This window comes from Paenibacillus sp. 01T443 (assembly GCF_056398325.1).
In genome coordinates, this window is the sequence record NZ_JBFTPE010000019.1 from 1 (window position 1) to 107590 (window position 107590).

The 107590-nt window shown below is 51.4% G+C and carries 70 protein-coding genes and 4 pseudogenes; 68 read left to right on the forward strand and 6 right to left on the reverse strand.

All coding sequences use genetic code 11. The features are described 5' to 3' along the window. The 48 genes and pseudogenes from AC1DLI_RS26730 to AC1DLI_RS26965 form a co-directional block, all read left to right on the forward strand. A pseudogene (locus tag AC1DLI_RS26730) lies at positions 1-272 on the forward strand (hypothetical protein); the annotation flags it as partial. Positions 273-484: 212 nt separating this feature from the next. Next, positions 485-1444, forward strand: a pseudogene (locus AC1DLI_RS26735) (sigma-70 family RNA polymerase sigma factor); the annotation flags it as partial. Positions 1445-1510: 66 nt separating this feature from the next. Next, complete coding sequence (locus AC1DLI_RS26740) at positions 1511-1936, forward strand: SRPBCC family protein (protein WP_477607565.1); 426 nt, start codon at positions 1511-1513, stop codon at positions 1934-1936. Positions 1937-2099: 163 nt separating this feature from the next. Then, complete coding sequence (locus AC1DLI_RS26745; protein WP_477607567.1) at positions 2100-2207, forward strand: DUF3221 domain-containing protein; 108 nt, start codon at positions 2100-2102, stop codon at positions 2205-2207. A 202-nt stretch (positions 2208-2409) separates the two neighbouring features. Beyond that, a complete protein-coding gene (locus AC1DLI_RS26750) occupies positions 2410-2943 on the forward strand; it encodes a P-loop nucleotide/nucleoside kinase family protein (protein WP_477607569.1) in 534 nt (177 codons plus the stop codon). A 109-nt stretch (positions 2944-3052) separates the two neighbouring features. Further along, positions 3053-3539, forward strand: a pseudogene (locus AC1DLI_RS26755) (sigma-70 family RNA polymerase sigma factor); the annotation flags it as partial. Between the two features lie 331 nt (positions 3540-3870). Next, positions 3871-5712, forward strand: coding sequence for a PrpR N-terminal domain-containing protein (locus AC1DLI_RS26760; RefSeq protein ID WP_477607571.1), 1842 nt, complete (start codon positions 3871-3873; stop codon positions 5710-5712). A 106-nt stretch (positions 5713-5818) separates the two neighbouring features. Then, entirely contained in the window at positions 5819-6010 is a 192-nt protein-coding gene (locus AC1DLI_RS26765) for a 2-keto-3-deoxygluconate permease (RefSeq protein ID WP_477607573.1), read from the forward strand. A gap of 46 nt (positions 6011-6056) precedes the next feature. Further along, positions 6057-7373 (forward strand): four-carbon acid sugar kinase family protein, encoded by a 1317-nt coding sequence (locus AC1DLI_RS26770; RefSeq protein ID WP_477607575.1) that lies wholly within the window; start codon positions 6057-6059, stop codon positions 7371-7373. Further along, positions 7366-8388, forward strand: coding sequence for a 4-hydroxythreonine-4-phosphate dehydrogenase PdxA (pdxA, locus tag AC1DLI_RS26775; protein ID WP_477607577.1), 1023 nt, complete (start codon positions 7366-7368; stop codon positions 8386-8388). The genes AC1DLI_RS26770 and pdxA overlap by 8 nt, the downstream gene beginning before the upstream one ends. Before the next feature lie 278 nt (positions 8389-8666). Further along, positions 8667-10391, forward strand: coding sequence for a hypothetical protein (locus AC1DLI_RS26780; protein ID WP_477607579.1), 1725 nt, complete (start codon positions 8667-8669; stop codon positions 10389-10391). A gap of 226 nt (positions 10392-10617) precedes the next feature. Then, positions 10618-11283 (forward strand): aspartate/glutamate racemase family protein, encoded by a 666-nt coding sequence (locus AC1DLI_RS26785; protein WP_477607581.1) that lies wholly within the window; start codon positions 10618-10620, stop codon positions 11281-11283. Positions 11284-11311: 28 nt separating this feature from the next. Continuing rightward, entirely contained in the window at positions 11312-12583 is a 1272-nt protein-coding gene (locus tag AC1DLI_RS26790; protein WP_477607583.1) for a ribulose-bisphosphate carboxylase large subunit family protein, read from the forward strand. After that, positions 12580-13992: a four-carbon acid sugar kinase family protein gene (locus tag AC1DLI_RS26795; protein WP_477607585.1), complete on the forward strand. Its 1413-nt coding sequence runs from the start codon at positions 12580-12582 to the stop codon at positions 13990-13992. The genes AC1DLI_RS26790 and AC1DLI_RS26795 overlap by 4 nt, the downstream gene beginning before the upstream one ends. Before the next feature lie 155 nt (positions 13993-14147). Continuing rightward, the gene (locus tag AC1DLI_RS26800; RefSeq protein ID WP_477607587.1) at positions 14148-15563 is read left to right on the forward strand and encodes an FAD-linked oxidase C-terminal domain-containing protein; all 1416 of its coding nucleotides are present in this window, start codon (positions 14148-14150) and stop codon (positions 15561-15563) included. After that, positions 15556-16923 carry a (Fe-S)-binding protein gene (locus AC1DLI_RS26805; protein WP_477607589.1) on the forward strand — a complete coding sequence of 456 codons (1368 nt, stop codon included), beginning with the start codon at positions 15556-15558 and terminating at the stop codon, positions 16921-16923. The genes AC1DLI_RS26800 and AC1DLI_RS26805 overlap by 8 nt, the downstream gene beginning before the upstream one ends. A 468-nt stretch (positions 16924-17391) precedes the next feature. After that, positions 17392-21333: a glycosyl hydrolase family 2 protein gene (locus AC1DLI_RS26810; protein ID WP_477607591.1), complete on the forward strand. Its 3942-nt coding sequence runs from the start codon at positions 17392-17394 to the stop codon at positions 21331-21333. Further along, the gene (locus AC1DLI_RS26815) at positions 21330-22325 is read left to right on the forward strand and encodes a glycoside hydrolase family protein (RefSeq protein WP_477607593.1); all 996 of its coding nucleotides are present in this window, start codon (positions 21330-21332) and stop codon (positions 22323-22325) included. The genes AC1DLI_RS26810 and AC1DLI_RS26815 overlap by 4 nt, the downstream gene beginning before the upstream one ends. Before the next feature lie 85 nt (positions 22326-22410). After that, positions 22411-25077: an alpha-L-rhamnosidase gene (locus AC1DLI_RS26820; protein WP_477607595.1), complete on the forward strand. Its 2667-nt coding sequence runs from the start codon at positions 22411-22413 to the stop codon at positions 25075-25077. A 257-nt stretch (positions 25078-25334) separates the two neighbouring features. Then, on the forward strand, positions 25335-28385 hold the full coding sequence (locus AC1DLI_RS26825; RefSeq protein ID WP_477607695.1) for a glycoside hydrolase family 2 TIM barrel-domain containing protein: 3051 nt from the start codon (positions 25335-25337) through the stop codon (positions 28383-28385). Then, entirely contained in the window at positions 28382-30442 is a 2061-nt protein-coding gene (locus AC1DLI_RS26830) for a beta-galactosidase (protein WP_477607597.1), read from the forward strand. Before AC1DLI_RS26825 ends, AC1DLI_RS26830 begins: the two co-directional genes overlap by 4 nt. A gap of 4 nt (positions 30443-30446) precedes the next feature. Further along, positions 30447-32858, forward strand: a complete 2412-nt coding sequence (locus tag AC1DLI_RS26835) for a glycoside hydrolase family 95 protein (RefSeq protein ID WP_477607599.1) — start codon at positions 30447-30449, stop codon at positions 32856-32858. Between the two features lie 220 nt (positions 32859-33078). Further along, the gene (locus AC1DLI_RS26840; RefSeq protein WP_477607601.1) at positions 33079-36153 is read left to right on the forward strand and encodes a glycoside hydrolase family 2 protein; all 3075 of its coding nucleotides are present in this window, start codon (positions 33079-33081) and stop codon (positions 36151-36153) included. A gap of 41 nt (positions 36154-36194) precedes the next feature. Further along, complete coding sequence (locus AC1DLI_RS26845) at positions 36195-38426, forward strand: glycosyl hydrolase family 95 catalytic domain-containing protein (RefSeq protein WP_477607603.1); 2232 nt, start codon at positions 36195-36197, stop codon at positions 38424-38426. Between the two features lie 10 nt (positions 38427-38436). Continuing rightward, positions 38437-38574, forward strand: coding sequence for a hypothetical protein (locus AC1DLI_RS26850; protein WP_477607605.1), 138 nt, complete (start codon positions 38437-38439; stop codon positions 38572-38574). Positions 38575-38725: 151 nt separating this feature from the next. Continuing rightward, positions 38726-40546 (forward strand): hypothetical protein, encoded by a 1821-nt coding sequence (locus AC1DLI_RS26855; RefSeq protein ID WP_477607607.1) that lies wholly within the window; start codon positions 38726-38728, stop codon positions 40544-40546. Further along, positions 40543-41979, forward strand: a complete 1437-nt coding sequence (locus AC1DLI_RS26860; RefSeq protein WP_477607609.1) for a glycoside hydrolase family 28 protein — start codon at positions 40543-40545, stop codon at positions 41977-41979. Before AC1DLI_RS26855 ends, AC1DLI_RS26860 begins: the two co-directional genes overlap by 4 nt. A 27-nt stretch (positions 41980-42006) precedes the next feature. Further along, positions 42007-44733 (forward strand): beta-N-acetylhexosaminidase family protein, encoded by a 2727-nt coding sequence (locus AC1DLI_RS26865; protein WP_477607697.1) that lies wholly within the window; start codon positions 42007-42009, stop codon positions 44731-44733. After that, the gene (locus AC1DLI_RS26870; protein ID WP_477607611.1) at positions 44730-46238 is read left to right on the forward strand and encodes a hypothetical protein; all 1509 of its coding nucleotides are present in this window, start codon (positions 44730-44732) and stop codon (positions 46236-46238) included. Before AC1DLI_RS26865 ends, AC1DLI_RS26870 begins: the two co-directional genes overlap by 4 nt. A gap of 245 nt (positions 46239-46483) precedes the next feature. Then, on the forward strand, positions 46484-47821 hold the full coding sequence (locus tag AC1DLI_RS26875; protein WP_477607613.1) for an extracellular solute-binding protein: 1338 nt from the start codon (positions 46484-46486) through the stop codon (positions 47819-47821). Between the two features lie 292 nt (positions 47822-48113). Further along, on the forward strand, positions 48114-50270 hold the full coding sequence (locus AC1DLI_RS26880) for an MGH1-like glycoside hydrolase domain-containing protein (protein WP_477607615.1): 2157 nt from the start codon (positions 48114-48116) through the stop codon (positions 50268-50270). A gap of 3 nt (positions 50271-50273) precedes the next feature. Then, positions 50274-51362 carry a sialidase family protein gene (locus AC1DLI_RS26885; RefSeq protein WP_477607617.1) on the forward strand — a complete coding sequence of 363 codons (1089 nt, stop codon included), beginning with the start codon at positions 50274-50276 and terminating at the stop codon, positions 51360-51362. 128 nt (positions 51363-51490) lie between these two features. After that, on the forward strand, positions 51491-52375 hold the full coding sequence (locus AC1DLI_RS26890) for a helix-turn-helix domain-containing protein (RefSeq protein ID WP_477607619.1): 885 nt from the start codon (positions 51491-51493) through the stop codon (positions 52373-52375). 238 nt (positions 52376-52613) lie between these two features. Further along, positions 52614-54086 carry a DUF5605 domain-containing protein gene (locus AC1DLI_RS26895; protein ID WP_477607621.1) on the forward strand — a complete coding sequence of 491 codons (1473 nt, stop codon included), beginning with the start codon at positions 52614-52616 and terminating at the stop codon, positions 54084-54086. 54 nt (positions 54087-54140) lie between these two features. After that, a complete protein-coding gene (locus AC1DLI_RS26900; RefSeq protein WP_477607623.1) occupies positions 54141-55265 on the forward strand; it encodes an ABC transporter ATP-binding protein in 1125 nt (374 codons plus the stop codon). Between the two features lie 22 nt (positions 55266-55287). Further along, the gene (locus tag AC1DLI_RS26905; RefSeq protein ID WP_477607625.1) at positions 55288-58263 is read left to right on the forward strand and encodes an extracellular solute-binding protein; all 2976 of its coding nucleotides are present in this window, start codon (positions 55288-55290) and stop codon (positions 58261-58263) included. Beyond that, positions 58250-59233, forward strand: a complete 984-nt coding sequence (locus tag AC1DLI_RS26910; RefSeq protein ID WP_477607627.1) for a carbohydrate ABC transporter permease — start codon at positions 58250-58252, stop codon at positions 59231-59233. Before AC1DLI_RS26905 ends, AC1DLI_RS26910 begins: the two co-directional genes overlap by 14 nt. 2 nt (positions 59234-59235) lie before the next feature. After that, positions 59236-60129 (forward strand): carbohydrate ABC transporter permease, encoded by an 894-nt coding sequence (locus tag AC1DLI_RS26915; RefSeq protein ID WP_477607629.1) that lies wholly within the window; start codon positions 59236-59238, stop codon positions 60127-60129. A gap of 19 nt (positions 60130-60148) precedes the next feature. After that, on the forward strand, positions 60149-62293 hold the full coding sequence (locus AC1DLI_RS26920) for a YIP1 family protein (RefSeq protein WP_477607631.1): 2145 nt from the start codon (positions 60149-60151) through the stop codon (positions 62291-62293). After that, positions 62290-64566: a DUF5696 domain-containing protein gene (locus AC1DLI_RS26925; RefSeq protein ID WP_477607633.1), complete on the forward strand. Its 2277-nt coding sequence runs from the start codon at positions 62290-62292 to the stop codon at positions 64564-64566. Before AC1DLI_RS26920 ends, AC1DLI_RS26925 begins: the two co-directional genes overlap by 4 nt. Further along, positions 64563-65429: a carbohydrate ABC transporter permease gene (locus AC1DLI_RS26930; protein WP_477607635.1), complete on the forward strand. Its 867-nt coding sequence runs from the start codon at positions 64563-64565 to the stop codon at positions 65427-65429. Before AC1DLI_RS26925 ends, AC1DLI_RS26930 begins: the two co-directional genes overlap by 4 nt. Positions 65430-65441: 12 nt before the next feature. Beyond that, on the forward strand, positions 65442-66395 hold the full coding sequence (locus AC1DLI_RS26935; RefSeq protein ID WP_477607637.1) for a carbohydrate ABC transporter permease: 954 nt from the start codon (positions 65442-65444) through the stop codon (positions 66393-66395). 30 nt (positions 66396-66425) lie between these two features. After that, positions 66426-67847: a DUF5060 domain-containing protein gene (locus AC1DLI_RS26940; protein WP_477607639.1), complete on the forward strand. Its 1422-nt coding sequence runs from the start codon at positions 66426-66428 to the stop codon at positions 67845-67847. Positions 67848-67861: 14 nt separating this feature from the next. Then, positions 67862-69346 (forward strand): DUF5605 domain-containing protein, encoded by a 1485-nt coding sequence (locus tag AC1DLI_RS26945; RefSeq protein ID WP_477607641.1) that lies wholly within the window; start codon positions 67862-67864, stop codon positions 69344-69346. A 65-nt stretch (positions 69347-69411) separates the two neighbouring features. After that, on the forward strand, positions 69412-71538 hold the full coding sequence (locus AC1DLI_RS26950; RefSeq protein WP_477607643.1) for a hypothetical protein: 2127 nt from the start codon (positions 69412-69414) through the stop codon (positions 71536-71538). After that, positions 71535-72425 (forward strand): 4-hydroxy-tetrahydrodipicolinate synthase, encoded by an 891-nt coding sequence (dapA, locus tag AC1DLI_RS26955; protein ID WP_477607645.1) that lies wholly within the window; start codon positions 71535-71537, stop codon positions 72423-72425. Before AC1DLI_RS26950 ends, dapA begins: the two co-directional genes overlap by 4 nt. 4 nt (positions 72426-72429) lie before the next feature. Beyond that, positions 72430-73620 carry an iron-containing alcohol dehydrogenase gene (locus AC1DLI_RS26960; protein WP_477607647.1) on the forward strand — a complete coding sequence of 397 codons (1191 nt, stop codon included), beginning with the start codon at positions 72430-72432 and terminating at the stop codon, positions 73618-73620. An 11-nt stretch (positions 73621-73631) separates the two neighbouring features. Then, a complete protein-coding gene (locus AC1DLI_RS26965; RefSeq protein WP_477607649.1) occupies positions 73632-74573 on the forward strand; it encodes a pectinesterase family protein in 942 nt (313 codons plus the stop codon). 14 nt (positions 74574-74587) lie between these two features. On the opposite strand, the gene AC1DLI_RS26970 is transcribed toward AC1DLI_RS26965, so the two are convergent. Continuing rightward, positions 74588-75571 carry a sialidase family protein gene (locus tag AC1DLI_RS26970; protein ID WP_477607651.1) on the reverse strand — a complete coding sequence of 328 codons (984 nt, stop codon included), beginning with the start codon at positions 75569-75571 and terminating at the stop codon, positions 74588-74590. A 154-nt stretch (positions 75572-75725) separates the two neighbouring features. Between AC1DLI_RS26970 and AC1DLI_RS26975 the strand changes: the two genes are divergently transcribed. The 7 genes from AC1DLI_RS26975 (at position 75726) to AC1DLI_RS27005 (ending at position 86924) form a co-directional block, all read left to right on the forward strand. Next, complete coding sequence (locus tag AC1DLI_RS26975) at positions 75726-76784, forward strand: dienelactone hydrolase family protein (RefSeq protein ID WP_477607653.1); 1059 nt, start codon at positions 75726-75728, stop codon at positions 76782-76784. A gap of 31 nt (positions 76785-76815) precedes the next feature. After that, positions 76816-79518, forward strand: a complete 2703-nt coding sequence (locus AC1DLI_RS26980) for a family 78 glycoside hydrolase catalytic domain (RefSeq protein ID WP_477607655.1) — start codon at positions 76816-76818, stop codon at positions 79516-79518. 17 nt (positions 79519-79535) lie between these two features. Further along, positions 79536-82274: a beta-N-acetylhexosaminidase family protein gene (locus tag AC1DLI_RS26985; RefSeq protein ID WP_477607657.1), complete on the forward strand. Its 2739-nt coding sequence runs from the start codon at positions 79536-79538 to the stop codon at positions 82272-82274. 45 nt (positions 82275-82319) lie between these two features. Next, positions 82320-82853 (forward strand): D-2-hydroxyacid dehydrogenase, encoded by a 534-nt coding sequence (locus AC1DLI_RS26990; protein WP_477607659.1) that lies wholly within the window; start codon positions 82320-82322, stop codon positions 82851-82853. Positions 82854-83197: 344 nt separating this feature from the next. Further along, positions 83198-84820 (forward strand): ankyrin repeat domain-containing protein, encoded by a 1623-nt coding sequence (locus AC1DLI_RS26995; RefSeq protein ID WP_477607661.1) that lies wholly within the window; start codon positions 83198-83200, stop codon positions 84818-84820. A 262-nt stretch (positions 84821-85082) separates the two neighbouring features. Further along, positions 85083-85922, forward strand: a complete 840-nt coding sequence (locus AC1DLI_RS27000) for an AraC family transcriptional regulator (protein ID WP_477607663.1) — start codon at positions 85083-85085, stop codon at positions 85920-85922. A 126-nt stretch (positions 85923-86048) separates the two neighbouring features. After that, the gene (locus AC1DLI_RS27005; RefSeq protein WP_477607665.1) at positions 86049-86924 is read left to right on the forward strand and encodes a phytanoyl-CoA dioxygenase family protein; all 876 of its coding nucleotides are present in this window, start codon (positions 86049-86051) and stop codon (positions 86922-86924) included. A gap of 469 nt (positions 86925-87393) precedes the next feature. Here the strand turns inward: AC1DLI_RS27005 and spoVB are convergent, their stop codons facing one another. Then, entirely contained in the window at positions 87394-88944 is a 1551-nt protein-coding gene (gene spoVB / locus AC1DLI_RS27010) for a stage V sporulation protein B (protein ID WP_477607667.1), read from the reverse strand. Between the two features lie 222 nt (positions 88945-89166). Between spoVB and AC1DLI_RS27015 the strand changes: the two genes are divergently transcribed. From AC1DLI_RS27015 to AC1DLI_RS27050, 8 genes are all read left to right on the forward strand, one after another. Beyond that, complete coding sequence (locus tag AC1DLI_RS27015; protein WP_477607669.1) at positions 89167-89352, forward strand: hypothetical protein; 186 nt, start codon at positions 89167-89169, stop codon at positions 89350-89352. Between the two features lie 397 nt (positions 89353-89749). Continuing rightward, positions 89750-90811, forward strand: coding sequence for a DUF2332 domain-containing protein (locus tag AC1DLI_RS27020; protein ID WP_477607671.1), 1062 nt, complete (start codon positions 89750-89752; stop codon positions 90809-90811). Positions 90812-91059: 248 nt separating this feature from the next. Next, positions 91060-91479 carry an N-acetyltransferase family protein gene (locus tag AC1DLI_RS27025; protein WP_477607699.1) on the forward strand — a complete coding sequence of 140 codons (420 nt, stop codon included), beginning with the start codon at positions 91060-91062 and terminating at the stop codon, positions 91477-91479. 446 nt (positions 91480-91925) lie between these two features. Beyond that, positions 91926-92360: a DUF6526 family protein gene (locus AC1DLI_RS27030; RefSeq protein ID WP_477607673.1), complete on the forward strand. Its 435-nt coding sequence runs from the start codon at positions 91926-91928 to the stop codon at positions 92358-92360. Positions 92361-92545: 185 nt separating this feature from the next. Further along, entirely contained in the window at positions 92546-93229 is a 684-nt protein-coding gene (locus AC1DLI_RS27035; protein WP_477607675.1) for a hypothetical protein, read from the forward strand. Positions 93230-93614: 385 nt separating this feature from the next. Continuing rightward, the gene (locus tag AC1DLI_RS27040) at positions 93615-93770 is read left to right on the forward strand and encodes a hypothetical protein (protein ID WP_477607677.1); all 156 of its coding nucleotides are present in this window, start codon (positions 93615-93617) and stop codon (positions 93768-93770) included. A 111-nt stretch (positions 93771-93881) separates the two neighbouring features. Beyond that, positions 93882-94409, forward strand: coding sequence for an AAA family ATPase (locus tag AC1DLI_RS27045; protein ID WP_477607701.1), 528 nt, complete (start codon positions 93882-93884; stop codon positions 94407-94409). Positions 94410-94831: 422 nt separating this feature from the next. Next, positions 94832-95518, forward strand: a complete 687-nt coding sequence (locus AC1DLI_RS27050) for a hypothetical protein (protein WP_477607679.1) — start codon at positions 94832-94834, stop codon at positions 95516-95518. A gap of 240 nt (positions 95519-95758) precedes the next feature. Here the strand turns inward: AC1DLI_RS27050 and AC1DLI_RS27055 are convergent, their stop codons facing one another. After that, the gene (locus AC1DLI_RS27055) at positions 95759-96004 is read right to left on the reverse strand and encodes a hypothetical protein (protein ID WP_477607681.1); all 246 of its coding nucleotides are present in this window, start codon (positions 96002-96004) and stop codon (positions 95759-95761) included. 455 nt (positions 96005-96459) lie between these two features. Between AC1DLI_RS27055 and AC1DLI_RS27060 the strand changes: the two genes are divergently transcribed. From AC1DLI_RS27060 to AC1DLI_RS27075, 4 genes and pseudogenes are all read left to right on the forward strand, one after another. Further along, the gene (locus AC1DLI_RS27060; RefSeq protein WP_477607702.1) at positions 96460-97032 is read left to right on the forward strand and encodes a helix-turn-helix domain-containing protein; all 573 of its coding nucleotides are present in this window, start codon (positions 96460-96462) and stop codon (positions 97030-97032) included. A 783-nt stretch (positions 97033-97815) separates the two neighbouring features. Further along, positions 97816-99022: pseudogene (locus AC1DLI_RS27065) on the forward strand (MFS transporter). Positions 99023-99143: 121 nt separating this feature from the next. Next, positions 99144-100604 carry an Msr family ABC-F type ribosomal protection protein gene (locus AC1DLI_RS27070; RefSeq protein WP_477607683.1) on the forward strand — a complete coding sequence of 487 codons (1461 nt, stop codon included), beginning with the start codon at positions 99144-99146 and terminating at the stop codon, positions 100602-100604. 709 nt (positions 100605-101313) lie between these two features. Next, positions 101314-101889 carry a DJ-1/PfpI family protein gene (locus AC1DLI_RS27075; protein WP_477607685.1) on the forward strand — a complete coding sequence of 192 codons (576 nt, stop codon included), beginning with the start codon at positions 101314-101316 and terminating at the stop codon, positions 101887-101889. An 814-nt stretch (positions 101890-102703) separates the two neighbouring features. Here the strand turns inward: AC1DLI_RS27075 and AC1DLI_RS27080 are convergent. Genes AC1DLI_RS27080 through AC1DLI_RS27090 form a run of 3 tightly spaced genes read right to left on the reverse strand, consistent with a single transcriptional unit; the run spans position 102704 to position 106358 of the window. Beyond that, entirely contained in the window at positions 102704-103816 is a 1113-nt protein-coding gene (locus tag AC1DLI_RS27080; protein WP_477607687.1) for a GerAB/ArcD/ProY family transporter, read from the reverse strand. Next, a complete protein-coding gene (locus AC1DLI_RS27085) occupies positions 103816-104877 on the reverse strand; it encodes a Ger(x)C family spore germination protein (protein ID WP_477607689.1) in 1062 nt (353 codons plus the stop codon). Before AC1DLI_RS27085 ends, AC1DLI_RS27080 begins: the two co-directional genes overlap by 1 nt. Before the next feature lie 26 nt (positions 104878-104903). Further along, positions 104904-106358 carry a spore germination protein gene (locus AC1DLI_RS27090; protein WP_477607691.1) on the reverse strand — a complete coding sequence of 485 codons (1455 nt, stop codon included), beginning with the start codon at positions 106356-106358 and terminating at the stop codon, positions 104904-104906. Positions 106359-107086: 728 nt separating this feature from the next. Between AC1DLI_RS27090 and AC1DLI_RS27095 the strand changes: the two genes are divergently transcribed. Continuing rightward, positions 107087-107290: a hypothetical protein gene (locus AC1DLI_RS27095; RefSeq protein ID WP_477607693.1), complete on the forward strand. Its 204-nt coding sequence runs from the start codon at positions 107087-107089 to the stop codon at positions 107288-107290. Positions 107291-107590 lie beyond the last annotated feature (300 nt).

The following is a 107590-nucleotide window of genomic DNA, read 5'->3' on the forward strand; positions in this document are numbered from 1 at the left end:
TAGCTGCTGCTAAGAAATATAAGATTAACAATACTACATTGATGAAATGGCAACGTCGCTATAAGCTGTACGGTTATGAAGGGCTGGAGCGCCGTACACATAACCGAAGTTATAGTGCTGAACTCAAGCTTCAAGCAGTGAAAGATTACATTGAGGGGAAATTGTCTAAGTACCAGATCATCGATAAATACAAGAGCTGTACGGTTATGAAGGGCTGGAGCGCCGTACACATAACCGAAGTTATAGTGCTGAACTCAAGCTTCAAGCAGTGAAAGATTACATTGAGGGGAAATTGTCTAAGTACCAGATCATCGATAAATACAAGATCTCCAGCACAACACAGCTCTCCGAATGGATAAAGAAGTATAATGGTCATAGCAGCTTAAAAGCCTACAAAGGGGAAGCAAAAGCAGCCTTTTCGCCTTGTGGCTGCCGGATGATTCGAATATGATGAAAGAAGGACGTAGATCGACCTAAGGAGGCGAAGATGAACGAAGCTGCTTTTGATATGAAGTTATTTGAGAGCTACAAGCCGGGGTTAACCTCGTATTGTTATCGAATGTTGGGATCCATTGATGATGCGGACGATGCTGTACAGGAAACCTATATTCGGGCATGGCAGAGCTGGGATCGATTCAGACAGGACTCATCCATTAAAACATGGATCTACCGCATAGCGTCGAACTTATGCCTGGACAAGCTGAGGCAAGCGAAGCGCCGTACGCTTCCCGTTGACCTGTCCGACCCAGCGGTCAAGATTGTCGAACCGAACGCAATGCTGCCAGACTCATCCTGGATTTGGCCCTCACCCGAATTTGGAGAAAATCCGGAAGATGCTCTCGTTCGCAAGGATACCCTTCAGCTCTGCTTTATCGCACTCTTGCAAACCTTGCCGCCTCGTCAACGCGCGGTTCTTATTCTGAAGGATGTCTTTGAATGGTCTTCGAAACAAATTGCGGAAACGTTGGGAATGTCGCCGGCAGCGGCGAACAGCGCCCTGCAACGAGCCAGGGAGACGATGGACCGAACGCGGCTTCGCTCCGACGAATTTAGCAAGATGGATGTCAATCCCGACCAAAATCTTCTCTCGCGGTATGTGGAAGCGTTTGAGCAATTCGATATCCATGCGCTTGTGTCGTTGTTCCATGAGGAAGGTTGTATGTCCATGCCGCCTTTCGCCATGTGGATAAGCGGGCAAGAAGATTTGTCCGCGTTTTTTGCGCTTACGCGCTGGCATTGCGAGGGGTCCAAATTTTTGCCAACTACAGTGAATGGCGGTTATCCCGCTCTGGCGCAGTATGTGCCGGGTAAGGAGGCATCCAGACTGGTGCCTTGGGGCATTCACGTGATTGAAGTGAAAGATAATCGGATATTCCATGTTCAAAATTTCATAAATGCAAAATTATTTTCCCGATTAGGGCTTCCGGAACAAATAGACCGATGAATTCGGAGATTGGCATTCGTCTATATTAGTGAGAAACAAAATTCCCGTAAAGAGGTGTCCTTCACAATGGAAACAAGCAATCCAACGAAAGTAACCGTAGAGACCGTCGTTCAAGCCCCTGTAGCAAAAGTATGGAGCTATTGGACCGAGCCGGAACACATTACGAAGTGGAATCAACCTTCCGAGGAATGGCATGCGCCAAGAGCGGAGAACGACTTGCGGGTCGGCGGCGGATTCCTGACAAGGATGGAAGCGAAGGATGGCAGCATGGGTTTTGATTTTAGCGGAATTTACGACGAAGTGAAGCTGCATGAGACGATTGCCTACACATTGGGAGACGGACGGAAAGTGGATATTGCGTTCGTCGATCAAGGTGAGGCCACTAAGGTCGTTGAAATCTTCGACGCCGAGAGCACTCACCCCGTTGAATTCCAACAGGCGGGTTGGCAAGCGATTATGGATAGTTTCAAACGATATACGGAAGCATCATAAGAATAAATCGAGGCGCCCATTAGGGCGCCTATAGTATATGACATCGTCCTACTTTCTCTATGTTTGTCTTAAACCTTCCGTGCCACTCTAACTGTCAAGTGACAAGGACTTTAGCTCATTAATTGCCGCGTAAATCGCGGCACTTTTATTTTATGGGGTAAGGTTGTTACAAAAAGTACGTTATTGGGTCGACGGCGGAGTTGACGAATCTTTTCCTGCACAGGCTAGCGCTAAAGAAATAGAGATAATTAAAGAACAAGGGCAGTATTAACTTTGGATTTTTTTGTATAATGGTACTGAACTAATGGGGAACTATACCTTAACTTTTACCAGAACGAGGCTGCCGGTATAAATCAGCAGCCTTGTTGAACTAACTTGCAGGGTAGTTGAGTAATCTATTTATCAGATGTGATGAAATTCTAGTAACTTTTTTAGCGGAGGTTTTTAGATAGATCATCTTGGAGGGGGAAAATATGTTTGAAAAGTCGAGCATTGATTATTTGATTGATCGAGAAGGAGATAGTAATTCTTCTTTAGTCGTATTAATGTGTGGAATAGCTGGTTCGGGAAAAACAACCTTCTCTCAAAATTTAGAAAAGGATGGTTTCGCACGTCTTTCTATTGATGAAGAAGTATGGTCTACGAATGGTCGCTATGGAATTGATTATCCAGCTGAAAAATACAGGGAGTATTTGGATGAAGCGCATATAGGATTACGTAATAAATTAGTAAAGTTGATACATGAAAAAAAACAGGTTGTGGTTGACTCTAGTTTTTGGCAACGGTCAGAAAGAGATGAATTTAAACAGCTTATTGAAAACTCTGGAGGTAAATGGAGACTTATTTATCTGAAAGTACACCCTGATGAATTGCGAAAGCGCCTCAAGATACGAAGCCAACGATTTGATGCAAATGCAGCTTTTACTATAACTGAAGAAATTTTAACCACCTTTCTTAATGGATTTGAAGAACCAATCAATGAGGGGGAAATTGTTATAGCAAATTAGATAAAAAAGTTCCATATGCCATTTATGGAATAGAACTTTTTTATTCAACGCATTCGTGGGCAGAGATTAGGCCTTGTTTTGTTTTTACATCGAGTTGTGTCCACAACGTCAAAAATTCGACAATAAAGGGGCGGATCTCAAGGATCTAATCTCGATCGATACGATTGGATTGATCAAAGCAATTGAGAGCTTCCAAACCGGGAAAGACACGAAGCTCGCGACACTCGCGGCTCGTTGTATCGAAACTGCGGTCTTTGAAGTAGACACGGAAGGACGTTTCTTTACATGATCCGATTGGCACGGACAACGAAGGAAACGATATTACGCTGATCGATATCCTCGGCACCAAGGCTGACGAAATCGTGGATAAGGTGCAGTTGAAGAAAGAGAAGAGCTAGATTTATAAGAATTTGGAGACACTCGATGACCGCGAGAAGGAAGTCGTGATTGGCCGTTTTGAGCTGGAGCACTGCGGGGATGAGCGGACGCAGCGGGAGATTGCGAAGGAGCTTGGGATCACACGGAGCTATGTGTCACGGATTGAGAAAAAGGCGTTGATGAAGCTTTATCACGAGTTTTATAAGACGAAGAGGTAATTAATAATCTTCATAATGTCCGTTTTATGAAGCAAAGCATAAAGTAAAGCCACGTCATAGGTCGTGGCTTTTTTATGTTAGAGAATTTCTTATGGTTTCTCTTACAGCAGGTGCTTGCAAGCACGATCAGGGAAGAAATACAGACAGTTATGGCTTGATAGAAGCTGATCAGATTTCGACGCAGGTTATGAGAAAGTCTTATACGCAGCAGTTTTCACATTGAGATAAAATCTTTTGTATAAACGGTACTCTCCTTTCATGATGTGTATAATTAATAAGAGTTGTTTAATTTTGCAACAGTCCATAATTGATCATAAAGCGAGGTTACAAAATGAAAATCAAAGTGTTGGCGATTGCACCATATCTTGGTTTGAAGGGTTTGCTGGAAAGTTTATCACAAGAAGAGCCGAGGATCGAGATGGACATTGAAGTAGCCGATCTCCAAAATGCGATTCCAATCGTCACCGGAGATAATGCACGTACATATGACATAATCATCAGCCGCGGGGGAACCTCTTCCATGATTAGAGAACATATTTCAACTCCGGTTGTGGACATTCCCGTCTCAGGATACGATATTYTGCATGTGCTTACCTTAGTCAAAGACTCCAGCACTAAGGTGGCTATCATCGGCTTCCCTAATATATGCCGCGGGGCAGCGGCCGTTTCGAGCTTGCTCGATTTTGAAATTCCGATCTATTCAATTGAGCATGAAACCGAAGTTCACACCGCGCTGCAAACGGCTTTCAATCATGGCGCAAAAATCATTCTTGGAGACGCGATTACGGTTCGAACGGCCGAGGAGATGGGGTATAACGGCATCCTTATTACTTCAGGCCGAGAATCCGTGCTCGAGGCACTTTCGGAAGTGAAACGCATCTATGACGCTCTATTGAAGGCCCGAGAAAACGAACGTTTTTTTGAGCATATGCTAGAGAATCACCGTACGGGCGTACTTGCGTTAGATAACCACGGCGTTATTCGTTATGCAAATCATGCTGCATCGTTATTATTAGGTTACGATAGTTCGGTCATGCGCGGCATGAATCTTAGAGGCATCGATCCGATTTGGGGTCATTATTTGGAAGAAGTTGCGAAAAACGATACAGTCTCTGAAAATCAGCAAAAAACAAAATGGTTTTATAAACGCCAAATGAAGGTTGAATTTGTCATGCCTGCCATGGCAAAAGAACAAACCTATTTAGTCTATATGTATCCGCTGGAGAACCACGGTAAAAACCCTATTTCAAGCACCTTTGAAGTAACCGGCCGAATAGCCACTTTTGCTCAGGTAATCGGTTCGAGCATAACAATTCAGCAAACTGTCAAACGCGCCAATTCGCTGGCCCAAACGGAAAAGCCTATCTGGATTGTCGGGGAAGCCGGTAGCGGGAAATCGTTATTTTCTCAAGCGATCCATTCCGCCAGCGCGCAGAGTGGCGATGCATTATACGTCATACCATGCAATAAGTTAACGGAATCCGAACAAGAGTCTATTTTATTTGGCAATGAAACGACGCCGGGGCTGCTCTACATGGAATCGGTTGGTACGGTTTGCCTCCAGCAAATCCAGCATACCAGTCAGTATTTGCAGCAAAAGCTGCTGGCCGCCATGCAAGGAGGAGCCCATCCGCGCCTTATCGTCACTTCCCTGCTGCCAGTAAAAGCCTTGTTAAAAAAAGAAGAACTGGCCGCCGATTTTGTACATCTATTCGCCAATACGAGCTTACAATTACCGCCGCTTCGAGAGCGTCTGGAGGATATCGGAGAAATAGCCCGCGTCTTAATCGCCAATTACAATTCCCGTCATGGCAAGCAAATTGTCGGTATACGGCAGCCTGTGTTAGAAGACGATCTCAAGCAGAAGCTATGGCCGGGCAATATACAGCAATTGAAGCTGGTCTTAGAGTGCATTTTGTCGGTTACGAATGGAAATTATATTGGCGCCAATGAAGCTGCTGAAGGATGGCTAAAAGTAAGGGAGTCCATACAAACGGAAACTGCCAGTCATAATGTGCTTTTAAACTTGTCGGGCACCTGGGAGGAAATCGAAAAGAGAGTCTTATGGGAAATCCTGCAACACGAAGGCATGAATCAATCCAAAACGGCTAACCGTTTAGGCATCAATCGCTCCACTCTTTGGCGAAAGCTTAAAAATATGTTGCAATATTAAACAATTATGATATTGTTATGCAACATTCAGCCCCTTATAATAATCGTATAAAGTGAATATTTTTTAAAGTGTTGCAAAATAAAGCGATTATTTAAATTCGTTTTTTATGTTTCCATTCTTCTCCTTTGCACTTGGCGATGGCCCTAATCTCCATACGTTTTGGAAAGCAAGCTTCTTAGACGTATTACCCAGCCTCTCTATCGTTATAATTACGGGTGTAACCTTGCTGTTTACAGACCGTTTAATCGGCGGAAACGGAATTGCCAGATTCCGGGGAGCTGGCCTCCGGGACCTTTAAACACCCTATGAAACACAAGAATGATTTGCAAGGAGATACCACATTTATGAGGCAAATCGCAATTATTGCAGATGATTTAACCGGAGCGTCAGACTCGGGCGTGCAGTTCGCAAGAAAAGGCTTTGAGACCCAGGTCATTTTTAATATTGATCATTTTTCTACCAGCACGCAGGAAATAGAAGTCATTGTTCTCGATACGGATAGCCGGTCAGTTTCCGGGAAAGTGGCCTATCAGAAGGCAAAGGTAGCTGCGGTTCAAGTCAATCAACTAGGCTTTAAGCATGTATATAAAAAAATGGATTCTACGCTGCGAGGTAACTTAGGCACAGAAATAGACGCCGTCGCGGATACCATCCCAGTGGATTTTACAGTTGTAGCGCCTGCATTCCCGAAACTAGGCAGAACAACAAGAAACGGCATCCATTATATGAACAATGTACCGATCGCTCAGACTGAAGTAGCAAGAGATCCCAAGTGTCCTGTTACGGAATCAAACTTAGTAAAGCTGCTCGCTTCCCAATCGAAACGGAAAGCGGGACTAATCCCGTTAGAAACCCTTCGTGCAGGCAAGGAAGCCGTTTTGTCCCAAGTAAAAGCTTTACTTCAGAAACAAATTGAAATACTTGTGTTTGATTCTGTTTCGGGAGAGGATATGCAACAAATCGCCGAAATCATGGCGGTAAGCGAATATCGGATTCTATGGGCGGGATCGGCAGGTCTCGCAGATTACCTTCCAGAGGCGCTGGCTTTATTGAGCAGCAGCAGTAAAGCCTTAAATTCGGTTATATCCGTCACCAATAAGCCCGTACTTTTAGTTGCGGGCAGCATTTCTAAGGTAACCCGAAGTCAGGTTGCCGCGTTTAATCTAAGTCCGCAGGTGACAGCCGTGGAGTTTAATACGGTTATGGCCCTTACCTCTGATGAGGGCTGCTCCAAGGAAATCGAGCGATGCAAGATGGAGCTCCTGACGGCTATAGCTGCAGGTTCAGATGTGTCTCTTTATGCAAGCTCCTCTCCCGAGCATGTCGAATTATCCAAAGCGGTTGGCGCCGTAAGAGGATTTGATTCTACGGAGGTTTCCAACCGGATCGCAGCTATATTGGGTGGAATTGCTTCCGGAATTATTCGAGAGATTGAACTGCAAGGCGTTATTCTAACCGGCGGGGACACGGCTAAGGCGGTATGTAAGCATCTGAGCGTATCCGGCATTCAGCTCATCAGTGAGGTTGAACCGGGAATTTCATTGGGACAACTCGTTGGGAGCACGCCGTTGTGGGTAGTCACGAAAGCCGGTGCTTTCGGCAATGAAAATAGTTTGGTGCATGCTAAAGTGGCTTTGAAGGGAGGACAATCAAATGAATAGACCAATAATAGGAATTACAATGGGGGATGCTGCAGGCGTCGGCCCTGAAATTATATTGAAATCCCTGCTTGATCCCCTTGTATATGAATCTAGCAGACCTTTTGTCATCGGCGATTCGAAAATCATGGAAAGAGCTGAAGGTTTTGTCCAAACAGGACTGAAAATCCGTAACATTCAAACCGTCACGGAGGCTCAATTTCAATTCGGCACGGTTGACTGTCTGGATTTGGATTTGGTTCCGGCCGACCTCCCGATCGGACAAGTGTCTGCCGAGGCTGGACATGCCTCGTTCAGCTTTTTGAAGAAAGCGATCGAGCTTGCAAATGCCGGTGAGATAGATGCGATCTGCACAGCGCCATTGAACAAAGAAGCACTTCACAAAGGAGGACATATTTATCCGGGTCACACCGAAATTTTGGCCGACTTGACCGGTACAAAGGATTTTTCGATGATGCTGTCCGCTCCAAAGCTGAAGGTCATTCACGTCACAACACACGTTGGCATTATCGATGCCATTAAGATGATTAATCCGGAACGCGTTTATAAGGTCATTCGCATGGCGCATGAAACGTTGCAAAAGGCAGGCCTTACCGCTCCGAAAATCGCTGTCTGCGGCATTAATCCACATGCCGGAGAAAATGGGCTGTTTGGTTATGGAGAAGAAGAAGAAAAAATAATTCCCGGCGTCAAACTGGCTCAAGAAGATGGCATTCATGCGGTTGGGCCCCTTCCAGCCGATACCCTGTTCTTCCGTGCGACGCGCGGTGATTTTGATATCGTCGTAGCGATGTACCACGATCAGGGACATGGCCCTATTAAAGTGCTTGGACTTGAGGCTGGCGTTAACATTACCGTCGGTCTGCCTATTATTCGGACCAGCGTAGACCACGGCACCGCGTTTGATATCGCCGGCAAAGGAATCGCTGACGAGCAAAGCATGAAGGAAGCTATCCGCCAAGCGATAGAGTTAGCTCCTAACCGCGTATATCATCATCTTCCTTGGAGCAAACAATGATAACGTTGCGATAAGTTCCAATAGTTCATATGTTTAACTAGGCTTGGCATCGCTTTCATCCGCATAAGCTGCATCTCGGGCAGAACGGGTTTCGGCTTTTGTTTTCAGAGGAGGAGGCTGTCCTCTCCGAGGAATTGACCGATACAAGGCAACGCTTGACGGAAGGATCTCCGGATCTTCATGCTCCGGGTGTCCCGCTAGACAGTTCTTGGACGGTGCGTTTCGAGGCTTGAAAAAAACTGCTATAACGCAGAAAAGTATGAGGAGGAGGAAATGAAATGGCTAAGCGTCCAATACCGGATACGTTGATGCTGGAAGAACGGGCTGCCCATGCTCTGAATGCGATGGTGGGCATTGCGGATAGGGATTACGATTATGTGCCGTTCTTTGCGGCAAATTTAATGGCTAAGCCCGCTTACATGACGCATGGAGATTGGGATTACGGTTCCTCCCACGGCCGGATGATCGACGGGATGATCCTTGCAAGGCATATGTCAGGTGAAACGTTCGGACAGGAGGTAGAGGAGCGATATCGCTCCAACTTGCTCTCCTTCTTTAAGGAAGACGGAATGAGCTACCGCCAGTTGAATCCGGTACACAAATGGGAGACGAATGCGAATCTGATCGATCAGCGTGCTGTGATCCTGTCACTGACAACCTGGTACATGGAATCGGGAGATCAGAAGGCTAAGGAAGCTGCGGATCGTCATGTTGCGGCACTTAAACGGATCGCGATCAAGGAACGCGACATCTGGTATTATCCGGCTTCTGAATATAAGGAAACGGGATGGCCGTCCAAGAATGCCATCCAACTCCGGCTTGCTCCGGACCCTGCTTCTTTCTGCGGGAGACTCATTATGCCACTGCTGAAGTACCACGAATTAACGGGGAACCAGGATGCGTTTGAGCTCTGCCAATATTTCACTGCGCTCATTACGGAAAGAAGTCGTGTATTCCTTGAAGATGGGAGCTTTAATGATTCTCCAGCCTACCGCAGCGGACACTTCCACACCCGTTTGGGTACTTTGGACGCGATTGCCCGTTTCGGTGAGTTCACGCGCAACGCAGCGATGATTAGCTGGGTTAAGAAGAGCTATGATTGGGCGCTAACGAAGTGCACCGCATTCGGCTGGACACCAGGCGACCTTCACGAGCAAGCTTATGAGCACGAAACCTGCTCTTTAGTGGATCTGATCGCGACCGGGAGTACGCTCGCCAAAAATGGTTACGTGGAATATTGGGGAACCGTTGAACGGTTTATCCGGAACCATCTGGCGGAATCTCAACTGCTGGACTTGAATTGGGTAGAGCAATCTGCGGACAAGTTGAGGGACATTCACGCAGATCGCTCCTATTACAAGGTTGCGGATCGAACGCGGGGAGCCTTCGCCGGATACTCTGCTCCTAACGACTTCTGCTGTGACGTAAATGAAGGACGCGGCCATACGAACGATTTGCAAATCTGCTGTTTAGGGTCTGGAATGCGCGGTTTGTTCATGGGTTGGAGTAATAGTATTACGGAGCAAGAGGGCATGATCAACGTGAACTTCCTGCTGAACCGGGGTTCAAAGTGGCTTGACGTTGACAGCTACTTGCCGCACGAAGGCAAAGTCGTGCTTCACATCCATCAGGATCTGCCGCGGCTTACCGTCCGAATTCCTGAGTGGGCGGGATTCACAAAAATCAACGTTGCCCGCAAACGAGGCAATACATTGACGGAAGGCAATGGAAAAGATCCAAGCAGCTGGATTAACAAGTGTTTCCTGTTACTCGGTCCCGCATATGAAGGAGAAACAATTACGATTACGTTCCCGCTGAGCTTTCGAACAACACAGGAGAATGCAGTTGGTCAAGTATTCGATACACAGTGGCGCGGTGATGATGTTGTAGACATCAGCCCAAAGGGACGACAAAAGCCGCTGTACAGCGGGCGTGAAGTATATGATCATGCACCGATGCGGATGGGCGATTATCGGAGACTGGATCGTGAACTTGTCTGGTAGAGTGGAAAGCGGCATGAATTTCTGGAGGTAGATATTCAGGTCTCGAATGAAGTGACCGTGCAGCGGCTTCTCCGTACTGCTTGAGAACATGGGAATCTGCAGAACGGAATTCGTTCCGCAGATTCCTCTTTTTTTTGGAAGTGCAGAATGAGACCTCTGGAGTGCCGATACGAGTCGCGTTCAAAAAAACAGGCAGAACTTTCGTCATTTGGGAGGAAAGATTGCAATGAAAAGGACAATTGTAGCGATCTATACGGGCCAAGGCCTTGCAGATCCGTTGAAAAAGGTATTCAACGAGCTCTTGCCGGACTGCCGACTCGTTAATATCATCGATGACAGCCTGATTTATGACGTCGTACAGGCTGGAGAGGTCACTTCACAGGTGTCCGGGCGGCTGTTGAACTATTATCAGAACGCGGCGGAGCTTGGGGCCGACGTAATTTTGAATACCTGCTCGTCGGTTGGTGAGGTGGTAGATCGAGCAAGGCCATTTGTATCCGTGCCAATCGTGAAGATCGATGAGCAGATGGCTCAGGAAGCGGTAAGGCGCTATTCCCGCATTGGCGTCATTGCGACCTTGCCGACGACGCTGAATCCAACAATGGCCTTGCTGCGTTCCCAAGCAGAAGCAACTGAAAAATCCATTGAACTGGTGGATGGTCTGGCGAAGGGAGCATATGACGCGCTGGTCAGCGGCAAGCCGGAGGAGCACGACCGCTTAATCACGGAAACGGCGGCGAGTATCGCTTCTTCGGTGGACGCTATTGTGCTAGCGCAAGGCTCGATGGCAAGGATGGAAACAGCTCTTAATGAGAAAACCGGCAAGCCGGTATACACCAGCCCGTATTTGGGCGTAATGGCGGTTAAACGGTTATTGGAGGCGCTTGAATAAATCGATAACAGATTGCGAGGTGTATAAATTGGAAACAAAACGTATAATAGCCACTTATTTGGTCGAAACCCCGCTCACGCTTGAGCAGGCAGCTGCGTCCATCGCAGGGGAGCAATCAACCGGAACATTCACAGCAGTGCCTGGCGAAACGGCGTCGCTTAAGGATCGTCATGGTGCCCGAATCGAGTGCATCACACCTTTGGAACAGGTCGGGCAGCCTTCGCTGCCCGGGGCGGTTTTACCGAATGGCCATAACGGTACCTATTCACGCGGAGAAGTCGTTGTTTCTTTTCCGCTTCATAATTTCGGACCGTCGATTCCGAACCTGATGGCTTGTGTAGCCGGTAACTTGTATGAGCTGCGCGATTTATCGGGGTTGCGGCTTCTAGATTTGGAGCTGCCGGATGACTTCGCGGCCTGTTACCCGGGGCCGCGTTTCGGCATCGAAGGGACACGACGGTTAACCGGGGTTTACGATCGACCGATTATCGGTACGATCATCAAGCCGAGTGTAGGTCTAGGTCCGGCGGATTTAGAGTCACTTGTGTATAAGCTGGCGATATCGGGACTTGATTTTATTAAGGACGATGAATTAAATGCGGATCCGCCTTATTTTCCGCTTCAGGATAAAGTGGTGACGGTCGCGCGGGCGATTGAGCGGGCAGCCGATGTGACGGGCCGTAAGGTGATGTATGCCTACAATATTACGGGGGACATCGATGCGCTGAAACGCAACCATGATCTCGTGGTCAAGGCAGGAGGCAGTTGTGTCATGGTCAGTATGAACAGCGTTGGAATCGCGGGTCTCGCTTATTTGAACACCTTTAGCGAGGTTCCGATTCACGGTCATCGGAATCAGTGGGGGATGCTGACGCGACATGGGCAGCTTGGTATGGACTTCCGGGCATATCAGAAGCTGTGCAGGCTCGCGGGTGCTGACCATCTGCATGTCAACGGATTAGGTAGCAAGTTCTATGAAACCGACGATTCTGTCGTGAGGTCTGTGCAAGCATGTATGCAGCCGTTATTAGGCGGTTATGCGACGATGCCGGTCCTGTCGTCGGGACAATGGGCGGGGACAGCAGCGGTCACGTATGAACGGACGCGCACGGTTGATGTAATGCATCTCGCTGGAGGCGGTATTCTCGCTCACCCGGACGGCCCTGTCGCTGGCGTCGAGAGCATGAAGCAAGGCTGGGAGGCTGCGATACGCGGTATTCCTGCTGAAGATTATGCGAAAGATCGAGTCGAGCTGCGCCGCGCCTTCGACAAATTTCTACGTAAGGATCATGCGCAATGAACAACTTAGACGTAATGAAGCAAAAAAATGAACGACTGCTTTGCTACTATGGCGACGATTTTACCGGCTCCACAGATGTGATGGAGGCTCTGGCCATGAATGGCGTGGAGACGGTGCTGTTTCTTGAGCCGCCATCAGCGCAGCTTCTAGCACAACGGTTTCCGAACGTGGAGTGCTTTGGCGTTGCCGGAGTCAGCCGAACGATGACGCCGGACGAGATGGAGCGAGAGCTGCGACCCACGCTTGAACTGCTGAAATCGTATGGGACGGCAGTCGTGCATTATAAAATATGCTCGACCTTCGATTCTTCGCCCCGCGCAGGCAGCATTGGCAAGGTGCTGGAGATGGGCCGGGAGATCTATTCTCAGCGCAGGTATGTGCCGATTGTGGCCGGTGTGCCGATCCTTAAGCGATATACAGTGTTCGGCCATCATTTTGCCGCTGCCGGAGCGGATGGCGAAACGTATCGGCTTGATCGCCATCCCACAATGTCCCGTCATCCCATTACGCCGATACATGAATCGGATCTTCGACTCCTTCTTCGGCAGCAAACCGAATTGTCTGTTGCTTTAATGGAGCTGCCGGCATTGGATGGTGAGGCCGAGAAAGTAGCGGCTAGGCTCGAGCAGCGGCTAGAGAATAAGGAGACAGCTGCTGTCCTGTTCGATGTGCTTGATGTCTCGCGCTTGGAGACGACAGGCAGGTTGATTTGGCAGGAAGCGTTAGATCAGCAGATGAGCTTATTTGTAATCGGCTCCTCAGGCGTCGAGTACGCGTTGACCGCACATTGGGCAAGTGAGGGGCTCGTTGACCGGGATACTATTCAATTACAAGCACCAGGCGAAGTTGATCAATTGTTGGTCGTATCGGGGAGCTGTTCGCCTGTTACGCAATCGCAAATCGAGTGGGCTTTGGGGCAAGGCTATGCCGCCATTCAGGTGCCAGTGCAGGATTGGCTGGAGCCAAAGCGAGCGGAAGAGTCTAGACAGGCGCTTCTGAAGCGGGTACTACCGCTCCTGGAAGAAGGCAGGAATGTTATTCTTTATTCCGCTATTGGTCCGGAAGATCCAGCAATCGAAGCGCTTCGGAAGGTATTGAATGTTCATGTTCTGGAACCAGCGGATTCCGGTCGTATTATTGGAATGCAGCTTGGTAAGTTGACCCGGGATATTTTGCAGGCGTCCGGCCTGCGCAGAATTTTGATTGCGGGCGGTGACACTTCCGGCTATGTGACACGTGAGCTGGGGATCTATGCAATGTCGTGTATAAGCACGATTGTCCCGGGAGGTCCGCTATGCCGTTGTTATGCAGAAGACTCCCGAATGGACGGGCTTCAGCTTTCGCTTAAAGGCGGGCAAGTTGGCGGAGCCGATTATTTTGAGCGCGTTAGGCGAGGAGGGTTAGCATGAACAGCATGGTCAAAGCATTACCGGATTGGGAGAACCTGCAAATGCTGACGCCCTCGGGTGGAGTTTGATGTCACGGATTTCTTGAAGCCAGGGAACAATCGCTTGGCCGTTCGCGTCATCAGATGACCTGACTAATAATTGGGCGGAGGGAATGAATGTTAAACGTTAACATTGTAAGACGTCTGCGTTCGATCGTCGGAGCAACCTATTATAGAGACGATATGGAAGCATTGGTCGCACATTCCTATGATGGTACACCGATGCTGCAGGCGTTGCCTGACGGAGTTATTTACCCCGTTTCTACACAGCAGATTGCTGAGATTATGACTATATTATCTGAAGAAAAAATACCGCTTGTGACCCGCGGGTCAGGTTCGAACTTATGTGGTGGTACAGTCCCGGTACAGGGCGGAATTGTGATGGTCATGCATTGGATGAACCAGATTATTGATGTCGATTTAGAAAATCTCACTGCGACTGTTCAAACTGGATTAATAACGGCCGAATTTACCGCTCATGTCGAATCATTGGGTTTGTTTTATCCACCTGATCCTAGCAGTATGCGTATTTCTACAATTGGGGGCAATATCGCGGAATGTTCCGGCGGTCTTCGAGGATTAAAATATGGAACAACAAAAGAATATGTCATTGGTCTTAAAGCAGTATTGCCGAACGGAAGCATCATCCGTACCGGGGGAAAGCTAATGAAGGATGTAGCTGGCTACGACTTAACCAAATTGTTAGTCGGATCGGAGGGAACGCTTGCGGTTATAACAGAAGCAACGCTTAAACTCATTCCACCTCCAAAAGCCAAAAAGACGATGCTCGCGATGTACCGTGATCTCTATGGTGCAGCACGTACGGTGTCCAAAATTATTGAAGATCGAATTATTCCAGCGACGCTAGAGTTTATGGATAATTCGACAATTCGAGTCGTCGATGATTTCGCTAAGCTAGGGCTGCCGCATGACATGGAAGCCATTTTATTGATTGAACAGGACGGAGATCCTGAGACCGTTGAGCGCGACATTGAGCGGATTAGAGAGATTTGTATGCTTGAGCAGGCTGACCGAGTTGAAGTGGCAGCGAACCGTGAGGAAGCGGAGAAGCTGTTAATGGCTCGGAGGAGCGCATTTACCGCTTTGGCTCGGCTAAGACCCACGACAATACTCGAAGATGCAACAGTACCTCGATCCAAAATTGCCGACATGGTGCTTAGGATCAATGAAATTGCGCAGAAATACCAGGTTACAATTGCCACTTTCGGCCATGCAGGTGACGGTAATCTTCATCCTACGGCCATGACAGATGCAAGGGATACGGAAGAGATACATCGAGTAGAATTAGCCTTTGCTGAAATTTTTGAGGCTGCTATCGAGTTAGGAGGCACGATAACCGGAGAACATGGTGTGGGAATGGTAAAGGCACCTTATCTCGAATGGAAGGTGGGTGCAGCAGGCATGGAAGTTATGCGCGGTATCAAAGAGGTATTTGATCCTCACCATATTCTGAACCCTGGAAAAATATTTGCAAAAGAAACGAAAAAAAGGGTGGTTCTGCAGCATGGCTAACGCTGATGATATGACCAAGCCTAATATCGAACACAGTAATCCACTGTCACATACACTTCTGATAAAGATGGATTATGATCAATTAACGAACTGCATGCGTTGCGGGTTCTGTCTTCCAGCTTGTCCAACTTTCCGGGAAACAGGCGTAGAATCAGAATCACCGCGTGGTCGTATTGCGCTTATGAAAGCGGTTGTTGATGGGCTGATGGAGCCGGATGACAGATTCAAGGAACAAATGAATCACTGCCTTGGCTGCAGGGCATGTGAACCGGTCTGTCCTGCGGATGTGAAATATGGACAGCTCATTGAACAAGCTCGTGATGCCATTGAGGACCATAATGATCATAGTCTTCCCGTTAAAGGTATTCGTAAATTATTATTTAACCGAGTTTTTCCGCATCGAAATAGATTGAAATGGCTGGGGCGTTCCTTGCATTTTTATCAGAAATCGGGATTGCGGCGTGTGGCTAAAGGAACTGGTATTATGCGGTTATTCCCTGATTACTTGCGAGAGATGGAAGAGATTTTGCCAGAGGCAACCGCTCATGGAGTAGTCGAGCAATTGGGAAACTTCTTTCTAGCCAAAGGAGAAGCGATAGCAAGAGTAGCTCTTTTCAGGGGTTGTATCATGGATGTAATGTTCGCGGGAACGAATGTGAATTCAGTGGAGCTATTGTCAGAAGCAGGATTCGATGTGATTATACCTAAAACTCAGGTCTGCTGCGGAGCGCTGCATGCACATAGCGGAGAGATGGATTCCGCGAGAGAGCTGGCTAAGAAAAATATTGCAGTCTTCAAGGAGACAGGCGTTGACTATATCGTTTCGAATGCTGGTGGCTGCGGAGCGCTGCTGAAGGAATATGACCATTTACTTCATAAAGATGAGAACTGGCGTGACGACTCAAGCTGGTTTGCATCGCGCGTGGTCGATATCAGCTATCTTGTGATGGAAAAGGGACGTATTCCAACTTTTACGGAGAATCTTGTGAATAACAAAGAAGAGAAAATTCGAATTACTTATCAAGATTCCTGTCATCTTCGCAATGTAATGAAAAGTTCAGCGTCCCCAAGGCAATTGATGAAGCAGGTAACAAACGTGGAATTCATTGAAATGAAAGAAGCGGATCGCTGCTGCGGTTCTGCAGGTATATATAATGTTACTCAGCCAGTAATGGCGGGGCAACTATTGGAGCATAAGATGGTGCTTGCTAAGCATACACAGGCTCGATATATGCTGACAAGCAATCCTGGTTGTTTACTCCAAATGAAGCTTGGAATTGAGAAGCATAAGCCCGATGAAAAGATGGAGGCTATGCATATCGTCGATTTTTTGCATGAGAGAATGGTTAAGTCCGAGTAAAGTCATTCATCTATATGTCTCAAGTATATAAGAATAATCATGGAGGAGCCGTATGCGATGACCGCATGTCCGGATCTGGGAGAAGCCTATGCGCACGCGCATAGGCTTACTCGATTTTCATGTTAAAACCATTTTTGACCCTAGCGAGCTATGTCGTAAGTGATCCGACCGCTTTTGAGACAGCCCCACGCTTTTTACAAATACAGCAATCGTTTTGCAGGGCTCAATCTCGCGTGTCATTATGTTTGCCAAACTAGTTTCGCAAAATGGATCGAATGTGCCGTTATCCATGGACTCTTTCAAAAACCCCCTATAAAGACGGTTGAACTAGCCTATATACGGAAGCCTGAAACCGTGTAAAGTGGTTGTCAAACGAGCTTCCGGAGAAGGCTGCGAAACTGCAGAACCGAATTTAATATATCGGTTGAACCGGGAAAAGATGAGCAATAGGAGAGGAGAGGATAACACATGGTTTCGGGCTTGGCACATATGCGAGATCGTTTTACGGAGCCGGATCCGCATTACGGACCGGTGCCGTTCTGGTGGTGGAGCGGCGAAGAAGTAACGGAAGAGAGAGTAAGGTGGCAGCTTCAGAAGTTTCGGGAGGGAGGCCTTCGCAACATCGGCATTATCCATCTGGCGCCGACTGGCCCGCAATACGGTTCCTGCGGGGATCGTCCCGTCTACATGAGCGAGGAATGGTGGACATTGTTCGAGGTCGCGCTGCGGGAAGCCGAGCGGCTGGGGATGAGGTTGTGGTTCTACGATCAAATCGGGTTCTCCGGTGCTAACGAGCTTGCGCGACTCGTGGCGGAGAAGCCGGAATATGCCGGATACCAGCTGCGCAGGTACCAGCTGCCGGAGGAATTGCCTTCTGGCTCGCAACTCTTGCTGGAGACGGGCGAATACCGTTATGCCGCAGTGCGTCAAGGCTTTAACTGGCTTGATCCGCGGGCGTCGGCTGCTATGCTAGACCGGATACACGGCGAGCTCGAAAGGCGCTTTCAAGGCGACTTAGGGCGTACGATCGCAGGCAGCTTCCAAGACGAGCTTCCTCCGCTGCCGCTATGGTCGCCGGATGTTCCGGTCATTTATGGCGAACGTCACGGCGAGAATTTGATTGATGCTCTTCCGGCGATGTTCGACAATATTCCCGGAGCTGCCGACGTCCGGCGCCGCGTCTATGCGATCGCGGCGGAGCTTGCCGAACGAGCGTTTTTCATTCCTCTAGGAGACTGGCACCGGAAATACGGCATGCTGATCGGATGCGACCAAGCCGGACCGGCGCGCAGGGTTGACGTTCATGGCGCGCAGCGGTTATATCTCGATTATTTCCGGACTCACCGCTGGTACAACTCGCCCGGAGCGGATATGGACGGGGATTCGAAAGCCCATTCCTCAATCGTCCATCTGAACGGCGGATCCCGCGTATGGTTGGAAGCTTTTCATTCCAGCGGCTGGGGCGGAACGATCGAAGAAACGATGCACTGGCTGGTCCCGTGGCTGCAGTCGGGGGTGACGCTGTTCAGTCCTCACGCCGTTTATTATTCCACCCGCGGCGGCTGGTGGGAATGGGCGCCGCCGGATACGGGCTGGCGTCAGCCATACTTTGAGCACTACGGCGTATTCGCGGACACGGTCAGCCGGGTATGCCGCTTGCTGAGTGAAGGGAATCACGTGGCTGACATTGCCGTTCATTATCCTTCTTACGCTGCGGTAGGCTATCTGTCGCTTGACGATGTAAAGCCTTTCGAGCATCCGATGGCAGCTTCTAACCGCGACCCTAATGAGCGAATTACGCAGCTGCGGAAGGCGTACTTGAGCATAGCTGGATCCATTCACAGGAAGGATACCGAAGCGTATTCCGACTCGCTTCGCAAACGTAAGCTTGACTTCGATATCGTGGACGACTCCATTCTCGAAAGAAGCGACGTCCGGGACGGAAGACTGGAAATTTCTGGAGAACATTTCAAGGTGCTGGTACTTTGCGGGACCACTGTAATGAACGCGCCTGCTCTTTCGAAAGCGCAGGCCATGGCGAAGCAGGGCGGGCTGGTCGTCGGGGTGGATGTGCCGGAGGAAGAGCGCAGCTCGCTTCCGGGCGCCGTGTTTGTCAGCTCGGCGGAGGAAGCAGCTGAGCTCATCGACCAAAAGCTGGAGAAACGGGTGGAAGGCCCCGGCTTGTCGCTTCATCGGCGAACGGACGAGGCGGACATCTTCCTCCTGCTGCCAGAGAATGGCACGCTGCTTCGGATGCACGAGCCGGCGGATGAGTCCGCTCGGCCTCTTACGGCAGCTGCTTATCGGCTTCGAACAGCAGGTGTTCCGGAGCTATGGGATCCGGTAAGCGGCCGGAACGAGCCCGTCGCTTATAAACGCGAAGGAGATTGGATTTCCCTTGAGGCGAGCTTCGACCATTGGCCGGCCGCGTTAATCGTCTGTCCCGAAGCGTCCGCTATGAATCCTAGCAATCGAGCGGCGGACGAGTTTTCTGCGTCCGCCCCGGTCGTAGGCGACCGAAACGAGGTCGTCCCTTCCGTGACAGTCACGACCTTGGGGAGAGCACGCTTCCCTGCAAATCCGGACGCATGGTCGACCGACAGAGGAGAGACCCGGACGCTGGACAATTGGCGCGTCCGGATCGAGGCGACGCTGGACAACCGGTACGGCGACTTCGACCTGCACAACGACCAGCGTGGTCTTATGCCTCCCGAGCGGCGCATGATGCTAATCCGTACGGAGCAGCATGGCGAAGACGGGGTGACGGAAGGCTGGCATATGCCGGAGTTTTCCGAAGCGGGCTGGGAAGATCGGCTGTGGAGCGAATCAGCTTACTGGCATGTCCATAAGGGGGAGTCCTTCGATCCGAAAAAGGCGCAGCCTCTCGTATACAGCACGGTGTTCGGCGATTTGGCATTCCGTTCCTGGGCTGGGCGGATGGGCCGCGTGCCGCGAAGATATTTGCATCTTGGCCAAGCTTCCAAGGGTGAGTTCGTATGGGCCGTCACGAACGCCGTTACCGCAAAAGAAGGGCGCTACTGGATAAGGGTGGAAAGCAATGCCGAGCTAATAGGCTGGATCAACGGGAATGACGTCGAATGGAGCGGAGGCCCTGAGGAGAAAACGGCATGGACCTGGCTGAAGGAAGGCCCGAATACGGTCATGTTGCGCGCGGAAGCCAGATCGAACGGGATGCTGCGTGCCGGAATCGAAATAAACGAAAACGCTGGGGATCCGCTGCCGAAATGGCTTTTCGTCGGACAGCCAAATCCCGAATCTTGCTTGCGAATGAAGCTGGCGGCTCCTGCGGATCGCCCGGTGAACCGCGTCCGCGTCGTATTCGCCGCGCGAGGGAGGGCCGTGCTGCAGGTGAACGGCGTATCCATTACAGAACACGGAGACTTCAATCCGTATATTCGTCAGGGACAGGAAGAAGTCGATATTACGGCCTATTGGCGCGAAGGCATGAACGAAATCAAGTTCCTGCTGCCAGAAGGCAAAGGCGAAGTGTTCGCGGACGGAAGAATCGAGCTGCTGGGCGGCGGAGTGATCCCGTTCTGCACCGGCCCAGGCTGGCTGGATGAACAAGGACATGCTTCGCATGTCCTTCATGCTGGGGTGCTGCAGTTCGCCGAGACGGAGTCATTATGGATAAATGACCGACCTCATCCTCTTCCCGGCGTCGGCTGGCTTATGCCCGGCTCAGTACCGGAGAAGCCACCTATCCCTTTCGTTTCGGATGTTGACGCGATCGGCCGGCCGGTCTGGCTCAGGTTCCCTCTGCCTGCCGGCGCGCATCGGCTGCGCCTGGAGACAAAGGGCCGTGTGCGCTTATGGATCGGAGGAGAAGAAGTGCGATTTGCAGGAGGCGGATCCGTATTCACTGCGCAGGATGCGGGAACGATGGCCGTCGTACGGATTGAACCGGACGGCGCTATGACGGAAGCCGCCGTTTTGAGCGCGCCTGTGCGGTTCGAGACGGTCCCTCACCGCGGGGAGCTCGGCGACTGGCGGACGGCGCTTCATCTGCCTCATCACAGCGGAGCTGTGGAATACGAGACGAAGCTGGAATTCAAGGAGGAAAGCGCGGTTACGCTGGATCTGGGCCATGTCAGAGGGACCGCGGAAGTCTGGGTGGACGGCTCTCCGGTCGGCGTCCGCGTGTGGCGCCCTTACCGTTATGCGATAGGGACGCTGTCAGCAGGCTCGCACTTGCTGCGTATACGTGTTACAAATACGCTTGGCACGCATTACGAGCACGGTCGTCCGACCAGTCTCGTCGGCGCGAATCCGGCCGTCACTTATTGGGACAAGACCCATCGGYCGGAATGGCAGGCTTCTTTTCCGACAGGAGGTTTGTATGGTCCCGTGCGCGCATCGATCACACAACCGGGAGATGATGGAAATTGAATATCAATAATTGGCTGACGCCTTATAAATGGAGCAGGCCGGTGCTGGTCGGCTCCGGCGAGGAAGGCGCTTTCGACTATCATGCGGTCGATTGCCCTTTCGTGTTCCGCCACCATGGACGTTTCTATATGATGTACGTCGGCTACGACGGAACCGGCTATCAGACGGCTCTTGCAGTTAGCGACGATCTGCTGAAATGGGAACCCCAATCGACGATTTTGCGCCGGAACGATGGTTCGAGCTGGGATTCAAGGAACGTTGCGGGAACTTGGATTTTGCGGGATAACGAGATGTATGGGCCGGGGACGCTGAAAAAATGGAACGGCAAGTATTGGCTAGCCTATCATTCCTATCCGGGAGAAGGATACGAGGAAGGCTCCGCCAAAATCGGTCTGGCTTGGACGGAGGACGAGAATTTGCTTGAATGGCATCGCCTGCCTGATCCGATCCTGACGCCGGAGGGAGGCGAGGCGTGGGAAAGAGGGGGGCTCTACAAGGAGTGTCTGCTGGAGCATGAAGGGACATTTTATTTATTTTATAACGCCAAAAACCAAAACCACGGACGCTGGATTGAGCAGACCGGGCTTGCCACTTCGAAGGATTTGATCCATTGGACGAGGCATAAAGATAATCCCGTTATCCGAGTGACGCCGAATGCGTGGGACAGCGGGTTCGTCAGCGATCCATGCGTTCTTCGGGACGGAGGACGCTGGGCCATGTTCTTCTTTGGCTACGATTACAAGAAAGCGCAGGAGGGAATAGCCTATTCGGGCGATCTTCTGAATTGGACGAAGCATTCCGAGCCGATCATCGCTGTCGGCGAAGAGGGAGACCTTGACGAAGTATATGCCCATAAGCCTTCCGTCATCGCGCATAATGGCGTTTTATATCACTTTTATACGGCATGCAGAAAGCCTCAAGTAGGCGATAGGACCTGCAATTTTTTCCCCGAATACCGGACGATAGCCGTCGCAACATCACAGAAGCTCTGAACGGGTCCGGTCCAATGCTTGTCGTCATTTCCGACGATTGAGTAATCAGGCTGCCGCTTCCAAGCGGCCAATAAGGAGGAACGAGGTGGCAGCGATCAAAATCGCGACTTTGCGCACAGAAGGAATACAATTTCCGCTCGGCCTGGACGTTGACAGGCCGCAGTTTTGCTGGTCGTTCGGCAGGCCGGAAGGTCCCGGAAGCAGCCAGAGCGCATTCCGGATTGCCGTTGCAACCAGCGAAGAACGGCTGAAGACGGGATTGCCGGATGCGTGGGATAGTGGAATCGTGAGAACCGGCGCGCATACTTCCGTCCCTTACGAAGGCGTCGCGATACTGCCGAGGCAGCGGTATTACTGGAATGTGACGGTGTGGGACGAACAGGGGAAGCCTTCGACCAGCGGTACGGCGTGGTGGGAAACGGGTATGCTGGCCGGAGACTGTTGGTCGGGACGCTGGATCGGCGCCTCTGCCGGGGCGATCGGCGATCAGCCGCTCGTTCAGCTCCGAAGGTCTTTCAATGTAAAGGGGACGGTAACGCGTGCGCGTGCATACATTTCCGGATTAGGCCACTATGAAATGCGTTTGAACGGGGCGAAGGTTGGACAGCGGGAGCTTGAACCGGGATGGACGGACTACGACAAAACCGTGCTTTATTCGGTCTATGACTTGACTCATCAAGTCCGGCAGGGGGAGAACACGGTTGGCGTTCTTCTCGGCAACGGATTTTATCATGTTGCAGGCGGCCGCTATACGAAATTCAAAGACAGCTACGGAGAGCCGAAATGCCTGGCCGAGCTGGTTATCGATTACGACGACGGCACGACGGATACGATCGTCACCGATCGTTCGTGGTCGATGAGCGAAAGTCCCCTCACCTTCTCCTGCATATACGGCGGAGAGGATTATGATGCCGGACTGGAGCAGGAGGGTTGGGATGAGCCCGGCTTCGAGGAGAACGAAAGATGGAGGAGGGTCTGCGAGCTGCAGCCGCCGCAAGGCAAGCTGTCGGTGCAATCGTCTCCTCCGCTCACGGTAACGAAGCGGTTTCCGGTGTCCGGCGTCTCGGAGCCGCGGAAAGGCGTCTACGTATACGACCTGGGCCAAAATTTTTCGGGCTGGCCGTCTATCCGCATAAGTGGAACGAAAGGAGCGCGGGTCAAGCTGACGCCAGCCGAGCTTCTAACGGATGAGGGCATGTCCAATCAGAAATATTCGGGCTCGCCGTACGAGCTGAACTACGTCTTGAAAGGCGGAAACATGGAAGAGTGGCATCCCCGGTTTTCGTACTACGGCTTCCGGTACGTGCAGGTGGCAGGCGCGGTACCTTACGGTTATGAAAGCGGAGGGGAAGCTGGGCTTCCGGTGCTGCACGGTCTCGAGGGCCAAATGATCTGTCCGGACACGCCCGTGTGCGGCGGCTTCCTATGCTCGGACCCGATGCTGAACCAGATTCACGAAATAATCGATTGGGCGATTCTCAGCAACATGAAGAGCATTTTCACGGACTGCCCTCACCGCGAGAAGTTGGGCTGGCTGGAGCAGCTTCATCTGATGGGCCCCTCCATCATGTTTAATTACGATATTGAAGCGCTTTTGGACAAAATCATGCGCGATATGGCCGATGCCCAGCTTCCGAACGGGATGGTGCCGACAACAGCGCCGGAATACGTAGTATTCAAGGAGCCTTGGCATATGTTCCGAGATGCGGCTGCCTGGGGAGGCTCTTACATTCTGGTTGCATGGGAAATGCTTCAACGTTACGGCAGCAAAGGCTCGCTGGAAAGACATTACGATGGGATGCGCCGCTACATCGATTATTTAACTGAAACGGCGGAAGGATTCATTCTCCGTGGCGGACTCGGCGATTGGTACGATATCGGACCTAAGGGGCCGGGCTTTGCTCAAAATACGCCCATCGAGCTGGTGGAAACCGCCATCTACTTCGGGCTGGTCGGCGCGATGCGGCAAATTGCGGCCGTGCTTGGCAACGAGGAGGACGCGTCCGCGTATGCGAAGCTTGCCGAATCCGTCAAAGAGGCGTTTAACGAGGCGTTCTATGATCCTTCCTCGGCGCAATACGCCGAAGGAAGCGATACCGCGACAGCGATGCCGCTCGTAATCGGCCTTGCGCCGGAGGAGCAGCGCGGCGCGCTCTTGAACCGCCTAGTCCGTAACATAGGGGAGCGGGGATGGCTGACGACCTCGGGCGATGTCGGTCATCGGTATGTGCTTCTGGCACTCGCCCGCGGCGGCCGTTCGGATGTCATTTACCGGATGACGAGGAACACGGATACGCCCGGCTACGGCTATCAGATTGCACACGGCGCAACGACGCTGACAGAAGCCTGGGACGGACCGACCATCGGAAAATCGCAAAACCATTTCATGCTCGGCCATATCGAAGAGTGGTTGTACAGCAGCTTGGCCGGTCTGGATTACCGTTACCAGCCGGGGACCGGGCGCTTCATCGTGAAGGTGAAGCCGGCCGTCATAGGCGATGTAGCATGGGCGGAAGCATGGCAGCAGCTGCGTCCCGGCTTGGCGAGCGTGAGATGGGAGCTCGGTCCCGGGCGGACGGTTTCAGTAAAAGTAGAAATACCCGCGAACAGCGAGGGCCGCATATTCATTCCTGCAGCATCGCACGCGGAGGTGCGCATGAGTGGACCGGCAGCCGAATGGCTCGCGTACGAAGACGGTTATGCGGTTTACCGCACGGGTCCGGGTTCCTATTTCTTTATCGCCGCTTATTGAAGAAGGCGGTTGGACGGCCTTGGGTCGGCGCACTCCGCTGGTTCAGGGCCGTCGTGATATTTCGATCGAATGAGGCGAAGAGGAGCTGTTAAGACATGAGATTGCGTTTCAATCAGGAGCAGCCGGATTGGGAGAACCCGGACATTTTGCAGATTCATGCCGAGCCGGCGGACGCGCGCGGCATTCCTTTTCCCGACAGGGAGACGGCGCTTGCGGCCGCGGCTGCTTGCGACAAGAACGCCTCCACCTATGTCCAAATGTTAAATGGCGAATGGAAGTTCCATTACGCCGAGTGTCCCGAGGATGCGCCGGAGGGTTTTTTTGACGAATCGTTCGCAGACGAGGATTGGGACCGGATTCCAGTGCCGTCGAACTGGCAGCTGTTCGGTTACGGAACGCCTTTATACAGCAGCAGTAAATATCCATTCCCGGTCGATCCGCCTCATATTCCGAAGCGGAACCCGACCGGTTGTTACCGGCGATCGTTCGACTTGTCGGAACAGCAGGCAGGCGGCGACGTTTTTCTTGTATTTGAAGGCGTAGACTCCGCCTTTCACATCTGGGTCAACGGCGAGGAAGCGGGCTTCGGACAAGGCAGCCACAACCGGATGACGTTTAAGGTGACGGACCTGATCCGTCCGGGAGTCAACAAGCTTGCCGTTCGTGTCTATCAGTGGTCGACCGGCAGTTACCTGGAAGATCAGGATAAATGGCGGCTAAGCGGCATTTTTCGGGAAGTCTACCTGGTGTCGTTCCCATCCGCCGTCCGCCTGCGGGACACCCGTATCCGGACCCGCCTGTCCGATACGTACGACAGCGGAGCGCTCGAGCTTGGCATAAGCGTTGCTGCGTCCTCGGGCAGCACCGGAGAGGGATATCGGATCCGGACCGAGCTGCTGAATGCCGACGGATCGACGGTCGCCGCAAGTGAAACCGGCGTTCCTCGTCTTTTGGGGTGCTCGCCGGAAGCCGACGTCCGAGTAGAGATTCCCGTGTGCGCTCCCATGCTTTGGTCGGCGGAAGAGCCGAATCTTTACACGCTGCTCATCACCTTATCCGGCGAGCACGGACAGGCAGAGGAGGTATATCGTTACGCGGTCGGCTTCCGGGATGTCCGGGTGCGGGACGGACGCCTGCTGGTTAACGGCAAACCGATCATCATCCGAGGGGTCAACCGGAACGAATTCGATCCCGAGCTCGGCCACGTCATGACGATGGAAGCGATGATCAAGGACGTTGAGCTGATGAAACGTCACAATATCAATACGGTACGCTGTTCGCATTATCCGAATGACGAGCGCTGGCTAGACCTGTGCGACCGTTACGGTCTGTTCGTCGTCGACGAAGCGGATTTGGAAACGCACGGCTGCGTTTTTCTGGGCGAAATCAGCCGCTGGGTCGACAATCCTGACGAGAAAACAGCCTTTGAAAGCCGGTTGGCGAATGACCCGGCATGGAAGGAGGCATTTATGGATCGTATCGTTCGGGTCGTCGAGCGGGACAAGAACCATCCGTCCGTCATCGTTTGGTCGCTTGGCAACGAATCGGGCTACGGCGAGAACCACGATGCGATGGCTGCTTGGGTACGGGAGAAGGATCCGACACGTCCGGTCCATTACGAGCGGGCTTACGACGCACCTGTCGTGGATATTGTCAGCAGCATGTACCCGTCAGTGGATATGTTGTTTGCGGAAGGCGAAAAAACGGACGAAACCCGGCCCTATTTGATGGTCGAATTCGGTCATGCAATGGGCAATGCGCTAGGCAACCAAAAGGAATATTGGGATACGGTATTCCGCTATCCGCGCCTTTGCGGGGGCTTGATCTGGGAGTGGGCGGACCTCTCCTTACGGCGGAAGAAGCCGGACGGCGGCTTCGAATATGCCTACGGTGGCGATTTCGGCGACAATCCGAACAGCGGCCACTTCTGCATCGACGGTCTGCTCTTTCCGGACCGGTCCGTCAAGCCGGCGCTTCTGGAGTTCAAGAAGGCGATAGAGCCGGTCGTCGTGCAGCCGGCCAATGGAGAACGCCTGCTCCGGATTCGCAACCGGTACGATTTCGTCTCGCTCGAGCATCTGGACGTCCGGTGGACCGTCTACCGGGATGGCGAAGCAGTCGAGGATGGAACGCTGCCACCGCTCGCGATTGCCGCGAGAGAAGAGCGGTTCGTCACCGTTCCTTACCAGACGAAACCGACGCCTTGGAGCGGAGAATATTGGCTCCATGTGAGCTTCTTGCTCCGCGAAACGACATGCTGGGCGCCTGCCGGGCATGAGGTAGCCTGGGCGGATATTCCCATTTCGACCGCAATGGCTACCTTGACGCCGGTATCACCGGCGGCCATGAGCGGCGTTTCCTTAGACGATGGCAGACGGTTCGTAAAGGTGACCGGAGCAGGATTCGCATTAACGTTCGACAAGCTGAGCGGCGTGATGGACCATTGGGAGCAAGACGGCATAAGTCTGCTGGAGTCGGGCCCCCGGATCCAGCTGTGGAGGGCGCCGGTCGATAACGACGTTCATCTGGCGAAGCGATGGCGGGAGGCCGGCTATCACGAGCTGGAAGCTCACGTCAGATACATGGAGGCCCGGCATATCGCGGGAGGCCTGGCCGTCCAGGTTCGGACGGAGATGATTCTTGGTGTAAACGGCTTGCGGCCTGCGTTCTCGGCTGTTCAGCTGTACACCATCTACGGCAGCGGCGACGTGACGATCGAAACCATGATCAAGCCGCTCAAGGAAGGGCTCCCGCCGCTGCCAAGGATCGGACTGCGGTTCGTTATGCCCTCCCGGTTCGGGCGTATGACCTGGTTCGGCCTCGGCCCGCATGAATGCTATGCGGACCGCAAAGAGAGCGGCAAGCTGGGCTTGTACGAAGGAACCAGCGATGAACAATTCGTTCCGTACATTAAGCCGCAGGAGAACGGCAGCAAGGCCGATGTCCGCTGGGCGAGCATCGCCGCCGCTAATGGAGCCGGACTTCTGGTTTCCGGAACGGGTGCTTCGCTCGGACAGGTCGGTGCGCGGCCGTATTCGACCGAGGCTTTAAGCGCCGCCCGGCACCACTCGGATTTGGAGCCTCTAGGCGCGACCGAAGTAAGCATCGACTGGCGCCAGACCGGACTCGGCAATCACAGCTGCGGCTATGCACCGACCCTGCCGGATTATTTGATCCCTGCGGAGCCAGTTTCGTTCTCGATCCGATTGATGCCGATCGCTGCGGGAACGGATCGCGGCGAAAGCGCAAGCCTGCGATTGCCGCAACGGATCGAGTGGGATCAGATGAGAGAGGAGCCGGTTCAATGAACGGATTATCAAACAAAATATTATACGGCGGGGACTACAATCCCGAGCAATGGCCGCGCGACGTGTGGGAAGAGGATATGCGGCTGTTCAAGCTTGCCGGAATCGATATCGCCACGGTCAACGTCTTCTCATGGGCACGGAACCAGCCGGACGAGAAGACGTACCGATTCGAATGGCTGGACGACGTCATGGATCTGCTGCACGCGAACGGAGTACGCGCTTGCCTCGGGACCGGCACCGCAGCCCATCCCGCTTGGATGGCGCGCCATTATCCAGACGTATTGACCGTAGATTCGCAGGGCCGCAAAAAAAAGTACGGGCGCCGGCATAATTCCTGCCCGAACAGCCCGACATTCCGCCTTTATTCGGAGCAGATGGCAGAGAGGCTGGCGGAGCGGTACAAGGATCACCCGGCCTTGCTGCTCTGGCACGTCAACAACGAGATGGGCTGGCGATGCTATTGCGACAACTGCGAGCGGGCGTTCCGCGTCTGGCTGCAGGAGCGTTACGGCACGCTTGATGCGTTGAACAGTGCGTGGTACACGTCGTTCTGGGGGCATACGTTTTACGAATGGGAGGAGATCGTGCTGCCGAGCCAACAGAGCGAGCATTTCAATGTTTCCGGCCATGAATCCACGGCATTCCCAGCCATGTCGATCGATTACGACCGTTTCAACTCGGACAGCTTTCTGGCGTGCTATAAATTGGAGCGCAATGCGATTAAATCCGTTATTCCGGATGCAATTGTCACGACTAATTTCCAGAGCAACGGCACTTATAAGCCGCTCGATTATTTCAAATGGGCTAAAGAGTTGGATATTGTCGCGCTGGACAGCTATCCGGTCAATGACATGCCGATGAGCCAAATTGCCATGCGGCACGATCTGATGCGTGGGCTGAAAAACGGCGAACCGTTCCTGCTGATGGAACAGAGCCCTAGCCAATTGAACTGGAAGGACGTTAATCCGCTGAAGCGGCCAGGCGTCATACGGCTGTGGAGCTTTCAGGCGGTCGCGCGGGGAGCGGAGGCGGTCATGTTTTTCCAGCTAAGACGTTCCGCTGGCGCCTTTGAGAAGTTTCACGGGGCCGTCATCGACCATGCCGGCCATGAGCATACGCGGGTATTTTCCGAATGTGCGGAACTCGGCCGCGAGCTTCAGCAGCTGGGCGATAAGCTGCTCGGCGCGACGACGAAGTCAAAGGTGGCAATTGTGTTCGATTGGGACAATTGGTGGGCGATTGAGCATTCCAGCGGTCCGACGAAGCAGCTCAAATATTTGCGGCAAATTCAGCGTTATTACGACGCTTTTTACGCCCTTAATGTGCAAGTCGATATGATCGGCACGGATACGGAGTTAGGTGACTATGCTTTAGTTATTGCGCCCGTGCTGTACATGATTAAACCGGGCTTCGCAGAGAAGCTGGAGACGTATACGGCGAGTGGCGGCACGTTTGTGACGACATTCTTTAGCGGGATTGTGCAGGAAAACGATTTGGTGACGCTCGGGGGCTATCCCGGCGAGCTTAGGAGGCTGCTCGGCATCTGGGTGGAAGAAATCGACCCATTGTTTCCAGATCAGACGAACTCTCTTGTGATGAATGGGAATGCCGACCTGGCTATAGGCACTTATACATGCGGCTTGATGTGCGAGCGCCTGCATACGGAAGGGGCGGAAACGGTTGCCATCTACGGCGGCGACTTTTTCGCAGGCATGCCTGCGGTTACGCGCAATCGGTTCGGCAAGGGCGAGGCTTGGTATATTTCGTCCGATCCGGAGGAGCGGTTCTTGTCAGCCCTTTTCTCGGAATTGACGGCTAGGAACAAGATCGTCCCAGTTGCGCAGACGCCTCCTGGCGTGGAAGCATGCGCTAGAGTAAAGGACGGAAAGAGATACCTTTTCCTGCTTAACCACAACGACCGCCCGTCTAACGTCTATGTCGGCCAGGGGCCGCTGCGCGAGCTGCTCGGAGGCTCGAAAATTAGCGGAGAAGCCTCGCTTCCCGCACACGGCGTCTGGATTTTGGAAGACCGGAATGATGCGCAAGGAGGCGATTAACGTAATGAGAGCGAATGAAGGGATGCTGTGGTACCGGAATCCTGCTGCGGAATGGGTGGAAGCGCTTGCCGTAGGGAACGGCCGGCTGGGCGGGATGGTATACGGCGGTATTTTTCAGGAACGTATTGCACTGAACGAGGATACGTTATGGTCGGGTCATCCGTCCGATCCGAATAACCGGGAGGCGGCAGCCTATCTGGAGAAGGCGCGGAAGCTCGTATTCGAAGGGAAATACCCGGAAGCCCAGCGGACAATCGAAGAGCATATGCTGGGGCCGTGGTCCGAGTCTTATCAGCCGCTCGGCGACTTGTATCTCGGGCTGGAAGAGGCCGGCGAAGCGGAAAATTACAGGCGTGAGCTTGACCTGAACGATGCGGTCTGCCGGACGCGGTTTACGTTAAACGGGGTGCGGTATGTCCGCGAAACTTTCGTCTCCGCGGCCGATCAGGTGATGGTCGTGCGTTTTACCGCCGACCAGCCCGGCCGGATAGCCGTCCGGGCATCGTTTGACAGTCAGCTGCGCCATCAGGTGCACCGGGTCTCCGCCGATAAGCTTGCGATGCAGGGGCGAAGCCCCTCGCATGTGGAGCCGCTTCATGCCCGAAGCGACGATCCGGTCATCTATGAGGAAGAGCGGGGCATCCGCTTCGAGGCGCAGCTGCTCGCCCTGCCGGAAGGCGGAGCGGCGGCGGACGCCTGGGAAGGACGGATCCGGATCGAAGGAGCGGACGCCGTAACCTTCCTCCTGGCAGCGGCGACCAGCTTCAACGGCTTCGACAAGGATCCCGTCCTGGAGGGCCGAAACCCTTCCGAGCTATGCCGCTCCTATCTAGAGGCAGCTGCCAAGCGTTCATACACCGAGCTGCTGGACCGGCATGTAAGGGATTTCAGGTCGCTATACGGACGGGTGGAGTTTGAGCTTGAGGCGCCCGGCCAGCAGCATCTGCCGACTGACGAGCGAATTCGGGCGCTTCGCGAAGGAAAGGAAGACGAGCAGCTTGCCGTTCTGTTCTTCCAGTTCGGTAGATATTTGCTTCTATCGTCATCCCGGCCAGGAACACAAGCGGCGAACTTGCAAGGTATTTGGAATCAGTCAGTCAGACCTCCTTGGTCGTGCAATTATACGGTCAACATTAATACGCAAATGAATTACTGGCCTGCCGAGGTTTGCAATCTTGCGGAATGTCACGAGCCGCTCTTTCGTCTATTGGAGGACTTACGGATAGCCGGCAGGGAAACGGCGCTTGCCCACTATAAGGCAAGAGGCTGGGTCAGCCATCATGCCGTTGACCTTTGGCGAGTCACGACGCCGTCCGGAGGACCGTCTAAAGGCCCCGCAAGCTGGGCGTACTGGCCGATGGGGGGAGCTTGGCTCTGCCAGCATTTATGGGAGCATTACCGGTTCGGGGGAGATCGGACGTTTTTGGCCTCGACCGCTTATCCGATCATGAAAGAAGCCGCGTCGTTTTTCCTGGACTATCTCGTCGAGGATGCGGACGGCTGCTTGGTTTCCAATCCTTCCACCTCGCCGGAGAATACATTCACCTTGCCTGACGGACGCAAAGCCGCCGTCAGTCTGGACGCCACTATGGATATTGCTTTGATCGGCGAGCTTTTCGGAAACTGCATGAAAGCTTCCGACCTTCTCGGGATCGATCGGGAGCTGCATCTGGAACTGGCCGCAGCCAGGGCGCGTCTTCACCCATTCCGGATCGGCCGCCGTGGACAACTGCAGGAGTGGTACTTGGATTTCGAAGAAGCGGAGCCCGGACACCGGCATATGGCCCATCTATATCCGCTGCATCCGGGCAGTGAGATCGACATGCGCGGCACCCCCGAGCTGGCAAGTGCTTGCCGAGTATCGATCGACCTTCGGCTGCTTCACGAGGGAGAAGACGCTGTCGGCTGGTGCTTCGCCTGGTTGATCAGCCTGTTCGCGAGACTGGAGGACGGTGAGATGTCGCATCGTTATTTGACCAAATTGTTAAAAAATCCGTTTGACAATTTGTTCAATGCTCACCGTCATCCGAAGCTGACATTTTATCCGCTTACGATCGAAGCCAACCTCGGGGCGACGGCGGGTATAGCCGAGATGCTGCTGCAGAGCCATGCAGGCGAGCTGAACCTGCTGCCGGCACTGCCGGGTGCGTGGAAGGGAGGACGTATATCCGGTTTGCGCGCACGCGGCGGGTTTACGGTATCACTGGCATGGTCGGATCACTCCCTTCGCGAAGCCGTAATTGCATCGGCGAATGGCGAGGTTTGCCGTATTCGAACCCATGGAACCGTACAGGTAACCGTCGGATCGGAAACGGTCGAAGTTCGCGAGATCGCTCCTTGCGTCTTTGAGTTTCCGACGGAGCCGGGCATAAAATATACGATTTCGCGGCCATTCGAAAGGCAGTACCAAACATAAGTATGAAATTAGAAAGCGAGCAGGCCTAAATGGTCTGCTCGCTTTCTGTTTCTCGCGGCATGGTGAGCGAGCGGAACATTAAAGTTTAAATGCCCTATGGAAAGCAGGGTTGATGGATTGTTTGCCCCTATAGGCGGTGCTAGGATTAAGGATGATAGGGTTCGAAAAATGTTGATAGGCGATAGAGGCTATCGTTCTTTCTGGAAGGGGAGGCGCTTAATTGATATCTGACCGAACGCAAGAGGGCAGTTCACAGGTTTTGGATCCTTTCGCAGAAATCGCGCTTCGCGAGCATCCGCTTGCGAAAGACGGCATGACCGTAATCCGGCCGCGCGAATGGAAGAGGAGGTTGTTCAGGAGGGGAGATAGAGATAGAGCCGCCGAGCGTTTGATCGAGCCGAGCTTTGAGGATCGGCTGAGTCGGTTCGGGCAAGAACTGGCAGAGCTTCGCGAGCGATATCGCCCCTATCTGAGGCGTCTATCGCCGCCTCCCGCCTATAACCGCCCCAGCCGGGAGCTGGCCAGCTTCGATTTCCGTTACGAAGAGGGAGGAAGCGGGGAATTCGCTCGCGTGCTGCGGGGCGAAGGTGAGTGGAAACGGGTTTCGATTCCCGACTTCCGCGGGCCGACCAAGGAGGAAGGCCGGTGGACAGGCTATTACCGGACGACCTTTAGCTATCCGAAGCCGAAAGCAGGAAAGAAAGTGTTTCTTGTTTTTAAGGCTGTCGACTATGAAGCGGCCGTTTACGTGAATGGGAAATGCGCGGGCATGCACGAAGGATTGTTCGCGCCTTTCGAGTTCGACATCACTTCTTTGCTTGAGGAGACGAACGTGCTCGTTGTCGAAGTAAAGAACGATTATCCGATGATGGGCGTAAACGGTACGCGACTCGATGGAGATAAGATGTACGCCGCCACGGGCCCAGGCTGGGACGAGCCGGTGTACGGCTGGCATCATTGCCCGCCCGGCGCAGGCATTTACAACTCGGTGTTCCTGGAGGAACGGGCGGAGCTTTTCGTGGAAGACATATTTATTAAGCCAAATCCCGAGGACGGCTCTTTCGAGGCATGGATCGACGTCATGAACATGACGGCGGGTCTCATCGAAGGATCCGAGCTGACGATCGACGTTTTTGCGGACAATTTCGAAGGGGAAGGGCTCTCCGGCATTCGCTTCCCGATTGCTTACGCGGGTCCAGGCATGAACAATTACCGGTACAAAATTATGTTCCCGGCATTCCGCAGCTGGGAGCCTGACGCGCCGCACTTATACCGGCTTAGGGCGAGTCTAGACTGCGAAGGGAGACTTTTGGACGCAAAGGACCGCTGCTTCGGCATGAGGTCTTTCCGGATGGACGAAGCAGCCGAGCCAAAAGGATCGCTCTTTTTGAACGGCCGGCCGATCCTGCTGCGGGGCGCAAACGAAATGGGACATCTCCAGCAGTGCGTCATGCGGGGAGACGAAGAGCAGCTCATTGACGATATTTTGATCGCGAAGCTGGCCAATCTGAATTTTTACCGGATTACGCAGCGCCCAGTGCAAGAAGAAATTTACGATTTTATGGACCGTCTCGGCATGATGAACCAATGCGATTTGCCGGCGTTCGGCTATATCCGTCGAAGCAAGTTCTGCGAGGCGGTCCGACAGGCCGCCGAAATGGAACGGCTCATTCGAAGCCATCCGAGCGTCGTAATGGTATCGCTCATCAATGAGCCATCCCGTCCCGCGAAGCGGGGCAAAGGACACCGGCATCTGTATCGGGACGAATTGGAAGCTTTCTTCTCGTCGGCAAGGCATGCCATTTATATCGAAAATCCGGACCGCGTCGTGAAAAACGCGGACGGCGATTATGATCCGCCGACGGAAACGGGGCTGTCCGATTATCACTGCTATACGATGTGGTATACGAACCATATGATTTCGTTCGGAGAGCTCTATAAGGGCGGGCTTCCACCGCTAAAGAATGGCTGGAAGAGCGGATGTGGGGAATACGGATCGGAGGCTCTCGATCATCATGCCTTGATGCTGAAGCGTTATCCGCGTGAATGGCTGCCGAAGAGCCCGGATGACCCTTGGATGCCGGATGCAATCGTCGACAGTCAGACGTATTCGCATCATGGGGATTGGTACCCGGAATCCGACCGAATCGGGGATTGGATCGAGCGGAGCCAGCGATATCAGGCTACCGTCACAAGGTTGATGACCGATGCGATCCGAAGGCGTTCCGATCTGGTCGTGCAGTCCGCCATCCATCTGCTCATCGACGCCTGGCCGTCGGGATGGATGAAAGCGCTTGTCGGAGCCGACCGGGTGCCAAAGCCTGCCTACTTCGCATATCGAGACAGTCTGGAGCCGCTGCGCGTTCATTGGCGGAGCGACCGATGGCGCGCTTATACAGGCGAGTTAGTTGAGCTGGAAGCCTGGCTGCTTAACGATACGCCTGATCAATATCAAGGGTTGAGGCTGGTCGCTACGCTTCGGAACGAAACCGAGGATTACGCGTCCTTCGAGCTTGAAGCAGACATAGGGAGTACCGATTCCGCTTATGTCGGCTCCGTGCCGTTCGTCATGCCGGCGGTCGATAGACGCCGGACGCTCCAAGCCGACATTTCACTATATAATCGTGCAGGAGAACTCATCAACAGCGAGCGGATAGACATCGAGGTATTCGCGAACAACGTCCAGCTCATAGAGGGCGAAACTAAGGTCACTGCAGCGGCGACCGGAACCGCTGCGGAAGCGCTGTTCGCCGCAATGGGCGTTCGCAGCCGGAGTTATGCAGCCGGCCTCCCTTTCGACGTAATAGCTTTGTCTTCGGCTGAAGCGTTTCGTCTCCACGAAACGGAGATCGCGAGAGCGATAGATGCGGGGGCAAGGGCGATCATTTTCCCTGATGAGAGAGGAGAAGCCGAATGGCGAATCGGGGATATCACCGTGCGACAGGAAAAAGCAGGCAGTTTGTATACGCTGGCCTTCGACGAAGCGGATAAGCGGCTAGAGCAATTCGGGGCTTCAGATTTCCAATTCTTTTATAACAAGACGCTAGACCGAATAGACGCTCTGACAGGATGCGGCTGGTGCTCAGAGTCGATGTCGCCGCTATTGTATACGTACGCGAAGCCGAGAGGTGGGACGGCATCGGCTGGATCCCGCAAACGCAGGGTGCCTGTCGTCGGCTCGGTTCGGCTTGGGAGGGGCGAGCTTATTTTTATGGGTCTTCGCCTCGAAGGACGGATGGGCTGCAACCCTCCGCTTGACCTGCTCTTGCATGAGCTTATTTTCGGCTGCAAGTAAGGAAGAGGAGACTTGGCGATTAGAGAAGGGAGAAGAGAAATGTGAAAGCCGTTGAAATAAGTCCGACCTATGATGTGTCGTGGACGCTGGATACCGGTTATTGTCATGACGGGATTCCGTTGTCGAACGGCGTGTTCGGAGCGCTAATCTGGTTTCAGGACCGGACTATTATGCTGACGATTAACCGGGCCGATTATTGGGATCATCGCGGAGGAACGATATGGCGGGAAGATTGTACGTACGGGCATCTGAAATCACTGCTGGAGAGCGGCGACTTCGAAGGCGCGCGGGAGCTCTATCCGACCATGATGATGAACGGCAAGGAGAAACGGCCGACCCGGCTGGCGATGGGCCTGTTCGAAGTGAGGCTGAAGCCGGATGTGCGAATTCATTCGGCTTTCCTGCACATGACCGAAGGTGAAGCCCGGCTGGTCTGCGGTCATGGGGGAAGTGAGCATCTCATCCGCCTTTCCATTCCGATCGACAAACCGATGCTGCTGATGTCAGGCGGCGGAGAGATGATCGAGAGCGTAAAGCCCGTGCCGTCTTATTCTTTCGGAAAGACGAAGGCGTACTTCGACGACTTCGGGATTCCGGCCCCTGCGYCAATGGAGGATGGCTGGGTGCAGGAGCTTCCGGAGGATCCCGCATGCGCCGTATGGATGAGGCAGGGCGAAGGGAAGCTTGCGATAGCCGCTGAATACGGCGCTGATCCGGAGAAGGCGGCGCGCGCGGCACACGCTCATCTGGATTCGGTTTTCCTTTCCGATGCCGCTTATGCCGACGCAATAAGAGGAACAAGAGAGCATTGGCGGGCATTATGGCGTCAGGCGGCGGATATAACCTTGCCTGATGCCGAAATTGAGCGAATGTATTACTTGGGAATCTACAGGATGTTAGGCAATTCTATGCCGGGCAAAATCGCACCGACGCTGCAAGGTCCCTGGGCTGAGGAATACCGGAATCCGCCATGGAGCAGCGATTATCACTTCAATATTAACGTTCAACAGTGCTTATGGCCGGCATACGGTTCCAATCTGCTGGATTGCCTGAAGCCGCTTTTCTCCATGATCGATGGCTGGAAGCCAACGCTGGCTCTGAATGCCAAGCGTTTCGTCGGCATCGAAGACGGATATATGCTTGGCCATTCGGTGGACGACCGCGGTCGTCCGGTCGGCGGCATGTGGACCGGAACGATAGATCAGGCGAACACCTCGTGGATCGCCCAGATGATGTGGCAATATGCCCGGTATGCCGGTGACGAGGAGTACATGCTGGGCGAAGTGTATCCTTTTATGAAAAAGGCTCTTAATGTATTCAGGGCGATGATGGAGCAAGATGGAGAGCGCTATTCGCTGCCGGTAACCGTTTCGCCAGAATATGGCGGTTCGTCGCAAGCCGGACTCGGCCGGAATTCGACCTTCTTTCTCGTCAACGTACGCTTTTTATGCGAAAAGCTCCTGGAGCTCGAAGAAAAGTACGGAATCGATTCCGATACCGCAGCCATAGCATCCGACATCTGCGCGAAGCTGCCGCCCTATACAGCAGGGCCGAGGCAATTCCAAGAGTTCGGCAAGAAGCCTGGGCTCGAGTTGTATCTGTGGGAAGGACAGCCGCTCTCCGAATCGCACCGTCATCATTCTCATTTGGCCGGCATCTTTCCATTCGACACAATCAATATGGACGATCCTGCGCAGAGAGAGGCCGTCTCGAACGCTTATAAGTCATGGATCGACAAAGGCATGGGGCGATGGGCCGGCTGGTCGATGCCTTGGGCTTCGATTTTGCACAACCGCTTGGGCCGTGCGGATATGGCGCTGCTTTCTCTTCACTTGCTGAGGGAGCTCTACATGATGCCGAGCTATGCTACTAGGCATAACGCCAATTATGAAGGCTTCTGCCAGTTTACCGGAGGCGATACCATGCAGGCGGAAGCCTCGATCGCGGCGGCGGCGGCCGTTCTGGAAATGTATGTGCAATGCGTAAGAGGAACCGTCCGGGTGTTCGAGGGGCTGTCACGGCGATTCAAAGACACCTCGTTCGCTGGCATTCGGGCGGAGGGTGCTTTTCTGCTGTCGGGAATCAAGACGGGCGGAAAGGTTCAGAGTGTTACAGTGTACAGCGAACGCGACCAAACGATCCGGCTCGTCAATCCGTTCGGAGGAAGGGCATCGATTCGGAATAACGGCGCGATCGGCTGGACGGAGGAAGAGATCATTACCCTGGAGCTTCATTCAGGCGACTGCGTCGTATTCGAGAACGGCCTGGATTAAGGAGGAAACGATGCTGGCAGTCTCGTCACAGCTCGGCTCAACGCTCAGTGCTGCTAAGCAATACGGGCAACCGCTGGGGACTTCCGCCGGTGGGGGAGCTGACAGGCAAGACGCTTTAGGCCGAAGTGTTCACTTGGCGAAGGCGTAACGGGTCGTCGAGACTGAGCAAAAATGGTGGTGCGGCTTAACCCTGCACCGCCATTTTTCCATATTCCCCTATAAATACAGCGCAATAAGCCTATAAATGGAGATCCAAAACCGTGTAAAGTGTTGTTAAACGGTAGAAGATGGAGGGCGTTATGGATCAACCGGAGAACCGAATTCGGTACGTCGGCGGCGTGACCGCCAACCTGGATTATCATCATGGACAGCTGCGTCCGGCGGTCGGCGTCCGGAGCAGGCAAGTGCTAAGGGCTAACCGTTCGCATCCGGAGTTGTCGGGCGGGAGCGGATGGACCTATAATCATGCTCCCATGCTGGCTTACTGGAGAGACTGCTTTTATTTGGAATATCTCAGCTGTCCCGTTCACGAACATGTGCCGCCGGGCCAGACGCTGCTTACGACTTCGAAGGACGGCTGGAATTGGTCGACGCCTATCGTCCTGTTTCCTCCATACCGGCTGGGCCATGAGCAACATTATCCGGACGGCGAGTCCCTTCCGGAGGGGACTTACAGCGTGATGCATCAAAGGATGGGCTTTTACGCCGCTTCGAATGGCCGTCTGCTTGCGTTGGCGTTTTACGGATTTTGTCCGCTGCCAAGCGTTAGTCCGAACAACGGAAAGGGCATCGGACGCGTCGTTAGGGAGATCGGAGCGGACGGCAGCTTCGGGCCGATCTATTTCATCCGGCTTAACCGGCATTCCGGCTGGTCCGAGCAGAACGTGAATTATCCCATGTATACCGAGTCCATGGACGCAGGCTTCCGGGAAGCCTGCGAGGAGCTGCTGTCGGACCGAATAGCCACGCTCCAATGGTGGGAAGAGGACCGCAGCCTTGATGGCTACTACGCAGTTGAAGCAGGAACGGCTTTCGCCTCTTACCGGCTGCCGGACGGACGTACTGCGGGTCTATGGAAGCATTCGCTCCATGCGGTAACGGCTGACGATGGGCGCACTTGGTCCAAGCAGGTTCGTTCGCCTTCACTCATTATGGCAGGCGGCAAAGTGTGGGGGGAGCGCACCTCCGATTCGCGGTACGCGCTTCTCTACAATCCTTCGCCGATCGGTAATCACAGGTGGCCGCTTGCGGTCGTTACGGGCGACGATGGACTTGCTTTCGACGACATGCTTCTCATTAACGGCGAAGTTCCCCCGAGACGCTATTTCGGAAATCATAAAAATTACGGCATGAGCTATACCCGGGGCATCGAAGCGGGGGACGGTCTCCCGACTGACGGCAGCATGTGGGTCACCTACAGCGCGAACAAGGAGGATATTTGGGTTAGCGAGGTTCCGGTTCCGATTCGTTACCGGGTCAGCGGGCAGGTTAACGACACGTTCAGCGGGCTTTCCGCGGAAGACCGGGTACCTGACTGGAACGTCTACTGCCCGCTTTGGGCAAGCGTCTCCGTCTCGGCGTTTCCGTCCGAGCACGATAGGAGTCTGGTGCTTAGCGACGAGGATCCTTACGACTATGCGAAGGCGGAGCGCGTGTTCCAGGAATGCGCCGCAGGCGAGCTACGAATCCGGATGCTGGCGAAGCAGGCGAATGACGGTCAACTTTATATTGAGCTATGCGATGCCAAAAGCGCGGCTCCGATAAGGATTCGGTTTAATTCGGACGGGGCGATTCAAGTGCTTCAGGCCGGCACATGGACGGAGCTGCAGCGATACGAGCCGGACCGGTGGTATGAGTTGGCTATTCACTTCGATACGGAAAGACAACGCTTTGAAGTTATGATGAACGGCGCGCCCACCCCGAGGCCTTATCTTTTCTCCATGCCGGCATACACGCTTGAAAGACTCGTGCTGCGCACCGGTCCGATGCGGACGGAGCCGAATGTCGAGACGCCGCTTGCGGGCGCGGATCTGCCGGATGCGGACGTACCGGTGAAAGCCGTTACTTATTATATAAACGAAGTTAACATAAATCCGATTAAAGGAGGCTCGGACAAGTGACAACAACAAAACGAGAATGCACGGAAGCATTGCCGTTCGATATGCCCGAAGTGGAATTGCCGGTATTTCCGGACAAGACGTTTAATATTACCCATTTCGGCGCGGTCGGCGACGGACTATACCTTAATACTGAGGCATTCGCTGCAGCTATAAAAGCTTGCGCCTCCCAAGGCGGAGGAACTGTTCTCATACCGGCTGGAATATGGCTGACCGGGCCGATCCGTCTGCAGAGCAGAATCCGGCTTCATGCCGAAGCAGGTGCCCTCGTCGTGTTCAGTGCGAACCGCGACGATTATCCGCTTATCCGCACAAGCTACGAAGGACTGCGTACCGTACGCTGCATGCCGGCGATTTACGGCGCGAATTTGGAGAATGTCGCCATTACGGGAACGGGCATTTTCGACGGTTCGGGAGAGAACTGGCGGCCGGTTAAGCGGATGAAAATGACGGAGGGGCAATGGAAGCAATTGGTCCAATCCGGGGGCTATGAGGAAGGAGGGACCTGGTGGCCGACGGAGCAGTCGCTCCGAGGCGCAGCGCTCACGAAGAGCCTGATTGCGCAGAACGTTCAAGAGCCATCCGCGTTTGAGCCGGCCCGAGACCATTTGAGACCGACGCTTGTGCAGCTTGACCGATGCCGTATCGTGCTGCTGGACGGCCCGACCTTCCGCAATTCGCCTGCCTGGAATGTGCACCCCTGGTTGTGTGAGCACGTGACCGTCCGCAACGTCTCGATCCGAAATCAGTGGCATTCGCAGAACGGGGACGGTCTAGATCTCGACTCCTGCCGGTATGCGAATATTTACGACTCCGTATTCGACGTCGGGGATGACGCCATCTGCATCAAGTCCGGCAAGGACGCCGACGGCCGTGCGCTTGGCGTTCCGACCGAATACGTCACGATCCGGAACTGCCAAGTGTTCCATGGACACGGCGGATTCGTCATCGGCAGCGAGATGTCCGGAGGCGTCCGGAACATTGCCGTATCGGACTGCGTGTTCATCGGAACGGACGCAGGTTTGCGATTCAAGAGCACGCGAGGCCGCGGCGGAACGGTCGAGCGCATCTATATCCGGAACGTTCTGATGAAGAATATCGCCAAGGAAGCCATTATATTCAGTTCGTATTACTCGGGCAAAAACAATACGGATGATCCGGTACCCGTCACGGAGGAGACGCCGGTGTTCCGCGATTTTCATATCAGTGAGACGACGTGCATCGGCGCGGGGGCGGCGCTGCATATCAAGGGGCTTCCGGAAATGCCGATCAGCGACATTGTCTTCGACCGGGTTCTGTTGACCGCCCGCACCGGCGCGACCTGTACGAACGCCCGGAATATTGTATTCCGGCAGACGAAAGTGCTGCCGGAGTCAGGCGAGCCTTATACGCTGGACAATACTGAGGAAGTTACCGTAACTGATTCATCCATCTAACGAACGGGGGGAAGCCGCTTGCTGGAAATGATAGCGATTGGATACGATTTGGATGCTTCGCCCCGAATGCTGCACGGCGTGCGGCTGCTGAAGGAAGCGCTCGAGACTTGCGGTTATTTGGTGGAGGAAAAGGCGGGCGGCTGGGCGTGGAACCGTTACCGCGATACGGGTAACCGTAAAATTTACGTCGGCCGCCGCACCGGCTCCGGACTGCTCGCGGCGCTCGAGGAGCGCGATGTGCTGCTCTACCATACGGAAGAACCCGCCTTGGAAGGCTTCTATTTGTCCACATGTCCCGGAAGGCTCGTCGTTGTCTCCGGGGGGAACGAGAGCGGCGCCCTTTATGGCTGTCAGGAGCTGTCAAGACGAATTCGGAAGGAAGGAGGGCTTCCGCGCGAATTGTCGTTTGGAGACATGCCCCGTTTTGCCTGGCGCGGACCCGCGATCGGCTTGCAGAAGCAGCGTGTGGAGCCGGGGCGACAGCCCTTCGAATATCCTCTGACGCCCGACCGCTTTCCATGGTTGTACGACAAGGCCATGTGGCTGGATTATTTGGACATTCTGCTCGAGCACCGGGGAAACACGCTTTACCTATGGAACGCGAATCCGTTCGCCTCGCTAATCGATCTGCCGGATGAGCCGGAGGCGCGCGAGGTGACCAAGGAGCAGTTGGAGACGAATGCAAGCTTGCTGCGCTGGCTGACGGAAGAGGCGGACAGACGCGGCATTCGATGCTTTTTGGCTTTCTACAGCATACATATCCCGCCTGGTTTTGCCGATAAGCACGGCTTGTCTCACAAGCAGACTCAGCCCATGCCGGTGACAAGCAGCTATTTCCGCCGCTTGCTTGCCGCCTTCGTACGTGACTTCCCTTCGGTCGGCCTGATGGTATGTCTAGGCGAGAGGTTGAAAGGGCAAATGTACGGGGCGGAGTGGCTGTGCGAAACCATTTTGCCAGGCATCAAGGAAGGCTTTGGCAAATCGGCGGCCTTAGAGCCGCCGCCGGTCGTCGTACGCTCGCACGGCATCGAGATCGAGAAGGTGCTGCAGGAAGCCGACGCGCTTTATCCGAACTTGCACACTGAAATGAAATACAACGGGGAATCCCTCACGACGTGGACGCCGAGGGGGGCAACGCGCGAGCTGCATCAAAGGCTTGGAGCACGGGAGGGCAATCATGTGGCCACCGTGCATATGCTTACTAATTTGGAGCCGTTCCGCTGGGGAGCTCCATCGATTATTCAACGCTGCGCTCAGGCGGCACGGTACCGGTTAAAGGCATCGGCACTGCAATTTTATCCGCTCTCCTACTGGAGCTGGCCTTATTCGCCGGACCGTTCGGATGTGAGGATCAAGCAGGTGGACCGCGATTGGATCTGGTTTGAAGCGTGGTTCCGTTACGCCTGGAATCCAGACCGGGACGGGAACGCAGAGAAGCTGCACTGGATATCCCGGCTGGAGGAAAAATACGGAAGCAGGGAGGCGGCCGAGCAGCTTTTGCACGCATACGAAGCTTTCGGGACATGCGCGCCAAAGCTGCTGCGCCGATTCGGCATCACGCAGGGCAACCGCCAGACGATGAGCCTCGGCATGACGATGAGTCAGTTAACGAATCCGGAAAGGTATGTCCCTTGGTCCGAGCTGTGGGAATCGCATGCTCCGCAGGGGGAACGGCTGGAGGAATTCGTACTGAAGCAGCTGGCAGGCATGCCTCATCTGGGCGAGACGCCTCTCGATATTGTGGAGGAAGTGGAGCGCTCCTCCGAAGAAGCTTCCAGGGCAATAAAGCAGTCCCGTATGACCGTTCAAAAAAATAAAGCCGAGTTCGAGCGGCTCGCCGCTGACATTGAGGCGGTCAAAGCGATGACGGGCATGTATACGTGCAAAGTAAGGGCCTCGCTCTTGGTGTTCATGTATAAGCATACGGTTGGCGACAGGTATGCCGAAAAGGTGGAGCTGCTGGAGGAGGCGGCGGAGTGGCTGGACAAAAGCGTCGACGTGTACCGCAAGCTGACGGAAATGACGGAGAAGCAGTATTGGTTCGCTTCCGGCATGCAGACGCCGCATCGCAAAATACCGTTCCGCGACGGGGAAGTTTTCAACCATTGGAGGGAATGCCTGCCATTGTTCGAACAGGAGCTTGCCGCTTTCCGGCAGCGTATAGGGGAACTGCGGGCGGGCAAGATACCCTCCTCTCTAGTTCAGGCATCGCGCGTATCCTATCCCCGTTATCGTCAATCCAGCTTTACGCTGCTGAACGAGGATGCCGAGCTGTACCGGATCGAGAAAGGCGCCCGCGTCTTTACCGACGGCGACATCCCAATTATAAGCTGCGCGGAAGAGCTGTACGGATTGACGGGGATCCGGTACAGCCAGCTGCGCGCCGCATACGAAGAAATTAAGCTCGAAGTGGAACTGAAGGAGCCTTCCCTGATTCTGGTCGGTTGCTTTAATTCCAAGGACGACCAATGGCTGAAGCCTGGGGTAGGGGAGGCAGGCGAGAGCAGTACGCTTGGCCTCGATCCTGTGATCCGCAGAGGCATCCGGCTTTTCGCTTATCCTTCCGTCCATGTCCATGCCGTGCCTTATGAGGCGGGGCGGCATACCCTTCGATTCGGTTTGGGAGCGTTCTTGATTCTTGGCGTCATCGAGCTGCATCAGAGCCTGTCCGACCGGGAATTCGAGCCTCGAAACGATGAACTTATGCTGCTGGATTGGTTGTACGAAACGACGGAGGAGGCGATCGTGCTGTGAAATCCAATTCCGAAGCGGCGGCCGGACTGATCGGTCTTGTTTCGAAACATGCTGACCTGCTGATGAAGCACGCTGCGGATGCTACTGGAGAAACCCCATTGTTTGTCAATGCGCTAGATTCGCATACGCTAGCTCCGGCGAAGTACGATCCAGATCATGTGAACCGAGGAGCGCTGCTGGCAAGCCCGGCAAGCCAGCAGCGCTGGCTTAAGCTGCTCAGCGGCATTTCCGGGCTGACGGGCGATCCAGCGTACGAGAAGCGGGTATTGGCGGTCAACCGTTTTATCCTGCAAAGTCAGACGGATGGCAGCGGCCTGCTCTACTGGGGAGGCCATACCGCCTACAATATAGAGAACCGGTCGGTTGAATACGCCGGAGACAAATCGATGGTGCACGAGCTTAAATTTCATTACCCAGATTATGAGCTCATGTGGCGGGCGGATGCGGAAGGTACAAAGCGCTACATCGAAGCGATGTGGAATGCGCACATAATGGATTGGTCGCGTCTTGATTTCAACCGGCACGGGCCGTACGGAACTCCGCTTGGGCCTTTATGGGAGCAAGAGTACAAAGGCGGGGATATCTTCTTCTGGGGACGCGGACTGACGTTCGTCAACGCCGGAAGCGACTTGTATTATGCGGCCGCGATGCTGGCGAAGCTGACGGGCGAGGAAGCGTCGCTGGCGTGGTCGAAGCGGCTGGCTCACCGTTACGTGGAGACGAGGCAGCCAGGTATCGGCATCAGCGGTTACCAGTTCAGCCAATCCGCTGCTTCCTGGTGCGACGGCCCGGCGGTACGGGGCGATAGGGCTCAGTATCAGTTGGCTCCGATCATACCGGAAGGTCATACGGTCTATGAAGGGACGCTCTTCAAGCCGAGGCCTGTCGTGCAGCGGTGCCAGCTGGCGATTGGCGAGCAGGTCGGGGAAGCGGCGCAATGCTTCATCCGGTGGTCCTGCGAGGAAATGGCGGCTTGGGGGAGAACCGCCTACCGCCGGTCCGACAATTGCTTTGTTCCGATGCTGACCGACGGGTACCCAATCGAAGGGCTGACACTGGACCGCAACGGCTATTTCGGACCGAAAGGAACGGTTTTTCGGGCAATCCCGGCGGGTCCGGATTTTTTCTGGATGTACGCGGCCGGCTACAGGCTATCGGGTGATCCGTTTCTATGGGAGATGGCGCATTCCATAGCCATGCGGATGGGCGAAGGGGATATCGGCCTTCCCGGTGGCGGCGGAACCCGGATATGGAAGCCTCGGAAAGACAACGCCGATTACCGGATGCTTTACGGCCTATTAGAGCTGTATAAGAGTACAAACGACAGATTGTTTCTTTCCTTTGCCCGGCAGTCGGCGGAGCAGTTGCTTTCGAAAGCTGCCCCTAACGGCGCTTTTGCATCGAATGGACGGTTTCTGACCGACGATCCTCTCCCCCTTGCGCTGCTGCATCTTGCGGAAGCGCTGCTGGACAGGCCGGGATCCGTACCTGTCACGTGGAAATAGGGTAATGCTCGCCTCTCGTGCTGGCATCTTCTCAAAAGATATGTTGTATTCCCCTATAGGAAAGGCGGTTTCGCCCTAAAAAAGACAGCGGCTTAGTCATTATAATAAGATTATTCTACAGCACGAATCAATCGAGCTATTCAGACGAAAGGAGAAAAGAAGGCAATATCACGGTATTTTAGACAGCGCTTACAATGGGGAAATGAAAATCTGTGGTTGATGAGAAAAGGGAGGAAAAGCTTATTATGGTACGGAAAATGGTTTCAATGATGCTGTCGTTTGTCATGATTCTAACCGTTCTGGCAGCGTGTTCGGGCAATTCCGAAGGTACGGTTTCGAATGAACCTTCAGTGGAGCCTGAAGGTTCCGCAACGGCCGATTCCGGTAATCCGGCGGATCTGAAAGCCGATTTGACTTGGTTCGGCTTGACTAGTCCCAATCAGTTCGAGGAGCGTTACGGCCAATATCTTAAGCAAAAATTTCCGAATATCAACATTACCTATATCAACCAGACGGACGAGCGGAAATTGGAGCAGGTTATCGCATCCGGCACGCAAATAGACATGTTCCTGTCGTCGGCCGGCGAGTTGAGAGAAGACTACGTGCCAGCTAATATGGCACTCGACCTCGGCCCATTGCTTGAGAAGCACGCCGTCGATATCAGCTCGATCGAACCAGCCTATCTGGAATCGGTCAAAATCGACGGAAAAGTGAATCTGCTTCCGGTCAGCGATAATAAATTCGTCATGTATTACAACAAGGGCATCTTCGACCGGTTCGGAGTGAAGTATCCTTGGGACGGCATGACCTGGGACGAGGCGTTGGAACTGTCCAAACAGATTACCCGCAATGAAGGCGGTAAGCAGTATATCGGTCTGTGGATGTCTCCGAAGCATTACCTCCGCGTCGCCCAAAACTCGGCAGGTTTTGTTGATCCGGCAACGAATAAGGCGACCGTCAATAACGACCAATGGAAATTCATTTTCGAAAATATTTTCTATAACTTCACCCGGGATCCGGGATTGCAGCAGCGCGCCAACGAAGAATGGCTAGCGCACGCGGACTTTAACAAGGATTTCGTAGTCGGCATGTATGTCTATACGTCGGGTTGGATGCAGAGTGCCGATACCTCGCTCGCCATGGACTGGGATATTGCAGCCGTTCCGACCTTCAAGGATATGCCTGAGGTGAATACGCAGCCGTATGCTACCTATGTAGGCATTTCGGCTCTCTCGAAAAATCAGGATGTCTCTATGGAGGTGCTGAAATACCTGATTTCGGAAGAATATCAGACGATTATCTCCAAGAAAGGCATGATTACGCCGCTGACGACACAATCGGTTCGCGATGCGGCGTTCACTGAATATCCGTTCGCAAGCGAAAAAAACATCGCCGCGCTCTTCTACGGCAAGCCGGCTCCTTCCCGCGTGCTGACGCAATACGACGAGCTTGTCATCGAAGATGCATTCGACAAAGATGCCGTACGACAAATCGTGATGGGGAAACTCGACGTCAATACAGCGCTTCGCAGAGCGGAAGAGAATGCGAACAAGTTGATTCAGGAGCAATTGGCGAATCAATAACAAATCGGCAGACTTCGTCCCTTTAGGACAATCAAGCAAGGGGAGATGGGCGACCATCTCCCTTTTTCCGTGCGACAGGCAGTCGTCTCGACACCTTAGCCGCTCTACGGATCATCTATCGCAAGCGGCGGATCTATCAACGATCATAGGGGATTACGTTTTGGAGCAAAGGAGGGGCATTCGGGAAGTGAGTTCGATTGCCCTATAAATTTGTCGTTAACCCCGCAGAACAACAATAACTTGGCCTATATACTGGTAATTGAGAAACCAAATGATGGGAGGCAGCTGTAGCATGATCGACGAGGAGTTGAAAGCGGGGAGAAAGGCGCTGCGCACCGTCCCTGGAGGTCTACTGCTCGGTCCTACGGGAGCGCGTCTTTGGGCCGATTACGTTGAGGCCGCTCCAGGCTTTGTCGGCCGATTCGACTTCATTCACAAAGTAAATATTCCGTTTCTTTTCGCCATTACGGTTAACGGCCAAGACTACAGCATGGAAACGGCGAAATCCGATTGGTATCCCAGCCAGCTCCGGATCGCCTATTCCGACGACCGGGTCGGCTACGAGGAGACAAAATTTATTACCTGGGAGGATTGCGCCGTTTCCTGCCAGACCTGGACGAACCGGTCTGATGGTGAGCTGCTGCTGCGGGCGACTGCGCCATACGGCTTTCAGACTTGCGGCGCCGCAGGTCTGCAGGGTGGCTTCGATATCCCTTTTTACAGTTTTGACATCGATGCGGGCATCGTTGCGAGCGAGCCTTCCTTGTTTAGCGGCGGCCTGAAACTGCAGCCTGGAGAGACGAAAACGCTCATCGTTGCTGCGGCGCTCGGGATTCGGTCACTAGATTGCATCGAAGACTTGATTGACCGTGCGACTTGCTTCATTGGCAAGCCTGCAAGCCTTGAGGAGACCGCGTTCAGRCAGCAGGCGTCGTACCAACGATGGTTCGACGCAGCGCCGCGTTTCAAGAGCAGCGATCCGTTGCTTGATAAAACCTGGGCGTACCGGTGGTTCCTGCTTCGCCACAACCTGGCCGATCCGAGGTACGGACTTCTGCAGCATCCGTTGTTCTACGAAGGCCGATCCCATAAGAAGGGGAAGCGCCCGTTCACTAAAGGCGGGTGGGAGTTCAGCAAGCTGATCAATTTGTCTGTGCCTCTGCACCTGACTGACGCGAGGTGGCTCCACGATCCTGCCGTCTGCATGGGAGTGCTGCGGAACATGCAGGAAACGCCTGCGGACAACGGCATGTACTGCTGTCTTACGGCAGATGAACGTCTGCACTCCTTCGCGAACTATATCGGTTGGGCGGCTTACCGGCTGTTCCTCGTTCATCGCAACGAAAAATCAATTGTGGAGGCGCTTCCAGGATTGAAAGCCCAGATTTCGAGCTGGCAGGAAGTGTACGGCAACGATCGGGATCGTTTGATGACGGAATACCGGCATACCCGGACAGGGAAGGAATATCAACCAAGCTACTGGTATTTCCACGATTATCCGCGAAATCCGAAGGATCCCGAAACGTATACGCACGTGAAGCGGGTGGACAGAACGGTTTATCATTATCTGAACGCGCTCGGCGTCGCACGGTTGTGCGACATCACAGGAGATCCGGATTCGGTTCAATACCTTCAGCTCGCGGAACAGATCAAACATGATGTGCTGGAGAAGATGTGGGACGGAGAAACGGAGTTTTTCTACGACCTGCATCATCTGACGGATGAGATGGCGCTTGTGAAAAACATCGTAGGGTTCTACCCGGCGTGGGCGGACATGCTCGACGACCGGCATGACGGTCTGGCCGCTCATTTGCTGGATCCGAACGAATTCGCCACGACATGCCCGTATCCGACGGTTTCGAAAGACAGCGTCGCCTACTCGAGGGAAGGCGGATGGTTCGGCCACTTTATTAAAGGACGCAACGGCTGCATGTGGAACGGGCCTTCCTGGCCGTACACTAACTCGATCGCGCTTGATGCGCTAGCCCGCGAGAGCAAGCGCTGCGGCAACGTCTATAATGAAGCGTTTGCGCGTGGCCTGAGGGAGTATTCGTTCCTCCATTTCCAGAACCGGGATCTGGACCGGCCCGGACTGGTGGAGCATTACAACAGCGGAACAGGAGAGCCGCTCAGTGACGAGCATGAATACAATCACTCGTATTATATCGATTTGATCATCAGTCACGTGGCGGGACTTGCCGTCGAGTCGGACAGCCTCCGTCTCGATCCGCTCGATATCGGTCTCGATTATTTCGAGCTTGACCGGGTGAAAGCGGCGGGCCAAGACATTCGGATCACCTACGGCAAGCCGGGTTTGAGCAGGTATCCGGCAGGAATAGAAGCAGGCTACCGGTTGTACCAGAACGGAAGGCTGGCCTTTGCCTCGAAATCCCTGGCAGCCGTGACGCTGCCGCTTGAATTTATGAAAGAAGAACGAAAGGGTGTGTAATCCATGCAATTAACGGAACGATATAACGGTATTTTGAATCCATCGCAGCAGGATCCGCAGCTGACGGAAGCGCTTTTGCCGATACGGTACGAGCCCGACAGTCATTCGGCGAATTTGCTTGCGCTGGATAATGGGGATTTGCTTTGCGTATGGTTCTCCGGAAGCGGCGAGGGAAACCCAGATACGAATGTACTGCTTTCGAGGCTGCCAGCCGGCGGCGACCGGTGGGAGGAGCCGATTGAGGTAGCGGCCGACCTGGAGCGCTCGGAGCAAAATCCGCTTGTCTTCCAGGCACCGGACGGTAAGGTTTGGCTTCTCCATACGTCCAACGAGCCGCATAATCAGCAGACCTCGAAAGTCGTCGGCCGTATCTCGGAGGACCGCGGGTATACTTGGGGGGAATCTTTTGTTCTGCATGAGGGCCCGGGCCTGTTCCTCCGCCAGCCGATACTGGCGATGAGCAACGGGGAATGGCTGCTGCCGTGCTATTACTGCAAGCCGGGCGGGCATTACAGCGTTGTGCTCATTTCCGCTGACCAAGGTAAGACGTGGACGGAATACGAAGTGCAAGGCAGTTTGCACCGCGTTCAGATGAGCGTCGTGGAGCTCGATAACGGAGCGTTGTTCGCCGTCTTCCGCAGCCGTCATGCCGACCGGATCTACAGCAGCGTCTCCGCGGATTTTGGGAGAACCTGGAGCGAGCCTGCTAAGACATCCTTGCCGAACAACAATTCCTCCATTCAAGTGGCGAAGCTTGCGAGCGGCCATTTGACGATTATCTATAACGATTCCACGTTGGAGAGAGATCAATACCGCTGGATTGAGAAAAACGGAGAATTGCGCAAGAAGACGCTGCGGACACCGCTGACAGTGGCGATTTCGGAGGACGGCGGAAAAACCTGGCCCTATGTCAAAAACATCCAAATGTCGGATCTCGAGCATCGGGAGAAGCAAACCGGGTATTCATATCCGAGCATTATTGGAATGGGGGACGGCAGCATCCATGCCGCTTATTCGTATYTGAGGAAGGCGATCAAATACGTGCGGTTTACCGAGGACTGGGTGAAGCAGGACGGCAGAACACCCGTCTAAGCGCATACATGAAACAGTTTGAACGGTTTCATCCTATCTTGTAATCGCTTTCTCTTGAAAATTTTGCTAAGATATACGTTACAGAAGTGTCCAAGAAGTTCACCTACACACTCAACCGGGGTGATAGTATGAATTGGCGTGTTATCGAATTGAGCGGGGACAGGTTTTTCAACCCTGATTTTGATATCTTTATCAACCGTGAAGTGGAAGCGTTTTCTCTATCGCAGCATACCCATGATTTTATTGAAATCAGCTATGTAGAGGAAGGCAGCGGGTATCACTATATCGAGGATCAGATGATCCCGATCAAGCGCGGCGATCTGTTCGTCATCCCGATCGGCACGTCGCATGTGTTCCGGCCATCTTCCCGGGACAAGCAGCTTGTCATCTATAACTGCATCTTTCGGACATGCCTGCTGGAGCGGTTGAAATCCCTCGTCTGCGAATCGTCCATGCTGCACAGCATTTTGTACGGCTTGCCGCCATCCACGGTCAAGTGGCTGCAGTTCCAGGACAAGTTCGACATGTTTTTATCCATCATGCACGGGATGTATAGGGAATTTTTGAAGAAGGGACCCCGTTATGAATTTTTGATGATGGGACAGCTAATCCAGGTTCTAGCTATGCTGCAGCGCTACGAATGCGACGGCAGCCTTGTCTCGACGCCGACGAACAATATGGATGACGCCATCCAGTATATTAACGTTCACTTTGCCACGAACCTCACGGTCCAGCAGGTAGCGGAGCGGTCGTTCATGAGCCCGAGCCACTTTCAACGGCTGTTCAAGAAAACGTCGGGCGTCACGTTCATGCAATATTTGCAAAATATCCGGATCCAGCGCTGCTGCGAGCTGCTGAAATCGACCGAAATTTCGATTCAGGAGGCAGCCAATCAGGTCGGCTACCAGGATATGAAGTTTTTCCATGCGCTGTTTCGCAAGAAGACCGGCGTCACGCCTAGAGAGTACCGGCGAAGCTCGCATGATATGGATATGAATCTAGCCTCAATATAACGAAGGAAGCGCATTTCCCAGCGGGAGTGGCGCTTCTTTTTTTTGCGCTTGGGCAGCGCTGTAGGTCATTTCAAAGTAGCGAATAGGCATTTATGGCATACCCTGAGCTTGTATCCCCCTATAGATACGGCCTGAATCACCTATATAGGGGGGAGAACGGCATTGTATAATGAGAAAAATTCGCTTCAGTCGGGCCTGTTAGCGGGTTCGGCCGATCATGCGGGAGGAGAGACGACGCTTGATTAGTCACAAGAAAGTGGAACGCTGGACCGTGTTTGAAACCGCTGTCATCACCAGCGGAACACATGAGAACCCGTTCAGCGGCGTACGGCTGGAGGCTGTTTTCCAGAGCGGCGGGCGGGCGGCTAAGGTAAATGGATTCTATGACGGGGACGGCGTCTACAAAATCAGATTCATGCCGGATACGGTCGGCCGTTGGACATTCTCGACAAGCAGCAGCGACCCTTCGCTCGACGCGGTAACCGGGGAGTTCGAATGCACGGCCGCTGGCGCCGGCAATCACGGGCCGGTGCGCGTCGCATCCCCGGACGGTTTCGAATACGCGGACGGATCGCCCTATAAGCCTTTCGGGACGACCTGCTACGCCTGGATACACCAGAGCGAGACGCGACAGACCGAGACGCTCGCCACGCTGCGGGAGTCGCCTTTCAATAAAATCCGCATGTGCATCTTTCCGAAAAGGTATGCCTTTAACACCGTCGAACCGGAGCTGTTTCCGTTCCCGGGCTCGAAGGAGCTGGGTTTCGACCTTGAACGGTTCGAACCGCGGTTCTTCCACGGGCTAGAACGGCGAATCGAGCAGCTTGCGGAGCTCGGTATTGAAGCGGATGTGATTTTGTTCCATCCCTACGACAAGGGACATTGGGGCTTCGACAGCATGAGTTCGGACCGGGATGAGTTTTATTTGCGATATGTGACCGCGCGCCTGTCCGCTTATCGCAACGTATGGTGGGCACTGGCTAACGAGTACGATTTTATGCGCGAGAAGCGGAAAGAAGATTGGGACCGGTTATTTCAAATCGTACAGGAATGCGATCCTTACCAGCATCTTCGTTCCATACACAATGGAACGAAGATGTACGATCCGTTGTCGCTCGATCTGTATAACCACGCGAAGCCCTGGGTCAATCATGTAAGCCTTCAACACTGGGATCTTACCGCAGTAGACTCGATCCGCCGCGAATACGGGAAGCCGGTCGTCGTTGACGAATGCTGTTACGAAGGCGACATCCCGCGCCGGTGGGGCAACATTACGGGGGAAGAGATGACACACCGGTTCTGGGAAGGAACCATCCGCGGCGCTTACGTCGGACACGGTGAAACTTACATGCATCCCGAGGACATCCTTTGGTGGTCGCATGGAGGCAAGCTGCACGGCACAAGCGCTGTGCGCATCGGATTTCTGCGACTGCTCCTGGAAGAAGCGCCTCAGCCATTGACCGTAATCGACACGATCAAGGACGTTCCGGCACTCGGAGTAGAGGGCGACTATTACTTGCTGTACTTCGGCATTCACCGGCCTGCCGTAAGGCCGGTTCAGCTTCCGGAGGAGGCTGTGTACACCGCCGAAGTGATTGACACCTGGAACATGACGATCGAGCCGCTCGAAAAGACGTTCTCCGGCGCCTGTGCGATCAGTCTTCCAGGCAAGCCGTATCAGGCGCTTCGAATTAGACGCTGCATGCCATAACGGAATAACCGCGAAAGCTGGCCATTCAATACCTAATCGTTCGGAGGTGCCGCCATGGGGCGCATAGTACTAAAACATATTGAGAAACGTTACGGCAAAGACAAGCAGTATGCCGTGAAAGATTTTAACTTGGAGATCGAGGACGGTGAGTTTCTCGTCATGGTTGGGGGGTCGGGCTGCGGCAAATCGACGACGCTGCGCATGATCGCCGGGCTGGAAGATATTACTTCGGGCGAGCTGTACATCGGCGACAAGCTGGTGAACCATCTGCCGCCGAAGGACCGGGATATTGCCATGGTCTTCCAGAACTATGCGCTGTACCCGAATATGAACATCTACGAAAATATTGCGTTCGGGCTGCGCCTGCGCAAGGAACCAAAGCATGAAATCGATCTGTCGGTCAAATCGACGTCCCGCACTTTGGAGATCGAGCAATTTTTGGAACGTAAGCCGAGACAATTGTCGGGCGGACAGCGCCAGCGCGTCGCGCTCGGCCGGGCGATCGTCCGGAAGCCGAGCGTTTTCCTGATGGACGAACCTTTATCGAACCTGGATGCCAAGCTAAGAGTCCAGATGCGAACGGAGATTATCCGGCTTCATAAGCAGCTCGGCGTGACGACGGTCTATGTGACGCATGATCAGGTGGAAGCGATGACAATGGGCAACCGGATCGTTGTCATGAAGGACGGCGTTATCCAGCAGGTCGACAGTCCGCGCGTCATCTATAACAATCCGAAGAACATGTTCGTCGCGAGCTTCATCGGCACGCCGCCGATTAACTTTGTAGAAGGGAAGATCGCCGAATCGGACGGCGGTAAACTGCAGCTGCAGACACAGCGAAGCTACCTTGCCATTCCTGACGCGCATGCGCAGCTGCTGCGGAAGCACGGTAAAGTAAACCGTAAGGTTGTGCTCGGCATCCGATGCGAGTATGCGCATGCGGAGCCGGATATGGCCGATCGTCATCCTCAAAGCCAGTTGACGGGCACGCTTAAGGTAGCAGAGCTGATGGGAGCGGATATGTATCTGTATGTCGACATCGGGACGGATACGCCATTTGTCGTCCGTACCTACTCGGGCTTCGACTGCAAGGAGGACGAGCGGATATCCGTCACGCTGGACATGTCGAAAGCGCTTTACTTCGACAAGGATACAACGGAAAGCTTGATGCACGAATAATGGATACAAAGGGGAGAGACGGATGTTAAGGGCGCTTACGAGATTGCGAGTAATAATCGTACTGGCGATGGCCCTCGTTTTGCTTCTGCCGGCCGCTACGGGACTTGCGGAGAAAACCGGCACGTCACAGTCGCCGGACCTGGCGGAGGACGCGCCTGCTGCTGAAGCGGCACAGGCGGCAGCCGCGGGCGAAACAGGCGATCCCTACTTTTTTGACAAATTGACGGAATGGAAGCAAACGGGAGCGACAGACGAACACGACGGAAAAATTGGCTTGTCCGCTGCCGGTTATGCGCGGGCGTCCGAAGGCGCCCATGTTAGGGCCGGCAGCGTTGACGGCAAAGCTGAGGCGCTCGATTGGCGCTTGGAAAATGAAGAATGGCTCGAATACGATTTTACCGTTGAGCAGGCCGGGCTGTACCGCATCGATTTGACGTACCGTCCTGTCACGGACGACAACCGAAGGAGGCCGATTTTGCTGAACGTCTCGTTCGACGGCAGAAACGAGTTTCTAGAAGCGAGATCCGTTACGCTGGACCGCCGCTGGAAGGATCCTTTCCCGGCTTCACTCGATTCGAACGGCGACCAGATACGTCCGATGGCGGAGGATATCAGTGGCTGGATGACGACAACGCTCCGCGATTCAGGCGGTGCATACGTCGAGCCGCTGCAATGGTATTTGACTCCGGGTAAGCACACGCTTCGATTCACAAGCAACGAGCCATTGGCACTGGCCTCCATCGACCTGTCGGCTCCGGATCAGGTTCCGGCCTACGAGACGGTAAGGCAAGCGAATGCGGCCGAAAGCGGAGGAAGCAAGGGTGGCGAGCCGATCGTCATCGAAAGCGAGCAAGCCGATTGGAAAAGCGTCTCCTCGATATCGCTTCGATACGATAACGAGATCGACAGCACGCCTTATAAACGGGGAAAGATTACGTACAACACCGTCGACGGATCGCGCTGGTCGTCCGGTAACGGTGAGATGAGCTGGACCTTTGACGTCCCCGAAAGCGGTTATTACAAAATCGGTATGCGGGTTCAGCAAAATTACTCATCCAACCGTGCATCCTTCAGGACCGTCCGGCTCAACGGCAAAATTCCGTTCGCCGAAATGAAGGCGTACCGGTTTCCGTACGCTTCCGGTTGGCAAGGCGTCCAGCTCGAGGATGAGCAGGAGCAGCCATATTTGTTTTACCTGGAAAAAGGGAGCAATACGATTTCGATGAGCGCGACCCAGGCGCCCGTCAAACCGATGATCTCCGAGCTGGAGAAAACCGTAAACGAGCTGATGGCGCTTGCGGATGATCTTAAGGCGCTGACAGGCGGCTCGAGCGACACGAACAGAACCTGGAAGATTAACAACGAGCTGCCCGGGTTTACGGACAATCTCGGAGAGATCGCCGATTCGCTGGACGCCGTGCAGCAGCAGTTGACCGATGTCAATGGCAAAAAGGATGCCGTTACACAAGGGTTGTTCACGACGATTAAAGATATCCGCTCGATGCTGGCGGATCCGAACCAGATTCCGTACAAGACGAACCGCTTCGTCACGATGCAGGGCAAAGTGGCCGAGATGCTGCAGCAGCTGAAAAGCCAACCGCTTGGGCTTGACCGCATTTATATCGTGCCGGAGAATCAGAAGCTTCCAAGGATGGAAGCGAAGTTTTTTAAAAAAATGAAAGGGGCGTTCGTCAATTTCTTCTATTCGTTCCAGTCGAAGGAACGGCTGAGCAATATGGATGAAGAGGTGCTGAACGTTTGGGTGCTCCGCGGCCGCGATTATATCAATCTGCTGCAGCAGCTGGTAGATGAGCAGTTTACGCCGACGACAGGGATCAAGGTTAAGGTCAATCTGCTTCCGGATACGAATTTGCTCGTGCTGATGAACGCGGCTGATATTGCACCCGACGTCGCGCTCGGATTGCCGCAGACGCTGCCTTTCGATTACGCCATCCGCAACGGGTTGTACGATCTGTCGCAGTTCTCGGATTTCGATTCGATGTACAAGCGGTTCGCGCCGGGTACTTGGACCCCGTTCTATTACGACAAAGGATATTACGCGGTGCCGGAGACGCAAAGCTTCTCCATGCTCTATTACCGCAAAGATATTTTGAACAAGCTTGGACTCGAGGTGCCGGACACCTGGGAAGACGTCTATGACATGCTGCCGACCTTACAACAGAACAATCTCAATATGGCGCCGGTTCAGCATATGCCGTTTTTCTTCCAGAACGGGGCCGAATATTTCACTAAGAACGGCCTGCAGACAGCTCTGGGCACGGAATCGGGATATAAGGCATTCAAAGAATGGACCGATCTGTACAACATCTACGCAGTGGATCAGCAGCTGGCCAGCTTCTATCAGTCATTCCGGAGCGGCACCGTACCGATCGGCATTGCGGACTTCAGCATGTACATCCAGCTGATGGTGGCGGCACCCGAGCTGAACGGGTATTGGGGCATCGCACCGATCCCAGGGGTCGCGCAGAAAGACGGGGAAGTGGCCAGGTGGATGGGCGGCAATTTGCAATCGTCGGTTATTTTTAAAAAGACGAAAAAAGCCGAACAAAGCTGGGAATTTCTCAAATGGTGGACATCCGCCGAGGTACAGGAGAGATACGGCTCGGATATCGAGACGATTAACGGTCTATCCTTCCGTTGGAACACCTCAAATGTCGAAGCGTTTGTCCATCTTCCTTGGAAACAGGAGGATTTGCGCAGCATTCTCGAGCAATGGCGCTGGTACAAGGAAATTCCGAACGTGCCAGGCAGCTACTTCCTGGAGAGGGAGCTGCAGAACGCCTGGAACCGGAGCGTCGTCGACGGAATCAATTACCGGAGCTCGCTGGAAACGACGATCGGGGAGATCGAAAGAGAGATGCGAAGGAAAATGCAGGAATTCGGCAATATCGACAGTCAAGGCAACTATTTGCGCCCGCTCGATTTGCCCGAAGTCAACAAGCCGTGGGAAGGGGTGAACCCATATGTCCGAGAGTAACGCGCAAATTTTGAAAAAAAATTACGCCGACAGCAGCATAGCCTACCGCACGAGAGGAAAAGCGACCGAGCTGCTAAAAGAAATTTGGCGGTTCCGATTATCGTACCTGTTCATCGCGCCTTTTATGGTCTGCTTCATCGTGTTTATTTTGATTCCGGTCGTATGCGCGTTCATGCTCAGCTTTATGACCTATAATTCGCTCGAGCCGCCTCGCTTTATTGGCTGGGCCAATTTTCGCTATATGATATCGGAGGATTTGCTGTTTCTGAAATATGCGCTGCCCAACACGTTCAAATTCGCAGTCATCGCGGGACCGTGCGGCTACGTTGCCTCCTTCCTGCTGGCATGGTTGATCACCATCATTCCCGGAAGCTGGCGGAAGTGGTTCGCGCTCGCGATGTACTCACCGTCGCTGATGGGAGGAGTCGCCATGACCATCGTCTGGCTTCCGCTCCTTAGCGGCGATAGAATCGGATACTTGAACAGCTTTCTGCTCGAATGGGGATTCATCAGCGACCCTGTGCTATGGGTAACGAGCAAGGAGCATCTGATGACGTCCATGATCGTCGTTACGCTCTGGTCTAGCATGGGGATCGGATTTCTGGCGATGATGGCGGGCATCTTGAACGTCAACCCCGAGCTGTACGAAGCGGGGAGACTCGACGGCATCAAAACCAGGCTCGAGGAAATCTGGTACATTACCGTTCCGTCTATGAAGCCTCAGATGCTGTTCGGCGCGGTCATGGCCATCGTCGGGACATTCAAGGCGGGCAGCATCGGCACGGAGCTGTCGGGAATGAACCCGACGCCGCAGTATGCCGGCCATCTCATCATGAACCAGATCGACGATTACGGCTTTATCCGCTTTGAGCTGGGCTACGCATCCGCTTTGTCTGTGTTCCTGCTGCTGCTCATGTATTTATCCAATAAGTTTTGCTGGGGTTTGTTCGGTTCGAAGGGGGATGAATAGAGATGGCACTGCCGCTGATCCGCAAACCTGTTTTCAAGAGAAGGTCCAAGCTGTTCCGGTTGAGCCGTTTCGAGAAAGTTGTTGTATTCCTGCTCATTCTGTTCAGCGCGTTTATGCTTCTGCCGCTTGTTTATATTTTCAATCAYGCGCTAAAACCGTACGAGGAATTGTTCATTTACCCCCCGACGATTTGGGCTCGAAACCCGTCTTTGCAAAATTTCGTCGAACTGTTCCAAATTACGTCGGGCTCAGAAATTCCGGTCACGCGCTACATTTTCAACAGCTTTTCCGTAGCGGTGCTGAGCGTCATCACGGTGACGGGCGTAAGCGCGTTATGCGCCTATCCGCTTTCGAAACATAAGTTTCCCGGATATAAGCTCGTATTCGCGACTATTATGCTCACGCTGCTGTTCGCGCCGGAGACGGTTACCATACCGCGTTATCTCGTCGTCAGCCATTTGGGCATCATGAACACTTATTGGGGCCATATTCTGCCCATGGTAGCCGTTCCGGTCGGCGTCTTTCTAATGAAGCAATTTATTGACCAAATTCCGAACGAGCTGCTTGAATCGGCCCGGCTGGACGGCGCAAAGGAAATTATGGTGTTCCTGCGGATAGTGGTACCCGTCATTCTTCCGGCGGTCGCAACGATCGGCATCATCTCGTTCCAAACCGCTTGGGGCAACGTAGAGACTTCGGCTTTGTTCATGCAGGACGAACAGATGAAGACGTTTCCGTTCTTTATCTCCACACTGACGACCAATATGGCTAACAGCGTGGCAAGGCAAGGCGCCGCCGCAGCTGCAGCGCTGTTCATGTTCATTCCGAATCTGATTATTTTTCTTGTATTCCAGAGCAAGGTCATTGCAACAATGGCCCATTCCGGCATTAAATGAAACCGCGGGAGGAAAAGATATGAAGCCGGCACAATCGAAAATGATCCGTCTCCTGCGGGGCTTGCTGGCCGCGTGCCTCGTATGGGTCTTCTTTCCGGCGGTTGTATCCGCCGATTATCCTTATTCAACCAATTATCGATCCGGTAATGGATCGCTTGTTTGGACGCAGGCTGCTTTTGCGCCAGAACAGGTGCTTGGCAGGAATATTTTTATCCCTGATCCGAAAGATCCTTCCAAACAAATACAGTCGCCGCTCGCGCAGCCCCGCGATCTGTTCATCGACTCGCAGGATCGGATCTATGTCGCCGATACGGGCAATAACCGAATCGTCCTGTTTCACCGGAACGGCGAATTCGACCGGATCCTGCCGGCGGTCGAAGGAACGCCGCTTTCCAATCCGCAAGGGCTGCACGTTGACGCGAAAGGCCATATTTATGTCGCCGATACCGGCAACGCCCGGGTCGTTATGCTCGACCAGCAGGGCAAGCTGCTGAAGGAATATACGCTTCCGGAATCGAGGTTCATCCCGGAGGAGTACCGCTTCGAGCCGATCAAGGTAGCAGTCGATAAACGCGGATTTTTGTATATCGTATCGCTCGGCAGCTATAACGGGCTGCTGCAGCTCGATCCCGAAGGCGGCTTTGTCCGCTTCTTCGCAGCCAATAAGGTGCCTTTCACTTTCCTCGACTCGATAAAGCGAATGCTCTATTCGAAGGCGATGTATGAGAAGCAGCTCAGCAAGCTGCCTCCGGGCATCAACAATGTGAACATCGACGAGCGCGGGTTTACTTACACGGTTTCTTTCGGGGAGGAGCTAAACGACGAGCAGGTAAAAAAGCTGAACAATTCCGGCAAGCATTTCCTAGGCTCCAGCAGCACCTTGGGGCCAGGCAACAATACGTTCGGCGAATACCGCTTCCGCAAGACCGGAGAGAAGGCGAACCTGAAGGATATCGCAATCGACGCGAGCGGCAACTTCTCCGTTATCGATGGAGATTCGAAGATGGTCAGCCAATACGACGCATTCGGCAACCTGCTGTTCTTCTGGTCCGGGGACGCAAGTCCGAACACGACGCAGCTCGGCATCGTCAAAAGCCCGGCGGCCATCGACATCAATTCGCGCAACGAGCTGTTTATTCTGGACGATAACGCGAATCTGATTCAGTCGTACCGCCAAACCGAGTTCGGCGCGCTCGTCTATAAGGCGAACAACCTTACCGTCGACGGAAGGTACAAGGAAGCCGAGCCGCTTTGGCGCGAGGTGCTTCATCTCAACGCCTACTACACGCCCGCTATGGTCGGGCTTGCCCAGTCTGCCTACGCCCGCGGGGATTACGCGGAAGCGAAGAAGCTGTTCCGCGATGCGGGCATTCAGGAGGGCTTCTCGAACGCGTTTTGGCAAATCCGTCTGCAGTGGTTCCAGAACAATTTCGGTTTCTTCATGAACGTGATTATTGCGGCAGCTGTCCTGTATTTCGTTTATAAAATGGCGGCAAAACGTTATCCGATTCTGCTGAATCCGCCAATCCGGCTCCGGCCCCGCTCCCGCTTCCTGGGCCAACTACGGCATTCGCTTTACGTGCTGCGGCATCCAATCGACGGATTCTCCGCTCTCCGTTATGAGAATAAGGGCAGCTACGTGAGCGCGTTCGTCATCCTGGCGCTGGCCTATATTTCCTATGCGGTGTCTCGTTCGTATACAAGCTTCACCTTTAATACGGAGGCAATCAAGCCGCTCAGCGGGAGCACCGTATTTCTCCAGTTTTTCCTGGTATGGATCGGCTGGGTCGTATCCAATTATTTGGTCAGCAGCATCATGCGCGGCGAGGGACGTTTCATGGACGTGTTTATCGGCAGCTCCTACGCGCTTACGCCGTTTATCGTGGTCGGCCTGCCGCTCACGCTGATCTCAAACGGCATGTCACTCAGCGAAGCGTCGATTTACAACTTCCTTCACCAGGGCATGCTCGTATGGATCTTTCTTCTGCTCGTCTGGAAGGTGCAGTCGCTTCAAAATTATACAGTAGGCGAGACCGTAATTAACTTGCTGTATACGGCCGGTACGATGATTATTATCGGCGTGTTGTGCTTCATTCTGTTCGGTCTTAGCACCGAGCTGCGCAGCTTTATTTATTCGATTTTTCAGGAGGTGTCGGCGCGTTGACGGGAGCAAGCATACATGACATCAAGTGGCGCAAGCTGCTTCCTTGGGCGATTGCGGCGGCGGCAGCGGCGTTGATCGGCATTTACTTGTGGACCCATTCCGTGAGCTCGGGCGAGAGCCTGACGGAACAGGTCCAGGTGCGGCAGGACGTCATTCCCGAAGGTCTAAAGCCAGCCGTAAGCACGAATGGGGAGCTGCCGAACGAAGCCGATTTTGAGCAGGTGGCTGAAAGCGAAACGCTTGTGCTTTATGCGGATAAGAACACTGGACATTTCAAAATCCGCGACAAACGGGACAGACATGAGCTGCGCTCGTATCCGAATCCGGAGGACTGGCCGCTGGAGACAATTAGCGGTACCTGGCGGAGCCATCTTCTGTCGCCGATTATGCTGGAGACGGTCGAGAGCGCTTTAAAGACGGAAGTGAAGGTGAGTAGCCTGCTGTCGCTGAAAGGCGGCATCAAGAGCTGGAAGCCGATCGAGGACGGATTTGTTGTTACGTTCGCGATGCCGTCCATTCAGATGGCGATTCCGATCGAGGTGCGCCTGAGGGACGATTACGTTGAAACCAAAGTAGTCGATGCGGAACTTATCGAAGGCAAGGATTCGCTGATCAATTTAAAGGTATTCCCGTTTCTGGGCGCCGCGCAGCCTCGAGGACAAGAGGGGTATTTGCTGCTGCCGGACGGCTCGGGCGCGATTTACCGGTTCAAGGAGAATATCTCGAACGAACGCAGCGTGTACCGCGAGCCGATCTATGGCATAGACAGAGCGTTCAACTCGGTGTTTACGAACCGGAAGCCGATCACGATGCCGGTATTTGGCATCAAATCGGGAAGCAGCGCTTTTCTGGCGGTAGCCAGCGAAGGGGAGGAATACGGCTATATATATGCGGCGCCTGCCGGCGTCTACAGTCAATACGCCTGGGCAACCGTCGAGCATAATTACCGCCTTCAGTACTTTCAGCCGACGACATATGACAAGCTGTCAGGTTTTTATACGTACAGCAAAATCAAATTCGGCGGGGACCGCAAGATCCGCTATTATGTCATGCCCGAATCGGAAAGCGATTATTCCGGCATGGCCGCGAAATACCGCGATTATTTAATGAAAGAGAAGGGCCTTGAGCGGCAGGAAGCAGGCGATTCGCAGCTCCCGCTGTACCTTGACCTTATCGGTGGAGATTCGGAGAAGGGCTTTCTGCGAAACCGGTACATTACCGGATCGACAACGGACGAAGCGAAGTCGATTCTGGATCGGCTGCATGCACAGGGCATCCCCCGGCTAGTCGTCACCTATCAGGGCTGGCAGACCGGAGGCGCGAGCCAGATTGGCTTTGGCGCGCAGGTCGACAAGCGGCTTGGCGGCAACGACGGCATGCGAAGCTTCGCGGAATACGCAAAATCGAAGGGAGATACTGTCCTACTGGAGACGGATTTCACGTTGAATACCGACGGCGATTCTTTCGATTCGAAGAGACAGGCTATGCAGGATCAAGCGGGTTCCGTCATGAAGTTCTCTCGCCCGCAGTCGAACGACGAGATTGCGATTGTGAGCCCCGAAGTGTCGCTGAGCAAGATGGAAGACGCCTTAGAAAGCTTCGCAAAGCTTGGCGTTGACGGACTTCAGCTTGGGGGTACCGGCCATATGCTGTTCAGCGATTACAACCGCAGATACCGCACAAGCCGGGAAGAGGCCGCGTTGCTGCAAAGTGAGCTGCTGAACGCCGTTCAAAAGAAGTTTCCTGCGGTGTCGGTTATTGGCGGCAATGCCTACGCGCTGCAGAACGCAGACGCCGTAAGGCAGCTGGCGGGCGACTATTCGTACGACTTGTTCCTGGACGAAGCAGTGCCTTTCGCCCAGATGGCGCTGCACGGACTCGTGCCGTATACGATGAACTGGGGCAATGCGAGAGACGAGTACCGCAAAGATTTTCTGCGCGGTATTGAATACGGGGCGGCACCGACATTCGGCGTCATGAATGCGAAGACGGAGAAGATGAAGAGGGCGTACACCGTCTGGCAGTACAGCCTAAATTACGACGAATGGGAAGCGGCGATCGTTGAGGAATATAAGCGCTTTAACGAAGCGCTCGGAGATGTCCAGGGGCACTTCATGACGATTAACCGGACGGTCGCCCCGAAGGTGAAGGAGTCGGTTTATTCCAATGGGAAGAAGATTATCGTGAACTATAACGATACGGAGGTATCGGTCGAAGGAAGACGGATTCCACCTCAGGATTTTGTAGTGGTGAAGGGGGGAGAGGCGAAATGAACGGCTTGATCCGTTTGAAGAATAGGTTGTCGCAGCGATACGAAGGCATCTTTCTCATCTTGCCTTGGATCGTCGGTTTTCTCTTGTTCGTATCGTTCCCTCTCCTTTACTCGCTTTATATGAGCTTTCATAACGTTCGGATTACCGGGAACGGTATCTTGCACGAATTTGTCGGCACCAAGTACTATTACAACATTTTGTTTGAGGACGGCGGCGTCTTCTACGATCAGCTTCTGCCGTTTCTAAGGCAGGTTCTGTTCATGATTCCGATTATTGTCATTTTTTCATTCATGATTTCGATCATGCTGAACCAAAAGTTTCTGGGAAGGGGCTTGTTCAGAGCGGTGTTCTTCCTGCCGGTTATTTTCTCCTCCGGCAATGTTATCGAACGCTTCCTTAGTCAGGGGAGAGGCCAGCTCGGGTTTCTGGAACAGTTCTCCATATCGACTGCGCTTACGCAATATTTGCCGGTCTCTTGGGCTACGCCGATTGTCAGTGTTCTGAACTCGTTCGTCCTCATTTTATGGTATTCCGGCGTACAGATTCTTCTGTTCCTTGCGGGCAGGCAGACGATTTCATCGTCGGTTTACGAGGCGGCGCGTATCGACGGCGCGAATCCGTGGGAGATGTTCTGGAAAATTACACTGCCAGCCATGATGCCGTTCGTGCTGCTGAATACGATTTACACGGTCGTGGATTTGTTCACCTTTCCCGGCAATCCGATCATTGCGAGTGTCAATCCGACGCAATACGGTCCGACCAGCGCATTGATCTGGGTCTATTTCATGATCATACTGCTGTTCCTGGGATTGGTGTTCCTGCTGCTCGGCAGGGCGGTCCGCGTCACGACGCAAACGAGGTAGGAGGAGAGAAAGATGGAGAAAGTATTGAATGTCCTCCGGCAGCGTCAGCAACGTTTTGGCTTGATCGGATTGGGCGAACGTTTCCGGCTGCTGCTGTTCGGACGGGAAGCCGATAAAGGACTGCTGTTTCGCGTTTTCATTTATATTGTGTTGATAGAAACGGCTTATCTGTATCTCAACCCTATTTTTTATATGATATCCACGATGGTTAAAGGTCTCGACGATTTATTGGATCCGACCGTGAACTGGATACCTAAGGCAATCTATTGGGGGCATCTGAAAGAGGCATGGGAGCTGCTGAACTATCCGACCTCGTTTGGCGTCAGCTTCGGTCTTTCAATCGGGGCGTCGCTCTTTCAGCTCGTCGCCTGCGCGATGGCCGGATACGCGTTCGCAAGGGTGAAGTTTCCTTTCAAGCGTTTCTGGTTCGCGTGCCTGATCTTCGCCTTCGTGATCCCGCCGCAGGTGACGGTTTTGCCGCTGATTATCATGTACCGGGAAGTGGGCTGGATCGACACGTACTTCCCGATGCTGATTCCGGCTTTGTTCGGGCACGGCCTGAAGGGCGCGCTCTATGTGATCATTTACCGCCAATTTTTCTCCATTCTTCCGAAAGAGCTGGAGGAAGCGGCGAAGATCGACGGAGCAAGTTTGTACCGGGTCTTCTTCAAGGTCATGCTGCCGATCGCAACGCCGGCCATTGTCGTCGTCTTCCTGTTCTCTTTCGTATGGAACTGGAACGACAGTTATTTTCCGATGATGTTCCTGTTCAAGATGCAGGACGTTCCTCTCTCTATCGCGCTGGTGAAGGCGACGGGAGACATCTCAACGGAAGAAGGGAAGCTGTTCGCCCAGTCGCTCGACATGGCGAAGTCGTTTCTGGCGGTTATGCCGCCGCTGGTGTTATACCTCTTTACGCAGCGCTGGTTTATCGAAGGCGTCGAGCGGACCGGCCTTGTGGAATAACAACGAATGGAAGGGAGTGCAAGTAGCAAAATGGGAATGCAAGAGGTTGAACGCTGGGGAATATTCGAGGTTGCCTTATCCGGTCCTGCGGCAGGTAATCCATTTGAGGAGGTCGCCTTGTCGGCGACCTTCGAATACCGCAACGACCGGGTCGAGGTCGAAGGCTTCTATGACGGGGCCGGCATCTACCTTGTCCGGTTCATGCCGGATCGAGAGGGAACGTGGCGCTTCGTAACGAAGAGCGGCGTACCGGAATTGGACGGCGCAACGGGGAGCTTTCTTTGTACCGAGCCGTCAACGGGAAATCACGGGCCCGTAAGGGTCAAGGAAGGTTATTTGTTCGCTTACGAGGATGGTACGACCTATATGCCGTTTGGCACGACATGCTATCACTGGACCCATACTGGACACAAGGAGCATGAGCTTCAAACGCTGGAGGAGCTCGAGCAATCACCGTTTAACAAGGTAAGGATGTGCCTGCTCCCTACGCGGGACATGCGTCCGGAAATGGTCGCGTTCGCAGGGACATGCCCGGAGGATGCGGACACGACCCGGTTTAATCCAGCGTTTTTCGCCCATCTGGAGGAGCGGATCATTGATTTGATGAAGATCGGCGTGGAAGCCGACCTGATTCTGTTCCATCCCTACGACAAGCAAGGGGGCTGGGGCTTCAACAGCATGTCGCGCGAGCAGGACTTCTACTACTTGCGTTACGTCATCGCCCGGTTGGGCGCGTTCCGCAACGTCTGGTGGTCGCTCTCGAACGAATACGATTTTAACAAGATGAAGACCGTGGAGGATTGGGACCGGCTGCTGCAATATGTACAACGGAAGGATCCGTACCAGCGGCTTCGGTCGATTCATAACGGCACAAAAATGTACGAGATATCGTCCTTGTACGATTTCTCCAAGTCGTGGCTCACGCACCAAAGCATCCAGCATTGGGATACCGGGCCGACTACCGATTGGCGGGCGGCCGTTCGCAAACCGATCGTGGTCGACGAAATTTCCTACGAGGGCAACGTCGCCAAGCGATGGGGGAACATCACGGCTCTCGAGCTGATGCACCGTTATTGGGAGGGGCTTACGAGCGGCGGCTTCGTTGCCCACGGAGAATGCTTCGAGAATAAGCCGACGAGAGCCTGGATTTCGACCGGGGGCCGACTGTACGGGGATAGTCCCGAGCGGATCCGGTTTCTGCGACGGCTGATGGAGGAAGGTCCGGTGGATTGGATGGCGGCGCGCCAGGAAGGCTCCTATGCGCTTCTTTACCTGGGCAAATCCCGCCTTTCATCTTACAAGCTCCCTTTGCCACCCGACCGGGAATATCGGATCGAGTTCATCGATATTTGGAAAATGTCAGTAACGCCGCTTGACGGCATTTTCGCGGGACAGAGCGACTTGGCGCTGCCGGCTAGACCTTATACCGCCTTGCGCGTGCAAGCAGTTTGAGAGGAGAGAGCGGAGTGATTCAATATCAAGATGCAGTGGAGCGTTGGGGGATATTCGAGCTGCGGCTGATGGGGCGCGAGGACGATCGGCTGTTTGCGGACTCATGTCTGCGTGCCGAATTCAGCAAGGGGGAACGTTTTTTCGAAGCCGAAGGCTTCTATGACGGCGACGGTCGTCTATTGATCCGGTTCATGCCGGACGAGGAGGGGGACTGGTCATTCCGCGTCGAGGGCGAGTCAGCACCGTCCGGCGGGTATTCCGGTCAGTTCCGGTGTCTGCCTGCGCACGCGGGTAATCACGGGCCGGTGAGCGTATCCGGCGCGACGCACTTCTCGTATGCGGACGGTAAGCCGTACACGCCGTTCGGAACAACGCTTGAGGCTTGGCATGTTCAGGACGGCTCAAGCCGCGCCAGGACGATCCGGTCGCTGAACGCATCGCCCTTTAATAAAGCTCGAATAAGTGTTATACCACTGGCCGAGCACGCAGCGGCCGGCGAGACGGAGACATCTCCGTTTGCCATGCGCCCGGATGGACAGCCGGACGCCGATTACTACGAGCCGGCTTATTTCGCAAGGCTGGAGGAATGCGTGGAGAGCCTGTCCCGGATCGGCGTGGAAGCCGAGCTGATTTTATTTCCCGCTGTTCTAGAGCGTGATGGTTCCATTCGGCTAACGCTGGAACAGGAACAGCGTTATATCCGGTACGCGGTCTCCCGCTTGGCCGCTTTCCGTAACGTATGGTGGACAGTGGCGGATTTGGGCGACAGCGGAGGACAGCGGCAGGACGCCGATTGGCGCGCCTATTTCCGGACGCTGCGCGAATGCGATTACGGTCATCATCTGAGTACGATACACGGCACTCCTTCCTCGTTTGATTGGGGCGTTCCATGGCTGACGCATATCAGTCTCCGCCAGGAGGATGTTATGATTGCCTCGGACTTCACCCTGCATTACGAGAAGCCGGTCGTCATTGACGATTGCGGCCGCGAGGGCACGGGATCGGAGCCGATGGACGCGCTGACAGCGGAAGATATGGTGTACCGGATATGGGAAGGCTTATCCCGCGGCGGTTTCGCGGCCCATGGGGAATCGCTTCGCCGGCCGGATGGAACAAGCTGGTCGGTTCACGGCGGCGAGCTGCTCGGCGAGAGCGGGGTGCGGATCGCTTTGCTTCGCGGTCTGCTGGAGGATGCGCCAAGCTGCCTGACTTACAGCAGGCAGCGCCACGATGCTTCGACCCTTGAGAGGAGAGGCGAATATTATTTGCAATATTTCGGGCCCCATCGCTTCTCGTCGCGCGACTTCGCCATGCAGACCGGCGAATTTGCGGTGGATATTATCGACACATGGAACATGACGATCGAACGGCTTGACCAGACCTACAAACAAAGGTTTCAAATCAAGCTGCCCGGCGAGATTTATGTGGCGCTCCGGTTGCGTAAAATCAGCGAAGGCACGGCGTTGGACGAACCGGGCCAGGAGCAGGTGACGGCGTAGTAGCTGGCGAAGGCTGAACCGCCCGGCAGGGCGGCAGATCGGAAATTGGAAGGAGACCGCTGGAAATGAACGCATATCGCATAACAAGTCCGGCTGAGAATCGAAGCGTAGACGTCTGGCAGTCGGACAACGATGTCTATATCCAATTGTCCCGCGAAGGAGAATCCAAGCCTTATTTCAAAAATTTACTGGGGCTCATGGCGGTATATTCTGCAGGGCGTCCATGGCGGGAAGAGCGACTTGGCTTGAATGCCGTGCGAATCGAGCAGCAAGGCGGCGTACTGCGGATCGAGGCAGACGGGGGCGAGCTGTTCCTCACTCTGGAACTGACATTCGATTCGGAAGGACTGCTTCGGATCGCCACCGTATGGGAGAACCGTTCCGGCCGGACCATTTATGACGTCGCGGTCGGGCTCGAATGGGAGCTCGCCGCACGCGGCACGGAAAATGTGACGATTCCCCATATGATCTACAACAACAACCCTTCGGCCGACCCGGCCAGGCTCGTGCCGCATCTAGGCATGGGAGAGCATAAGGGCTTTATTTGCGAGGAGCACCGGCTCCCGATTCCATGCGTCAACGTCGAGTGGAGGGAAGAGGGATGCAGTGAGCGGTTCTTGACGATGTTCTCTCTCCCTTCGTATATCGAGCTGTCGGACGGCACCGTTCATTACGGCTCGGTAGGCGCTTACAAACGGGAAGGAAGCGTCGCCATTGCGGCGATGAGCGGCGTTCTGATGTTCAATGGCGAGAAGGACATCGTGTACGTCAGCAAAAGCAAAATCGAGCCTTACTCTGGCGGCTATACGGATTTTGCGCCGGGCTTCGCGCTCGCGAAGAGCTATGCGATGGAGTGGGGGCCGCAGAAGGAGCCCGGCCGCTCCTTCTCGCAAGCCGTTTACCGCGCCGTTTTGCTGTACGATCCGCAGGGCGCCGATCCTCTCTCACTGGAGGATCTGATCCGGTTGAAGTCGGCGGCCATGGACGACAGGTGGCGGGAGACGGATCGGGCAGCCGGTTATGTTAAGTTCAACGACCGCAATTCATTCGGGCTCGTGTCAAAGCACGGGCTTCACTATATGTACGGCTGGACCGGACAATGCTTAAAGCTGGCCTGGTGCGATGCTTTCTTAGGATTCGACGAGCAAATGCGCGAGCGTGTCGAGCGCTGTAGGAAGGCTGTTGAGTTTTATCTGTGCGAAAGCGGCACTTCGGTGCCCGGACTACGGAGTGGGGCGTACCATCTGTCGGACGGCAGGTGGGACAATTTCCACCGGCAGCAGGAGCCCGTCATCTCGAGCCGCGCCTTTGGCGAAACCGTAAGCGACCTAGCCGATATTATTTTGCTGTTCCGCAGCCGGGGGGCGCAAGTTTCCGCCTCATGGACGGATGCGCTCAAGCAATCCGCGAATTTCCTGCTGGATGCCATACTGCCTACGGGCATTTTCCCGTCCTCGTGGCGATTAGACGGGAGTGCGGCAGAGACGGAGATTACGGCTGCCGGCATTCCGTGCCTGATCGCGTTAATCAAAACCTATCAGGTGACGGGCGTGCGGACATACCTTGATGCTTCCCGCGCCTGCATGGAGAGCTATTACGTTCTGCATGCGAAGACCTTCGAACGTCCTTTCGCCCGGTCTACGCTTGATGCTAGATGCGAGGACAAGGAAGCAGGCATGTTTTTCTTCCTTGCGGCTTACGAGCTCTTCCGTCTGACCGGTGAGCCCGATTTCCGGAAGTGGGCGGAGATCGCCGCGGACTGGCAGCTAACCTTCGTCTATATGTGGAATCCGGCTTACGATCGCGGCACGGCGTTCAGAGAGAAGGGCTTCCAGGCGGTCGGTTGGCCCGGGGTGAGCGTGCAGAACCACCATCTAGACGTCTTTTTCCCTACCTTCGAGCTGTGGCAGTTCGGCCTCCTCACCGGCAACGAGATGTACGTGCGTCTGGCGCGGACGATCTTCGGCGCGCTTGGCCAAGGCATCTGCACCGAGCCGGGCGAGTGGGGCTTTACCGTCGTCGGGGAACAGGCAGAGGGCTTCTTCCAGTCCAACTTCCAGGGAAGAGGCCGTTCCAACACATGGAACCCTTCTTGGATTATTTCCGAAGTGCTGCATCATGCGCTCCGCTTTCGCAAGGCATTGGATATGGAGGAAAAACCAAATTATTGTAAAGGAGTTAATCGTTCATGATCAGACCTCACGGCATTATACCAGCCATGGTGACGCCTTTCGATGAAGAGGGGCGCCTTAACGAACCCGTCGTCCGCCAAATGATTCGGCGCCTGCTTCAAGCAGGGGTGCACGGCATTTTCGTTCTTGGGACGAACGGCGAATTTTTTGCGATGACGGAAGACGAGAAGACGGAGCTAGTTAGAATCGCGGCTGATGAGATCGGAGGAGCCGTTCCGCTCTATGCCGGATCCGGCGCGATTACGACGGCCGAGACTGTCCGGTTGTCGCGCAAATTGGAGGACGCAGGCGCCGACGTTTTATCCATCATTACGCCTTACTTTGTTCCATTGAACCAAACGGAGCTTTACCGGCACTTTGAAGAGACGGCGGGCTCGACCGCTTTGCCAATCGTTCTCTATAACATTCCTGCACGAACGGGCATCATGCTGGAGGCGGACACGGTGGCGTCGTTGTCCCGCATTTCCAATATCGTCGGCGTGAAGGATTCAAGCGGCAACTACGAGCATGTGCTTCAGCTTATTCAACAATCGGGTCCCGACTTCGCAGTTCTCGCCGGTACGGATTCGTTCATTTTGTCGACCCTGCTTGCAGGGGGCGCAGGCGCGATTGCGGCCTCCGCCAACGTCGTACCGGAAACGGTTGTCTCGATTTACAGGCATTGGCGGGAAGGGCGGTTGGAGAAAGCCGCAAAGTCACAAGCTGACATCGCGGCGGTCCGCAAGCTGATGCAGCTCGGAACGGTGCCTGCAGGGCTCAAGGAAATGATGCAGCAGCTGGGAATCGAAGTCGGCTCGCCTCGTTTGCCGATCCAGCCTGTCGGCGATTCGGCTAGGAATACCATTGCGGCAGGCCTGCGCGCGGCTGGCATCCTGAAGGAGGAGTAGCCTCTTGATTACAGTATTTCAAACCGCAGGTTCGATCCTTGCGGGAGCGGGCTCGTTCCGCTCTGTCGCCGGACAAATTCAATCGCAGCTCGGACCGGTCAGGCGCGCGCTTCTGGTTACGAGCCCGAGCATCAGGAGGAACGGCTGGGCGGAAGAGCTGCGGAAGCAGCTAGGCAGCACCGGGATCGTCGCGGACATCCTCGAGGACGACATACGCCCCGAACCTACGGCGGGCGAAATTGAAGCGATGCATGCCAAAATCGGTGAAGAAGCGTTTGACGTCTATATCGGACTCGGCGGCGGAAGTGTGCTGGACGCGACGAAGCTGCTGGCGGTGCGGGCGACAAACGGACGACCGCTGGAGAGCATGCTGGGCACCGACAATATTGAAACCGACGGCATTCCGACCGTGCTCATCCCGACAACGTCTGGCACCGGTTCAGAGGTTACTCCGAATGCCATCGTCACGCTTCCGGAGCAGCAATTAAAAATCGGGATCGTCAGCCGCCGATTATACCCTAAGCTGGCGGTATTAGACCCCGAGCTTACTCTCACGCTTCCGAAGGCGGTAACGGCCGCAACGGGAATGGATGCCTTTACCCATGCGCTGGAGTCGTTCATCGGCAGGAAAGCGAATCCGGTCAGCGACATGTTCGCGCTTGAAGCGATACGGCTCATTAGCGGCAGTATCGCGGAAGCATACGAAAACGGGAGCTCGATTGCCGCACGTTCGGCAATGCTGTACGGCTCCGCTTACGGGGGCATGGCGCTTGCGGCTTCGGGAACGGCAGCCGTACATGCACTGGCCTACCCGCTCGGCGGACGGTTCGGCATCGCTCACGGTGTCGCGAACGCGATGCTGCTGCCGCATGTTATAGAAGCGCAGCTCGATGCCATCGTGAGCCGCTTCTCGCTCGCCGCAGAGGCGATGCGACAAGGTACTGGAACCATCGCCGATATCTCAAGCGATGCTAGAGCCGAATCCGAATGGGCGCTCGAACAGATTGCCGAATGGACGCGGCAGGTCGGCATTCCGCAAAATCTGGCGGAATACGGAATAACGGAGCTCCATCTTCCCGCTTTGGCCGAGAGCGCGTCGCAGGTAACTCGACTCATGGATAACAATCCGAAATCATTCACACTCGGCGAGCTTGAGCGGATATACCGCAAGCTTATGCCCGGCAAAACCATTTAGGAGGTGCTTATATGCGAACGATTGTGGTGGACCTTAACGGAAACGGCGATTACCGCACCGTTGCGGAAGCGATTGCGGCAGCGCCGGATCACGCTGAAGAACGGATTTTGATTGTCGTGAAAAACGGGCATTACAAGGAGAAAATAATCGTTCCGCCAAGCAAAACCCATTTGTGCATAGTGGGAGAAAGCCGGGACGGAGCCGTCATCGTATACGACGATTCCGTTTCGAAATTAAAGCCGGACGGCGAGAAAATGACGATGTACGAAACACCGACCTTCACAATATTATCGGATGATTTTTACGCCGAGAATCTGACCTTCGCCAATTCAGCCAGCAAGAAGGAACCACGCGGTCAGGCGCTTGCGCTGCATGCGGAGGGAGACCGGGCCGTCTTCCGGAACGTCGCGTTTCTCGGCCATCAGGATACGCTGTACACGCCGGGGAACGGCAGGCAATTTTACGATGGCTGCTATATCGAGGGAACGGTCGACTTCGTATTTGGATCCGCGACAGCCGTGTTCAAGGATTGCGAGCTTCATAGTCTCAATCGTCATAACGGCTATGTGACGGCAGCTTCTACAGGGGAATCCCAGCCATACGGTTACGTCTTTCTGAACTGCAGGCTTACAGGTGCAGCGCCTCCCGCGACCGTCAGTCTAGGGCGGCCGTGGCGGCCGTACGGAAGCGCGATTTTCGTCCATACTTGGATGGGAAGCCATATCCGTCCGGAAGGATGGGATAACTGGCGCGATCCGGCAAAGGAGAAGACGTCGCGGTACGCGGAATACGGAAGCACGGGACCGGGAGCAGAGAAGGCGGCCCGAGTCGGATGGGCCAGGTATCTGTCGGAAGAAAAGGCTTCCGCATTGACGGCACGAGGCGTGCTTGAAGGCCGCGACGGCTGGAATCCAGAAGAGGAGCGCCGCAGCCATATAAGCTGGTTGTTATAAGGAGCGTTCGCTGACTACACTTTCTTCACGATATGGCAGAAAGCGATTCGCTCCCTTCTCCAGGTATAGCTTATATAAATGTCGTTTCCATGAGCGACAACAGCGGGATACGAATATTGGCTGATGCCCGAATCGAGCGGAAGTTCCTCTCCCCATGTCGCGCCGTCGTCGCGGGATATCCTGAGCACGAGCGGGCTTCGAGGGCCTTTCCCCTTCGGGTCGTCCTCGCGAGGCCGGGTCGGATTATAGGCTATTGCAAGCGATCCGTCCGGGAGCTGCACAAGATCGAAGCCGCTATTGTTGTTCGGCATGTCGGTCGGATAAGCCTCGCACCATGTGAGGCCGCCGTCCTGCGAATCGCTGCGGTACATGGCGCCTTCGGTGCTCCGGGCCAGCAGGTGGACAGAGCCGTCCTCCGACTCCCAGAGCGTCGGTTGAATGATGCCTTTTAGCTTTAGCCTGCTGTGATCGAGCGGAACGGCTGCCGTCTGTGCCCACGTATCGCCCTGATTATAGGAAATATCGATAAATGCATCCCATGCGGGCTCAAGTGAATTCGGTGCGAGAAGCGTGCCGTCCCGAAGCGTGATCGGCTTGTTCTTGACAGGGCCCCGTCCCCCGATGTCGCCGGTCACAAGCTCCTTGGGCTCGTACCAGGAATGGCCGTAATCGTCTGAATGGATGATGCGGGTATACCATTCGGCAACTCGGAAACCAACTTTGTAGAAGAGCAGCAGTCTGCCGTCAGGTCTGAGATATAGGACGGGATTCCAATGCGGGAGACCTTCCTCGTCCGCGACTTTGACCGGAGCGGACCATTGGCCAGCCGCTCTGCGCGCCGTCCAGATCGCCACGTCGGGTGCTCCCTCGCGGGAGCCTCCGAACCAGGCGGCCAGCAAGTCGCCGCCCGGCAGGACAACAAGTGTTGACGCGTGGCAGCTCGCGAAAGGGCGATTGTCTTCAAATATAAATTCTTTTGTTTTTACCGATAACATCATGAAACAAAAACACCTCCGAAAATGATTTACAATGACTAACCCCATAGGGTAAGCCGTTACATAACAAGCGTATGACGGAGCATGACCCGTTTCAATAGGGCATTCCGGTACGAAGTGCCTGCGATAGCACTTATTTGGGAGAGGAGTTTGCGAGATGTGGAATCCCGACGTTTTTATGGAAATGTTGTATGAACGGTCCGCAGCGACAAGAAAGAAGCAGGCCGGGCTTAGACGAGAGGAGCGGAAAGCGCTGCTGAAGGAACGGCTGAGGACTTCGCTTGGCTCGTTCGAGGAAATGCGTGCGCCGCTCGATCCGGTCCTTCTGGAACGGATCGAGTATGACGATTATGTCCGGGAGCGCGTCGAGATTGGAACGGTGACCGGGCTTCGTATGCCGGTTTACGTTCACATTCCTAAGGTTCTGAACAAGCACAGCCGGTCGGGGGAGTTGCCCGGGAATCCTCCCGGCATGCTTGCGCTGCATGGACACGGCTACGGAAGCCGCGAGGTCGTGGGGCTTGCACCCGACGGGACGATGCGTGAGACGAAGGGCGGGCACAACAGCTTCGCGTTGGAGCTTGCACGGAGAGGCCATATCGTCGCGGCGCCGGAAATGATCGGCTTTGGCGATCGCAAGCTGCTCCGCGATACCGTACCCGGCAAAGAAAGAAGCTCATGCGCTTCCTTAACGGGCCAATTGCTCATGTTTGGCATGTCCATTGCGGGGCTGCGCGTCTTCGAAGCGATCAGGACGCTCGATTACCTCGCGATGCGGGCAGAGACGGATCCCGATAAATTGGGCTGTATGGGCTTCTCCGGCGGCGGCGTGGTCGCAGCGTACACTGCAGCTCTCGACGAGCGGATCAGTGCTGCCGTCCTGTGCGGATTTACCAACACATACAAAGGGAGCATTCTGTCGATTAACCACTGTATCGATAATTTCATTCCCGGAGTACTTGACTACGCCGAGCTACCCGATTTGATCGGGCTCATTGCGCCGCGTCATCTCTTCATTGAATCGGGCGAGAACGACCCGATATTCCCTGCCGCAACCGTTAGGGAAGCCGTCGGGATTGTGCGGGACATCTACCGTGACGAAGGGGCGGAACGCAGGCTGCAATACGATATTTTCCCCGGTGTCCACGAGGTTAGCGGACGGGCCGCTTATCCATGGCTTCTCTCCGCATGGGAATCGGACGCGACGAAGCTTTAAATTAGAGAATTCAATAGGAGGAACCACTGTCATGACTACCTTACGAGTTATTGCGTGTAAAACCGAATACGCGCACAACCCACTAGGACTGGATCATCCCAGCCCCCGTTTGTTCTGGCGGCTGGCTGCGGACGACCGCGCGGTAAAACAGCAGGCTTACCGTATTCTTGTCGCCTCGTCTGAGGAGAATCTAGCCCTGGACCAGGGTGATATGTGGGATAGCGGCGTTGTAACGTCAGACCGTTCGACGCATATTTCCTATGACGGCAGCGCGCTTCGATCCGGAGAACGCTATTACTGGAAGGTCCGCGTATGGGACGACAGGAACCGCATATCGGAATGGAGCGAGCTGGCATACTGGACGATGGGACTGCTATCCCGCGGAGATTGGAAGGCAAGCTGGATCGGCAGAAAATCGCAGACAGAGCTGGACTTTCAACCGACGCCATACATGCGCAAGTCGTTTTTCCTTGGGAAAAAAATCCGCCGTGCAACGGTATATGCCACCGCGCTCGGTTTGTACCGGTTGTCGATTAACGGTAAGACGGTTGGCGATCTCTTCTCGCCGGGCTGGACCGATTACGACAAGCGCGTGCAAGTGAATACCTATGACATCACGGATATGATCAGGGCTGGTGATAATGCATTTGGCGTGATCCTCGGCGACGGCTGGTATGCGGGGACGGTCGGATTTCTCGGAAGACATATTTACGGCGAAAAGCCGTTTTTGCTGATGCAGGCGAATGTCGAATATGAGGACGGGAGCAGCGAACAAATCGTGACGGACGGATCTTGGAAAACGGCGGCTGGACCGATCCGGTATTCGGATATGATCAAGGGCGAGACCTACGATGCCAGACTTGAGCGGAGCGGCTGGGATGAGCCGGGGTTCGACGACACCGAATGGGAGCTGCCGGACCTGCGGTCAGGTTATAACGGACTGCTCAGTGCGGGAATCGAGCCTCCGGTAACAATCACCATGACGATCGAACCGATTAGTGTAAGGAAAACCGAGGCGGGAACCTTTATTTACGATATGGGACAAAACATGGTTGGCTGGACGGAAGTGACGGTTCAGGGTGAAGCCGGAACGCAGATTACTTTAAGCCATGCCGAGATGCTGAGTCCGGATGGCTCGCTATATCTGGACAATTTACGGGTGGCTGTTCAGCAGAATCATTATATTCTTAAGGGTATTGGCAGCGAACGGTACGAGCCTCTGTTCACCTTCCACGGCTTTCGCTATGTCGAGCTGATCGGCTATCCCGGCGAGGCGGATCTTACTTCGATCAAAGGGAAGGTCGTTCATTCCGGCATGCCGGTAACGGGCAGCCTGGTTACGTCCGATCCGATGGTCAACAAGCTTTATTCGAATATCGTATGGGGGCAACGCGGTAACTTCCTGTCCGTCCCGACCGATTGCCCGCAGCGCGACGAACGGCTCGGCTGGACCGGGGACGCGCAAATCTTCGCCCGGACGGCCTCTTACAATATGGATGTATCGAGATTTTTCACCAAATATATGAGAGATATCGTCGATGCGCAGCAGCCGTCAGGCGCTTTCACGGACGTCGCGCCCGACGCCGGATGGATCCGCCATAAAATGTGGAACACGAGGCTCAATTGGTTCGCGCCAGATAACGCGGGCTGGGGCGACGCCGGCGTTATTATCCCGTGGACGCTTTATCTGATGTACGGCGATACGCGCATCCTCGAGGAGCATTATGATGCAATGAGGCGCTTTGTGAACTACTTGAAGGATAACAGCAGCGGTCTTATTCGGCCCGATTATGCAAACTATGGCGATTGGCTGTCGATCGACGCTGACACTCCGAACGAAGTGTTGGCCACCGCGTATTTTGCCTATAGCACGAAGCTGCTGGCAGACATCGCCGACGTGTTAGGCAGGAAGGAAGATCGAAGCCTTTACGGCACGCTGTTCGGAGAAATTGCAAAGGCATTCCAAGACGAATTCGTCCAAGACGACGGGTTCATTCGCGGTGATACACAGACTGTGTATGTACTAGCGCTGCAGTTCGGCTTGCTAACGGAGGAGTTGAGGCCTAAGGCGACAAGCCGCCTGACGGAAAATATTAGGGCACGCGGCAACCGTCTGTCGACCGGCTTTCTAGGCGTGGGTTATCTGCTCCCAGCCCTTACGGAAACCGGTGAATTGGACATCGCTTATGAGCTGCTCACGCAGGAAGCGTTCCCGTCCTGGATGTATTCAATCAAGCACGGCGCCACAACGATCTGGGAGAGATGGGACGGCTGGACGGAGGAGAATGGATTTCAAACGCCTTCTATGAATTCCTTCAACCATTATTCGCTCGGTTCGGTAGGAGAATGGATGTTCCGCTATATGGCCGGAATAGAAGCCGATCCGGCGGATCCCGGTTTCCGCCACACTATTATCCGTCCGAGACCCGGAGGGCGGCTGAAGTGGGTGAAGGCGGGGTACGAATCGCTTTACGGGACGATCTCCGTCGAATGGAAGCTGGAAGACGACAATCGCCTGGAGCTTGAAGTCGAGGTGCCCGCGAACACGAGTGCGACGGTGTACGTGCCGGGGGCAGGTGTGATTTCGGATGGCGAGGACAGAGGGAACCTTGCTGCAGGGTGTGCGCTTTTGACACAGGAGGAGTATCGATCCATTTACCGTCTCGACTCGGGCAAGCACCGCTTTACAAGTAAATTCGGAGCCGTTGAAAGCTCCATGGCAGGTAACAAGTAGGAAACGGAGGTATAAGGATGAAGAAAATATATTTGGGTATTCACGATAACGCATCACCCCGGCTGCTTCACGGCTTGAAGCTGCTTACGGAAGCTTTGGAGGAATGCGGCTGCTTGGCGGAGGTTGCGGAGGGGGAGTGGAGCTCCCTGACTTACCGGAAACGGCCGGAGCTGAAAATATATGTCGGCAACAGGGAGGAGTCGGAGTTTATCCGCTCGTTGGAGCGTCAGGAGGTTCTTATTTATCATTCGGAGGAGCCTGGCAAGGAAGGTTTCTATATCGCTACGCTGCCGGGGAACTTGATCGTCGTTTCGGGCGGTAACGACACCGGCGCATTATACGGAGCCCAGGAACTAGGCGAACGGGTTCGCCGCGCGGGGCGGGTCCCGGAATTGCTTGCGCATGGCGAAACGCCGGACTTCGTGCTTCGCGGTCCGGTGCTCGGCCTGCAAAAGACGGAAATCGAACCTCCCCGCCGCACTTACGAGTACCCGATAACGCCGGATCGATTCCCTTGGTTTTACGATAAAGCGATGTGGCTCGAGTATCTGGATATGCTCTGTGCGCAGCGAAGCAATGTTGTGTATATATGGTCGGGTCATCCTTTCTCTTCCTTAGTGAAGGTGGAGGACTATCCGGAAGCGCTGGAAATTACGGAAGAGGAATACAAACTTAACGTCGAGACGTTCGGCTGGTTGACGGAAGAAGCGGACAAGCGAGGCATCTGGGTCGTGCTGAATTTCTACAATATTCATATCCCGCTGCCATTCGCAGAAAAGCACGGCTTGGAGCTCCATCAGCCGAAGCCGCTTCCGATCACAGCCGATTACACGCGAAAGGCAGTAGCGGAATTCGTGAGATCTTACCCTAGCGTCGGACTCATGCTATGCCTGGGAGAGGCTCTGCAGGGTGGCGTCTATGGCACCGAATGGTTCACAGAAACGATTCTGGCGGGCGTTAACGAAGGGCTTCGGGATCTGAATGTAAAGGAACGTCCGCCGATCATCCTCCGCGCTCACGCAGTTAAGGCCGAGCCGATCATCGAGAAGGCGATTCCGCTTTACCCGAATTTATTTACCGAGGCCAAGTACAACGGCGAGTCGCTAACGACCTGGACGCCGAGAGGCGGATGGAAACAAACCCATAATAACCTAAGTGAGATGCAGTCGGTCCATATCGTCAACGTCCACGTTCTCGCGAATTTGGAACCGTTCCGCTACGGCTCGCCCGCCTTCATTCAGAAAAGCATGCAGGCGGCGAAGCACCGGCAGAAGGCGAACGGTCTGCACCTCTACCCGCTGTTTTTCTGGGATTGGCCTTACAGCGGAGACAAGGCGACGCCTAGGCTGAAGCAGGCGCAGCGCGACTGGATCTGGTATGCCGCATGGGCGCGTTATGCCTGGAACCCCGACCGCGATCCGGAGACGGAACGCCATTATTGGATCGAAGAGCTTGCTGCGCGGTTTGGGTCCCGGGAAGCGGGCGCAGCGCTGCTTGAAGCATATGACGCTTTCGGCGAATGCGCGCCGCGGCTTCTTCGCCGCTTCGGCATTACGGAGGGCAACCGGCAGACGCTGTCGCTCGGCATGAAAATGAGCCAATTGACCAATCCGGACCGCTATTCGCCTTATAGGGCGTTATGGGAGGATCACGCGCCGCAGGGCGAGCGGCTGGAACAGTATGTCCAGAGAGAGCTGGCGGACGAGCCCCACATCGGGGAGACGCCGGTCGACGTCATCGAATCGGTCGAGCTGTTTGCGGATCAAGCATGGACGGCGATCCAGCGCGGAAGCTGTCATATTACCCGCAATAAGGAAGAATTCGAACGCATTGCAAGCGATGTGGAAGCGATCCGGTATATGGCGCGATTCTATGGCGCCAAGGTACGGGCCGCCATCCAAGTGCTATCATACAAACATACGGTAAAAGGCAGCTATCTGGAACGCACGGATCTGTTGGAAGAAGCCGTTCCTCACCTGCAGGAAAGCATTGAATGGTACCGCAAGCTGACTGGGCTGACCGAGAAAACCTATCTTTACGCGAACAGTATGCTGACGTCGCATCGTAAAATTCCGGTTCCCGACGGCCGGAAATACAAGCATTGGACGGACTGTCTCCCGGTATACGAAGAGGAGCTCGCGAGCTTCCAAGCCAGCGTGAATGACCTAAAGGCAGGAAAGCTGCCTTCTCAGGTAAGCGGGGAAGAAAGGATCGATCCGTACCGTCAGGCCGACTTCCGGCTGACGTCCCCCGGCATGGAGACGTATACGCTTTCGAAGGACAGCTTGCTCTTCACGGACGGCGAAGTATATGTTCAAAGCTGCGCGGAGGAGCTCGAAGGCCTGACCAGCATCCGGTTCAGCCGTGCGGAAGCCGCGAAAGGCGGCATAACCGTCGAGTTCGAGACGGACACACCGGTTCGTCTGCTGGTCGGCTATTTCAATTCATCCGACGATCAGTGGCTCCAAGTTCCGACACTGGACGAGAATACGCATGCGGATGACCGGGGCGGCTTGTCGCCGATTTTGCGCAAAGGGATCAAGACCTCCTTTTACCCAAGCGTGAACGTTCACGCGTTTCTGTACGAAGCCGGAAGTCACGTGCTAAACCTGGGCAAAGGCGCATTCGCGGTGCTCGGCGTCATCGCTGCCGACCAGGAGCTAAAGGAGCGTGATGTATCACCGTTCAGCGAAAGCTCCCGCTCGCTCGATTGGTTATATGATAGCGAAAGAAAAAAGGGAGCGCTGTCGCACTGATGGAAGTTGCTGTGGTACAAGCTGTACGGACGAGAACGATGGTATGTGTTCACAAATTGTCCGAGAATAGCATACAACGTATCCGAGATACTGCCCAAAGCTTTCGGCATGAAGGTGCTGGGCATTAGAAGAACGGGAGGGGAGTCGTCTCATGTGGACCGTATGTACGACATCGGTCGTATCATGGAGGTGCTCGGGCAAAGCGATTACGTTATCGTGACACTGCCGCTGACGGATGAGACGCGGCACATGTTCGGACACGCGCAGTTTCGCGCGATGAAGCCTTCGGCTTATTTTATCAATATTGGTCGGGGTGGTACGACAGATACCGATGCGCTGGAAGAGGCACTGCGGCAGGGGATCATTGCCGGCGCTGGCCTCGATGTGTTCGAGGAGGAGCCGCTGCCGGCTGTAAGCCCGCTGTGGGAGATGGAGAATGTGATCCTCACTCCGCACATTTCCGGATTGACCGTTAATTACGAGGAACGTGTGATGGACATTTTTTTGAGTAATTTGCAGGAATACCTCGGGGGAAGGTCGCCATCCATTAACCGGATCGATTTCTTGAAACAATATTGATGCGTGTTCATAAATGTTGAACTGTGCGCAGTCATCCGGCTTCCAAATCCAACTCGTAAAATGACCCCGGCAAATCATTCGTTCCAAAAACAGCAGCTAGGCCGCTTTGGCTCTGGCTGCTGTTTTTTTCCATGCACAAATCAACAAGGCTGCTGGATCAGTGCCGCTGCTCGTCGAATTAGTATTCGATATCCCGCTTATGCATGTTACGCCGAACTCTTTGATACTCTATTATGCGATGATCGCCCCATTGACTCTTTATTCCTGATAATGAAACAATAAAAAGTAGTTTCTCGCATCGAAGTGCAAGTCCCATTAAGACGATTGAGGAGGCAGATGAATAGATGAAGAAGTTTATTCAGCCGGAAACACTGAAAACGGATAAGGAAGTCCCGTTCAGTGGAGGAGCGGGCAACGAGGTATGGAGCATGCTGGCTGCCTGTGCGGCGGGGAATTTGGAGGTAGTGCGGGAGCTGCTTCAGAAAGATCCGTCGTTGTCTAACTGCAGTTGGGCGTACTTTTCCCCGATTCATTTTGCCGTAAGGGAAGGTCACGCAGATATCGTGCGTATATTACTTGAGCATGGCTCGGTTATTACGGCAACAGCAGTTAGCTGGCAGGACGTTCCACTGCAAATAGCCAAAGACCGTGGCCATTCCGGCATCGCCGCGATGCTGGAGGATCAACTTGAGCGTACGTTACATAGTAATTCATTAGGAGATTCCATCGCTGCGCTTATCAGAGAACGCAATGAATGTGAAATAAAGCGGTGGGTCGACGAACATCCGGATGCGGTGAATTCGAGCGACGATCGCGGAAACACCCCGCTGCATTGGGCCGTTATGACCAGGCAGCTGAAGCTGATTGATTACTTCATTCAGCAAGGCGCCGATATGGAAGCGCGAAGAGCGGACGGAAGTCAACCCGTTCACTTGGCACTGGAGGGGGATTACTTCTACCGCGCCAACCGGGATTTACCGGCCGAAGCGATTAGGAACAAATGGTTTCTGCTCGGTTATCTGATTGCCAAAGGGGCTCGCTATGATATCTACACCGCCGCAGTGGTCGGAGACACGCCGTATATACGCGATATTTTGGCACAAGACCCCAAGATGGTCAACGTCAAGGATTCTTCCGAAAGATCGGCATTATATTATGCGTCAAAACACGGATACGAACATGCGGTACAAGTTCTGCTTGAGCACGGTGCTGACCCAAACCTGGCTGAAGTAGGCGCGCCGGGCGGGGCAGCCTTGCATGCTGCCGCACAGGGCAATCATTTGTCATGCGCGAAGCTGCTGCTTGAGCACGGTGCCGATGTCCATGCCAACGTCGAATCCTCAGGCAATCCGGTCTCGATTGCAATGAGTAAAGGATATACCGAAATGCGGGATTTGCTTTATGCTTACGGAGGTACGGCAACGCTGGCCGCCGCTTGTTGGCTGGGTAAAATCGAATTGGTCGGCGAAATCCTGGCCGCGGATCCTTCCTCGGTGAATAGTGGCGATGATTTCGGTCCGCTAACGCTGGCTGCGGGATTTGGACATAAGTCTATCGTACGGCTGCTGTTGAAATATAATGCCGATCTGAATCGTCCCTGGTACGTCAATAACTATATGGGCTATGCATTTCGTTCTGGGGAAGAAATGGTGGGGCTCCTGCTCGATCACGGCGCCGATCCTAACTTGACCAATTGGTTTGGCGTCAGCTACTTGCACGTTTTGGCATCCCAAGGGAATACAAAACTAGCCAAAGTGTTAATCGATCGCGGCGCTGAATTAGACACCGTGGATGATGTATATTGCACGACACCGCTCGGATGGGCTGCCAAGTACGGTCAAGCGGAGATGGCCGCTTTTCTTCTCGAACAAGGTGCCCGGCGGGCTCCAGCGGGTGTTCCCGAGTGGGCATCGCCTATTGTTTGGGCCAATCGCAGGGGCCACGTGGCAATGATGGAGATGCTTTAAAAACGGAGTATACTATGAAAAATGTACAAGCTGTACCGGATAAGATAGGATGCCGACGTGCATACGGACAAGGAGAGAAGCAGCGAATGATCACTTCCTATTTTTGTGCGCATGGTGCGCCCTCGCTCAGCTTGGAGCAAAATGAATACTTAACTTTTATTCCGAAATTCGCAGCGTATACAACATGATATCGATTACCCATAGACGCTACATCCTGATGGAAGGATTTCTTTAAGATTTCCATGCTAAGGAGGTTAACAGTGTGTATGATCCGCTACTTCATATTAACTTTCGTTCGGGCAACAATTTCGGTAAAGCCCGTTGTGAACCCGGATGGAATTGGTGTCCGCTGCCTTTGACTGACTTTGATCTCTGGTATGTGGTGTCAGGTTCAGGAACAATGCGCATTGGAGACGAACAGCTTAAGCTGGCGAAAGGAAGCTGCTTTCTCATTCATCCAGGGGATCGGCCTGAAGCCAATCAAAACCTGGAAGATCGGCTCACGGTCATCTTTATCCATTTTAAAACGAAGCAGCTTACCGAAGATTGGGTTGTTGAACAAGGCATTCCGATCGCCAGACATACATTCGTTCATGAACAATTTGGCTTTGAAATTTTGTTAAATCGTATTCTGGAAACATTAGAGCTTGGAGATGCCTATTCCATAGGTGAGTTTGACAGCTTGATGCGACTAGTGCTTTATGAGTTGCTCCGGAGTCAGGAAGGTAATCTGACTGGCGATAGCATCTCAGCAAAGCAGCGTCAGACGGTAGCTAGGGTTAGTTCTCTCATTCGTTCCAGCACTCAAGGGAAAATGACGGTTATAGAGGCAGCGCAATTGGCGGGGTTGTCGGCGGAATATTTGAGTTTGCTCTTTAAAAAGACGATTGGAATGTCACTGCAGGCTTTTCTCACGAAAGCACGCATGGAAAGAGCGATGCATCTTTTGACCGAAACGACTATGAATGTATCGCAAATCGCAGATGCGATCGGTTACGACAATGTGTTTTTATTTAGCCGGCAGTTTAAACGTCATTTTGGAGGTCCACCTTCGATATATCGGCGTTCATCGGTAGCAGCCGTGCCGCACGGAAATAATTAGACTTCCTGCTGATATCGGAAAAAGGATAAAAAATCAAAGAGTTGCTTCATGTTCGATGCTCTTTGCTGCATGATACGATAATGACATCAACAAACCATTCATCGTATTAAGGAGGAAAAATTCCATATGGAAGAGCGTAAATCGAAGCGAACGCTGCATTCTTATGACACCGATGAGGAAGAACGTCTGGCTAGAACAATCGCAAACACCCTGTATCGTTACGATCAAATCGAGGACGACCGCATCCCATCCTGGGCCGAGTTAACGGATAATCATGTCCGTCTTTTTTGGGAAAGAGGATATTTGGTGGTGGAGAATGCATTGACGGAGTCTGAGGTTCAAACGAGCTTAGAAGCCATCATGGACATTTTATTCCGTCGCTCGCTAGGCTCTCGTATTCAGTTTGTTAAACCAGAGAATGAACTTCATACCGACGAAGAGCGCGAGTTCGCCGCACGCAAAATTCACGGTTTTATGGATCACGAACCCCGATTGCGGGATATTGCTCTTCATCCGGATGTAGTGAATGCAATGGGTAAGCTGTTCGGAGAACAGGCAATAGTTGTCCAAGATCAGGGCATTCTGAAACCGCCAAGCGGTGGATCGGAAAAACCATGGCATCAAGATATGGCTTACGGAAACTTGGCATACGATAAATCCGTCATAGGCGCATGGTTTGCATTGGATCCGGCTGAATTGGACAACGGTTGCATGCATGTCATTCCGTATTCCCATCGGGAAGGCGCTGTCCCCCACTATGCTGAACGCGATTGGCAACTCTGCGATCGCAGCGTGGCCGTTGCAAAGGATGTAGCTGTTCCATTGAAGCCAGGAGGAGTGCTTATATTCTCCGGTCTTTTACATCATGGCACGCCACCAAATTTCTCGTCGAAGCGTCGCCGTTCGATCCAAGTTCACTACGCGCCTGAATCAGCGGTTAAACTTAAACCCAGTGAATATAAAAAGATGTTTACTAACGAGATGACCGGAGCTGAATGTTGAATCCCACATTCGAAATTCACTTGTCCCATTCACTGTTTTTATCTCGATTGAGGAAGAACAGACAAACGTGGAAAGCAGCTTAAGGGTGGGGGAAACCGGAAGTTTGGTTTCACCCACGGCATTCTTATCGACTAGAATGATGATGCGTATATCTTTCATACGGGTATGTTACAACAATATATGAATGTAAAAGAAATAAAATAAAATGTAGAAAAGAGTAATGTCGGGTGACAAGAACATAGTGTCATTGGATGTGCCGCATTTAATGCGGCATTTTTTTATGTTATCAAGTTATTGTCAAATTGCAATGACAAGAACTTGATAACATTCCCGACATGCGTATTGGAGAAAGCCTAAATGCGATAGCCCATCGCCGGAAAAGGGATGGTATCGGTAATATTTTTGAAACTGCAAATTGATTCAAAACGTGTCGTGTTAGTCGTTAATGAAGAATAAAAACAATAATTATTTACCATGGAATTGAAAACCTATGGAGTGTACTTTTCCAATTCAAGGTACCCGTCAATACGAGTGTAATGAAATAGATGAGCAAGGACCAGACAATTGAACCTATTACGCTCCATAACAGCGGTAGCCCTTGGACGGTAAGATAGTCATATGTCCAGTGCCCGCATATCGCCATCAGCATCATACAGATCCCAACCTTGATATAAGGACGAATACTCCAGTAAAATCCGATCGAGCCTGAGATCGAAAAGAAGTTTAACAGTGTTTGCATTACAATTCCGATGCCGATGCCGTACGCGATGCCGATAATGCCGAATTGGCTGCCAAACACGAAGATCGAGACAGCTTTGAAAATCGTTGCTGCCACGTAGTTCCACAGTGTAGCTTTCGCTCGGCCGAGACCGAGCAGAATCGCGTGCAGCGGTGCGTCGAAATAATGCAAAAAAAACAACGGCGCCAATATTTTGAGTAGCATTCCTGCTTCCGGTGCGTTGTATACAAGCGTCGTAAGTGGAGTTGCCCACTCGAATAGGATGACGGTCGCCGGCGCGCCGATCAGAAGTCCCAAGATTAGCGCCTGATTCATCCTCTCATGCATAAGCAGACTGTTCTTGTTCGCCGCTGCCTCGCCAATCGCAGGAATGAGAGCGGTGGACAAGGACTGCGTAATAAAGCTTGGCATGAACAGCAGTGGAAACACATAGCCGGCCAGCAGGCCGAATTGCTTCGTGGCTAACACTGTGCCGATGCCGGCCAGCGCCAGGCTGGATGTAATGAGAAGCGGTTGGAAGGTGCTGTATAACGAATGAATAACGCCGTGCCCGGTCGTCGGCAGACCGATCTGAAGCAGCTCTCCGAGTGTGCTTCTTCCTTGCTTCATGTGGCTCGACCATGTCTCGCCCGGCATCTTCGATTCGCCGTACAGTTTGTAGCTTGCCACCAGAAATAAGAGGCTGATCGCTTCGCTGACGACTGATGCAGCCATTGCGCCTGCAGCCGCATACGCGATGCCGAAAGGCAGCAATAGGTTTACCAATGCAAGGACACAGGCGATTTGCACTGTATGCTCGAGCACATCGGAGGTGGCGATGGTCTTCATCTGCTGCATGCCGCGGAAGTATCCTTTTAACACCGCGGAGACAGCGACAATCGGCGCGATCGGCGTAATCGCGAGCATTGCATAATAGGCGCGTTGATCGCTCAGCAGGATGGATGCGATCCATTCGGATCCTAGTAGTGAAATGATCGTAAGCGCTATGCTCAAGATGCCGGTGACGGCTAGCGACACGTGCAGGATACGCCTTACTTTCAATCGTTCGCCTCGGGCGTGGGCCTCTGCGACCAGCTTTGAAATTGCCACTGGCAATCCAAGCTCCGTAATCGTAATGACGAGAGGGACGAGCGGATGCGCCATCATCAATAAGCCGATTCCCTCCGCGCCCAGTACACGCGCAATATACATGCCGCTGATAAAGCCGAGAATGCGGTTGATGAAAGCAGCGACAGACAAGACTATCGTTCCTCTCATGAACGATTGCCCGTGTTGCATCATGGCTTGTTTCCTCCTGTTTATATAATACTTAAATATGTATTCAACATTTTGGAAAAGCATGCGAACGAGCTGGTGTTAGACTTATTTATGAACAAGCAATGTTATGCAACGGCGCAGCTTCGAAGCCTTGTCACTTCATTACATGCGCGCGGAATGAACCCCGGGGTTCGCCCCCTGTAGGTTTCACCATTAAAACAGAAAACTACATCCGATGGCATGGACTTGGGTGATGTTGCTCTCTTTTTGATAATTGAAAAGCTGAAAAAAGACTTAGACGGTGAGCTGCCAAAATCACCCGAGGAAGCCATTGCGTTACAGAACAGTAGATCACCAGGTGGTCGTGAAATTCCGCTGTATGACGTTGACGGTGAAACCGTAATTGGTGTGTTTCATATTGGAGGAAAGTAATGTGGTAATGATAGTTGAACAAACAAGGAGTAGAACAAACACTAAAATTATTGATATCATTTGCAAGTATCCTTCCCGTTACCTTAACAAAGAATTGAGCAACTGCCGTAGCAAACTGCTCTTTGTATGTTCAACTTTCCTTACCCATTAGCTTAAATAATCATGCACATTTAAAATTAACTTTTATTTAAAAGTATCAGTCGTTTAGCAAAATAATTCTTTTCAACTATTCTTTTCACTAAACCATATTTATTTGTTTCGATAAGTTTATCGTTTTCTATTGACAGGATAGTTATGGGGTTATCTGTTATTGTGGAAAGGGAGCAGTTACCATAGCAATGATAAAGGATTGCTATCGATGAGATAGAAAATTCAAAACATTGTTTACCGGCGGTTCATGGTAACATACCACTATCTGGAAAGGGTGGTGGCTGTGTTGGATATCGATGCGTTATCGGAACGTTTTAGGATTTTTGCAGAAAGGGAATGCAAAAACTCGAGCAGCCTTTATGAGCATCTTGCAGGAAACATTGCAAATGACCTGGACTTGCTTAGACTGGCAGCACATTCGAAACCAGGACAACCTGTACCTAACCTCTTATTTGGGGCGGTTCATTATTTGCTTTTGAGTTGTAGAGAGCATAAGTTGACCACATATTATTCCAGCATTGTAGACAAACCAATGGAAGCTTCAGAAGCAATAAATTATTTCAAGGATTTTTGTATGCAGAATGAATATGAAATCATTCAGCTTTTAGAAAACAAACTTGTCCAAACAAACGAAGTCAGACGATGCGCATATTTGTACCCCAGCTTTTGTCATATTTATAAAATAGCAAAGAAGCCGTTAACCCTGATAGAAATAGGAACAAGCGCAGGTCTGCAACTCTTGTGGGACAAATACAGCTACTCCTACAAATCCAACCAAAAGTACGGATCTAAACAATCCACTTTAGAAATAAGTGCGGAAATTAAAGGAGATAGATTCCCATTATTGTTTGAGCATAGTCCACCTGTCATGCGTAGAATCGGTTTGGATTTACACGTAAATAACCTAAATGATCCTGAAGATTACCTTTGGCTAAAAGCATTGATTTGGCCTGAACATAAGGAGCGTAATTCTTATTTTGAAAAAGCTGCTCATTGCCTTAAAAGCCAGCCATTAGAGTTAATTGAGGGAGAGGGAATATCCATTCTCCCAGAAATAATCCCATCCGTATCTCACGATTCAACAATATGTGTTTTTCATACCCATGTGGCCAACCAGATACCGGCCGATGCGAAGAAGAAATTGAGTGAGCAAATTCAACTCATGGGTAGAGAACGGGAAGTATTTCATCTCTATAACAATATGTGGGACCTAGACCTTCATCTTGATTACTACATAAATGGGAATGAACACAGTGAAACACTGGCAGAAACAGACGGACACGGCCGTTGGTTTAAGTGGTTATTATGATTCGCCATTGAATTAACGGTAACGATAGTTAAACAATCAAGGAGCAGTTTGCTACGGCAGTTGCTCCATTTCTTTGTTAAGCTAAAGGGCAGTTATCTTCATTGAATTCGTATGGTAACATATGGGTAATGTGTTCATTCTGGAGGATGGGGGGCTGAGCTATTAAGGTAAGAGGAGCGTGCATAGAAGACGCAGAAAAAATCACAATTGTTCATGTCGATAGTTGGAAAACCACTTATAAAGGCATCATATCAGAGTCGTACTTATCCAGTCTCTCCGTTGAGAAGAGGACGAAGAATTGGTTATGGACATTTGAAAATCTAAACGAACACGAAAAAATATTCGTTGCAGAAGACAGTGAAGGTAATATTATTGGATTTTCTAATGGTGGAAAAAGTCGGAGTGACGAATTTAAACATGACGGTGAGCTTTATGCAATTTATCTACTAAGGGACTACCAGAGATTAGGGATAGGAAAAATGCTCTTTAATTCAGTTGTTGAGTCACTAAAAGATAATGGCTATTCATCAATGATGTTGTGGGTTCTCAGAGACAATCCATCGGTTACATTTTACAAATTACAAGGCGGTCAAACTTTTGGGCAGAAGTCTATTTCAATAGGTGGTCATAGTTTAGTTGAATTAGCTATCGGATGGGATAGCATATAACCAGTTTGCTGTTGAGCTAACGGGTAACGATAGTTGAACAAATATGGAGCAGTAGCTACGGCAGCTGCTTCTTTCTTCGTTAAGCTTACGGGACAAGATAGTGCAATGACAACATGCTACCGAATTCGGCAGCATGTTCAGCTAACTGGCAGCAAAGCTTAACAGCATAGGGGTTCTCTAAAATAGCAATAAAATAGGAAATCGTTACTGTTATAATGTCTTTGAAAGTGAAATATCTTACTATAGTACAGAGAACTTTTGGGTATTAAGGATGGAATTTTTGAGATAAGTATTTGAAATGGAAAGATGCGAGAGCACCAAGGCCACGGCTGTGCGGAAATGCGAATAAGTCTTGAGATTCTTTCTGAACCCATCAATAGTATAGGCGTTGAAGTGATGGGCTTGAGCATGCTCAACAACTATGGGAAATATAAGGAGGTTTTGGGATGGATAACGAAAAAAGGAGCGGATTTCGGCGACTGGACTGGTCCTATCACTATGTTGCGGCGCCGCTGGCGATTGTTGTTCTCGTACTCTCGGCCATCGAGCTGTTCGGAGGTCTAGGCCAGGGGGAGCTATTGCGCCTGGACTGGCTGCTTTTCATTCTAGCGGTATGTCTCGTCTTCGCTGTTGCGCTCATCCGTATATACGCAACAAAGACACAGGACCGCATCATCCGGATGGAGGAGAACTTCCGACATTACCAGCTGACCGGGCGAACGTTGGACCCGAGGATTACGATATCCCAGATTATCGCCTTGCGTTACGCGGCTGATGATAAATTTCCGGCTCTATGCGACCGAGCTGCGATCGAGCGAATGAGCCCTATAGCTATCCGTTCGGCGATTGAGGATTGGCGCCCCGACACGATGCGGATTTAATAATATACAACAGGTACGAAAGTATCCATAGAACCCATTTATTTTACTTTTGTTAAGCTAATGAAAACGATAGTTGAACACCGAAAGGGCTGCCGCGAGGCAGCCCTTCGTTACGCTAACGGGCAGGATAACTAAACTATGTTCCCGAATTTATTATTAATAATCGATAGAATTGAGGGTTAGGAATGCCCATCCTAAAAGAGTTTGATTTAGACATCCCCTATACAAATGAAGCTGGAACACCTGAGGATTATGAAGCATCTTGGAAACACAAACGAGTTCAATTTCGGGATCAAATCCGATGTATCGCTTCTTTATATGAAAGATCTTTTGAAAAATTCAAAACACCTGATTCATGGAAAGTATTGATTGAATGTGTGGATGAAATCATTGATCCGGGAGTCAAAGACTATACAGGTGTTTGTACTGTTCAAGTTCAATTTCATGTAGATTCATTCTTCACTATGAATGATCAAGAAAAAAAAGATACAACATTTAAATTATTGAGAAGAGGAATTGATAAGCTTATTTCTGAAAAATGTTGGGATTCAGCTCCATTCGAACAAGCATTTGAAAAAGTAAAAAGAGCTGAATTCAAAAATGAATGGTATTGGAAAAAGCCTATTATAAGCCCTGATAGAAAACTAAAAGCAAGTATATATGTTATTCATGAAGTAGCGGTTGTAAAAGCTTACTTAATTGTTAGTAATAAAAAAAATGTGGAGATACTCCGCTCAGAGGTTTTTAGGGATCGACCGAATGAATGGGCCTATGCGCGGTACCTTGGTGAAATATTATGGTCATCTCCAAATGAGGTTGCTCTCTTTAATAAAAATAAAGAGATTGTTAGCAAAGTAACTATATATTAAGGGCACTAATTAGTCTAACAGGAAACGTTAGCTCCATAAACACTAGACGAGGCTGCCGGCATAAAACGGCAGCCTCGTTGAACAAACGGGCAGGTTAACGCAACAAATGTCTATCCATTCGCGTCTGTAAATTTACTTGGAAATAATTGGGGTAAGGGGTAGCGATTATGTGAAACTTACTGTTTGTGCTTATTGTTATCGTATTTGTATCCGGTTGTACGCAGAGTCTTACTAAAGATACTGCAACAAATAATGTTTTGGACAATGCAACTAAATGCGGAGAGAATTTGGAAACAATTAATAAAGTTATGGAAGCAAATAAAACTGAAGATGACTTTATTATTAAATTCCAACAAAACTGTGAACCGAAGGAGAAGGACCAGAAATGCGTTCAACTTTTACTTATGCTGTAACTGCCGCTGAAATAAAATTAATTGGCGAGAATGATTCAACTAACGGGCAGTTTAGCGTGGAAATGACCAAATCAAAACATGAAAAGATGTCACATAAAAATTGCACTATTTTGGATAAGAACAAATGAAATACAATGTTCTAGGAAGGCTATTAAAAATTCGTGAATATAATGTTAGGTGAGATCAATCAAAGCTTATTAAAGACAAAATATTACCAGAGGAGTGATCACGTGATTATCATGATAAATGGGGCTTTTGGTTCTGGTAAGACCTCCACAGCCCAAATGCTACAACCATTAGTTGCGAATAGCATGATATTTGATCCTGAAGAAATTGGACTTATGATTAGAAAGATAATACCTGAGGAAGTAATGAACATCCATGAACAAACTGATGATTTCCAGGACATGGAACTTTGGAAAATCTTGACCGTAAGGGTGGCAGGAGAGGTAAAGAAGAAGTATAAAAAACACTTAATTGTGCCCATGACCATATATAAAGAGGAAAACTTCAATTACATTTACAATGGATTTAAAGAATTAGATGAGGAACTCTTTCATTTTTGTTTAATAGCTTCAGAGGACACCATTTACAATAGATTAGTCAAGCGTGGTGACACAGTAGGAGGATGGTCATTCCAACGGACAGCTAAATGTATCGAAGCTTTTAGGAAGGATATTTATCAAGAGCATTTAATTACAGATCAATTAAAGACAACTGAAATTGTAGACATTATTTTAAAGAGAGTAAACAACAATTTTGAATGAAATTCGTCGAAGTGACTGACTTCAACTAGCATTATATTCACGCGGCAGGCTGACTGTCGTCCTCCCTTGGTCCGCCCGAGGAATTTCGGGATTCAACTAACGGGGAACGATATTTCAATAACATCGTGGAGGCTGCTGGCAATGGATCTGGCAACCTTCTTTGCACTAACGGAATAGCAAAACAAAAAAACAGGCCGAACGTAGGCAAGGATTCGGTCAACAAAAAGGACTAATCATCCGTCTGAATTGCAAAGAACGCGAAAGGAGTTGCTTTCATGAAACTTTCACTTATGAGGCTAATACTTCTTAGTTTACTGGCACTGTCAATCACGGGCTGCGGTACACAGCTTGAAAAGAGCAGCAACGGTAAGAATACCCCTTCTAATTCAAGTGGCTCTGGGAGTAACTCAGGAGCAGGAGAAGTGGACCTTAATATAGTAGGGACTGGTACGATCAATCCGATGATGGCTCCCGGCGAGGTTCGTAGTTTCCTTGAAGAGAATCATATCGCAAATGGCGATATATATTTGAAAGAAGGTAAAGTTTATATCAATATTGTAGGGTTGAACGATGAAACAAGCCGTTTGCTTGCGGATCAATTTAAGGTCGGTACTTATAAAACAGTCAATGTCACACATTCGATTCAGGAATTGGAAGCTGCACAGCAGAAGCTGACAGATCATGATCTTTACAGCAAACTAAATTTGTACGGCTCCTCGCTCGATGTAATAAAGAACAGAATCATCATTACGATGCCTGATACAAGTGAGGCCCAGGCTAAGCCTGAAATTGAAAAGCTCGTAAACCCTGACTTGCTAGACTATGACATTCAAAAAGCGAGCGAAAAACCAGAATATAACGGAACTATAGTAAAGATCGACTCTCTAAATCATCGGGTTCTTATATTGGTAGATGGGGAAAAGGAGCCGAGTATATATTTCAGCTTTAACGAGAAGTCGGAAATGTTTAATACAATCGGTTCACCAATAACCTTTGATGATCTTGAAGAACAGCAGAAGGTGCGCTTATGGGCAGCTGGAGATATTGCAACATCCATGCCAGCTTACGCGATGTCCCGAAGACTGGAACTCGTCGTCCAGAAAGAGTAGTTTTGTGACACAGGCTGCCGGCAAATTGGCATCCTTGTTGAGCTAACGGGTACTATAGCTTAACAATAACTAGGACGAGAATGCCGGAATGAAACGGCAGTCTCGTTGAGTTAACGGGCAGTTATACATAGTATTGTTGATTTTGATAAAAGTAAAAGGACCATAATAACTTGGTCCTTTCTGTTTGCTTGTTCAATTATAGTCATCGTTAATGTAAAAACATAAACTTATATATCGTTTTTATGAACAACGATTTACAGCTTTTTCGATATCATTGTTTTTAATTAGTACATTTTTTTTATCATCGACTTGATATACAATTTCTTCGTCATCCAAACATTTGAATAGAGATTCCCTCAATTCATCATTCATATTTTCGTTTTTTGCCCATACAGAAAAATCATGTCGTTCAGTATTTTGATTATTACACCCAGTAAGTAAAATTAATAACATTATACTCACCATAATACGTCTGTTTATTATCAAATAATCTCTCCTAACTATTTCTTATTGTATTTATTGTATTTGCAGGCATTGGTTTAGCGATGAATTCACTTTATTGAAACGTTCTTAGTACTCGATAAGTTTCAAATGTCAAATAGTCAGGGTTTAGGATGTCAACTTGCAAACAAAATAATTGATGTAAAATGAAAATGAAGTATTATATGAGAAAATAAAGTTTTAGACTGACGATGCGTCATTAAGCTAACGGGCAGGTTAGCGCAATTGTCTTATGAAGTTAACGTCTCCCATTAACGTAACAGTCTGCGAAGATGTTTAATCCACCTAGGTTCATATGCCTCACTTATTCCTTACACTGCTTAACTAGTACCGGAATTCGGTGTCGCGTTTTGGCAACTCAAGCATCACTTGATAGTCAATCATGTAAGTAATATATACACTAATAGTATTCTGATAAAGAGGTGATAATTGTGTTTGATATGTCAAAAGTAGGTCGGAATATTGCTGATTTTAGGAAACGATCTGGGATGTCTCAAATGAGTCTGGCTGACCGACTTAGCATCAGTTACCAAGCAGTGAGTAATTGGGAAAGAGGCGCCACGATGCCTGATATTTCTAAACTTCCTCAACTAGCGCATATTTTTGACGTTAGCATCGATGAGATACTTGATGAAAGTAAGGGAACACAACTGCTGAAAAACTTTCTGAATCATACAACCCAGAATTATTTACAGAACCAAGAGGTATCGCTCAAAGACATTTCTGAAATTGCACCTCTGCTCGGTGTAGAACAAGTTCAAGAGATAATAGAACACGCAGAGGCCAATATGAACATAGGCAATCTAATGTTTGTAGCTCCTTATGTCAGCGAGGAATTCATGAATCAGCTCGTAAAACAGGTTGTTGTAATAGAAAGCATTGGAGCAGCGGAAATGTTGGCAATTGCTCCTTATATAAGCCAGGATATGTTAGATGAATGTGCAACGAAACTATTTCAATTGGGAGGTAACGGCGCTGCTGAACTGGCAGCTATCGCCCCATACATGAGTTAGGATGTAATAGACGTTTGCTCACAAAAACTTTTTAGTGCGGGAAATGGTGGTGCAGCCGAACTGCTGGCGATCTCCTCATTTATGAGTAAGTCTGCCATTGACGCATGTGCTAAAGAAATTATTGAACGAGAAGGTAAAGGGAAACTTGTTTTTATGGCCTCGGTCATGAGCGAGAATGCAATCGACGAGTACGAAAAATGAGTATGTTAGAAGAACACTAAAAAACAGAAATAGCAGCCAGTAATGAATTGCATCCCGTTTGTTAGTCGTGTTTAACGATTGGAATGCATTACACATTAAATCGGCTGCTGTTTTTGTTGAAGTAAAGGGCCAAATATGTTAGAGAAAACTTGGAAGACTTTCTTTGTTTCTTTAAGCTAACGGGTAACGATAGTTGAACACCGAAAGGGCTGTCATATGGTAGCCCTTCATTACGCTAACGGGCAGGATAACACAAAAATGAGAAATTGACAGTTAGAGCAGTCAAGGTTATTATTGACTGTATAAATTATGAGGAGGCTCGTTATCTATGTTACATTCCATGCGTTTAAGATAAGTTGGCAATAAAAAAGCGGATTTTTTCCACAAATGTGGGCTTTTTTTGAGCTGCTTATTTTTACGTATGTAGACATAGATCGCGATTTGGATAGCTTTTTTGCTATGCCTTGTATCGCCATGTTCTCTCACGTGATAAATGCAGATCTAAGCCCGCATTATGGACTTGGATCTGTATTTTTTATTGCCTAAAACAATCAGACAATAAAAAATACGGGGAGAATGAACATGATACAAAAAAATTGGAAGCGAAGTTTCTTTACAATATGGGCAGGTCAGGCGGTTTCACTGATTACCAGCTCTGTCCTGCAAATGGCGATTATTTGGTATCTAACCGACACCATAGGATCTGCATTGGTGCTCTCGATGGCATCAATGGTAGGTTTTTTACCTCAAGCCATTTTGGGAACCATGATTGGCGTATTGGTTGATCGTTGGAATCGAAAACTGGTTATGATCGGTGCAGACCTTATTATTGCAGCCGCTGCTGCTGTCTTAGCAGTGGTCGCACTCACAATCGACCTGCCGATATGGGTCGTGATGATTGTTTTATTTATCCGTAGTATCGGAACAGCATTTCACACACCCGCTTTGAGTGCAGTAACACCTTTGTTAGTGCCAGAGGATCAACTGACGAAGTGCGCTGGTTACAGCCAATCGGTACAGTCGGTAAGCTATATTCTAAGCCCTGCAATTGGAGCTTTTGTATATGCAACATGGGAACTAAATGCAATTATTGCCATAGATGTATGCGTTGATCGCATGTATCACCGTGGGGATGGTTGCTATTCCTAAGCAAATGACACAAGGTGAAAGTGTTAACAGCAACTTTTTCGAAGAAGCAAGAGAAGGCTATCGTACACTTAAAGAATCGAAAGGATTATTTGCATTACTTTGGATTGGTGCACTTTATGTATTTGTCTTTATGCCAATCAATGCGTTGTTCCCTTTAATGAGTATGAGCTATTTCGGAGGAACGGCAACCTATGCTTCTATTGTTGAAATTTTCTTTGCCGTTGGAATGTTGGTAGGCGGCTTGTTGCTTGGTGTTTGGGGCGGATTCAAAAAACGTGCACTGAGCATTATTTTTTCCATTTCTCTGATGGGAATTACTTTATTCATTTCCGGCTTGCTGCCGATAAATGGCTTCCTTATCTTTGTTCTGTGCAGTGCCTTGATGGGCTTTTCAAGCCCATTTTATAGCGGTGTACAGATGGCTCTCATTCAAGAAAAAATTCAACCTGAGTATTTAGGGCGGGTATTTGGCCTGTTGGGCAGCATTACGTCCTTCGCCATGCCGATCGGTTTAATTATATCCGGTATTTTTGCCGATCAAATTGGAATTAATATGTGGTTTATGTTATCAGGGGTTTGCATCATAGGAATTGCAATTCTATGCGTATTGCTTCCCTCTATCCGAAATTTAGATAAATAAAACGAAAAGGAGCTAATACTATGCGATGTATGCATTGGTACTTCTTTATATAATCCTCACTTCTTAAATCGCAGGCTATCCTGCGAACAGAAAACTGCGATTTCTGAAGGAGGCTATTATAATGTTATTGATAAAAGCAAAAGGCATTCATGTGGAATATATGGGGCGCGATGTCTTAGATATTGATGATTTGGAGCTGTATGATTATGATCGCATCGGTCTGGTCGGTGCGAATGGAGCAGGAAAGAGCACATTGTTAAAAGTATTGCTGGGCGAATCTCCTTTACTGCATGGCAAAATCATCCGGGAAGGTAATTTCACTTATATCCCACAGTTGGATGATATGGTCGTACAAGAGGTAAAGGATTACGCTTTAATGGGCAAGCTGGGAATCGACAATTTAAAAGTAGAGCATATGAGCGGTGGTCAAGAAACACGTCTGAAAATAGCACAGGCTCTGTCAGGAGAGGCACATGGTATCTTTGCCGATGAACCGACATGTCACCTAGATCGTAATGGCATTAACTTTTTGATTAACCAGCTTAAATACTATTCTGGCGCTTTGCTCATCATAAGTCATGACCGCTATTTCCTTGATCAAGTCGTCGATAAGATTTGGGAGTTGAAAGAGGGGAAGATTACCGAGTATTGGGGCGGATATTCCGAATACTTGGCCCAAAAGGAAGAAGAACGGCAAAGCCAGGCTGCACAATATAAGCAGTTTACAGCTGAACGAGACCGGCTTGAGAAAGCAATCACTGAAAAACAGAATCAGGCTCGGAAGATTGATCAAAAGGAAAAGGGAGCTTCAAGAAAAAACAGCTCTGAAAGCGGCGGACGTCTCGGTCATCAAAAAACGGTTGGCAGCAAACAGAAGAAGCTCCATAATGCCTCTAAAAATATGGAGCATAGAATCGAAGCGCTTGGTGATGTAAAACCACCTGAATCGATTCGTTCAGTCCAGTTCCGACAGAACAAAGCCTTAGAACTACACAATCCATTTCCGATTACGGGGAAAGAGGTCTGCAAACAGTTAGGGGACAAGGTTATTTTAGAAAAAGCGTCTTTCCAATTTCCATTGGGCGCTAAGATAGCGGTAACTGGTGCAAATGGAACAGGTAAAACAACACTTTTCAAAATGATACTAGATCGAGAAGTCGGCATCTCCTTGTCTCCTAAGGCGGAAATCGGCTACTTTGCCCAAAACGGTTACAAGTATGAATGTAATCAAGGTGTTATGGAGTTCATGCTGGAAAACTGTGATTATCAGGTTTCGGAAATCCGTGCTGTCCTAGCATCTATGGGATTTTCACATCAGGATGTACGCAAAGAGTTATCTGTGTTAAGTGGTGGAGAAATGATTAAATTGCATCTTGCTAAATTGCTACTGGGACGATATAACATTTTACTAATGGATGAACCAAGCAATTTTCTTGATCTACCTGCGGTAGAAGCACTAGAAAATTTGATGAAGAACTATGCAGGTACAATCATTTTTATATCTCACGATTATCGCTTGTTGGAGAACGTGGCTGAAATGGTATTTGAAATTGAAGAAGGGAAAATCGTCCAGAAGGTTTAGCGATTTTTTTCCAGAATTCTTGTCTGATAAATGATAGAGCTTATTAAATTCTGTTACCGAATAGAGATGCTGCACTTTGAGCAGTATCTCTGTTTTTGTTTTCTCATGGATATGAGTTACTTGGCGTTAAGTTCAAGGCACGATTCATATCTTGAGCAGCGTTCAATTAATCATTAAGCTAACGGGCAGTAGAGCGTGGTGGAACGCTATTTATTATCGATCCCTGTTTGTGATACAGGTGACCGTAATAATGGAACTACCATAATTCTACACTTGAAGGGAAGTATTATTCTCATTGGTAACTGCTAGGAACTGGTAGGTATTTAATGAACCTTAGAGGTTAATTTGCTAAGGTTCGATTCATTTTTACTTCTAATCAGTCTTTGGGTATGCGCACACGAATTATACAATCCAGAGTTTAATTTATCCGTGCTGCCGCAAGTGCAGATTCTTTTTGATGCGATGAAGCCGTTATTACATTAATGGGCAATTATGTAGAGTATGATAATAAAATAAAATTACCAACATATAATGATAAAACGGATAATAATTTTAATTATGAGGGACTAAGTCGACTTGGAAACCGCAAGTAATAAAAAAATCATCAATGATCATCGTAAGATTTATCCTCAAGTTTACGCTCTAAAACCGGGAGTTATAAGTATTCTGCAAATTTGTATATATCAGGAGTTTTAAGGAGCTAATGTCGATGAAGATATCTATTATTTGCTTTGACGATTTTACGGATCTGGACATATTCCTACCTTGGGACTTGCTAAATAGGGTGAGATTGGTAGGTGGCATTGTTGATTGGGAAGTAAAGATTGTTGGAACAAAACCATCACATGTTTCGATGGCAGGTCTTAAAATACCTATGCATGGGATGATTGAAGAAGCAAATTCATCTGATGCAGTTCTATTTGGAAGTGGAAAAGGAGTTCAGCAATTGTTTCAGGACCTTACCTATCTTAGTCGATTTAAACTTTCAGCAGACAAGCAATTAATCGGTTCCATGTGCTCAGGAGCTTTGTTGTTAGGAGCCATGGGGTTCTTAACTGGTAAAAAGGCTACAACGTATCCGACTGCTGCAGATCAATTAACTTCATTTGGAGTGGAAGTGGTCAACGAGAGCTTTGTAAACAACGGTAACATCAGCACAGCAGCTGGATGTCTCGCTGGACAGGATCTATCATCTTGGGTCATCAAAACTTTAATAGGAACAGAAATGACCAATCGTGTCCTAGAAACGGTACAGCCTGTTGGTAAAGGGCTTAATATTTTTTAGCTACATAACCTTTTCCAGCTCTTTTAAAGTGGTAACCCTTGTTCAACTGTTCAACACCTAAAAAGGTTGCTGCAGCACATCCAACCTTTTGTTCTACTCTAGCATGGAACGAAAGCATCATGACAACGGGCTGCCGTCGGATCGGTGGCTTGTTGAGCTATTGGGCATAAGAGTGTGTCCTTAATTTGATATAAAGGATTTAATTAAACACTATGTTATCGATGACACTGCGCAAAAAGAAAAGCTGCTCCCTATTGCATTCGGACAACAACAAATTTAATTTGTTTTATCCGCTGCCAGCCACCTTACCTAACTTCGCTAGTTCAAGCATATCTTTAATTTGATTAGTAACGGACGTTGCAATAGCTGCTTTTGGGGGACGCTGATAAATTGAAGGAATCCGCTCTTGCGTTCGGTGATACCTACTTATTACAGCTTGCATTACTATCGTGGCGCGATACTATGTTTATTCCTTCGCAAGCCTCGTTCGGTCGGCTAAGTTAAATGTCCAAAGGCAGGACATCCACAAAGTAATGTGTTCAGATTGTATTGTAAGAGGCTGCCTTATGGGCAGTCTCTTACACGTCAAAAGAGTTTCAGCTCCACGTTAACAAAGGCAAGAATCAATGGGCTAACTTCATGGCAGTTTTTAATACACCCAGCGGATAGAGTCGCTTTTCAGGCCCAGGACAAGGGGCAGGGCATATTTTGAGCTTTGAGCCGTTCGATGAATCTGAAGTTAGATACCGCATGGACATTAATTACGACAAAGTAAAAACCAGTTCACATGGTTCAAGCTAGACTGGTTTTCTTATTATTCAGGTTGTATTGTCTTTGATTTTTTCTGTGAGATTTTACTGCGAATCAAATAAAGGATAAATAATAGTGGGATATACGCATAAATAAAATAAAACCCAATCTCAACAACATGTTTTCCTAACCAGTCAATCTTAACGCGATCGTTGAATGGAAGAGAGGCTAAGTAAATTGCAATAAGGATAAGGATTAGTGAGAATGTGGGTTTAAGATTCGTAACTCTTTTTATAATTCTTGTACAGCTCCAAATCGAGAGACAAAGCATAGGGATAATAATCAAAAGCCAGATGCATATGAAAATAAATTCAATTCTTGCAATAAGTGAAAACTCAATGACTTTGATCATGACCAAGGTTGGCCAGTAGGTATGCCTTATTAGCCCCTGACTAAAATACATGATGGTTACAAAAATGAGTACGGCGTACTTGAGTGTCATTAAAAATAAACTGAAATGAGCCCATTTTACATTTTTTTCGGGGGCTTTGATAAATGGAAAATAAATGAGTAAACTTTCGAATCCCATAAACAGGATGCCTGAGTTTTTAGAGGACGTGAACAAATCATTTATAGAATGATTAAACATAGGCAATACATTAATAAAGTGTCCATATTTAATATTGAAGTACAATAACAATGGCAGTAGAAAAGAGAAAATGACCCCAAAAAAACAATAGCCCGCTAATACACGAAATCCTCCAGAGACGATGTAATAGATGGTACAAATGAATAGTAAGGCAAGAATCCACGTTCTAAGGGTTGGAAACATCCAAACATGTATGATTTCGATGTAGCCGCGAAAGACAGTTAGAGTTAATATAAAATAGTATCCAACCATAACTAAGGAAACGGCACTCCCTAGGAATTTACCAAAAAGGATGCGATGTAAGTCGATTACATCTTTGGCTGGATTGCCAAGCATCTTAAATATCATCCAAATGATAACATGAAGGCTTAACCCCATTAAAAGAACGGAGATCCAAGCATCGTTGCCTGCAAATTCAAAAATAAAATGTTGAAAACTTAAGGCGCCAACCCCGACCAAAGAAGCATGGATGAGGAAAAATACAAAGAAACCGGAGATCAAGTAGTTTTCCTTTACCACGTTCTGCACTAATGCCCAACTCCCAATGATAATATTTTAACTTCTGTCTGAACATCAAATTTTATGTTTGGGTAAATTTGAGCAGTAAATTTTTGCTCATTCCAATCCCTTTGGCGAGAACTATGAAGATTACCTATTCCAATTGGATCGACAAGATTCTTTTGGAAATCTTCCAGCATGGCTTTAATTTCGGCTGTTAATTTATTTTCGATTTGTTTCTTTAAATCAAGCATATCGTTGTTGTTTTCAAAAACATTTAAGGTTGTTGGATACTCTCCGAGGTTAATATCTAGCTTAAGTGAAACTGAGGCTTTTTCATTTTCTACGATCATTTTTTGTTTCGAGTAAATAATTTTAAATTGAATTTGCTCGTCTTGATCATTCTTGAAGTTATATGTGCTTGATTGGATGTCGACATTATCATCTTTAAGGAGTTTAATAAATAAACCTTTTTCATTTGTTAGCAGAAGCTTTAATTTATCACCATGAAAAACACCTACACCATCCATTTGCAAAACATCTTTGGGGCCTTTAACCAAAATGGGCAAAAAAACATCTTGTCCTTTTCCAAAGTATTGATCAAGAAATATATGGCCATTTATGGAAGGTGTATTCCCGTTCTCCATATTTTGTTTGATCAGATTTGATAAATAAATGGGTGGATATTTTAAAGTTTCAGCTAAGATATCACTAGGCTGATCTGTTGTTATAACAAGCGTAGAACGATTACTAATAAGGGGATCTCGAACAATGGTGCTAGCAAGCCCTGAAATGCCTTTTCTTGCTAATTTTTCACTAATTACTAATGTCCGCAATTGACCGACTGCAATAGGGTGATCCGATTGCGAAGTGAAAGGTGTAAGTACCTCATTAAACGATTTAACTTCTCCATGAAGCAAAAACAATCCCGTAGTCTTTTCATATACACGATAAGTACCGCTAACCTTTAATGTATCTCCTTGCAAATCGCAGCCAATACTTTGTATGAGTTTAATCCGATCTACGATCTGTTCTTTTGCGCATCCGGATAATATGAAGCAAAAGAAAAGGAGAGTGACATATCTTTTCATTCATGTTAATTCCCTTACTTAGAAATTTATTCGTTATTGTATTCGTCACTAGTATCTTTTGACTTACTTACCTTATACCTTTTGAGTTTGAGAGGGCGCAAAAAACTAGGTCGATTAAAAGTAAGGCTTAACGAAGATCGAATAAAACTATCTTTGAAATTACGGAAACGAAATGGGTACAAAGGAACTAGGTAGGGAGTGCCTAAAGATTTTAATCTCAACAAATGGCCTAAAAGAATCACTAACCCAATCGTCATCCCTAACAACCCCCATGCTGCCGCTAAGAAAATTAATGGAAACCTTAGAAAACGGATCGTATTAGCCATTTTGAAACTTGGAGTGGCAAATGACGGGAGGGCAGAAAGTGAGACAAGGATAATTAAGATGTTGCTAGTGAGTGCGGCTTGTACGGCTGCTGTACCGAGTACAATACCGCCAACGATACCCAACGTTTGTCCGACTTTAGTAGGTAATCTGGCCCCAGCTTCGCGTAACATCTCGACAGTAAATTCCATAAGCAATACTTCAAGAAAAGGTGCGAAGGGAACATTTGTTCTGGWTTCGATGATCGGGCCTAGAAGCGACTCCGGTATGACGGAATAATGAAAGGTTAATACGGCTACATAGGAAGGAGTTGCAATAATAGAAAACATCACTCCCAAATACCTTAAGCACCTAAAGAAAGAACCCAAAATCCATGGCAGATAATAATCTTCTGGTGAGGCGAAAAAATCAAATAATGTGGTAGGTCCGGAAATGAAATAAGGAGACCCACCGCTTAATATGATCACTTGGCCGTTCATCAGATTAAATTTAGCCCTGTCTACGCGTTCCGAAGACATAAATAAAGGAAATGGTGAATTTGCTTTATCCGCTATGATCTGGTCAAGAATAGAACTATCAAATAACACGTCAATACCAGCATCTACTATTCTTTGTCTTACTGTATTTACATGCTGGGGGTTGCAAATACCATCCAAATATACAATCGTTACTCTTGTTTGTGAAGTTGAACCTACGATGTACTCCTCAAATCGTAAATTCTCAGAGATAAGCTCTTTTCGGAGTAAATTTAGATTGGTATCAATATCTTCGACAAAGCCGACTTTCGGGCCAATGACACTGTATTCGTTATCCGCTTCATTATTACTCCGGTACCCGCGTTTTAGATCCGCAATAGGGATTAAAAGCCCTTCATTCAAATCAGGTTCCAGCTGAACATAAATGAAGCCTTTAATCAAATTATGTGAAACCTCGTCCACATTGGATGATAACGTGATATTCTCTAGCGGAATCAAATTTTTTAACGCAAGAAGATGATTAATTTCTGCTTCTGAAATTTGAATCCGGTGCAATAATTCGTGGTGAATAAGTTGCTGGTCTACAATAGCTTTGCAATACGTAAAGTGAATCCGTTTACCATGGATAGTATGCACAGATTGCACCAAATCATTCGATTTGATGGTATCTTTCAAAACCATGTAAATATTTTCTGGAATTGGAAACACACCTCTCAGTAATAATTACACCTAAGTATGAGCCTGGACTTGGATTATTATACCCATTAAATCGCCGACGGACGAGCGAAGAAGGCTTTGACTTTCTGGGAATGCATCACAGCAAGACCAAAGCGTAGGTCATCTAATGATTTTTGCTGCGCTAGCATGAAAACATATTAAAGAAGGTTCATTTCCGCTGAAGTGAACAAATAGTTAATACGTAATAAGATGACAAAGTATCAATGATATGAATGTTGAGATTACCGTTAAGACTAATCCGAAGACCGGAATAGTGAAGTTATTTTTATTTCTGATTTAGAAATAATCATACATTGACAACATATATAGAAAATCAGATTAGCCGACGACTAGATCGGCTGCCTTAATTCAACTAATGGGCAGATTATTTCAGTAAATTTTGTGGCTATTAAGAAGGAGTATAATTTAGACTGGCACTAAATGAGAGTTGGGTGATATCAGCTGCTGAGGGATCCGTCGACGCAAGCGTCCTTACACGAATACCAATACGGTCACCCGCCGCAACTACTAACGATCCCCCAAGATTAATATTCGTTGCGGTTCGGAAAGTACCAGCTGTAATGATATTATTCGGAAATCCGAATCTAACCGAACTAGTTAAAGGAGTTGTCATGTAAGAGGAATTAAGTACAGAAACATCCGATGCGCCGGAATTTGGGAACAGCCTGTACATGTCTTCTTCCAATTTGGATATAACAATAGGTGCTTTGGTCGCAGGGTGGGTAATTTCTCATTTGGGGACCGAAAGATTAATGTTAAGCGGTATGTTGTTTGCATTGCTGGCGATTGTGACGATTCTCATTAAATTCTTTGTTGCACAGAGAGGAAAGGTAAAATATAACGTAAAGACGATGGAAGCTGAATTGGTCGAATGATTCAATACGAGGGGTATGGATTTTACCCAACATTTAAATGAATCAATCATTTGGAGCATAGCCCAATAGGGCCGACGAAAGCCGGATCCTTTGTTGCGTGCAATCACCCTAAAGGCARCCGATGTAGTCGTTTAGAAGAAGCCGAAATTACTATCGGGAACCAGTCTGGAGCAGTGAGATTCCCTATATAAAATGTTGGCTCGTGACCTATTATCACGGATTACATTAGCGTCAGGTGTAGATGACGGTATGAAATGAGAAAGAGCAGTCCGTATCGGACTGCTCAGGCTGTCGAGAAAG

Excerpts from the sequence above, each read along its gene's own strand:
- AC1DLI_RS26875 (WP_477607613.1), top strand. The coding sequence starts at position 46,484 with ATGGTACGGAAAATGGTTTCAATGATGCTGTCGTTTGTCATGATTCTA.
- AC1DLI_RS26965 (WP_477607649.1), top strand. The coding sequence starts at position 73,632 with ATGCGAACGATTGTGGTGGACCTTAACGGAAACGGCGATTACCGCACC.
- AC1DLI_RS26940 (WP_477607639.1), top strand. The coding sequence starts at position 66,426 with ATGGGAATGCAAGAGGTTGAACGCTGGGGAATATTCGAGGTTGCCTTA.
- AC1DLI_RS26935 (WP_477607637.1), top strand. The coding sequence starts at position 65,442 with ATGGAGAAAGTATTGAATGTCCTCCGGCAGCGTCAGCAACGTTTTGGC.
- AC1DLI_RS27060 (WP_477607702.1), top strand. The coding sequence starts at position 96,460 with ATGTCAAAAGTAGGTCGGAATATTGCTGATTTTAGGAAACGATCTGGG.
- AC1DLI_RS26975 (WP_477607653.1), top strand. The coding sequence starts at position 75,726 with ATGTGGAATCCCGACGTTTTTATGGAAATGTTGTATGAACGGTCCGCA.
- dapA (WP_477607645.1), top strand. The coding sequence starts at position 71,535 with ATGATCAGACCTCACGGCATTATACCAGCCATGGTGACGCCTTTCGAT.
- AC1DLI_RS26825 (WP_477607695.1), top strand. The coding sequence starts at position 25,335 with ATGTTAAATGGCGAATGGAAGTTCCATTACGCCGAGTGTCCCGAGGAT.
- AC1DLI_RS26905 (WP_477607625.1), top strand. The coding sequence starts at position 55,288 with ATGTTAAGGGCGCTTACGAGATTGCGAGTAATAATCGTACTGGCGATG.
- AC1DLI_RS27035 (WP_477607675.1), top strand. The coding sequence starts at position 92,546 with ATGCCCATCCTAAAAGAGTTTGATTTAGACATCCCCTATACAAATGAA.
- AC1DLI_RS27070 (WP_477607683.1), top strand. The coding sequence starts at position 99,144 with ATGTTATTGATAAAAGCAAAAGGCATTCATGTGGAATATATGGGGCGC.
- AC1DLI_RS27075 (WP_477607685.1), top strand. The coding sequence starts at position 101,314 with ATGAAGATATCTATTATTTGCTTTGACGATTTTACGGATCTGGACATA.
- AC1DLI_RS26740 (WP_477607565.1), top strand. The coding sequence starts at position 1,511 with ATGGAAACAAGCAATCCAACGAAAGTAACCGTAGAGACCGTCGTTCAA.
- AC1DLI_RS26765 (WP_477607573.1), top strand. The coding sequence starts at position 5,819 with ATGTTTCCATTCTTCTCCTTTGCACTTGGCGATGGCCCTAATCTCCAT.
- AC1DLI_RS26910 (WP_477607627.1), top strand. The coding sequence starts at position 58,250 with ATGTCCGAGAGTAACGCGCAAATTTTGAAAAAAAATTACGCCGACAGC.
- AC1DLI_RS26805 (WP_477607589.1), top strand. The coding sequence starts at position 15,556 with ATGGCTAACGCTGATGATATGACCAAGCCTAATATCGAACACAGTAAT.
- AC1DLI_RS27020 (WP_477607671.1), top strand. The coding sequence starts at position 89,750 with ATGGTAACATACCACTATCTGGAAAGGGTGGTGGCTGTGTTGGATATC.
- AC1DLI_RS26920 (WP_477607631.1), top strand. The coding sequence starts at position 60,149 with ATGAAGCCGGCACAATCGAAAATGATCCGTCTCCTGCGGGGCTTGCTG.
- pdxA (WP_477607577.1), top strand. The coding sequence starts at position 7,366 with ATGAATAGACCAATAATAGGAATTACAATGGGGGATGCTGCAGGCGTC.
- AC1DLI_RS26750 (WP_477607569.1), top strand. The coding sequence starts at position 2,410 with ATGTTTGAAAAGTCGAGCATTGATTATTTGATTGATCGAGAAGGAGAT.
- AC1DLI_RS27045 (WP_477607701.1), top strand. The coding sequence starts at position 93,882 with ATGATAAATGGGGCTTTTGGTTCTGGTAAGACCTCCACAGCCCAAATG.
- AC1DLI_RS26835 (WP_477607599.1), top strand. The coding sequence starts at position 30,447 with ATGAGAGCGAATGAAGGGATGCTGTGGTACCGGAATCCTGCTGCGGAA.
- AC1DLI_RS27005 (WP_477607665.1), top strand. The coding sequence starts at position 86,049 with ATGGAAGAGCGTAAATCGAAGCGAACGCTGCATTCTTATGACACCGAT.
- AC1DLI_RS26970 (WP_477607651.1), bottom strand. The coding sequence starts at position 75,571 with ATGATGTTATCGGTAAAAACAAAAGAATTTATATTTGAAGACAATCGC.
- AC1DLI_RS26890 (WP_477607619.1), top strand. The coding sequence starts at position 51,491 with ATGAATTGGCGTGTTATCGAATTGAGCGGGGACAGGTTTTTCAACCCT.
- AC1DLI_RS27085 (WP_477607689.1), bottom strand. The coding sequence starts at position 104,877 with ATGAAAAGATATGTCACTCTCCTTTTCTTTTGCTTCATATTATCCGGA.
- AC1DLI_RS27040 (WP_477607677.1), top strand. The coding sequence starts at position 93,615 with ATGCGTTCAACTTTTACTTATGCTGTAACTGCCGCTGAAATAAAATTA.
- AC1DLI_RS26900 (WP_477607623.1), top strand. The coding sequence starts at position 54,141 with ATGGGGCGCATAGTACTAAAACATATTGAGAAACGTTACGGCAAAGAC.
- AC1DLI_RS26950 (WP_477607643.1), top strand. The coding sequence starts at position 69,412 with ATGAACGCATATCGCATAACAAGTCCGGCTGAGAATCGAAGCGTAGAC.
- AC1DLI_RS26800 (WP_477607587.1), top strand. The coding sequence starts at position 14,148 with ATGTTAAACGTTAACATTGTAAGACGTCTGCGTTCGATCGTCGGAGCA.
- AC1DLI_RS26785 (WP_477607581.1), top strand. The coding sequence starts at position 10,618 with ATGAAAAGGACAATTGTAGCGATCTATACGGGCCAAGGCCTTGCAGAT.
- AC1DLI_RS27095 (WP_477607693.1), top strand. The coding sequence starts at position 107,087 with ATGTCTTCTTCCAATTTGGATATAACAATAGGTGCTTTGGTCGCAGGG.
- AC1DLI_RS26865 (WP_477607697.1), top strand. The coding sequence starts at position 42,007 with ATGATAGCGATTGGATACGATTTGGATGCTTCGCCCCGAATGCTGCAC.
- AC1DLI_RS26995 (WP_477607661.1), top strand. The coding sequence starts at position 83,198 with ATGAAGAAGTTTATTCAGCCGGAAACACTGAAAACGGATAAGGAAGTC.
- AC1DLI_RS26930 (WP_477607635.1), top strand. The coding sequence starts at position 64,563 with ATGAACGGCTTGATCCGTTTGAAGAATAGGTTGTCGCAGCGATACGAA.
- AC1DLI_RS26985 (WP_477607657.1), top strand. The coding sequence starts at position 79,536 with ATGAAGAAAATATATTTGGGTATTCACGATAACGCATCACCCCGGCTG.
- AC1DLI_RS27030 (WP_477607673.1), top strand. The coding sequence starts at position 91,926 with ATGGATAACGAAAAAAGGAGCGGATTTCGGCGACTGGACTGGTCCTAT.
- AC1DLI_RS26770 (WP_477607575.1), top strand. The coding sequence starts at position 6,057 with ATGAGGCAAATCGCAATTATTGCAGATGATTTAACCGGAGCGTCAGAC.
- AC1DLI_RS26850 (WP_477607605.1), top strand. The coding sequence starts at position 38,437 with ATGCTGGCAGTCTCGTCACAGCTCGGCTCAACGCTCAGTGCTGCTAAG.
- AC1DLI_RS26780 (WP_477607579.1), top strand. The coding sequence starts at position 8,667 with ATGGCTAAGCGTCCAATACCGGATACGTTGATGCTGGAAGAACGGGCT.
- AC1DLI_RS26980 (WP_477607655.1), top strand. The coding sequence starts at position 76,816 with ATGACTACCTTACGAGTTATTGCGTGTAAAACCGAATACGCGCACAAC.
- spoVB (WP_477607667.1), bottom strand. The coding sequence starts at position 88,944 with ATGATGCAACACGGGCAATCGTTCATGAGAGGAACGATAGTCTTGTCT.
- AC1DLI_RS26795 (WP_477607585.1), top strand. The coding sequence starts at position 12,580 with ATGAACAACTTAGACGTAATGAAGCAAAAAAATGAACGACTGCTTTGC.
- AC1DLI_RS26855 (WP_477607607.1), top strand. The coding sequence starts at position 38,726 with ATGGATCAACCGGAGAACCGAATTCGGTACGTCGGCGGCGTGACCGCC.
- AC1DLI_RS26830 (WP_477607597.1), top strand. The coding sequence starts at position 28,382 with ATGAACGGATTATCAAACAAAATATTATACGGCGGGGACTACAATCCC.